The sequence below is a fragment of the Sporosarcina sp. FSL K6-2383 genome (assembly GCF_038618305.1).
In the GTDB taxonomy this organism is placed as follows: domain Bacteria; phylum Bacillota; class Bacilli; order Bacillales_A; family Planococcaceae; genus Sporosarcina.
This window is the reverse complement of record NZ_CP152017.1, coordinates 999,234-1,114,576: the sequence shown is the minus strand read 5'-3', so window position 1 is coordinate 1,114,576 and position 115,343 is coordinate 999,234. Positions and strand designations below refer to the sequence as shown.

94 protein-coding genes, 1 riboswitch and 1 other annotated feature (2 of these 96 cut by a window edge) are annotated in these 115,343 nt (G+C 39.7%); of the genes, 18 read left to right on the top strand and 76 right to left on the bottom strand.

Features of this window, described 5'->3' with window-relative positions:
- Positions 1–833: the 5' portion of an S-layer homology domain-containing protein gene (locus tag MKZ10_RS05675; protein WP_342508674.1), read on the bottom strand. Its footprint begins 1,435 nt before the window's first position; only the first 833 of its 2,268 coding nucleotides appear in the window; the start codon lies at positions 831–833; its stop codon lies beyond the left edge, outside the window.
- 230 nt (positions 834–1,063) lie between these two features.
- On the opposite strand from MKZ10_RS05675, the gene MKZ10_RS05670 reads away from it, so the two are divergent.
- On the top strand, positions 1,064–2,152 hold the full coding sequence (locus MKZ10_RS05670) for a glycosyltransferase family 2 protein (protein WP_342508671.1): 1,089 nt from the start codon (positions 1,064–1,066) through the stop codon (positions 2,150–2,152).
- A gap of 290 nt (positions 2,153–2,442) precedes the next feature.
- The gene (locus MKZ10_RS05665) at positions 2,443–4,191 is read left to right on the top strand and encodes an exosporium glycoprotein BclB-related protein (protein WP_342508669.1); all 1,749 of its coding nucleotides are present in this window, start codon (positions 2,443–2,445) and stop codon (positions 4,189–4,191) included.
- Positions 4,192–4,458: 267 nt separating this feature from the next.
- On the opposite strand, the gene leuD is transcribed toward MKZ10_RS05665, so the two are convergent.
- From leuD to xylF, 19 genes are all read right to left on the bottom strand, one after another.
- Positions 4,459–5,052 carry a 3-isopropylmalate dehydratase small subunit gene (leuD, locus tag MKZ10_RS05660; protein ID WP_342508667.1) on the bottom strand — a complete coding sequence of 198 codons (594 nt, stop codon included), beginning with the start codon at positions 5,050–5,052 and terminating at the stop codon, positions 4,459–4,461.
- A 17-nt stretch (positions 5,053–5,069) separates the two neighbouring features.
- On the bottom strand, positions 5,070–6,479 hold the full coding sequence (leuC, locus tag MKZ10_RS05655) for a 3-isopropylmalate dehydratase large subunit (RefSeq protein ID WP_342508665.1): 1,410 nt from the start codon (positions 6,477–6,479) through the stop codon (positions 5,070–5,072).
- A gap of 87 nt (positions 6,480–6,566) precedes the next feature.
- Positions 6,567–7,667, bottom strand: a complete 1,101-nt coding sequence (gene leuB, locus MKZ10_RS05650) for a 3-isopropylmalate dehydrogenase (RefSeq protein WP_342508662.1) — start codon at positions 7,665–7,667, stop codon at positions 6,567–6,569.
- 19 nt (positions 7,668–7,686) lie between these two features.
- Positions 7,687–9,237, bottom strand: a complete 1,551-nt coding sequence (locus tag MKZ10_RS05645; protein WP_342508659.1) for a 2-isopropylmalate synthase — start codon at positions 9,235–9,237, stop codon at positions 7,687–7,689.
- Entirely contained in the window at positions 9,224–10,258 is a 1,035-nt protein-coding gene (gene ilvC, locus MKZ10_RS05640) for a ketol-acid reductoisomerase (protein WP_342508657.1), read from the bottom strand. Before ilvC ends, MKZ10_RS05645 begins: the two co-directional genes overlap by 14 nt.
- A 66-nt stretch (positions 10,259–10,324) precedes the next feature.
- Positions 10,325–10,843, bottom strand: a complete 519-nt coding sequence (gene ilvN, locus MKZ10_RS05635; RefSeq protein WP_342508654.1) for an acetolactate synthase small subunit — start codon at positions 10,841–10,843, stop codon at positions 10,325–10,327.
- Positions 10,840–12,561, bottom strand: coding sequence for an acetolactate synthase large subunit (gene ilvB, locus MKZ10_RS05630; protein WP_342510035.1), 1,722 nt, complete (start codon positions 12,559–12,561; stop codon positions 10,840–10,842). The genes ilvN and ilvB overlap by 4 nt, the downstream gene beginning before the upstream one ends.
- A gap of 138 nt (positions 12,562–12,699) precedes the next feature.
- Positions 12,700–12,946: a binding site (T-box leader), on the bottom strand.
- Between the two features lie 13 nt (positions 12,947–12,959).
- Positions 12,960–14,627: a dihydroxy-acid dehydratase gene (ilvD, locus tag MKZ10_RS05625; RefSeq protein ID WP_342508653.1), complete on the bottom strand. Its 1,668-nt coding sequence runs from the start codon at positions 14,625–14,627 to the stop codon at positions 12,960–12,962.
- A 666-nt stretch (positions 14,628–15,293) separates the two neighbouring features.
- Entirely contained in the window at positions 15,294–16,064 is a 771-nt protein-coding gene (locus MKZ10_RS05620; protein WP_342508652.1) for an ABC transporter ATP-binding protein, read from the bottom strand.
- Positions 16,054–17,046, bottom strand: a complete 993-nt coding sequence (locus tag MKZ10_RS05615; protein WP_342508651.1) for an iron ABC transporter permease — start codon at positions 17,044–17,046, stop codon at positions 16,054–16,056. Before MKZ10_RS05615 ends, MKZ10_RS05620 begins: the two co-directional genes overlap by 11 nt.
- A gap of 15 nt (positions 17,047–17,061) precedes the next feature.
- Positions 17,062–17,934, bottom strand: coding sequence for a heme ABC transporter substrate-binding protein IsdE (gene isdE / locus MKZ10_RS05610; protein ID WP_342508650.1), 873 nt, complete (start codon positions 17,932–17,934; stop codon positions 17,062–17,064).
- A 57-nt stretch (positions 17,935–17,991) separates the two neighbouring features.
- Positions 17,992–18,891 carry an NEAT domain-containing protein gene (locus MKZ10_RS05605; RefSeq protein WP_342508649.1) on the bottom strand — a complete coding sequence of 300 codons (900 nt, stop codon included), beginning with the start codon at positions 18,889–18,891 and terminating at the stop codon, positions 17,992–17,994.
- A gap of 111 nt (positions 18,892–19,002) precedes the next feature.
- Positions 19,003–20,850, bottom strand: coding sequence for an NEAT domain-containing protein (locus MKZ10_RS05600; protein ID WP_342508648.1), 1,848 nt, complete (start codon positions 20,848–20,850; stop codon positions 19,003–19,005).
- 24 nt (positions 20,851–20,874) lie between these two features.
- Positions 20,875–21,477: an NEAT domain-containing protein gene (locus tag MKZ10_RS05595; protein WP_342508647.1), complete on the bottom strand. Its 603-nt coding sequence runs from the start codon at positions 21,475–21,477 to the stop codon at positions 20,875–20,877.
- 391 nt (positions 21,478–21,868) lie between these two features.
- Positions 21,869–24,682 carry an S-layer homology domain-containing protein gene (locus MKZ10_RS05590; RefSeq protein ID WP_342508646.1) on the bottom strand — a complete coding sequence of 938 codons (2,814 nt, stop codon included), beginning with the start codon at positions 24,680–24,682 and terminating at the stop codon, positions 21,869–21,871.
- A gap of 435 nt (positions 24,683–25,117) precedes the next feature.
- Entirely contained in the window at positions 25,118–26,113 is a 996-nt protein-coding gene (locus tag MKZ10_RS05585; RefSeq protein WP_342508645.1) for a Gfo/Idh/MocA family oxidoreductase, read from the bottom strand.
- Positions 26,114–26,149: 36 nt separating this feature from the next.
- Complete coding sequence (locus MKZ10_RS05580; RefSeq protein ID WP_342510033.1) at positions 26,150–27,247, bottom strand: sugar ABC transporter permease; 1,098 nt, start codon at positions 27,245–27,247, stop codon at positions 26,150–26,152.
- Between the two features lie 62 nt (positions 27,248–27,309).
- On the bottom strand, positions 27,310–28,830 hold the full coding sequence (locus MKZ10_RS05575; protein WP_342508644.1) for a xylose ABC transporter ATP-binding protein: 1,521 nt from the start codon (positions 28,828–28,830) through the stop codon (positions 27,310–27,312).
- Positions 28,831–28,897: 67 nt separating this feature from the next.
- Positions 28,898–30,010: a D-xylose ABC transporter substrate-binding protein gene (xylF, locus tag MKZ10_RS05570; protein ID WP_342508643.1), complete on the bottom strand. Its 1,113-nt coding sequence runs from the start codon at positions 30,008–30,010 to the stop codon at positions 28,898–28,900.
- A 154-nt stretch (positions 30,011–30,164) separates the two neighbouring features.
- Between xylF and MKZ10_RS05565 the strand changes: the two genes are divergently transcribed.
- The gene (locus tag MKZ10_RS05565) at positions 30,165–31,337 is read left to right on the top strand and encodes an ROK family transcriptional regulator (RefSeq protein WP_342508642.1); all 1,173 of its coding nucleotides are present in this window, start codon (positions 30,165–30,167) and stop codon (positions 31,335–31,337) included.
- Between the two features lie 287 nt (positions 31,338–31,624).
- Here the strand turns inward: MKZ10_RS05565 and ptsP are convergent, their stop codons facing one another.
- The 3 genes from ptsP to MKZ10_RS05550 all read right to left on the bottom strand — a co-directional run bounded on the left by ptsP (position 31,625) and on the right by MKZ10_RS05550 (position 35,271).
- Positions 31,625–33,340 (bottom strand): phosphoenolpyruvate--protein phosphotransferase, encoded by a 1,716-nt coding sequence (gene ptsP, locus MKZ10_RS05560; protein WP_342508641.1) that lies wholly within the window; start codon positions 33,338–33,340, stop codon positions 31,625–31,627.
- Positions 33,340–33,606 carry a phosphocarrier protein HPr gene (locus MKZ10_RS05555; protein ID WP_342508640.1) on the bottom strand — a complete coding sequence of 89 codons (267 nt, stop codon included), beginning with the start codon at positions 33,604–33,606 and terminating at the stop codon, positions 33,340–33,342. The genes ptsP and MKZ10_RS05555 overlap by 1 nt, the downstream gene beginning before the upstream one ends.
- A gap of 75 nt (positions 33,607–33,681) precedes the next feature.
- Complete coding sequence (locus MKZ10_RS05550) at positions 33,682–35,271, bottom strand: transcription antiterminator (RefSeq protein WP_342508639.1); 1,590 nt, start codon at positions 35,269–35,271, stop codon at positions 33,682–33,684.
- A 195-nt stretch (positions 35,272–35,466) separates the two neighbouring features.
- On the opposite strand from MKZ10_RS05550, the gene MKZ10_RS05545 reads away from it, so the two are divergent.
- Positions 35,467–36,615 (top strand): polysaccharide deacetylase family protein, encoded by a 1,149-nt coding sequence (locus MKZ10_RS05545; protein WP_342508638.1) that lies wholly within the window; start codon positions 35,467–35,469, stop codon positions 36,613–36,615.
- 55 nt (positions 36,616–36,670) lie between these two features.
- Here the strand turns inward: MKZ10_RS05545 and MKZ10_RS05540 are convergent, their stop codons facing one another.
- Positions 36,671–37,306 carry a hypothetical protein gene (locus MKZ10_RS05540; protein ID WP_342508637.1) on the bottom strand — a complete coding sequence of 212 codons (636 nt, stop codon included), beginning with the start codon at positions 37,304–37,306 and terminating at the stop codon, positions 36,671–36,673.
- 389 nt (positions 37,307–37,695) lie between these two features.
- Between MKZ10_RS05540 and sda the strand changes: the two genes are divergently transcribed.
- Positions 37,696–37,824 (top strand): sporulation histidine kinase inhibitor Sda, encoded by a 129-nt coding sequence (sda, locus tag MKZ10_RS05535; protein WP_342508636.1) that lies wholly within the window; start codon positions 37,696–37,698, stop codon positions 37,822–37,824.
- Positions 37,825–37,892: 68 nt separating this feature from the next.
- Here the strand turns inward: sda and MKZ10_RS05530 are convergent, their stop codons facing one another.
- Positions 37,893–39,278, bottom strand: a complete 1,386-nt coding sequence (locus tag MKZ10_RS05530) for a S41 family peptidase (RefSeq protein WP_342508633.1) — start codon at positions 39,276–39,278, stop codon at positions 37,893–37,895.
- 528 nt (positions 39,279–39,806) lie between these two features.
- Between MKZ10_RS05530 and MKZ10_RS05525 the strand changes: the two genes are divergently transcribed.
- Positions 39,807–40,859: a nuclease-related domain-containing protein gene (locus MKZ10_RS05525; protein WP_342508631.1), complete on the top strand. Its 1,053-nt coding sequence runs from the start codon at positions 39,807–39,809 to the stop codon at positions 40,857–40,859.
- A 474-nt stretch (positions 40,860–41,333) separates the two neighbouring features.
- On the opposite strand, the gene MKZ10_RS05520 is transcribed toward MKZ10_RS05525, so the two are convergent.
- A complete protein-coding gene (locus tag MKZ10_RS05520; RefSeq protein WP_342508630.1) occupies positions 41,334–41,831 on the bottom strand; it encodes a competence protein ComK in 498 nt (165 codons plus the stop codon).
- 248 nt (positions 41,832–42,079) lie between these two features.
- On the opposite strand from MKZ10_RS05520, the gene MKZ10_RS05515 reads away from it, so the two are divergent.
- On the top strand, positions 42,080–42,562 hold the full coding sequence (locus MKZ10_RS05515) for a sigma-70 family RNA polymerase sigma factor (RefSeq protein WP_342508628.1): 483 nt from the start codon (positions 42,080–42,082) through the stop codon (positions 42,560–42,562).
- A gap of 168 nt (positions 42,563–42,730) precedes the next feature.
- Here the strand turns inward: MKZ10_RS05515 and MKZ10_RS05510 are convergent, their stop codons facing one another.
- Complete coding sequence (locus MKZ10_RS05510; RefSeq protein ID WP_342508626.1) at positions 42,731–42,967, bottom strand: hypothetical protein; 237 nt, start codon at positions 42,965–42,967, stop codon at positions 42,731–42,733.
- A gap of 283 nt (positions 42,968–43,250) precedes the next feature.
- Between MKZ10_RS05510 and MKZ10_RS05505 the strand changes: the two genes are divergently transcribed.
- From MKZ10_RS05505 to MKZ10_RS05495, 3 genes are all read left to right on the top strand, one after another.
- A complete protein-coding gene (locus MKZ10_RS05505) occupies positions 43,251–43,469 on the top strand; it encodes a DUF1659 domain-containing protein (protein ID WP_342508624.1) in 219 nt (72 codons plus the stop codon).
- 40 nt (positions 43,470–43,509) lie between these two features.
- On the top strand, positions 43,510–43,725 hold the full coding sequence (locus MKZ10_RS05500; protein WP_342508622.1) for a DUF2922 domain-containing protein: 216 nt from the start codon (positions 43,510–43,512) through the stop codon (positions 43,723–43,725).
- An 80-nt stretch (positions 43,726–43,805) separates the two neighbouring features.
- Entirely contained in the window at positions 43,806–43,934 is a 129-nt protein-coding gene (locus tag MKZ10_RS05495; RefSeq protein WP_342508619.1) for a YvrJ family protein, read from the top strand.
- A 117-nt stretch (positions 43,935–44,051) separates the two neighbouring features.
- Here MKZ10_RS05495 and MKZ10_RS05490 read toward each other — a convergent pair whose 3' ends face one another.
- The 15 genes from MKZ10_RS05490 to MKZ10_RS05420 form a co-directional block, all read right to left on the bottom strand.
- Entirely contained in the window at positions 44,052–44,894 is an 843-nt protein-coding gene (locus MKZ10_RS05490) for a YitT family protein (RefSeq protein WP_342508617.1), read from the bottom strand.
- A gap of 82 nt (positions 44,895–44,976) precedes the next feature.
- On the bottom strand, positions 44,977–46,893 hold the full coding sequence (locus tag MKZ10_RS05485; RefSeq protein ID WP_342508615.1) for a BglG family transcription antiterminator: 1,917 nt from the start codon (positions 46,891–46,893) through the stop codon (positions 44,977–44,979).
- Between the two features lie 65 nt (positions 46,894–46,958).
- Positions 46,959–47,777 carry a PTS system mannose/fructose/sorbose family transporter subunit IID gene (locus MKZ10_RS05480; protein WP_342508613.1) on the bottom strand — a complete coding sequence of 273 codons (819 nt, stop codon included), beginning with the start codon at positions 47,775–47,777 and terminating at the stop codon, positions 46,959–46,961.
- A complete protein-coding gene (locus MKZ10_RS05475) occupies positions 47,770–48,546 on the bottom strand; it encodes a PTS sugar transporter subunit IIC (protein WP_342508611.1) in 777 nt (258 codons plus the stop codon). The genes MKZ10_RS05480 and MKZ10_RS05475 overlap by 8 nt, the downstream gene beginning before the upstream one ends.
- Before the next feature lie 21 nt (positions 48,547–48,567).
- A complete protein-coding gene (locus MKZ10_RS05470) occupies positions 48,568–49,056 on the bottom strand; it encodes a PTS sugar transporter subunit IIB (protein ID WP_342508609.1) in 489 nt (162 codons plus the stop codon).
- Positions 49,057–49,080: 24 nt separating this feature from the next.
- Positions 49,081–49,506 carry a PTS fructose transporter subunit IIA gene (locus MKZ10_RS05465; protein WP_342508606.1) on the bottom strand — a complete coding sequence of 142 codons (426 nt, stop codon included), beginning with the start codon at positions 49,504–49,506 and terminating at the stop codon, positions 49,081–49,083.
- A 23-nt stretch (positions 49,507–49,529) separates the two neighbouring features.
- Positions 49,530–50,588 carry an SIS domain-containing protein gene (locus MKZ10_RS05460; protein WP_342510031.1) on the bottom strand — a complete coding sequence of 353 codons (1,059 nt, stop codon included), beginning with the start codon at positions 50,586–50,588 and terminating at the stop codon, positions 49,530–49,532.
- 391 nt (positions 50,589–50,979) lie between these two features.
- Positions 50,980–52,626 (bottom strand): S-layer homology domain-containing protein, encoded by a 1,647-nt coding sequence (locus MKZ10_RS05455; protein ID WP_342508604.1) that lies wholly within the window; start codon positions 52,624–52,626, stop codon positions 50,980–50,982.
- Between the two features lie 239 nt (positions 52,627–52,865).
- Positions 52,866–53,465: a TasA family protein gene (locus MKZ10_RS05450; protein WP_342508602.1), complete on the bottom strand. Its 600-nt coding sequence runs from the start codon at positions 53,463–53,465 to the stop codon at positions 52,866–52,868.
- 98 nt (positions 53,466–53,563) lie between these two features.
- Complete coding sequence (locus MKZ10_RS05445) at positions 53,564–54,172, bottom strand: signal peptidase I (protein WP_342508600.1); 609 nt, start codon at positions 54,170–54,172, stop codon at positions 53,564–53,566.
- Positions 54,120–55,133 carry a SipW-dependent-type signal peptide-containing protein gene (locus MKZ10_RS05440; RefSeq protein WP_342508598.1) on the bottom strand — a complete coding sequence of 338 codons (1,014 nt, stop codon included), beginning with the start codon at positions 55,131–55,133 and terminating at the stop codon, positions 54,120–54,122. The genes MKZ10_RS05445 and MKZ10_RS05440 overlap by 53 nt, the downstream gene beginning before the upstream one ends.
- A gap of 158 nt (positions 55,134–55,291) precedes the next feature.
- Positions 55,292–55,894 carry a TasA family protein gene (locus MKZ10_RS05435; protein ID WP_342508596.1) on the bottom strand — a complete coding sequence of 201 codons (603 nt, stop codon included), beginning with the start codon at positions 55,892–55,894 and terminating at the stop codon, positions 55,292–55,294.
- A 493-nt stretch (positions 55,895–56,387) separates the two neighbouring features.
- Positions 56,388–57,029 carry a response regulator transcription factor gene (locus tag MKZ10_RS05430; protein ID WP_342508594.1) on the bottom strand — a complete coding sequence of 214 codons (642 nt, stop codon included), beginning with the start codon at positions 57,027–57,029 and terminating at the stop codon, positions 56,388–56,390.
- Entirely contained in the window at positions 57,029–58,282 is a 1,254-nt protein-coding gene (locus tag MKZ10_RS05425) for a sensor histidine kinase (RefSeq protein ID WP_342508593.1), read from the bottom strand. The genes MKZ10_RS05430 and MKZ10_RS05425 overlap by 1 nt, the downstream gene beginning before the upstream one ends.
- Positions 58,283–58,310: 28 nt before the next feature.
- Positions 58,311–58,556, bottom strand: coding sequence for a hypothetical protein (locus MKZ10_RS05420; RefSeq protein ID WP_342508591.1), 246 nt, complete (start codon positions 58,554–58,556; stop codon positions 58,311–58,313).
- 54 nt (positions 58,557–58,610) lie between these two features.
- A riboswitch (cyclic di-GMP riboswitch) is annotated at positions 58,611–58,693 on the bottom strand.
- A 455-nt stretch (positions 58,694–59,148) separates the two neighbouring features.
- Here MKZ10_RS05420 and MKZ10_RS05415 point away from each other — a divergent pair.
- The 3 genes from MKZ10_RS05415 (at position 59,149) to MKZ10_RS05405 (ending at position 65,795) form a co-directional block, all read left to right on the top strand.
- On the top strand, positions 59,149–60,798 hold the full coding sequence (locus MKZ10_RS05415) for a hypothetical protein (RefSeq protein ID WP_342508589.1): 1,650 nt from the start codon (positions 59,149–59,151) through the stop codon (positions 60,796–60,798).
- A gap of 66 nt (positions 60,799–60,864) precedes the next feature.
- Positions 60,865–62,292 carry an S-layer homology domain-containing protein gene (locus tag MKZ10_RS05410; RefSeq protein ID WP_342508588.1) on the top strand — a complete coding sequence of 476 codons (1,428 nt, stop codon included), beginning with the start codon at positions 60,865–60,867 and terminating at the stop codon, positions 62,290–62,292.
- 524 nt (positions 62,293–62,816) lie between these two features.
- Complete coding sequence (locus MKZ10_RS05405) at positions 62,817–65,795, top strand: S-layer homology domain-containing protein (protein WP_342508586.1); 2,979 nt, start codon at positions 62,817–62,819, stop codon at positions 65,793–65,795.
- 190 nt (positions 65,796–65,985) lie between these two features.
- Here the strand turns inward: MKZ10_RS05405 and istB are convergent, their stop codons facing one another.
- The 3 genes from istB to MKZ10_RS05390 all read right to left on the bottom strand — a co-directional run bounded on the left by istB (position 65,986) and on the right by MKZ10_RS05390 (position 69,124).
- Complete coding sequence (gene istB, locus MKZ10_RS05400) at positions 65,986–66,705, bottom strand: IS21-like element helper ATPase IstB (protein WP_342508582.1); 720 nt, start codon at positions 66,703–66,705, stop codon at positions 65,986–65,988.
- Positions 66,702–68,213 (bottom strand): IS21 family transposase, encoded by a 1,512-nt coding sequence (gene istA, locus MKZ10_RS05395; RefSeq protein WP_342508580.1) that lies wholly within the window; start codon positions 68,211–68,213, stop codon positions 66,702–66,704. The genes istB and istA overlap by 4 nt, the downstream gene beginning before the upstream one ends.
- Before the next feature lie 743 nt (positions 68,214–68,956).
- Positions 68,957–69,124 carry a hypothetical protein gene (locus MKZ10_RS05390; RefSeq protein WP_342508579.1) on the bottom strand — a complete coding sequence of 56 codons (168 nt, stop codon included), beginning with the start codon at positions 69,122–69,124 and terminating at the stop codon, positions 68,957–68,959.
- Positions 69,125–69,405: 281 nt separating this feature from the next.
- On the opposite strand from MKZ10_RS05390, the gene MKZ10_RS05385 reads away from it, so the two are divergent.
- Entirely contained in the window at positions 69,406–69,741 is a 336-nt protein-coding gene (locus MKZ10_RS05385) for a hypothetical protein (RefSeq protein ID WP_342508577.1), read from the top strand.
- A gap of 247 nt (positions 69,742–69,988) precedes the next feature.
- Entirely contained in the window at positions 69,989–70,786 is a 798-nt protein-coding gene (locus tag MKZ10_RS05380) for a hypothetical protein (RefSeq protein ID WP_342508575.1), read from the top strand.
- An 810-nt stretch (positions 70,787–71,596) separates the two neighbouring features.
- Here MKZ10_RS05380 and MKZ10_RS05375 read toward each other — a convergent pair.
- The 19 genes from MKZ10_RS05375 to MKZ10_RS05285 all read right to left on the bottom strand — a co-directional run bounded on the left by MKZ10_RS05375 (position 71,597) and on the right by MKZ10_RS05285 (position 92,490).
- A complete protein-coding gene (locus tag MKZ10_RS05375) occupies positions 71,597–72,736 on the bottom strand; it encodes an aminotransferase class I/II-fold pyridoxal phosphate-dependent enzyme (RefSeq protein WP_342508573.1) in 1,140 nt (379 codons plus the stop codon).
- Positions 72,737–72,797: 61 nt separating this feature from the next.
- Positions 72,798–73,640 carry a 3-hydroxyacyl-CoA dehydrogenase NAD-binding domain-containing protein gene (locus MKZ10_RS05370; protein ID WP_342508571.1) on the bottom strand — a complete coding sequence of 281 codons (843 nt, stop codon included), beginning with the start codon at positions 73,638–73,640 and terminating at the stop codon, positions 72,798–72,800.
- Positions 73,641–73,688: 48 nt separating this feature from the next.
- On the bottom strand, positions 73,689–74,345 hold the full coding sequence (locus MKZ10_RS05365) for an acetyltransferase (RefSeq protein WP_342508569.1): 657 nt from the start codon (positions 74,343–74,345) through the stop codon (positions 73,689–73,691).
- Complete coding sequence (locus MKZ10_RS05360; protein WP_342508567.1) at positions 74,342–74,947, bottom strand: sugar transferase; 606 nt, start codon at positions 74,945–74,947, stop codon at positions 74,342–74,344. The genes MKZ10_RS05365 and MKZ10_RS05360 overlap by 4 nt, the downstream gene beginning before the upstream one ends.
- Positions 74,948–75,078: 131 nt before the next feature.
- Positions 75,079–76,260 carry a hypothetical protein gene (locus tag MKZ10_RS05355; protein WP_342508566.1) on the bottom strand — a complete coding sequence of 394 codons (1,182 nt, stop codon included), beginning with the start codon at positions 76,258–76,260 and terminating at the stop codon, positions 75,079–75,081.
- A gap of 74 nt (positions 76,261–76,334) precedes the next feature.
- Complete coding sequence (locus tag MKZ10_RS05350) at positions 76,335–77,492, bottom strand: glycosyltransferase family 4 protein (RefSeq protein ID WP_342508564.1); 1,158 nt, start codon at positions 77,490–77,492, stop codon at positions 76,335–76,337.
- A gap of 2 nt (positions 77,493–77,494) precedes the next feature.
- The gene (locus MKZ10_RS05345; protein WP_342508562.1) at positions 77,495–78,775 is read right to left on the bottom strand and encodes a nucleotide sugar dehydrogenase; all 1,281 of its coding nucleotides are present in this window, start codon (positions 78,773–78,775) and stop codon (positions 77,495–77,497) included.
- A gap of 11 nt (positions 78,776–78,786) precedes the next feature.
- Positions 78,787–79,803 carry an NAD-dependent epimerase gene (locus MKZ10_RS05340; protein WP_342508559.1) on the bottom strand — a complete coding sequence of 339 codons (1,017 nt, stop codon included), beginning with the start codon at positions 79,801–79,803 and terminating at the stop codon, positions 78,787–78,789.
- 20 nt (positions 79,804–79,823) lie between these two features.
- Complete coding sequence (locus MKZ10_RS05335) at positions 79,824–81,104, bottom strand: O-antigen ligase family protein (protein ID WP_342508558.1); 1,281 nt, start codon at positions 81,102–81,104, stop codon at positions 79,824–79,826.
- Between the two features lie 32 nt (positions 81,105–81,136).
- Positions 81,137–82,150: a glycosyltransferase gene (locus MKZ10_RS05330; protein ID WP_342508556.1), complete on the bottom strand. Its 1,014-nt coding sequence runs from the start codon at positions 82,148–82,150 to the stop codon at positions 81,137–81,139.
- 57 nt (positions 82,151–82,207) lie between these two features.
- Positions 82,208–83,386, bottom strand: coding sequence for a CDP-glycerol glycerophosphotransferase family protein (locus tag MKZ10_RS05325; RefSeq protein WP_342508554.1), 1,179 nt, complete (start codon positions 83,384–83,386; stop codon positions 82,208–82,210).
- A 387-nt stretch (positions 83,387–83,773) separates the two neighbouring features.
- Positions 83,774–84,586, bottom strand: a complete 813-nt coding sequence (locus tag MKZ10_RS05320) for an HAD-IIA family hydrolase (RefSeq protein WP_342508552.1) — start codon at positions 84,584–84,586, stop codon at positions 83,774–83,776.
- On the bottom strand, positions 84,583–85,302 hold the full coding sequence (locus tag MKZ10_RS05315; protein WP_342508551.1) for a phosphocholine cytidylyltransferase family protein: 720 nt from the start codon (positions 85,300–85,302) through the stop codon (positions 84,583–84,585). The genes MKZ10_RS05320 and MKZ10_RS05315 overlap by 4 nt, the downstream gene beginning before the upstream one ends.
- 11 nt (positions 85,303–85,313) lie before the next feature.
- Complete coding sequence (locus MKZ10_RS05310; RefSeq protein WP_342508549.1) at positions 85,314–86,354, bottom strand: iron-containing alcohol dehydrogenase family protein; 1,041 nt, start codon at positions 86,352–86,354, stop codon at positions 85,314–85,316.
- Between the two features lie 16 nt (positions 86,355–86,370).
- Positions 86,371–87,597: an oligosaccharide flippase family protein gene (locus tag MKZ10_RS05305; protein WP_342508547.1), complete on the bottom strand. Its 1,227-nt coding sequence runs from the start codon at positions 87,595–87,597 to the stop codon at positions 86,371–86,373.
- A 43-nt stretch (positions 87,598–87,640) separates the two neighbouring features.
- Entirely contained in the window at positions 87,641–89,473 is a 1,833-nt protein-coding gene (locus tag MKZ10_RS05300) for a nucleoside-diphosphate sugar epimerase/dehydratase (protein ID WP_342508546.1), read from the bottom strand.
- A 24-nt stretch (positions 89,474–89,497) separates the two neighbouring features.
- Entirely contained in the window at positions 89,498–90,418 is a 921-nt protein-coding gene (locus MKZ10_RS05295; protein WP_342508544.1) for a Wzz/FepE/Etk N-terminal domain-containing protein, read from the bottom strand.
- Entirely contained in the window at positions 90,402–91,979 is a 1,578-nt protein-coding gene (locus MKZ10_RS05290) for an O-antigen ligase family protein (protein ID WP_342508543.1), read from the bottom strand. The genes MKZ10_RS05295 and MKZ10_RS05290 overlap by 17 nt, the downstream gene beginning before the upstream one ends.
- A gap of 16 nt (positions 91,980–91,995) precedes the next feature.
- Positions 91,996–92,490, bottom strand: coding sequence for a hypothetical protein (locus MKZ10_RS05285; protein WP_342508541.1), 495 nt, complete (start codon positions 92,488–92,490; stop codon positions 91,996–91,998).
- A gap of 349 nt (positions 92,491–92,839) precedes the next feature.
- Here MKZ10_RS05285 and MKZ10_RS05280 point away from each other — a divergent pair.
- Positions 92,840–94,203 (top strand): IS3 family transposase gene (locus MKZ10_RS05280; protein ID WP_342508539.1). Its coding sequence is split into 2 segments (ribosomal slippage): positions 92,840–93,299 and positions 93,299–94,203, totalling 1,365 coding nucleotides; the frame shifts between segments, so codons are not numbered across the junction.
- 119 nt (positions 94,204–94,322) lie between these two features.
- On the opposite strand, the gene MKZ10_RS05275 is transcribed toward MKZ10_RS05280, so the two are convergent.
- From MKZ10_RS05275 to MKZ10_RS05220, 12 genes are all read right to left on the bottom strand, one after another.
- Positions 94,323–97,205 carry an S-layer homology domain-containing protein gene (locus MKZ10_RS05275; RefSeq protein ID WP_342508537.1) on the bottom strand — a complete coding sequence of 961 codons (2,883 nt, stop codon included), beginning with the start codon at positions 97,203–97,205 and terminating at the stop codon, positions 94,323–94,325.
- 546 nt (positions 97,206–97,751) lie between these two features.
- On the bottom strand, positions 97,752–98,462 hold the full coding sequence (locus MKZ10_RS05270) for a WecB/TagA/CpsF family glycosyltransferase (RefSeq protein WP_342508535.1): 711 nt from the start codon (positions 98,460–98,462) through the stop codon (positions 97,752–97,754).
- Positions 98,459–99,751, bottom strand: coding sequence for a nucleotide sugar dehydrogenase (locus MKZ10_RS05265; protein ID WP_342508533.1), 1,293 nt, complete (start codon positions 99,749–99,751; stop codon positions 98,459–98,461). Before MKZ10_RS05265 ends, MKZ10_RS05270 begins: the two co-directional genes overlap by 4 nt.
- 457 nt (positions 99,752–100,208) lie before the next feature.
- Positions 100,209–101,081 (bottom strand): S41 family peptidase, encoded by an 873-nt coding sequence (locus tag MKZ10_RS05260; protein ID WP_342508531.1) that lies wholly within the window; start codon positions 101,079–101,081, stop codon positions 100,209–100,211.
- Between the two features lie 143 nt (positions 101,082–101,224).
- Positions 101,225–102,286: an S-layer homology domain-containing protein gene (locus MKZ10_RS05255; protein WP_342508528.1), complete on the bottom strand. Its 1,062-nt coding sequence runs from the start codon at positions 102,284–102,286 to the stop codon at positions 101,225–101,227.
- Positions 102,287–102,940: 654 nt separating this feature from the next.
- Positions 102,941–103,948, bottom strand: a complete 1,008-nt coding sequence (locus MKZ10_RS05250) for an ABC transporter substrate-binding protein (RefSeq protein WP_342508526.1) — start codon at positions 103,946–103,948, stop codon at positions 102,941–102,943.
- Positions 103,949–104,095: 147 nt separating this feature from the next.
- The gene (locus MKZ10_RS05245) at positions 104,096–105,058 is read right to left on the bottom strand and encodes a nuclease-related domain-containing protein (protein ID WP_342508524.1); all 963 of its coding nucleotides are present in this window, start codon (positions 105,056–105,058) and stop codon (positions 104,096–104,098) included.
- 471 nt (positions 105,059–105,529) lie between these two features.
- Positions 105,530–106,672, bottom strand: coding sequence for a polysaccharide deacetylase family protein (locus MKZ10_RS05240; RefSeq protein ID WP_342510029.1), 1,143 nt, complete (start codon positions 106,670–106,672; stop codon positions 105,530–105,532).
- Positions 106,673–106,745: 73 nt separating this feature from the next.
- A complete protein-coding gene (locus MKZ10_RS05235; protein ID WP_342508522.1) occupies positions 106,746–107,360 on the bottom strand; it encodes an exonuclease domain-containing protein in 615 nt (204 codons plus the stop codon).
- Between the two features lie 159 nt (positions 107,361–107,519).
- Complete coding sequence (locus MKZ10_RS05230; protein WP_342508520.1) at positions 107,520–112,331, bottom strand: S8 family serine peptidase; 4,812 nt, start codon at positions 112,329–112,331, stop codon at positions 107,520–107,522.
- 1,086 nt (positions 112,332–113,417) lie between these two features.
- Entirely contained in the window at positions 113,418–113,861 is a 444-nt protein-coding gene (locus tag MKZ10_RS05225; protein WP_342508518.1) for a transcriptional regulator, read from the bottom strand.
- A gap of 100 nt (positions 113,862–113,961) precedes the next feature.
- Complete coding sequence (locus tag MKZ10_RS05220) at positions 113,962–114,300, bottom strand: hypothetical protein (RefSeq protein WP_342508516.1); 339 nt, start codon at positions 114,298–114,300, stop codon at positions 113,962–113,964.
- Between the two features lie 141 nt (positions 114,301–114,441).
- On the opposite strand from MKZ10_RS05220, the gene MKZ10_RS05215 reads away from it, so the two are divergent.
- Together MKZ10_RS05215 and MKZ10_RS05210 are read left to right on the top strand one after the other, a co-directional pair.
- A complete protein-coding gene (locus MKZ10_RS05215) occupies positions 114,442–114,891 on the top strand; it encodes a helix-turn-helix transcriptional regulator (RefSeq protein ID WP_342508515.1) in 450 nt (149 codons plus the stop codon).
- Positions 114,892–114,962: 71 nt separating this feature from the next.
- A protein-coding gene (locus MKZ10_RS05210; RefSeq protein WP_342508514.1) for an SWIM zinc finger family protein crosses the window boundary here: on the top strand, positions 114,963–115,343 show its beginning. 1,188 nt of this gene lie beyond the right edge of the window; 381 of the gene's 1,569 nt are visible here — the first part of the coding sequence; the start codon lies at positions 114,963–114,965; the stop codon falls past the right edge of the window.

The following is a 115,343-nucleotide window of genomic DNA, read 5'->3' as shown; positions in this document are numbered from 1 at the left end:
TAGGCAATATCCTTTGCATGGGGATGCTGAATAATCTTCTCCCCTGCAAATTGTAAAGTGTCGTTTGATCGTAAATACGTTTTATGACTAGATGATACTGGTACTTCTACAAATTGTTGTTCATAACGAATCGGCTCGTAGCTTCCATAGAGCTGAGACTCGTTAAATACGGTTGGAGGTAGCTCTTCAATCAGTTTATTTTGCGTCATTGCCCGATGGAGAAACACAACGTATGTCGCGCGATTGACAGGCGTTTTCGGATCGAATGTCCCATCTTCTTTCCCTGTTGTAATCCCATGCTGCGCCAGCACCTTCACACCAAACTTATGTGAATCGCTAATACGGACCTCATCTTTAAAATGAATATCTTCCCCTGTATCTTCCAAGTCGAAAGCACGAACAATGACCGTCGCCATCTGTTCCCGTGTCAATGAATCCCCGACTCCGAACGTCCCATCTTCTTTTCCAAGGAAAATACCTGCTTCATAGGTCGCAATTGCACCTTTTGCATGGGATGATTTCGCACTCACATCTTTAAAAACGGGCTTATATGATGTAAACGGTAACGTCAGTGCATTAGTCATTAAATTGGCTGCCTGGGCCCGTGACACTTCCAAACTAGGTCTGAACTGCTTGTCCGGATAACCGTTAATAATCCCCAATTCAACAAGTTGTGTCACTTCATCCTTTGCCCAGAACTCATTATGTACGTCTGTAAAGCTTTGATCTATTGGATTTGCTTTAACAGTTAGGATGCCAAAGCCAAATAATGAAATAGCTATTGTTGCTATTCCGAATTTGAATAGGATCCTCATTTTTTTATTTTTTAACATGTAATTATTTCCTCCTTGCCTATCTTTCTACTTCCTTACATTGTACAGTTATCCATTTATAATACCATAATTACACAGCGAAAAAACTTCCATTTACTAGGATGTCTTATTTTCCTTATCTCTTCAATCGTTTTTGATTGGTTTAATTAAAAAGTAATGTATACATTCATAATGACCACCATATGATTCCCCTCTGCATATATATAGTAAGAATGCTCGGAGGGATAAAAATGATAACGATAAGTTTATGCATGATAGTAAAAAATGAAGAGGAGGTCATCGGAAGATGCTTGGAATCGGTTAGCGAGTTAGTCGATGAGGTCATTATTGTCGATACAGGATCGGTTGACCGAACAAAAGACATTGTCAAAAACTATACGGACCATATTGTTGATTTTCAGTGGATCGATGATTTTGCAGCAGCACGTAATTTTTCTTTTCAACAAGCTACAAAGGACTACATTCTTTGGCTGGATGCGGATGATATCTTTACAAAGGAAGATCAGGAGAAATTCACATTGCTGAAACAGTCATTGTCTCCTTCAACTGACGCCGTTTCATTGAATTACCATTTAAGCTTTGATGAGGAGGGAAATGTAACTTCTCGATTGAGAAGGTATCGCTTGGTTAAAAGAGAAAATAATTTTCAATGGATAGGCGCAGTTCATGAGTTTCTTTCCGTGTCAGGTAACCTAGTTGACGGTGATGCTGCTGTCACCCACTCCCCTTTAAGCCATGATCATGAACGTAATCTCAGGATTTATCGCAAGTTGATTGAATCAGGAGAGGCGCTTTCCCCGCGGGATACATTCTATTTTGCCAATGAATTGAAAGATCATAGTCTCTTTGAAGAAGCCAGCCATTATTATAAAAAGTTTCTAGATTCAAAGTTAGGCTGGATAGAAGACGAAATTCGGGCATGCCTGAAGCTTGCTGATTGCTATTATGAATTAAATGACAAAGAAAGTGCACTGCACGCAACTTTACAAACTCTTACCTATGATGTTCCACGACCTGAAACTTGTTGTCGACTTGGTTATAACTTTATGCAACAAGGTAAAAATGAAGTGGCTATTCACTGGTATCATCAAGCGCTACTTTATGAAGTGAACCAGCATCTAAGTTTGCAAAACACTTCATTTTCGACTTGGGTACCTCATCTTCAATTATGCGTCCTTTATGATCGTGTAAAACAATACGACAAAGCCTATCAACATAATGAGTTAGCACGCAAGTATAGACCTAATGACGACAGGATAATCGGAAATAAAAAGTATTTTGATAATATGTCCGGAAAAGAAAATAATCAATCTAAGTGAGTCTATTGAATCTATTTAGATACTAGATACTTGCTCCAATTCTCTTCCGTGAGACTCCTTATCAAGTTAGTTCTATATATTTTTTCGATGTGAATAAACCAAACAGCTACTCCGACATTTTTACGAAGCAGCTGTTTATTTTGTATTTATAAACGTAGCATTCCGCTATCTCTTACATCATAAATTCTAGGATTTCCTCATATTTAATTTCAAGATTTCGTAGACAAGTAGTTGATAGCCCGTCCCTTCCTTTATTACACGAATAAGATGTTACGGAAAGGAGTGATAAAATGAATTTTTATGATTATGTGCGACATCAATCTAGCAAATGTAATGAATCTAGTGAGTGTCGTGGAACTGATGACTGTTGCGAATGCGATAGTTGCTTATGTTGTTGTCAAGGACCAACAGGTGCGACTGGACCTCAGGGACCTACTGGAGTTACAGGGCCTACTGGCGCGACGGGGCCTCAAGGAGTTCAAGGCGTAACTGGAGCTACTGGACCGACAGGGGCTACAGGAGCTACAGGGTCTACTGGCGCTACGGGACCTCAGGGAGTTCAAGGTATTCAAGGTGCAACTGGTCCTCAAGGAATTCAAGGCGTTACCGGAGCTCAAGGACCCCAAGGGATTCAGGGTATTCAAGGTGCGACTGGACCTCAAGGACCCCAAGGCGTTCAGGGCATTCAAGGTGTTACTGGAAATACGGGAGCTACGGGGGCGACTGGACCTCAAGGAATTCAAGGTGTTACAGGACCGACTGGTGCTACAGGTACTACGGGAGCTACCGGCGCGACTGGGCCTCAAGGGATTCAAGGTGTTACTGGACCGACTGGTGCTACAGGTACTACCGGGGCTACAGGTGCGACGGGACCTCAAGGGATTCAAGGTGTAACGGGACCAACTGGGGCTACAGGTACTACCGGGGCTACAGGCGCGACGGGACCTCAAGGGATTCAAGGTGTAACGGGACCGACTGGTGCTACAGGTACTACCGGGGCTACAGGTGCGACTGGACCTCAAGGGATTCAAGGTGTAACGGGACCAACTGGGGCTACAGGCGCGACTGGGCTACAAGGGCTTCAAGGTGTAACGGGACCGACTGGTGCTACAGGTACTACCGGGGATACAGGCGCGACTGGACCTCAAGGGATTCAAGGTGTAACGGGACCAACTGGGGCTACAGGTCCCACTGGGACAATCGGCGCGATTGGACCACAAGGAATTCAGGGCATCCAAGGTCCACAAGGTGTCACTGGAGATACTGGACCTACCGGTGCGACTGGACCTCAAGGGCTTCAGGGGATACAAGGTATTCAAGGCGTCACGGGAGATACTGGACCTCAAGGAATTCAGGGTATCCAGGGAATACAAGGTGTCACCGGGGATACAGGGCCTACCGGACCAACCGGACCACAAGGGCTTCAGGGGATACAAGGTATTCAAGGCGTCACGGGAGATACTGGGCCACAAGGAATTCAGGGTATCCAAGGTCCACAAGGTGTCACTGGCGATACAGGACCTCAAGGTATACCAGGTGCTAGCGCGTTAATTCCATTTGCTTCGGGAACTTCAGCTGTCACATTGAACACATTAGCCTTAGGATTAGTTGGTACTCCGGCACTAATAGGCTTTGGAACTTCAATACCTGGCGTTGCCATCGCTGGTGGTTCATTCATACTTCCGGCCCTTAGTAACTTAGCCTTTATGGTTCCTCGTACAGGGGCACTGACAAGCATATCGGCGTTTTTCAGAAGTACCATCGGATTGAACCTTCCACTATCCACAATGACCGTTCATGCTGAAATATATCATGCAACCGGAGATAGCAGCACCTTCAACGCTACTGGTGTTACTGTAAGTCTAGAGTTCCCAAGTACAATCTCAATCGGTACTGCAGTAGCGGATACTGCAAGTGGCTTCTCGTTTAATGTCACTGAAGGTGACCGTTTGCTAATGGTGTTTTCTGCAACTGCTAGCGGCATTAATCTAGTAAACACTTTGACAGGAGAGGCAAGTGCAGGTCTGAGTATCAATTAATAAAAACACATGCAAAAAGACGGTAAACAAGAGCAAGATTCTATCCCAAAAACCTTAATACAGATAGGCAAGTTTACCACTTAGATGAGCTAAAGGTCCCGGAATGACGATAACTCTGCTGAATTGATCGATAACCTCCTCAAAATGATCGATAACTTCATGATGACACTTGATTGAAGTAGAGAAAGTAATATTTTAGTGGTAAATAAAAAATTAGGGCTATCCGAGAAGTTAGTGTACACTAACTTCTCGGATAGCCCCTCCTATTTACACCGATTGTTTCACTCGTTCTTCATACTTCGCAATATGCTCTTCATATTGGATTGTTAACGAAATTTCATCCCAACCGTTTAACAACATTTGTTTATAGTAAGGATCAATATCAAATGAATACACCTTGCCATCCTGCCCTGTCACCGTCTGTTTCTCCAAATTTATATCCACAGAATAAGGCTGTTGTTGACCATTCGCCAGTAACTCTTCCACTTCAGCAATTGTTAATTTAATAGGTAACAAACCATTCTTCATACAGTTATTGTGAAAAATATCTGCGAAACTCGGAGCAATGACAACATTGAATCCATAATCTAAAATTGACCAAGGTGCATGCTCTCGAGACGATCCGCAACCAAAGTTTTCATGGGCGACTAAAATTTTCGATCCTTTGAATCGCTCATCGTTGAGGACAAAATCTTTCACTTCGCTACCATCTTCATTAAAGCGCCAATGATAAAATACATATTTTCCAAACCCAGTCCGTTCAATTCGTTTAAGAAATTCTTTTGAAATAATTTGGTCTGTATCAACATTTTTACGATCGAGTGGCGTTATGACGCTGATCACTTCATTAATCGGTTCCATCTACTCAGCTCCCTTCGTTATGCATTCGCACTTTGCAATTCCCTGACGTCAACGAAATGACCTGCAATTGCCGAAGCTGCAGCCATTGCTGGGCTCATTAGATGTGTGCGAGCACCGGCCCCTTGGCGTCCTTCGAAGTTACGGTTTGAAGTCGAAGCACAACGTTCGCCAGTTGGCACAACATCATCATTCATCGCTAAACACATACTACATCCAGACTCCCGCCATTCAAATCCTGCTTCAAGGAAGATGGAATCGAGTCCTTCGTCTTCTGCCTGTTTTTTAACCGTACGCGAACCAGGTACAACAATCGCTGTGACAGAGGAATGGACTTTCTTCCCTTCTATCACTTCGGCAGCGGCACGCAAATCACTTAATCTAGCATTTGTGCAAGAACCAATGAAAACATGTTGGATGTCAATTGAAGTCAATGGTACTCCTTCTTCAAGTCCCATATAAGCAAGTGCTTGTTTCAACGCTTCTTTGTCTGACTCCGATTCAAAATCCTTCGCATAGGGGACATTTGCTGTAATACCTGAGCCCATTGCCGGATTCGTTCCCCATGTCACAAATGGTTCGATTTCATTTGCATCAATCTCGACAACTCTGTCATATGTCGCATCTTCATCTGATGCAAGTGCTAACCACGTTGCTGCAGCTTCGTCGAATGCTTCATCTTCCGCAACATATCTACGACCTTTCAAATAAGCAACCGTCGTTTCGTCCGGGCTGATTAAACCTGCTTTTGCACCTGCTTCAATCGACATATTACAAATCGTCATCCGTTCCTCCATCGTCAGATTTCGGATGGCTTCGCCAGTAAATTCAGCGATATGACCTGTTCCCATATCAATGCCAAACTTAGCGATAATCGCTAAAATAATATCTTTTGCGGTTACGCCGAAACCGAGCTTACCATTTACACGAATTTCCATCGTTTTCGGTTTCGCCTGCCAAAGTGTTTGTGTCGATAGTACGTGCTCAACTTCACTCGTTCCAATACCGAATGCAATCGCTCCGAAAGCTCCATGTGTTGATGTGTGGCTATCTCCACAGACAATTGTTTTTCCTGGTTGCGTCAACCCAAGTTCTGGTCCAATAATATGAACAATCCCTTGGTCGGGGTGATCCATATTCGCAAGCTGGATACCGAATTCATCACAATTCGTTTGCAATGTGTTAATTTGTTTCCGCGCAATCGGATCTTTAATGGCATCTCTATTACGCGTCGGCACGTTATGGTCCATCGTCGCAAAGCATAAATCAGGTCGTCGTACAGTTCGATTCGCTAGTCTTAGCCCTTCAAATGCCTGTGGAGAAGTCACTTCATGCAATAAATGAAGGTCGATATAGAGCAAATCCGGCTTCCCCTGTTCTTCGTAAACGACATGTTGGTCCCAAATCTTTTCAATAATATTTTTAGCCATTTTGTGCCTCTCCCTTCCACATAGATAGTATAAAAAATCTAAGAGGGAAGATGGGCAGTATACCCATTCCCTCTCCTCTGAAATGTATCAAACGTATGAGAACATAATACTATTTGAAACAAATTGCGTATCAAGTTCATCTACAACTTTGTCTGTCCATTCTCTTGTCGATAAAACCCGTTGCCCCGGTGAAGCAAGATCCGCTGTGAAGAAGCCGTCTTCGAATACTGTATTCACCGCTGCTTCAATAGCTGTCGCCTCTGCTTTCAGGTCAAAGGAATATTTCAACATCATCGCAACCGATAAAATCGTTGCCGCTGGATTAGCAATATCTTGACCTGCAATTTCAGGTGCTGACCCGTGAACTGGCTCATATAACCCAAAGTTATCTCCATTAATACTCGCCGACGGTAACACACCAAGAGAACCTGTAATAACGGACGCTTCATCACTCAAAATATCACCAAACATATTTTCAGTAACGACAACATCAAATGCTGCTGGATTTGTAATTAATTTCATTGCACAGGAGTCGACTAATGCGTGTTCTACTTCGATATCTGGATACGCCTTTCTCTTTTCTTCCACCACTTCACGCCATAGCTTACTGGATTCTAGCACGTTTGCTTTATCGACAGACGTCACTTTTCCTCGGCGCAATCTAGCCAATTCAAAGGCTTTTTCCACAATGCGTTCAATCTCTTCTCGCGTATAAACCAGTGTGTCAACGGCTGATTTCTCTGTCCGTCTGCTCGGTTGGCCGAAGTAAATACCGCCCGTTAATTCGCGAACGATCATCATATTGACATCCTTCGCCACTTCTTCTTTTAGAGGAGAGGCATGGAGCAAAGATGGGACAGCAGCTACCGGACGAAGATTAGCAAACAGGTCAAAATGTTTTCGGATCGCCAACAGCCCTTTTTCTGGACGTAGCTCCGAGGGATTCTGATCCCATTTTGGTCCACCTACTGCTCCGAGTAGAACGGCATCACTCTTTTCGCAAAGCTCAATTGTTTCATCCGGAAGTGGATTGTTAAATTGGTCAATCGCATTGCCACCGATTGCCCCATATTCAATATGAAAAGTATGATTAAAGCGTCTTCCAATCGTTTCTAGCACCTTTACTGCTGCTGCCGTCACTTCTGGACCGATTCCATCGCCTGGTAATACTGCTACTCTTTTTTCCATAGGAACTCTCCTCCTTGTTTTAATTAACTTCTGTCACAGCTGTTCTAACTGGATTTGCCATTTTCATCAAATGCCTATTAATAGCATTTAAATACGCCTTGGCTGAAGCTTCTAATACATCCTGCGCAACGTCTCGCCCGATGGACACTTCACCATCAATACTTAAATTCACAACTGCTTCACCGAGTGCATCGCGTCCTCTACCAATAGACGTCACACGGTAATCGAGGATATGAACTTCTCCAGCTACAAGCTGTTCCAAGGTATTGAAAATGGCTTCTACGGACCCAGCACCTGTTGCAGCAACAGTGATTGCTTCACCACTTGGCTGGACTGCCGATACTGTTGCTGTAGGAATATTGGATGTCCCGTACTGCACTTGAACATTCGTCAATTCATAGACAGGAGTATCTTTATATTTAATTTGTTGATCTGTAAATAAAATAAACAAATCATCTTCTGTAATTTCTTTTTTACGGTCTGCTAGTTTTTTGAACTCGGCAAACGCTTGATTCAACTTCTCATCACTTAAATCAAAGCCCATCGTAATGGCGCGGTCTTTGAATGCATGACGTCCGGAGTGCTTACCAAGTGCCAATGGTTCTGTTTTATCACCGATTAATTCGGGTGTAATAATTTCATATGTTTGGCGATTTTTCAAATAACCGTCCTGGTGAATACCCGATTCGTGCGCGAAAGCATTTTTCCCAACGACAGCCTTATTCGGTTGGATGACAACACCCGTCAATTGGCTCACAAGCTGACTTGTGCGTTTAATTTCCTGCAAATTAATGCCTGTTTCAAAACCATAAATGTCTTTGCGAATATGTAGCGCGACTGCAATTTCTTCAAGTGCGGCATTTCCAGCTCGTTCACCGATACCATTAATCGTTCCTTCCACCTGTTCCGCGCCGTTTTCAATCGCTGCGATGGAGTTAGCAACGGCCATTCCTAAATCATTATGGCAATGTGCAGACAGCTTAACATTGTCGATACCTGTTACATTTTCTTTCAAGTATTTGAACAATGCACCATATTCTTGTGGCGTAGCATAGCCAACTGTATCGGGGATATTAATGACTGTTGCACCCGCTACGATGACTTGGTTGATAATACGGACGAGGTATTCCCAGTCTGAGCGGAAAGCATCTTCTGCTGACCATTGTACAGTCGGGAAAAACTTGCGTGCATATTTCACAGCTTCCACTGCAATATCTACTACTTGATTGGGTGTTTTTTGCAGCTTGTATTCCATATGGATAGGTGATGTTGCTAAAAAGACATGTAAATGAGGTTGTTCCGCACCACGAAGTGCTTCCCACGACGTTTCAATATCACTTTTCATCGCCCGAGCAAGACCTGTTACTGTCGAATTCTTTACCGTATTCGCAATGCGTTGAACCGCTTCAAAATCACCCGGGGATGAAGCAGGAAACCCTGCTTCAATAATTGTTGCCCCGAATCGTTCAAGCTGTTTGGCAATTTCTAATTTCTCAGCCGTATTTAGATTAATGCCGGCGGATTGTTCGCCGTCCCGAAGTGTTGTATCAAATATGTCAATTTTTCGCACTACCCACCACTTCTTCCTCTTTTGTTTTTGCACCTTCATTCACAAATGGCATCATTGAACGAAGCTTTTGACCGACTTCTTCAATTTGGTGCTTCGCTTCTTCTTCTTCGATACGGTTGAAGTTTGGACGACCGTTTTCGTTTTCTTCAATCCATTCTTTCGCAAATTTACCTGATTGGATATCAGTTAGGATGTCTTTCATACGTGCTTTTGTATCTGCATCTACAACGCGTGGACCTGATACGAAATCGCCCCACTCTGCTGTATCTGAGATAGAATAACGCATACCCGCCATTCCGCCTTCATACATCAAGTCAACGATCAGTTTTGTTTCGTGCAATGTTTCAAAATACGCAAGTTCTGGTTGGTATCCTGCTTCTACAAGTGTTTCAAATCCTGCTTTTACAAGTGAAGTTAAGCCACCGCAAAGGACTGCTTGCTCACCGAATAGATCCGTAACTGTTTCCTCTTCAAATGTTGTTTCAAGAACACCACCGCGTGCAGAACCGATTCCTTTTGCATATGCAAGTGCAACGTCTTTCGCTTTGCCTGATACGTCTTGGTAAATTGCGAACAATGCGGGTACACCTGCGCCAGCTTCAAATGTTCTACGAACGAGATGTCCTGGTCCTTTTGGTGCAACTAGGAATACGTCAACATCTGCTGGCGGTTTGATTTGACCGAAGTGAACGTTGAAACCGTGTGCGAATACAAGTGATTTTCCTGCTGTAAGCGCTGGAGCAATTTCTGCTTCATAGACTTGTTTTTGTCTTTCATCTGGCAATAGGACCATGATAAAGTCTGCTTGTTCTGCAGCTTCTTTGACAGTTGTTACTTGCAATCCATCTTGTTTCGCTTGGTCAAAAGATTTACCTGGACGTACACCAACAACTACGTTAAATCCTGAATCTTGTAGGTTACGTGCATGTGCGTGACCTTGTGAACCATATCCGATAACCGCAATTTTCTTATCCTGTAGAACTGCCTCGTTGATATCTTGGTTATAATACATTTTTGTCATTTTAATTTCCTCCTAGTAGGTTGTTTGTTTTTTTAGATTTATATGGTATTGCCGTGAATCTTTTCCTCATTGTTTCAAAATCGATAGCTGTGGCGATTGGATTTTTTGCATGTCACGTGTCATCGCTGTCGTACCTGTTCGTGTCAATTCCTTGATGCCATAGGGTTTCAGCAATTCAATGAACGCTTCAATTTTTTCGGGATGACCGACAACTTGATAGGTCACAACGCCTTTGCTAGAATCAAGGATTCTCGCCCCGAATGGCTCGATGATGCTGTTCATTTCACTTCTGACATGTGGCGGTGAAATGACCTTCACTAAAGCAAGCTCACGCATGACGATTGATTTGTCCGTAATGTCATTGACTTTCAAGACATCAATTTGTTTGGACAGCTGTTTAACGAGCTGTTCGATTTTCCGTTCATCATCCACATTGACGATAAACGTCATTTTTGATCTGTCGGGCTGGTCTGTGTGACCTACACTAATACTTTCAATATTGAATTGCCTTTTCATCAGTAGGCCCGTCACCCGATTCAATACACCACTTTGATTGATGACCGTTACAGTAATGACTCTTTTCATTTCGGGTTCCTCCCAATCATTTCATGTAGCCCTGTACCTGGTACTACCATCGGATAGACGTTTTCCAACTGCTTTACGCGACAATCAATGAGGACCGGTTCATCCGATAATAATGCTTCTTGGAACACTGTTTCAGCTTCTTCCAACGTTTCAATACGGTAACCCTTGATATCATACGCTTCTGCTAGTTTGACAAAATCCGGTTGTACAGGAATCAAGGATTGTGAGAAGCGTTCCTCATAAAATGTTTCCTGCCATTGACGAACCATACCGAGTGCTTGGTTGTTCAAAATAACAACTTTCACAGGAATGCGAAGCTCTTGTAGTAAGGATAGCTCCTGTGCCGTCATCTGGAAGCCAGCATCACCCACAATGGCAACAACACGTTTATCTGGTTTTGCAATTTGAGCACCCACTGCTGCTGGGAAACCGAAGCCCATTGTTCCAAGCCCACCGGAAGTTACCCAGTGATCCGGATTATTTAGTGGATAATATTGCGCCGCCCACATCTGATGTTGTCCGACGTCTGTCGTCACAATGGCATCTCCATTCGTCACACGGTGGATGATTTCCAAGGCTTGTTGAGGAAGCAATGCCTTTTCATCCGTGTTATACCATAGAGGATACTCGTTAAGAGATTCCTGTAAATACGTTAGCCAATCGCCTGTCTCTGTCACAGTAATTTCTTGCTGTAACAAAGCTTTTAATGCTTCCTTCGCATCTGCCACAATCGGGATTTCTGTCGGGACATTTTTGCCGATTTCGGCTGGGTCGATGTCGATATGAATGACTTTTGCGTTTGGAGCGAATTTCCCCAGATTTCCCGTCAATCGATCATCGAAGCGTGCACCAATATTGATGAGTACATCGCATTTATAAAGTGCCATATTAGATGTAACCGTGCCGTGCATACCAGCCATTCCAAGGAACATTTCGTGATTTCCGTGGATTCCACCAAGTCCTAGTAGCGTGTTCGTTACTGGAATTTGATGTTTTTCTACGAATTCTTTCAATTCGTCCATTGCTTGTGCATGAAGAATACCGGCACCTGCAAGAATCAATGGTTTTTTCGCTTGGGAAATGGCTTGTGCTGCTTTTTGTATTTGTAAAAAGTTTGGAGTTGTTGTCGGTTGATAGCCTGGTAAATTGACTTCTGCCTCTACCTCATTAGTAGGTACAGCTAGACTCGTAGCAATATCTTTCGGAATATCGACTAGAACCGGACCTTTACGTCCCGTTGAAGCAATATGGAACGCTTCTTTAATAATCCTTGGTAAATCTGCTACGTTATTTACTTGGTAATTATGTTTCGTAATTGGTTGCGTGATACCGATAATATCAGCTTCTTGGAAAGCATCTGTCCCAATGACGGAGCTTGCTACTTGGCCAGTAAAAACAACGAGTGGTAGTGAGTCCATCATGGCGTCGGTAATTCCTGTTACTAAGTTTGTTGCTCCTGGACCTGATGTTGCAATGACAACGCCTGGTTTTCCAGAAACACGTGCATAGCCTTCAGCCGCATGAATCGCGCCTTGTTCATGTCGAGCAAGTACGTGAGTGATTGGGTTTTGATACAGTGCATCATAGATGGGTAAAACGGCCCCCCCAGGATAACCGAAGACAACTTCGACACCTTGGTCCTTTAACGCCTGAATGAGAACAGCCGACCCATCTTTCGGTTGGTTTGTTTGTTGTTCAGTCACAGTTTCCGGTGCCATTTCAGTTGTTACTTGCTTCGCTTGAACTCCAGCATTCATCTACAAACTCCTCCTTACTGTTTTTAATTATTGAATAATCACTTAATTCATCGAATAAAAAAAGCTTTCTTCATCCACGCAAAGAAATATTCTTCTTTACATAGGGATGAAAAAGCTTTTCATGGTACCACCCTTGTTCGTAGCAAAATCGCTACCTTATGAATAGACGAGTCTATTCGTTGCTAACGAGCACAGATTTCTCTAAGCCCGAGATTGCCTATTGTTACACAAGTTTCAGCAATCCACTCCGAGGGGATGTCGCGGTTGGTTGTATTACCGGCTTTCAGCACCACCGGCTCTCTGTGAATACGAATTCCAACCACTTTTACCTCATCAACGAGTTAATGTATTTAATTACTTTAGATTTTCATTACGCCGCCAGTACTTGCAGATGTGACAAGTGCTGAATATCGAGCTAACCAGCCTTTTTTAATTTTCGGTTCGAACGGTTGTAGGTTCGATTTACGTTCTGCTAAAATCTCATCCGCAACCTCGAGCTCAATTGTTCTATTCGTCAAATCAATTGCGATGATGTCTCCATTTTCAACAAGTGCGATAGGTCCACCATCAGCTGCTTCAGGGGATATATGTCCGATTGAAATCCCACGAGAAGCTCCGGAGAAACGTCCATCCGTAATTAGTGCTACCTTTGTGCCTAAACCGCGTCCTTGAATTGCGGATGTCGGGGCAAGCATTTCTGGCATTCCTGGTCCACCTTTTGGTCCTTCGTAACGAATGACCACGACATGACCTTCACGTACAGTGCCATTATCGATGTTTTCTTGTGCATCGTCTTGTGATTCAAAGACAATTGCTTCACCACGAAACTCTTTAATGGATGGATCGACAGCACCTACTTTAATCACCCCACCATCTGGTGCGATGTTTCCGAAAAGAACGGATAGACCACCGACCTTACTATGTGGGTTATCTTTCGTACGAATGATTTTGTCATTGAGAATCGGATAATCAGCTACATCTTCACCAATCGTTTTTCCAGTTATGGTAATGCGGTTTGGATGAATGGCACCTGGTATTTTCGTTAGTTCATTAATAATAGAACTTACGCCACCTGCTTTAAAAATATCATCCATTGAAACATCTGAAGCTGGCATAATTTTCGCTAAATAGGGGACGCGCTCTGCCACTACGTTAATATCATGAACGTTATAGTCAATTTCTGCTTCATGAGCGAGTGCTAATGTATGCAATACGGTATTCGTTGAACCACCCATTGCCATATCTAAAGCGAATGCATCGTCAATAGCTTCTTTTGTAACGATATCGCGAGGTTTAACGTCTTCTTTAATCATCCGTATCAAATGTTTGGCTGCATCTTTAATGAGTTTATGTCGCTCATCTGAAGTTGCAACAATTGTTCCATTGCCCGGTAATGCTAAACCAACCATTTCCATTAAACAGTTCATGGAATTCGCAGTGAACATTCCTGAACAAGAGCCGCATGTTGGGCAAGCGTTATTTTCAATGTCGAGAAGTTCTTCGGCTGACATTTTGCCTGCTTTATAGGCGCCGACCCCTTCAAATACCGAAGTGAGTGACAGTGCCTTCCCATCTGAAGATACACCAGCTTCCATTGGACCACCTGATACAAAGACAGAAGGGACATTCGTGCGAACCGCTGCCATTAGCATTCCTGGTGTAATTTTGTCACAGTTTGGAATATAGAACACACCGTCAAACCAGTGTGCGTTAATGACCGTTTCCGCTGAATCAGCAATGAGCTCACGGCTTGGCAATGAATACCGCATACCGATATGCCCCATCGCAATTCCATCGTCAACACCAATTGTATTGAATTCGAACGGAACCCCGCCTGCTTCCCAAATGGCTGCTTTGACAATTTCCGCAAACTTGTTTAGGTGCTTATGTCCCGGAATAATATCAATATATGAGTTACAGACACCAATGAATGGTTTCTCTAAATCTTTCGTTTTAATACCAGTCGCGTAAAGCAAACTTCTGTGAGGTGCGCGATCCACACCTTTTTTGATCATGTCACTTCTCATAGCACTCTCTCCTAATCAAATCACTCACACATGAAGGAAGAACAGTTTTAATTCTTCTCTGCTCGCTTATTTTGTAATTTTACTCGTTTCGCTTAAAAGTTTGTGATTTGAATCACGAACTTTTATTGGATTGAAGTCATCATATCTTGGATTCCTACTAGAGTCAACAGTCTTTTTTAAATTATTAGCCAATTACAAATAGTGCGTTTGTTTGAATGCGCTTACAAATCCCGACGCATCGCGATATATTGCATACTACTATTTTATGAACAAATTAAAATATTTTTTTCAGAGTCATTTTTGAGCTCGCGGGAGTGCTTGTAGAAATTCGTGAACTGGCTAGAAGGGCTAAGACTGTAATGACTAATGTGGGAACTGTAATGACAAATCCGAAAACTGTAATGGGGCTCTAAAACTCTAATGGGAAATGCACAAACTGTAATGGCAAATCCGAGAACTGTAATGGCGCGCTATAACTCTAATGACAAATGCACAAACTGTAATGGCAATATGGCTAACTGTAATGGCGAGTACTCTCCTGTTAATCAAATCACAAGAACCTGCAACCAAGAGCGAAGAGTTTCCAACTATTAGCAGCTGGCACGTTAAGGTAACGCACAAAAGCCACCATCTCTATCATTGAAATGGTGGCTTCCTAATTTAATTTCATATACCAACAGGAACAATATACATCCCTGCCTGCTCATCTGTTTTTACGACAACGTCAACGCCATAAATTTCTTTCACTGTTTCCACTGTAATGACTTCGCTAGGCGTACCTTTGACAACAACTTTACCGTTTTTCATCGCAATGATGGTGTCGCTATAGCGGATGGCTTGGTTAATATCATGCAGCACCATGACGATCGACATACCGTGTGTACGATTTAAGCTCTTGATCAATTCTAATAGCTCGTATTGGTAATAAATGTCGAGATAAGTTGTCGGTTCATCTAAAAAAAGATAGGGCGTTTTTTGTGCAAGCGACATGGCAATCCAGACACGTTGCATTTGACCACCTGACAATTCGTCAATCGGCACTTTTCTTTTGTCCGTCAAATTCGTACAGTCTAGTGCCCACTCAACGGCTTGTTCGTCTTCCTCCGTCGTTGAGGAGAACAGATTTTTGTAAGGTATTCGTCCATAGCTCGTTAACTTTTCGACGGTCATATCAGAGGGGGCGTTATTTTGCTGATGGACGACAGCTAACTTCTTCGCCAGTTCCTTCGGTTTAAAGTCCGTGAGTGCTTTGCCATCTAAGAGTACTTGTCCACGTTGCGGCTGATAATTATTCGACATGATGCCAAGCAGCGTTGATTTGCCACAACCATTCGGTCCAATAATCGTTGTGATTTTCCCACTATCAATCGTACTTGTGACACCATGTAGTGTATTGACTTTTTTATCGTACGAAAAAGTAATATCCTTAATGTCCATAAATACGATCACTCTTTCTGAGTAAGAATATGAGGAAAGGTCCTCCGATGACGGCCATGATGATAGATGCGGGTATTTCATTCGGCGCGATTATTGTTCTGCCAAGTGTATCCGCCGTTAAAATGAGTAATGCTCCCGCCAACGCTGAAAATGGAATGAGCACTTTGTGATCCGTGCCGACTAACGAACGGCCAATATGCGGGATTAGCAATCCGACAAACGCGAATAGCCCAGCAACAGACGTCGCAACTGATGCAAGTAAGACTGCGACTAATGAAATCACAAAGCGTGCCAAATTGACATTGACACCCAGGTTTTTCGCTGTTCGATCTTCTAGCGCCAAATAATTACACCACGCATACATACCGAATGATAAAATGAGCCCGATAGTGCCATACAACACAATGACATCGACATCGCTCCATTTTTTCATCGTCAACGTCGAGGTCAGCGTCTGACTTAGGGATTGAGTCAATGCACCGCCACTAAACCCTAGACCCTGACTAAGCCCCGTAAATAAGGCGTTGACCGCAATTCCGATTAAAATCATGCGTAACGGGTCAAGTCCTGATTTCCAAGATAATGAATAGACAAGGAAAAACGCCAAGGCTCCGCCTAAAAAAGCGAACAGTGGCACAAAGAAATACAACGTTGGGAATAAAGCTACGACGAGTATCGACATAAACCCTGCACCCGCTGAAACACCGATAATACCTGGATCCGCTAAAGGATTACGCATAACCGCTTGCAATAGCACCCCTGCCACTGACAAAGCCGCACCCGCAAACAATGCTATGATAATCCGCGGAAATCGTAAATCTTGAATAATCGCCATATCATCATTCGTTCCTGTGAATAGCCCTTGAATGAGCTCGAACAGTGTAACTTTTATGCTACCTGTAATGGCCGATATAATAATGACAACGGCGAGCAGTATGATGACACTGACAAAACTAAGCATTTTTTTATTTTTAGCAAACATCCTTTTCCCTACCTTTTATGGATACAACATTTTTTGCAGTTCATCCAACGCTTCAATAGCTGCTAGATTACCAGTTGTCCCAAATAGAAGTTCATCCAAATCATAGACACGATTATTTTTCACTGCTTCAAAATGTTTCCACACATCATTCGTTCGGAATTCATCATCAAACATTTTAATGACCTCTTCAGGCATACCATGTGCCGCCCTTAAAATGATATCCGGTTTAGCCTGCTGTAAATATTCCGTATTAGATGATAAAAACTCGACATCTTCCCCAGTGATGACATTCTTCCCACCACTACGCTTCACAAGATCACCGATGTAAGAATGTTCAGTTGCAACGAGATAACTGCCCGGGATCCCCAGTAATATGAGAACAGAGGGTTGCTTTTGTCCTTCTACTGCTTGCTCAATCTCAGCTACTTTCGTTTCAAATTGATCAATTATCGCCTGCGCTTGTGTTTGACGATCATATTTTTCGCCCATTTTCAAAATTTCATCGTGCATCGCGTCGATGCTTTCCAAATTGACATAGGTCATATCAATATTGCGCTCATCGAACATTTCTTGCAAATCATATTGTAATGTTGTCACGGATAGTATTTCCGTTGGTTTCAATGACAAGAGCATTTCCATATCAGGGCTCATCGGATTGCCGACTTCTTTAGCGTCTTCATAGCGCACCGGTAAGTCTTTATAGCTCGATGGAATACCGACTAAATCAAGTTCCAGCGCATCCATAATTTCCGTCAAAGCGACTGTCGTTGCAACAATTCGATCCTCTGCTGGATCGATGGGCTCTTTAGTAGAAGCCTCATTTTGTGATGAACAACCAGCCAACACAATGGTGATAAGTATGCATAGCATATAGCTCATTTTCCGCATATTTATTGAACAACTCCTTAAAGAAGGGTCTTGATATTACATCAAGGCCCGCGTTAGTTATGATTTTCGTTTTCTATTGAATAGTAACACTGCACCAACAAGAACAACAATTGCAAGAATTATAATGATCCATGTCGGATTAAAATTCGGTGTTGAAATCGCTTCTACTTCTTCAACGACCGGTTCTTCAATTCCTTCAGCTGTTTCCTCAGCTTCTAGTTCTTCTGCATCGTCCTCACTTGCCGGAACTTCAGCGTCTATGGAATCCGTTGACTCAACTGGTTCAGTTGATGTTTGATCTTTTTCCACAATCGAATCTTCTGCTTTTGGATTAACAGCATCCTCTTTGGATGTTGCGGGTTTTTCTTCTACTTTTGGCGGTGCTTGTTGGTTTTTCTCTTCTTTTGTATCAGATGGTTTTTGAGACGGTGTCGTAGCTACTTTTTCCGGCTCAGAAGGTTTAACTGCTGGAGTTGGGGTAGATTTTGGTTTTTCAACGACAGGCGCTAACGGGATATTCGAGCTGTTAAATTTGAATCGAATATCGTATTTATTGTCATAATTAAAGCCAGGAATCCCCGTGACAATAATATGGATTTTAGCGTTGATCAATTGGTTGAGGTCTTTCACTTCAAACTTCACAACACGCTTGTCATTCGCCGTATCATTACTGACCACTTGTACTTCAGCGCCGTTCACTCTAAAATACTGCCACCACGAGCTATTATTCAGCGTCATCACTACATGCATCTTACCGTTTTGGACAATTAGTTTTGCTGGACTGACAACGTAGTCCGCTGTTGCCGATGGTTCACTACCCGAATCTTTTAACACGCTAAACGGCACCACATATTCACCGTCAGCATAAGGTGAGGCGGCTGCGGCTTTTTGAGGTACGAATGTTGGAATGATAAGCATTAACATCATAGCTGCTAAAAAAATAACATTCTTTTTCAAATCAAACTCTCTCCTTTATTAAGGAACTTTTCCCCGGCAATCACTACAACGCCGGCCATCACTAAGTACAGTGACGCCGGCATTGGGATTGCTATTCATATAGATTGATAATTATTTAAGTTTTTCGACTAGCTGATAAACCATTTTAGATGCATGTGCACGAGTTGCGTCTGCTTGTGGTTCGAATACTTTCTGACCTTTTACTTCTTTTCCACTAATGATACCAAGGCCTGCTGCCAAATCGATTGATTTTTTTGCCTCAGCAGTGATGTTTTTAGTATCTGTAAATACTACTGCATTTGTTACGTCCTTTAATACACTTGCATCCTTGAATTCAATCGCACGGATAATCATTGTTACCATTTGTTGACGAGTAATTTTTTCATTCGGGTTATACTTGCCTTCATTTCCTTTAATAATGCCTGCACGGTTTGCTGCTTCGATTTCAAAAACAATTCCATCCATCGCTTGTGTTACATCAGAGAATGTTCCTTCGAAATCTTGTTTTGGAAGTTCAAGTGCACGTGATAACATCAATGCAAATTGCGCTCTTGTAATCGTGTCATTCGGAGCAAACGTTGTAGCTGTTTTACCTTTAACGATTTGTTTAGCAGCAAGTGCTTCAATATATGGTTTTGCCCATGATTTGTCGATGTCTGCAAATTTAACAATTTCTTCAGTTGTTACTGCTTTGACACTATCTTTATCAAAAGCAAGACGAACTGTATAGTTGCCAGTGTGATTTGCTGCCGCCACAAATACTGTTACTTTTGCATTCATGATTGCAGCTAGATCTGCTACTTCAAATGATACGACACGCGTATTAGCCTTTTCGTCTGTGTTCACAATTGTTGCGTCAACGTATTTACCGTCTTGCTCTACTTGGAATGCTGTTATTTGTTCGTTATTTGTTAACGTCAGTGCTACAAGATTTTTACCGCCTTTTACTGTAAGTGCTGCGGGTGTTTCGATATATCTTGTCATAGAAGATTCTTTGTCTTCCTCTTCATGCAATGCTTTAAAGTCGATTGTAAATACACCATCTGTTGCTACTTCTTCAGTTGCTGCTTTGATGCTTTTTTGATCAAAAGCAAGACGAACTGTATAGTTACCCGTGTGGTTTGCTGCTGCCACAAATACTGTTACTTTGGCATTCATGATTGCAGACAGATCTGCTACTTCAAATCCAACTACACGTGTGTCTGCTTTTTCGTCTGTATCAATAACTGTTGCATCAACGTATTTACCGTCTTCTTGCTCTACTTGGAATGCCGTAATTTGCTCGTTATTTGTTAACGTCAGTGCTACAAGATTTTTACCGTCTTTCACTGTAAGAGCTGCCGAAGCATCAATATATCTACCCATTGAAGATGCCTTATCTTCTGTTTCATGCAATGCTTCAAAGCCAATTGTATATGCACCATCTTTCAATGCTTCTGGCTTCACATCCGGTTTTACCTCAGGGTTTACTTCTGGTGTTGCAGGAGTTTTGCTGCCGTCAAATTTCAAACGGAGATCATAGGTATGGTCATACTCGCCAATCCCTGGCACACCTGTAACAATGATATGAGCTTTAACATTCAAAACTTTAGTAATATCTTGCACTTCAAATTTTACAAGTCTAGTATTTGCTTGCGTATCTTCACTAACGACTACTGCATCTACAAAATTAGCTTCTGTAAATGTACCTGGTTGTGTCGCCTGCACTTTTAGTGTCTGCCAAAACTTAGCTTGCTGTAGTGTTACGTATGCATAGGTCTTGCCGTCTTCAACAGCAATTTTTGCTGGGCTTTTCACAAAATCTCCAGCAGTAGACTTGTCATCACTATCTGCTTTTAATACGTCAAACGCTACCTCAAGTTCTTGTGTAGTTACTTCAGCAGCTTGAGATTGAAGTGCTGGAAATACTGAAAATACAACGAGTAGTGCTGATAATAATAGCATGATTTGCTTTTTCATTTGTTTCTCTCCTCTAATTGTGGTTTATTTTTTTGATGATTTAACTTTGCGCGCGATGATAACAATCACCACGGCAAGTACTGCGATAAGTATATAGATGATTACATTGTTCCCTGTTTTTTCTTCAGTTTTTGATTCCGATGAAGGAACGACAACAGCAGGCGCGTCTGTTTCTTGAATTGTCTCCAAGTCAAAATTCAAACGAACGGTATACTTATGGTCATACGCAGGCTCCATATCCTTAATGACAATGTGCATTTGCATAAACACAGGCTCGGAAATATCTCCGTCTACCTTAAATGCAATGACACGTTGATCATTTTCGGGATCTTCACTAACGACAGCCACATCGACAAACGACTCTCCGTCTGCAGCCTCAAGAACTTTAACCCAATCACTGCGGTTAACTGTGAATTGAATATATTGGGCTTCACCGTCGACTGTAAGTATTGCTGGTTTTTCAAAATAATCATTAGCAATAGACACGGAATCATTTTCGGCCTGTAGCATCTCGTATTCGACAACATATGTACCATCAGATAAATCAGCCGCAACAGATAGCGGAACAACAGCTATCATACTAACAAGTACGGCCATGAAAAACGGAAGTACTACCTTTTTTTTCACGAACGATACCTCCTCACTTCCCTAATAACCTTTTAGTAGGCAAGCTCTTGTCTCTTCGATTCAAACTAGATATTGAGAATGATTATCACTGCAGGACTCTTCCTAATAATAACTGATAGAATACCAATGTCAACGAGTCATTAGACCTTTCACAAACTGTTCACATTTTTATTATAAAATTGTGCCACAGAATTACTGTACAATAGTTTTCTAAAGGATTTTTCATACATTCATAAGAACTTTCAAAATTGAAGTTCCTACTGACGTGATTAGCTTGTAGAGTTCATGAAAGGGTTAGAATTAGAACTTCAAAAAGCTAAGGAAGAAGCGAAATAAGTATAATAAAAAACGGAACAAGCACTGAGCTCGTTCCGCTTTTTTGTTTAAACAATTATTTTTTAGCTGTTACTGTAGCTCCTGCTACCACTACGTTACCAGATACATCTTTAATCGTTAATGAATCCGATACAACTTCTATAGTTACAGTTTGAGTAGCATTAAAAGTCGGGATTGTTACTACTACTTTATTGTCACCTTTTACACCATCAAGAATAGCCGTTGGCACTACAATGCTGCCATTTACCTTCACGACAAGATCATTGATATGATTAAGGTCATCAGCTACTGCTGCTAAAACCTCACTGAAAGTTAATTCCACTTGGTCAGCATTTACTAACTTAGCAGATACCAATTGGGGAGCCTTTGTATCATTTAATGTAATTTGCTTTGTAAATGTTGTTAGCTTATCAGTAGCAACAATCGTGCTACCAGCAATTGTTTTTACATTTTTGCTGATTTCGAATTTGTATCCTGCTTTAGCAGGAACTTCAAAATTAGTAGGCAATGTAATACGAACAGATTGTTTATTCCCAACAAATCCAATAGTAGTCCCCGCTGGAAGTTCACTATTATCTAATTTATAATTCGCTAGCTCGATTGCCGAATTAGCCATATCGTTAGTTCCATAAGCAATATCAATATAATTTACTACTTTACCATTGATGATTGCCGTGTTCACAGCTACTGCACTAGTAGCTAGTTCTTGGTTTGTAGCAACAGTTGAGAAATTAACAGATGTTGTCGCACTAAGATTTCCATTCAAATCTGCATCTTTCACAGCATTAGCAGCTAGAGTAATTGTATAAGTACCTTCTTTAGGTGCTTTACCAGAGATTGTTAGCGTTAAATTCTTATCTGCATATCCTCTAGTAGCTGTTTGGATAATTCCATCCGGATCTTTTACAGTGATTACACCTGTCCCAGCAGTAATACTCTCACTGAATGGAATTGTAATAACAGTACCAGTACCTTTAGCAACCACTGTATTTAGGTTAGTAGATACAACTGTTGGTACTTCAGTATTTCTAGTCAATGAAACTGCTCCAGTATATTTGCTGCCCAGAAGATTTACTCTGTCTTTATATTTAGTCACTTCAACTGATAACGACACTGTGCTTTCGTCTTTATTGAATAAATCATTTGATCCGGCTTTCGTTTCAACGTTTACCAACCATTCTTTCTGTAAACCTGTTTGACTAACAACTTTAGCTTCAAATTCAGTTGCACCTTTGACAGTTTTGACAGTTGGTTGTGTGACAGCTTCGCTAAATACAAGTTTGAATGTAGTAGCAGTAACCTTTTCAATACTAGCTACTGTTGGAGCTGTTATATCTTCAGACACTGTATAAGAAGCTGTTAATGTGCTTGCCTCATTCCCAGCCTTGTCTTTTGCCCCTATAATTGTAACAGCATGTGCGCCATTAGTAGCTGCAATGCCTGTTGTCGTAGCTACATATGTGTAAGTTCCAGCCTCAGCATCAACAGCTGCAAAGCCATTATACTGAACGCCATCCACTCTAACGATTGCTTTTGATAAATCAACTTCTTCATTAAAAGTTAAGTTGAGCTTGCCATCGTAAGATGCTGAAACCAAGCTAGGTGCCGCATCGGTGCTGATAGAAACTGTCCCGTTAAACTTATCTACCTTATGGAAAGAAGCCGTTAAAACAGTTGAAACATCAACAGTATAGACAGTGTTCTTCACAAGTACATCAGCGAAACGGATGATAACTGATTTACCATCAGCTTGCAACTGAATATCCTGAATTTTTTTTGCCTTTTCTGCTGATGGAGCATTAGCAGTAACAGCATAATTAGCAATTGTTTCAGCAGATTTTTTATCCAACGCTTGGCTGAAAGTTAACTGTAATTCTGTTGAATTAAGTGCTTTCACTTCAGTAACAAAACGATCGTCTGCCGCGAAATCGAATGTTACCGCGATTGTTTTTTCTACTTTTTCTTCACCTTTAGTAAGTGTAACAACATAGTCTCCAGCTGTTTTCCCTGCTACTACTGTTGCTACAACGTCTTTTTCAGTGACAAGTGAAGTTACATATGTTTGAACTGCAGCTAGTTTATTAGCATCAGTTGCATCCACTCCGCGTGAAACTGTTACTGCTCCCGCTTTCACTTGTTCAGCTGCCGCTTTTACTGCAACTAAATCTTCGTTTACTTCATATTCTTGAACAGCAGAAAAGTCTGTATTGATTGTTTTATAAAGGAATGTAGCAAATTGACCACGAGTTGTTGTGTTTTTAGGATTGAAAACTGGCGCAGCTGGATTCGTGATGTCAAAGTAATCTAGAACATCAATTGCTGTACGTGCCTCAGCTTTTGCTTTTCCTAGATCCGTAACATCTTTTTCAAAGTCTTGTGCCGCAACATAAGTGACAAGTTCCATATCTTTTACTTCATCAAAAGCACGCACGAGAACGACAGCCATGTTTTCACGAGTGATATTGTCACCAGCCAATAGATTGCCGTTACTCCCTTTGAATACGCCATTGTCTTTAACAACTGCAGCATATTGCAAGAGTTCATCGTTTGATTTTGATGTTAAATCTGTAAAACGCATGTTAGTTTTGTAATCTGTCGGAATTTCATACCCTTCAGTCACAAGCCATTTCCCCATCAATTTAACAACATCAGAACGAGTCAATTTCTTGTTCGGTAGGAATGTACCATCTGGATAGCCTTTGATGACACCCGCATCAGATAGTGCGTCGATTGCAGTTTCATGCGTATTCCCTTTGCTATCTTTGAAATCCTTCGCACTTGCTACTGGTGCAACCGCAGATGCAACTAGAGCCGCTGACGCCGCGCCCAGTACAAATTTTTTATACTTCCTTGATTGAAGATTAGCCATTATTTTATTTCCTCCTCTTGAATAAATAGACACGGTACAGCTTATGTACCTTGGTTGTTGCACCATTTATATTAGCATGGTAGTTAGTCTCTATTAGGGTCCAATTTTTGGTTGTTTGCCATTTAATAGATTGATAGGACGAGGGAAGTATGTAGTATTTTGCGAGGAGTTGACAACGTAAGCCGCTTACTTCGAAACGTTTTGGAGGAACTAGACAACGTTTTCGGTGAACTATGCAACGTTCACGAGAGTTGACAACGTAATTCACTTACTTCTAAACGTTTTGGAGGAACTAGACAACATTTTCAGCAAACTATGCAACGTTTCACTTAATCCCTCAAAAAAAGCAGTACCCCCGAATGATTTATCATTCCAAGGATACCGCTTTTCACCTGCAACTTTTAAACAACTCCATAATTATTCACTGCAAAAGTATTACGTTAGCTCTACTGGTTGCCCAGTTTGAATGGATTGATAACAAGCCTCTATTACTCGCATATTATTAACCGTGGATTGCCCAGTAATTGCAGGATCCGTATTATTTAGTATTGCCGAGGAAAAATGCTCTACTTCCAAACGATAAATGTCTCCAGACACTTTTTCTTCTCTACTCATCCCATTTCCTTGTACCAGAATAGAGCCTATACCACCATTCACATCTGGACGGAATGCAAAAGGTACCTTAATCGTCCCTTTTGTCCCAACAATCTCATACTCATTTCTTGCGGTCATGTCAAAACTACAGTCGAAAATAGCTGTCACACCATTATCGAGCTTTATATGACTATATGCGCTAATATCAATCCCTGATTCAGGTTCTATTACGGCAACGGCCTGTACTTCAATAGGTTCTGCTCCTGTTATACGGCGAATGACTTCTATAGAATAACAACCCAGATCGTATAAGCTGCCTCCACCCATATCTTTGTCCATTCGAATATCACTATTACGATTCTCTAAGTAAAAAGAATGGCTGGATCTAATCAATTTAGTCTCCCCGATTTCTCCGGAAGCTATAATTTCTTTCACACGTGCATGCTGTGGATGAAATTGGTACATAAATCCCTCCATAAACTTCACGTTATGCTCCGAGCAAATTCGTACCATTTCAGCGGCCTCACCGGCTGTTAATGCCGCTGGTTTCTCACAAAGTATATGCTTTCCTTGTTTAGCAGCTTGTAGTACCCATTCTTTATGCAAATGATTAGGGAGAGGTATATATACCGCATCGATATCCGGATCATTCAATAACTGCTCGTAACTTTCATAAGCTTTAGGTATGTGTAAAGCCGATGCGACTGCATGGACTTTACTTCCTCGACTTGCAATGGCGACAACTTCTGCATTTTCTGCTCGAAAAATGGCTGGAATCAGTTGTGTTTGAGCAATGTTTGCTGTGCTTAATACTCCCCAACGAACTTTTTTCATCATCACACGCCCTTTATTTCTTATTTTCTAGTTGATTAATCACTTTTTACTAGCAATATCAATCCAGACAGCAATAATTAAAATTAACCCCTTGACGATATATTGCCAGAAGGTTTCGATATTCATCATACTCATTCCATTGTCAATACTCGCCATGATTAATGCACCAATAAGAGCACCAACTACTTTTCCTTTACCACCCATTAAACTGGTACCGCCTATTACACAAGCCGCAATCGCATCAAGCTCATACATGTTACCAGCGTTGACCGTCGCTGCATTCAATCTACTTGTTAAAATCACACCTGCAACTCCAGATAGAGCACCCATTGATATAAAAACCCACAGCGTATTCCGCTTAATATTGATACCTGAAAGAGCTGCTGCTTCTGGATTCCCACCGATAGCATAAACGTATCTACCGAACGAGGTTTTATTGGAAATAAAGATGAAAATAGCTGCTAATAAAATCACGATTAATATTGGAGTTGGAATCCCTTGATAGCGGTTTAACATATACGTAGCCAATAATATGAAGAAGGAATAAACTCCGATCTTCCCATAGTCAATAAATCCTGCCGGAAGTAATAAATCCAACCCTTTTCTTTTCGATCGATTTCGGACTGTCCACACAATCAACAAGCCGATGCTCGCTAAAGCTAAAATATAGCCTAAAGTGAAGGGGAAATAACTATTACTAATCGCCTTAAAACTATCATTCATCGGCGCGATTGTTTGCCCTTTACTCAATCCAATAAGGATACCACGGAAAATCAACATCCCGCCAAGCGTCACAATAAATGCTGGAACTGCCCTGTAAGCAACCCACCAACCTTGCCACACACCGAAAAGCGCACCAACGGCGATTGCCGCAACGACGACAGTAAACGTATTCCATTCGTACCAAACATGTAAAATCGCCGCAACGCCACCCGTCAGACCTACTAAGGAACCAACGGATAAATCAATATGTCCGGCTACGATGACCAATGTCATCCCTATAGCTAGCACTGCAATGACAGACATTTGGGAAAATAAGTTGGAAATATTTCGCGACGATAAAAATTCACCACCAGTGAAAAAACCAAATAGTACAGCAATTAGCACCAGTGCAATTATCAATGTGTAGGCTTGCATATCTAACTTAAAACTTAAACCCCTTTTTTCCTTAGCCTCTGGATTAACCGTGGGTTGTGTTTTCACGAATTCTTCCCTCCTGTTGCACATGTCATTATTTTCTCCTGAGTTGCTTCTGCTCTTTGGAATTCCCCTGTTATTTTTCCTTCTGCCATTACAATAATCCGATCTGACATACCTAATATCTCAGGTAACTCGGATGAAACGATCACGATACCCACTCCTTGATTAGCAAGTTCATTTATGATTTTATAAATTTCATACTTTGCCCCGACATCAATTCCCCTTGTCGGTTCGTCAAGTATCAAAACTTTAGGGTCATTTAATAACCATTTACTCAGAACGACCTTTTGCTGATTTCCACCACTGAGTTGACCTACCAACGCTTCCAAGTTAGGGGCTTTCAAATTCATTTTATATGTAATATCCCCCGCTGTTTTGACTTCCAAGGCATTATCAATCACCTTTAATTTCATCATCTTATTTAAAGCAGCAAGTGTAGTGTTTTTAGTAATGTCCATTCCTAAAACTAAGCCATAGCGCTTTCGATCCTCGGAAACATATGCCAATCCTGCTCGAATAGCATCCGCCGGGCTTTTAATATTCGTTTCCTTCCCATCAATTAAAACACTTCCTGTTCGGTTACCCTTCAGTCCACCAAATAAACTTATAAATAATTCCGTTCTACCAGCACCCATCAGGCCAGAAAAACCAAGAATCTCGCCTTTTTTCAAAGTAAATGAAGCATCAACAATTATCTTTTTCCCTATATGATCAGTAACTGAATAATTTTTCACGTCCAGTATATTTTCAGGACTAATTGGACGGGCTTCATAAGGAAAAAGCTCGGTTAATTCACGTCCTACCATTTTGGTAATAATGAGTTCCTCTGTTAGGTCAGCAATTTTGTCGGTACTTACGGTTTGTCCGTCTCTTAAAATAGTGACAGAATCAGCGAGTGCCATCACTTCATTGAGCTTATGTGAAATATAGATGCAAGTAACCCCTTCAGCACGTAAATCATGAAGAAGTTTCATTAAAACATCAACATCGCTTTCCGTTAATGCAGCGGTAGGCTCATCTAGTATAAGAATCTCTGTTTCTTGTGTTAATGCCTTTGCGATTTCAATAATTTGCTGTTTACCCACTGTTAGTTGCCCAACTTTTGTTTGCGGATCAACATCTAACCCAATATGGTTTAACCATTTTTGAGCTTCTGCATAGATTTTATTCCAATCAATGATTTTTGCTCTCATTAAGTCATGGCTTAAAAATAGGTTTTCTGCAACTGACATTTCTTCTACTAATGCAAGTTCTTGATAAATGATTCCAACACCAGCATTTTGCGATTCTTTAATCGATTTAAATGCTACATTTTTGCCGTTTATTATAATATCTCCGTCGTATGACCCGTGTGGATAAACCCCACTCAACACTTTCATTAAAGTAGATTTACCAGCACCATTTTCACCACATAACGCATGGATTTCGCCTTTACGAACTGAAAAAGTAACGTTATCTAGCGCACGTACACCAGGAAACTCTTTTGTAATTGCCCTCATTTGAAGTGCGTAATCTTCCATTTCGGTTTTCCTCCCCTAAAATAGATAAATTTAAAGGGGGATGCGATCCCCCTCCTAAAAATTCTACTTATGGGCGTGCTGGACGCTCATTTTCTGGTACATTTTTATAAACATCATCATATGAATGGAAACCATCTTTTATTAGAGTATCGATAATATTTTCCTTACCCACTTTAATCGGATCTAGCTTAATGAAAGGTACATCCAACTTGCCATTGTTTACAGTTGAATCCGAAGTGATTGCTTCGCCATTTGCCAATTGTACAGCTACTTCTGCGCTCTTAATCGCTATGGCCTTGATTGGCTTATACACTGTCATTGTCTGTGTGCCTTCTGCAATACGTTGAACTCCTGCTAAATCGGCATCTTGACCTGAGATAACAACTTTGCCAGCTAGACCTTGCGCATCCAATGCCTGAATTGCTCCTCCAGCTGTATTGTCATTTGAGGCAACAATTCCATCAATATCATTTTTATTTGCTGTTAATGCATTTTCCATAATCTTTAGTGCTTCATTTGCATCCCAACCCTTTGCCCATTGATCGCCGACAATTGTAATATCACCTTTATCAACAAGAGGTTGGATAATATTCATTTGACCTTCTCTAAACATCTTAGCGTTGTTGTCTGTCGGAGAACCACCCATTAGGAAGTATTTCCCTGTGGGTACTTTCTCTACTAAGTATTCAGCCTGCATCTCACCTACTCGTACATTATCAAAAGATACGTAGGCATCAATGTCTGAACCATTTACTAGACGATCATAAGCTAGTACTGGAATGCCTTCGCTCTTTGCTTTTTCAACAACTGTAGAAAGGGCATCTGAGTTAATTGCGATGATGACTAATACGTCAATGTCTTGGGATAGCATATTCTGGATTTGTGATAATTGCTTTGCCTCGTCGCCATTTGCTGACTGAACGATTACTTCTGCTCCAAGCTCTTCCGCTTTCTCTACAAAAAAGTCACGATCGTGTTGCCAGCGTTCTAGCGTTAAGTCTGATACAGAAAGACCGATTTTAATTTTCTCCTCTGACTTTTCCCCAACATCTGCATTATCTCCACTATCTACTTTTGTATCAGCTTCCTGACTCGTACCGGCATCCTGACCACATGCTGCCAACAAAAATAGCATAAGCACTAAAATAACAACTGATTGTAAGCCCTTCCATTTCATCATAATTGAATACTCCCCCTCTTCCGAATTGTTGTAAATATTTGTACATTCAAATTTTACCACCACAGACTTCGTTTGTCCATACAATAAACAATGATTTGTAGTACAATATTTCTAGCAGATATAATTGTTAATAAGACGTGGAGGTTACGATATAGTGAGACAAATTACTTGGAATCAGCATATTGTCAAAAAGATGAATAAAGAAATTGTTCTACAAGCCATTATTAAGTTAGCTCCTTTATCACGTGCGGAAATTGCACAACAGTCCGGCTTAAATAAAGCAACAGTTTCTTCTTTAGTAAGTGAACTCATCGATGAAGAGCTTATTTACGAATCGGGAATCGGGGAATCCAGTGGAGGTAGACGGCCCGTCATACTGCTTTTTAATGAACAAGCCGGATATTCAATCGGGGTTGACATCGGGGTTAATTATACTTTAGGGATTGTTACTGATTTAGTAGGTAATATTATTTATGAGGCGAGCCAAACAGTTGATAATAATCTTTCGGCAGATCAACAAATTCAACTAGTTATAGAAACAATTCGTACACTTATCAGCCATACACCTGAAAGTAGATATGGTGTCATAGGCATTGGAATTGGTGTACCTGGAATTGTTGATAACGAAGGCAAGGTTCTATTGGCACCAAATTTAAAATGGAAAGATGTAGACTTAATAAAAATTCTCGAAGCTGAATTCGACTATCCTATACTGGTTGAAAATGAGGCAAATGCGGGTGCCTACGGAGAAAAACGATTTGGTGCCGGACAAAAGAGCAACAACTTAATCTATGTAAGTGCCGGAATCGGAATTGGAGTAGGTATCATTTTAAATGGAGAATTATATCGCGGCATTAATGGTTTTTCAGGAGAGAGTGGCCATATGACCATTGTTAAGAATGGGCGCACATGTAATTGTGGAAGCAGGGGATGCTGGGAAGCCTATGCATCTGAACACGCACTATTAAAGCAAGCAAAAGAAATCGACCATTTATCCGAAGCAAGCTTTGAACAATTGATCGAACTAGCCGAGAATAATGACAAAGATGCGCTACAAATTTTCGAGGAGATCGGATGTAATATGGGGACAGGAATTACCAACTTAATAAAAACGTTTAATCCTCAACTCATTATTATTGGAAATAGATTAGCAGATGCGGAAAAATGGATTATAGAACCCATCATAACAACTGCTAAACAAGAACTACTACCCTTTCACAAAGTGGATATGAATATAACGTTTTCCGAATTATCCTCCCATTCAGCCGCACTCGGGGTGTCGGCTTTTGCAATTGAGGAATTTCTTAAGATTAATCCTACTGAGTGAATAAGGTATTGAGCTTTTTATTGTCTGGGTACTGCTGAATTGCAGCGTGTCGGTTCATTTTGGTCCGCTTTCAGTGAACTATTCAAGATTCCCGAAGATACAATTTCGGGAACTTGCGAACGTTGTTCAATCCAAAGTGAGCCAAAAGCGATTAATCACAGTGCGCCTGGTGCTTGATTAAGTTATTTGTTGGTTAATCTAGCAGGTGTAATAGAATATCCCTTGTAAGCCTAGGCCTACAAGGGATATTTTTATCCATAGATAATTATGAAAGTGATATTCGTTTTTTATAAACCAGTACGTTCCTTAACAGCTTGCACAACTTCTTCGGCTGTTCCCATCTGAAGTGCTTCGTTTACAAGCTCAACCATATCGCTTTTCTTCAATTTCTTAATTTGTGCGCGTGCGGGTAAAATCGACGTCGCACTCATCGAGAATTCGTCGAGTCCTAGGCCAATCAATAATGGCACAGCGATTTCGTCGCCTGCCATTTCTCCACACATGCCCGCCCATTTTCCTTCCTTATGCGCAGCGTCGATGACCATCTTCACGAGGCGCAAAATTGCAGGATTATAAGGTTGGTACAAGTAAGAAACGCGTTCGTTCATACGGTCTGCCGCAAATGTATATTGGATTAAATCATTCGTTCCAATACTAAAGAAATCAACTTCTTTCGCAAATACATCTGCTTGGACAGCAGTCGATGGAATTTCCACCATGATGCCGACTTCGATATGTTCTGCAATTTCCGTACCCGCTGCTAGTAACTCTTGTTTTTCTTCCTCCAAAATCGCTTTCGCTTGGCGGAATTCGCCGAGCGTTGCAATCATCGGGAACATAATTTTCAAATTCCCAAATGTGCTTGCCCGTAACAATGCGCGTAGTTGCGTACGGAAAATATCTTGTTCTTCCAAGCATAAACGAATTGCGCGGAAGCCTAAGAATGGGTTCATCTCTTCAGGTAGCTGTAAGTAAGACAGTTCTTTGTCTCCACCGATATCGAGAGTACGCACTACAACCGGCTTACCTGCCATTCCTTGTAAAACCTTTTTATAAGCTTCGAACTGCTCTTCCTCTGTTGGCAGCTGGTCCTTGCCCATATATAAAAATTCAGTACGGTAGAGCCCGACGGCCTCTCCACCATTATTCACGACGCCGACCAAATCTTCTGGCGTACCAATATTAGCAGCCAACTCTACTTGATGACCGTCTGCTGTTATTGTTTTTTCATTGACCAGCTTGGCCCATTCTACCTTTTGCTGCTCAAATTGCTGCTGTTTATTTTTGTAGTCAGCAACCACTTCAGCGCTAGGATTAATATGTATTTCTCCATTTAATCCATCAACAATCACAAGATCACCGTCTTGAATCAGCTTCGTCGATTCTTGTGTTCCGACAACTGCTGGAATTTCCAACGAGCGAGCCATGATAGCAGAGTGGGATGTTCTTCCACCAATATCTGTTGTGAAGCCTTTGACAAACTGACGATTTAACTGCGCAGTATCTGATGGCGTTAAATCTTCCGCAATGACAACAACTTCTTCAGAAATCATACTTGGGTTAACAATTTTAACACCTAGTAAATGTGACAGCAATCGTTTTGTGACGTCTCGAATATCTGCCGCACGTTCCTGCATATATGCATTGTCCATTTGCTCGAACATCGTAATGAACATATCTGACATTTCTTTCAAAGCAAATTCAGCGTTGACTTGATCCGTTTTAATCTTTTCTTCTATCGGTCCGATTAACTCTGGATCTGTCAGCACTAACACATGCGCATTGAAAATAGCCGCATCATCTGCGCCTAGCTCCTTTTCAGCGACATCACGAATTGCTTCCAATTCGCTTTTTGAAGTAGCTAGTGCAGATTGAAAACGTGCAACTTCCGTTGCACTGTCCTCAATCTTTTTTTTACTAAAGGATAAATCAGGCTCAACCAAACAGTATGCTTTTGCAATTGCAATGCCGCTCGATGCAGCAATTCCTTTTAGCAGGCTCATTATTCAGCAAGTCCTTCTGTTTTCAATGTTTTTGCCAATTCATTAATCGCATCCTGTTCATCTGCGCCGCTAGCATTTAGTTTGAAAGTTTCACCGTGCCCAATTCCTAAAGACATAACGCCTAAGATAGATTTTAGGTTAACGTTCTTGCCACCGTAATCTAAATTTACGTCTGATACAAATTTGTTTGCCACACTCACTAACATTGCTGCTGGACGTGCGTGAATACCTGCTTTATCCGTTACTTTAAATTGTTTTTCGACCATCTCAATCAAACTCCTTCATAATATAATTGATAATTCTATACTTACAATACTTTTTAAAGCATGTAAAAACAAATTTTATACCTTCATTTTACCTAATTCATTGATATAGGTGTGCAATTCTTTTCTAAGAAGGGCTTCATTGTGAATCGTTGCATGTTTAGCCATGATTGTCATCATTTCATCTACATTCACTTCATAAGGAATATAGCCGTGTAAATCAAACAAAACACGCTTGCGTAGACGAGGCTTATCTTCATGTTTCAGAAAAGAATTTGCTAAATAGAGCTTTTTATCCGTTTCTAAGAAAAACGGTGAAAAAACGATATCGTAATCGAGTTTAGAGCTATGCAATTCTCGAACCGATACGACGTCCAAAAATATGAACTCTGGAAACAACTCTCGTAATTCATTGAACATGACATGCGAGACCGACACGTCGGTTGGGCAAACGACAATCGCCTTCACCTTTTCGTGTAGATTATCGCCTTGTTTTCTCAACCAGCCGCCTATTAACATCGTTAAATAGGCCATCTCACTCGCTGGAATAGCCGTGCCAATCAGTGTGGCTAATGGCTTCGTCGACTGACTAACAAGGTGATACAATTCCTTATATTCATTTTTCATCAACGCATAACCAACGTCATTAATCTCTGTCAGTTGGTATTTAATACGATAATAAGCTGGTTTTAAATGCAGTAAAATTTTATTTAATAATTGTTGTCTATCCTGTAGTTGAACCACTGCACTCGCTTCAAACAGCCGTAGCATTTCATCAAGCGCTTGGGCTAAATTAGGAATCGGTTCTTCTGGCGGCGCTTCGGACCAATAGACATTTGTCGTCAGCAGCCGCAACGTGATGAATAAACGTTCCTGCACGGGAATATCCTCGATATCAAACAAAATCTCTTCAGTTGCCTGATATTCCTTCGTATCTGATAATTCCTCGTATTGAATAGAAAATGACGTTTCGATTTTATTGTCGGCCATTCTACGAAGGACGAGCAACAAAGAATACGGTAACGTTTCGATTTCTGCATCAGCAAATTTCAAATTCAATTTCCGTTCAATCTTTTCGAGTCGAACCATTAACTCTTTCAACTCTACTTCCTGTATGTTTGCTAATTCCTTTAGTCGCTTTTTTCCATTAGGGATTGCCAACACTTTATAAATCGTATTGATCAGGAGTCTTCGTATGGAAAACTCTTCCCCCTCCAACAGATAGCCATCTCGGCGCGAATATCGAATCACCAAATCATACTCTTCTACCCAAGCACGCGCTACGTTTAAATCACTAAGCACCGTGTTTTTACTGACTTCTAAAGCACTTGTAAAATGTAAAAGGGAAAGTTCCTCTTGCTTACTGAGAAGCATCAAGATAATCATCTGAACACGCTGCGTTTCAGATATAATCGTCATTTGTGATGAAGCAATGGTTTCCCTGCTTCCATAGTTTAAAAATATGGAATGGTCAATGATGAAATGCCCTTGTCTCGTCCGTTCAATAATCGGAAGACGTTTTGCTTGTAGCCAGTCATTGATTTTATCGAAACTATACCCTAACTGCCTACGAGTTAAACTATATCCTTCTTCTAACTCTTTACTGGTCATGCTAGGATTCTCCATCAATTCATCAAAAATCATACGACTTCGACTATCGAGCTGCATACTTACCCTCCCCTCATCGTTAGTATACCACAACAAATCCAAACGTTGCACAATCTTTCATCACAATTCATTGAAACTCAATTGTACATTACTGCGTTTTGTTTATATATTGATTTTCCGCAATTCAACTTGCTAACTCCCTCACTTCTCCCTATTATAAGGTAGAGAATGTAAACTGAAGGAGCATAAAGTACTTTGAAAAAATTAATTGCACTACTGTTACTATCCATCATCATATTTCCAACTTTCACAGAAGCCTCTACTGTGAAGTCAATTAAGATTACCGAAGCAACAGCTGTTTTTAACGAAAATCAAAAGGTAGCCGTCTTTGAAAAAGGGACTTCACTTACAGTGATGAAAGAAGCAGAGCGCTATTATTACACTCTGATTGGCAATGACGAGGTTAAGTTTTCAAAGCAAAAAGCAAAGGTAACAAAGGATGAACCCGGAACCTGGAAAGGTGCACATCCAGTAAGAGCAAAAACAGCTACTTACATACAGATTATCGATCGTCCAGCTAAAAATGCAACGGTCATTGGACAAATCCAACCCAATATGACCATTCAAGTACAGCGCTTAAAAGGTGATTATTTCCCCATTATATTGGGTGGAAAAACAGGATACATACATAAGGATCAGCTAAAAATTGAAGCTGGCATCCCCGTTTTAATGTATCACGATATATTGCGAAGCAAGACAGACACTAATGCGTCTACGCTGGAAATTGAAAAGTTTAAAGAACAAATGGATTACTTGAAGACAAATGGTTGGACAACGATTACACCACAGCAACTAGAAGCATGGGTAATGAAAAAAACAGCACTGCCAAAGAAGTCTGTACTCATCACATTCGATGACGGTTATAAATCAACGATTGACTTGGCTTATCCCATCTTAAAAACGCATGGCTTCAAAGCAACATCATTTGTCATTACAAGTCGCATCAATCGTCTAAACACAATATCAGAGATAGACATGATTCAAACACAAGACGTCTATTCCTATCAAAATCATACCCACGGATTTCATATGTTCAACTCACTGTCGAATAAGAGTATGCTCGAACTGGAATCACAATCTACCATTTTGAATGACCTTGAGCAAGCAAATAACGCTATCGAGGAAATTTTGGGTTACAATCATCGAGTTACTACCCTTGCCTATCCATATGGCAAGAGAAGTCCCCAAGCCATCCTTGCCTTACGATCTGCCGGAATGACAAGCGGCTATACGATTGACGAAGGTAACGTTTTTCAAGGTGACTCTCTCTTTGAATTAAAGCGCCAACGCATCCACTCCAGCACGACGCTAAAGGATTTTGCGGATAAGCTAGTGGGTAAGTAAAAAGAACACCAAACAAGCCCTTCACGAAAATTGTGAGGGCTTGTTGTCGTATTATCTACTTTATAAAACTCAACCAATTCAAGATGTCACCTATGATGGAGTTTCCAAAAATAGCGATGCAGACCGAAGAAATGATACCCAATATAATGATGTACACAACAATATTATATAAAGGATCGAGCGCTGATGCCTCTGCCGTTTGTACTTTTACCAGTATGTAAAGTGGAACAATGAGCAATGCAAATAGGAGGGCGATTAATAGAAGTAGATTACCGAGGGTATTTATTTTTAACATAAGAAGTAGTAATGCGACACCAATGAGGATAGTCGATGGGATAAGATGAGTACCGTATTGGGTGACCAGTTTTTTAAAAGAATGCTCGGGTCCTAGCAGAGTTGCTGTAATATATAGCGAACCAACGACAACGAATGTACTCACCATGACAAGCAACGCTGTGCTACCAATCATGCTTATGGAAGGTGCTCCAAACTCTTTCATATTCGTGAAAATGGCCAACCCGACAAATAAAGACAGGAAGAGCATCGTTACGACAGCATAGGTGAACTCCTTTACTTCTTGTGTAAAAACTGTGCTCGGTTGCTTCACATATTTTAGTAGATAATGACCGTATCCTTTGAGCATTCTGCTTGTCTTTTCGGCATAATCATTCGATTGTCGTTTCACAAGCATTGTCCTTGTCGCCGCCACCTCACTCCCTAAAGGCGTTCCGCATTTCGCACAAAATTGACCTTCTCTTTGATGGTTTCCACAATGGATGCAATACAATACATTTCTCCTTCCATTTTTGATAAAATCTCAAAGAATCGTTCGACAAAATTCTCACTATCCCACACCTGTGGATAAGTTTATAAACATTATACCGACTATAATATATGACTTCTACACCTTTATAAACAAGTTAACCACAGGTTATCCACCACTAACTGTGGATAAAAGAACGGTTGTTCCGTCACTCTTTTTTTGGTAAATTAAATATAGAGCTTTATTACTTAACATTCTATGCCCAGGCATTTTAATTTAGTACTACATATATTATAAAATTGGAGGTGACCTTTCAAATGACTCAACTACCTGATGCGTTGCTCATTAAATCCTATACTACTGCTAAGTCTTCTAATTTCAGTCCTCTTTTCATTCAACTTTTGGAAATCGAAATCCGCCGAAGATCCCTATCGCCCCAACTTTAACTATGTTCTTCATTTCACAAAAAAGGCAGACGATTCTCTTGTTAAAGAGAACCGACTGCCTTTTTTATTCATTTCACCGTAACATCTAGATAAATTCCTTGCCTCATTGAATAGTGATTAGTCCCTTTCCAATGTGGATGTATGACGAGCATATAGGTTTTACCCGCTATTAATGGTTTTGTTGGAGTAACGGTTACAGTTCGTTCATTCGTAACGCTAATTGTCACAGCACTTTCTCCCCCACCTAACTGAATAAGTTGGACATCACCATTGCTGAGCTTGCTCCAATCCATCTCTGCATTCATCTCCACTTGAAATTTCTTTGTCACTGGGACATTGTTCAGTTTAGGAAATGCCTTATAGCCCTTCCATTGTGCAATCAGTTGATCACGATGAGATACTTCTAATTCCAATTCCTTTGCCGTAACGACATCTGGCTTTACGCCAACTTTATCCACAGCCTTGCCTCCTGGCGAATAGAATCGAGCCGTCGTTAACTTCAAGACACTACCGTCTGTAAAGTTGAACATTGACTGCATAGAGCCTTTGCCATAGCTGGTTTGACCATATATTGTTGCTAGTTTTTGTTCCTTGACTGCTGCGCCCACCATCTCGGAAGCACTTGCACTATATCCATTCATCAAAAGATGTGTGGGTGCATTGAGTTTATTGGACTGAGGAATCGCATTAAAAACCTGTGGCTTACCGGTCTTTTCCCTTAACTGAAAAGCTCCGATTGCATTGGGGAAAAATCCCGTCATGTCCTGCGCGACTGTTATATAGCCACCACCATTATTCCGTAAATCTACAATCCATCCCTTTACACCGTGCAGTGATTGAATCGCGGCATTCACTTCCTTCGCAGTTTCAGAAGCAAAGCTGTTTAGGCGAATATAACCAATATTGCCGCCTAGCATGGTCGATTCAACATTGACCATTGTAATGACTTCACGCTTAATGCTCATTAAGAGTGGTCCCGTTTGCCCCGTACGTTCAACTGTCAGCGTCACAACTGTATTTTCTTGACCACCAATCCATGACGTAGCTGTCTGTACTGACTTACCGACAAGACTTTGTGTTCCAACATGTGTAATCACATCGCCAGCCAGAATGCCCGCTCGCTCTGCGGGTCCTTTCGGAATAACCGATGCCACCTTAATCCCTTTGACATCTTCCTCGAGTACAATACCAATGCCAATAATCCGCTTTTCAATACCATTGACAAATCGTTGATACTCTTGCGCAGTCATATAGACAGAGTGGGAATCCAGTTGCTTCGTAATTTCTAACGCCGTATTTTTCATTAAAACCGATTCTGGAACATCGTCAACATAATAATCCTTGACGAGCTGCCTCATATCTCCCAGAGGCTCAGCTGATGCCGATGTGGTGAATGGCAATAAAACGAATAACATCGTGAATAACACCAATAGCCATCTACTATTTCTCTTCAAAACAACAAGCCCCCAGTCCTCAGTAACACTTTTCCCTATTATACTATTCATTTTACTTTAAGGAATAGTGTAATAGACTAAAGTTTTCCACAAAAAAATATAAGTTGCCCACAGGTTATTTACAAGTTATTAGCGTATTATCCACGGAACTCGGCTACCGATTTCGAAGACTCGACTACGCATTCGACAAAACTGGGCTACCTCTGGAAAACTGGGCTACCTTTTGACAGAACTCGGCTACGCATTCGCAGAACTGGGCTACCTCTGGAAAACTGGGCTACCTTTTGACAGAACTCGGCTACGCATTCGCAGAACTGGGCTACCCCGGGAAAACTGGGCTACCTTTTGAACGAACCCGGCTACCGATTTGGAAAACTCGGCTACGCATTCGCGGAACTGAGCTACCTCCAGAAAACTGGGCTACCTTTTGTCCAAACTCGGCTACCAATTTCGGAAACTCGACTACGCATTCACGCAACTGGGCTACCTCTGGAAAACTGAGCTACCTTTTGGCCAGATTCGACTACCTTGACAATTTTAGTAATAAATCTATTGTTAACTAAGCACCTTTATAGTATGATTAAATCGAATTATCTGATTAGTGAAAAGGAGATGAATCTCATAAGTACTACTATTCTCAGAAAGAAGCCTGTTTTACTTCAAGGAATCCCCCGTCTGATTGCCCGGCTTCCCCCTGATCATCGAAAAGTCCAGTATTTACAAAAACAACTTTATCGAATTGGTGCCGGCTACTCTGGAGAATGTAATGTTGATTCTTATATTGAGCGAACGCAATTTCCTCATATAATGAAAATTTTTACGGATGTCCATTTGTGTAATTCCCCAAAATTCACATTTCAGATTGATACTTTGATTATTACAGAGCAATACATCCTTATTATCGAAGTGAAAAATCTGAAGGATTCAGTCCGATTTATACCCAATCCTCCCCATCTTGTGCAAGTACTTGAAACCGGCGACGAAGTGGTTCTCGATTGTCCGGTCTATCAAATTGAATCGAATAAGTCGAATCTTGATGAATGGCTTCGACAACGTGGAATTCATTTGAAAACACTTGGTCTCCTTATTCTCGCAAACCCAAACACGAAAGTGATAGATACTCCAGACAATTTTCCTATCATTTATAAAAAACAAATTCCTTTTTATCTGCAAAAATTAAGACCAACCGAAGATATTCTTACACCCCAACAAATTCAAGAACTATCCAGACAAATCCATGCCGAACAACAGCAATTCAATCCATTTCCACTGTGTACCTATTATCATATTCATCCCGATGATTTACGTAAGGGTCTGTTATGCCATGATTGTCATGGGCAACTTAAGCGGAAAAATCGTGAGACTTGGCATTGTCCACATTGCCTAAAAGTTGCTGTAGATCCCCATAATGACGCAATTCAAGATTGGCTTATATTAGTTAAGCCCTCATTAAATAATAAAGATTGCCGAAACTTTTTAATGTTAAAGGACAAGTATGCCGCCAGTTATGCATTGAATAAATCTCCTCTTATGAAAAAAGGGAAATCAACATCTACGTTTTATATAGCCGGGAGAAAATGATATTAATAGGTTGACGAGGCCCTTTCATATTCGAACGGGCCTTTTCTCTTGTAAACATGATTACTCATTAGACGAAATGCACTACCTTCGGGGAAACCAGGCTACCTATTTCGGTAACTCGACTACGCATTTGCGGAACTGGGCTACCTCGGGGAAACTCAGCTACCTTTTGGCCGAACTCGGCTACCTATTTCGGTAACTCGACTACGCATTCGCGGAACTGGGCTACCCCGGAGAAACTGGGCTACCTTTTGGCCGAACTCGACTACCGATTTCGAAGACTCGACTACGCATTCGACAAAACTCATTTCAGCTTGATTGATTTCATTTTTATTGATAATAATGAACCAGTAAAACGACAATTTTCCTTGCCGCGATGATCCAGACTGCCATTCGAATTTGGGCGTCTGATTGATGGTACTTCACCATAACAAAAAGGATGAGTGTCTAGTCACTCGACACTCATCCCTTTGATTATACTTTCATTCCCTTTTTATCGATAATGTAGATTTGTCTTTCTCGTCCTATTTGGTCGGAGACGCTTAATAATGAGTGCAGGCGTAGGTATTGCTTTAGCATTGTGTGCTTGGAGGCTTTTACATGAATACTTGTCCCTTCCATGAAAGTGACGATTGACTGCCCTTTCGCAACTTCAACGATTGTAAAGCGATGGTTAAAGAACCATACACAATCGTCATTGTCGGGAGATGCCGTTGGATAGACGCCTAGTTCGTTTGGTGCGATGATGAAGGGTGGCTTCTTTACATAGTTTAATAGGGCAGATGCAGCTTGGATACGTCCCTCCATTGTCGAAAAATAATGGAGACATGCCTTATTGAGTAATTGAGCCGGTGTAAGTTTTGAATAATAAATACCATGCGTCGTACTGATTTTCGATTTAAAATCTCCAGCAAAAACTGATTCAAGGGCCAATGTTCTTATATCTAGTAAATAGGAATCACACGCTAGCACTAAAAAATCCCCCTTCTACCGATTATACTTCTACATTACCACTCCCACATACATTTTAATAGACCAAATTTATCAAAAATATAGTATTTTTATACAAATACGCTAAATACATGACAAATAACTAAGTCATACGTAACGTTTGACACTCCATTCATCATAGTAGTCCATTGGTTTCTCTAATTCTAATGAACTACTATGGAGTCACCCGGGAATATAAAGCATCGTGCACGGTCAGGAAGGCCGTAAAATTGAAGAAGTTTGAAGAAGTATTGGAGCAATATGAGCCGATGATTTCTGCATCTATCCGCAAGCTGAACATTTACCGCGATTATGAACATTATCGTCAGGCAGGACGCGTCGCCTTATGGCAGGCCTGGCAACGTTTTGACGAAGATAAAGGAAATTTCACAGCATTTGCCTTTCGAAGTATCCGAGGAGCTATGTTAGATGAGTTAAAAAAGGAAAACCGATTTGATGAGCATAATACGCAGATGGAGGATAGCTTAGTAGAAAACATCGTGGATACAGCTTATTTTGTAGAATACAAGTGGTCTGATGATCTTGCGGAGGTACTTGATTTATTGTCACCGACGGAAATAGAACTGATTCAATGGTTATTTGTCGAGGGCGTACCATTGGCTGAATGTGCTGTTCGCAACGGTATTTCAGTGGCAGGCGTTAAGAAGCGCAGAGAGCGAATGCTAGTCAAATTGAGGAACTCGCTTTCATAGGATGAGTTGCAGTAGTTTTCGTGAAAAAAGGATCTTATTAATTCGTGACACACTCTCACATTAATGCAAGCACCATTAACACCAGCACACACTCAAAGACAGCCCTTCATTGAGCAAATCCAATCGAAGGGCTGTCCTTTTTTAACCTATCTCAGTACTTTACACTAGTCATTCTTTCTTCCTCACTAAAAGCTTATGAAATATGATTTGCTTGGATTTTCCCAATGTCTTTCTCGCAGTCTTAGGAGAATAGAAATCCACTTTCGCCACCTGAATGTGATCCTCTTCAGCTTCATAGTCAATCACTGCAATATCTGTTGCTCCCGCATCTTCGAGCATTTCTGCCATCTTTCCCGTCCGCATACAAACCCCTAAAATAACATGTGTTACCTTGCGTGTCCCCATCCAATGTCCCCCTTTTCAAGTACTCTTTGTTCCAGCTTATAAGAAAACAGCTAGTTCTTTGAACCCCGAATTGAATATTACGTAGTTCTATTATATCACCCTTTAGGAATAATTTGGAGAATATTATGAATAAATTACAAATAATTACATACGTTTAGAATAATTATTCCCCACCCTATGTCTAATTGACTTGCACTAGGAAAATTAAAGTAAATATTATTTCACATCCGTGTATCCGATTCCCTAATTTCATTCTATATAAAGGGTGAAAGGAGGTGATCACATGGCGACAATCGAATTTAAAAATGCAGTTGGTCGGGTTTACTTTGATAACGGTCTGACGGATGACGGTAAACTGATTCGTAAATCAAAGACCTATCGTAACGTTGCAAAAAATGCGGATGCGGATGACTTGTACAATGCGCTCGAGGAACTTGCGCAGTTATCAGCGCTTCCATTCATCGGTGCAGACAAGGTGGAAACATCTAACGTCATTAACTAATCAGGGGAGCACAGTTTGATGGGGAAAGGAGGGATGAAGGATGGCAAAAACTTTGCAATTGAATTTCAGTACAGCAGCCGGCAAAAACGTGATGCTGACGGTGGACGAGCCACGTGCAGATTTAACGGCAGTAGCCGTGGAAACTGCGATGCAGGAAATTATCGCATCGGGCGTGTTCGAAGTGGACGGATCTCCACTTGAAACACCAAAAAACGCTCGTATTGTCGAGCGTAATGTGACTGAACTCGTAAACTGATAACAACATGTAAAACCGGCTCCTCAGCTTTCCGACTGGGGAACCGGTTTTTTATTTAATCACAGAAAGGAGGAAACGAGATGGAACAATGGATGAGTCTCATACAGGAAATCGGCTTTCCGATATTCGTATCATTCTATCTTTTGCACCGGCTCGAAACAAAGCTCGTCGCGATACATGATGTGCTACTTTCATTGAAGATGAAGTGAATGTGAAGCGGCGGTACATGTGGATTCAATCCTACTATTTCTTTTGATGTACATCTCATCCAATTAGCCGATCGTCCGACTGATTGGATGAGTAACTGAGGTAAGAATCGCGGGTGACTAATTGGCTTTAGCCGCCTTATAACCTCTTCCAATCAATTCACGAACATTATGCATCGTAACATAGGCTTGCTCATCAATTTCTTTTATAATACTTTTGAGTCGCACAATTTCTTGTTTGCTGATGACAATATACAGAACTTCTTTATTGGCTTTCGTATAGCCGCCGCGCCCTTCTAAAACAGTGACTCCCCTCGACATACTATCCATGACTTTATGTAAAACTTCGTTTGGTGAATTTGAAATAATTAAAACGGCGACCCTTTCATCCAGACCTTCGACAATAAAATCGATGGCTTTGGCACCAATATAAACAGTAAGTAAAGTGAGCATTGCTTTTTCTAAACCAATTATAAAAATAGAGCCAGCAACTACTATAATATCGATAATTAGCATACTCTTTCCGATACTCCAGCCCCAGTATTGGTTAGCCATTCTAGCAAGGACTGTCGTTCCTCCATTCGTTCCGCCTATTCGAAAAATAATGCCTAAACCAATACCTACTAATAATCCTGCAAAAATAGCTGCTAAAAGTGGATCCTCTGTCAGCATTTTCCCCGCATCTTCAGTTACATACAAAAAAGCAGAGCAGGATACAATGGAATATAACGTATAAAAAACAGTCCGTTTATCAAAAAATTTATAGCCAACCAAAAATAAAAGCATATTTAAAATAAAATTAATAATCCCTGGTGACCATTGGAATAAATAGTGTGCAATAATTGTCAGTCCAATAATCCCGCCTTCTGATAACAGATTTGGGAGGGTGAAATAATTTATACCAATAGCAAAAATAAATCCACCAATCGTGATTAATACAATATCTTGGATTGTTTTTTTCATATTATTTTCTTCCTTAGTTATTATGACTTTTTCGTTGGTTACTTACACTCTCCAAAGAGCTACCAGCTTAAGACAGCTCGTCTTAATAATCTTGAATGCTTTGTAAAAATAAATCATAATCTTTATTTTGAATTAGCCGATTTACATTCTCCTTATTACTTGTCCACTTGGAAAACATATCACATAAAATACTTAAGTTATGGTCGCCGTCTCTTTTTGTTTTGATGATGAACAGGACTCTAATGATATCCTTGTCCCAAATGATTGGGTTTTCAAGTACGGCGATAAAGCAAAATGACTTCCGGCATATTTTATATAAATCCTGAAGATGGACAATATTATTACCAATTTCATGGGCAACAAATGGCATATCCATTTGAACTTCTGATTTTATAATATCTAGAGATTGCAGTTTTTTTACTAAATTACTCAAAACGCTCTCTTTATCTTTTCCCTCTAAATAGAAGTCTGAAAATTGCGGTTGGAAATAGTTTTCTATATTGAGTTTATAAAGATCTGTTTTATTGGTGTACTCTCTAATTTCATTAATATAATTCCCTTTTTCAATCGCTACTTGCAATATATTTCTAGATAATTCTACTTCGTAGGAGGATACCAATATGTCAATATCATCTAAATGACTAATTGCTTTTTCCTTAGAGTCATAATTAATTAATTCATACTTTTCATCTGAAAAGTTTTCTTTAATCTCATTGATATACATAATGGTTTCCGCTCTGCCCCTACCACTCATTAAGCCAATTGTGATTTTCTTATTCTTTTGAAGGTTCCTTAAGGCAACGTTGAAATAGAGTACCAAATAACCAAACTCGTCTAAATTGATTTGTACATCGTAATGATTTTGAATAATTTCAGTTGCTGATATCGTTACCTTAGTGGCAAAGATATATTTTTGAAGATTTTCATGTACAACTGGATTTCGGATGACCATATTATTCCGAATTCGCTTTATCATCTGCGGAATGTGTAATGCTAAAAATTGATTAAGTGTCTTATCCTCCGAAATATCTATATCAAAATTACTTTTAATTTCAGCGTATATATTTTCTAAAACCTTTTTTACTTCCGTTTGTTGTTCATTGGTAATACTCGTCGAATCATTTAAGAGCTGTTTACTTTCAATATGCATGAAAATATAAGCACTATCTACCTCTTGAAAATTACAGCCAAATAGCGCGTTGAGTCTCATGGAAAGATTTTCGCTCGCCTTAAAAATTTCCTTCGTTCTGATTTTCTTCAAATAGGTGTTGGGTACCGAAATTTTATTACCTGAAAGATTTCTTTGAATCGAAATAAAGATATGGATTGCGATGTTTTTTATCGAGAAGTCGGATAATACAATCAGGTACTCCTCGCAAACGATTCTCAGTATAGATTCGATTGTTTGAATATATTTATCATTATGTTCTTTAAAATAAGAGGATTCGTTCTTACTTTCATACCCTAGCTTTGTGTTATTATGGTAATAATATTCTGCGATACACATCCGTTTATTGATCTCTGTACCTTGAATCATTATTCCATGATTTGCTTTTGAGGTTAATTTTAGTTCGTATTTGTTTAGAACTTTTTTTACTTCTATCATATCTGCATTTAAAGTAGATCGGCTAATAAACATGTCATTGGCGAGTACATCCAATTTAATATAAACATCTTTCAGTAACAGCCGCCTTAGGACGTAAAAAACCCGTTCATAGTTATTTTTCTTAAAAGTATATAATCTTTCTACATTCATAGACTTCAGCTGATTCGTTAAAAAAGTGATACTATCCGCATTTTCATAGTTAAGTTTGTAGCCTTGATTCGGTTTAGAATGAATGGTTATTCCATAATCCGATAATTTTACTTTCAGGTTAGAAATGTCTGTTTTAACGGTTCTAACTGAAGTGTCTACAACAAGGGATAAATCAGTAGAGGTTAAGCTTTTTTTATGAAATAATTCATTTAAGATAAGTAATTCTCTACGACTAAAGTTCAAATTCTCTCCCCCTCCTTATGCGCTAAAAAAATTACTGTAATCAAGAAGATTACAGTAATCATTTTTTATATAATTCCTATTAAGGACCCAACTATACCAAATATGATTGTTATGAACAATATAGTTGTTGGCTTGAAGCCCTTTTTTAATAACAAGAACATAGCCAAAGTATATAAAAGTGGTAATAACAATGGGAATATTTGATCTAAATAATCTTGCATTGGAATTTTTTGATCTCCAACGGTGAATACAAAGGCTGAATTAAGTTTTACCATGGAAGCACTCATTGCCCCAATGACCATGAGTCCGACAACGGTAGCCCCTTTTGAGATTTTCTCCATAATACCGGAGTTATTAGCCTGTTGCATAATGCCTGTACCTAATTTATACCCATAAACCCCACCATAATATCTAACTAACATATGCGGAATATTAAAGAGTAGTAAAAATAATATGGGGCCTAATATGCTTCCTTGTTGAGCCAAGGACAAACCAATTCCAACAGCGATAATTCGCAATGTTCCCCAGAAAAGGGAGTCGCCAATCCCAGCGAATGGGCCCATTAAGCCTATTTTCACGTTATTAATGATACTTTTGTCGAAGGAAGGATTTTCACTTGCTTCTTTCTCCAATGCAGTGGCAACACCCGTTATCGTAGTAACCACATGTGGTGTCGTATTAAAAATATTCATATGACGCTCAAGTGCCTCGGCTTGCTCCTCTTTGGTTTTATAATACCGTTTAATCGCAGGCCACATTCCGATTGAAAACCCTAACGCTTGTTGTCTTTCATAGTTATAGGAAGCCTCTAGCATAAATGAGTTCCAGAAAATCTCGTGCATCATTTTTTTCTCATCTTTTGTTAGTTTCTTTTTATCAGACATCGAATAGGTCCTCCTCATCTATATTTGAACCAGCAACCGCAACATTCTTCCCTGGCATTTCGTAGACTAGGATAAACGCGAGAACAACTCCGAATAGCGTGATACCTAGGATTGGTAAATTTACATATGCAAATAATGCGAAACCAAAGATGAAATATAATACATTAAATTTGCTCATCATTGGAAGTAATAACAGACCAAATCCAACAGCAGGTAATAAGCCGCCCGCAACCTGAAGTCCGTTCATAATTACTCCTGGTATATTATTCACAAAGGCTTCTACTGCAGTTGATCCAAATAGAATTGCCACAAATCCAACTACGAAATACATCAGGCACTGAAGAACTAGGCCCGCCATGTTTAAGGTTATGAGTCCCCTAATATTCGCTGCTTTAGCCAGACTCATCGCATACTTCATAAAATAACTTCGTACGATAAAGACGACTACTTTTAAAGATTGAGCCAAAATTGCAATGGGTAAAGCTAATGCTAATGCAACCTCTGCTCCACTACCACTTAATATAGCAAAGGATGTTCCTAGCCCCGCACCAACGAGAACATCTGGCGGTACTGCCCCTCCAACTTGAATGAACCCCATAAAAACTAATTCAAGTGTTGCGCCTACGAGGAGACCCGTTTGTACATCTCCCAATGCTAAGCCAATAATCGTTGAGACAACGATTGGTCTGATAACCATTGGTGTTCCAAGCATTTTTTCTATAAACCAAAGTATTCCTAGTATTGCACCTACTAAAAGCGCAGTTCCCATAAGACCTCTCCCCTTCTATTTCTATTTGAATGTCAATTTACTTTTTAACTCGTTATAGTTTTTAACATTATCTGTCGGAACTTGACGTACCTCAATTTCAATCCCACTATCTTGAATTTTATCTAAATACGCTATGTCCTCTTTCGATACATATACCGCTGGTGAGAGCAATTCTTTACCTTCATGCATTTGCATGCCACCTACATTTAAAACTGGCGTTTCGTCGATCAGTGATAATAATTCATATGCATCTTTAGGCTTTGAACAAATCACAAATACCTTCATTTGTGCTAACTTTGGGTTTTTCAATACAGTTGCCGCATCCTCAATTGTTCGGATTGCAAGTCTAACTCCATCCGGACAACTCATTTTCAGCGCCATTTTCCTCGTTTCATCATTGGCTGCTTCATTACTAGCAATTACGACAGCATTATAAGATAATGCCGCTTTCCAGCTATACACGACCTGTCCATGTAATAAGCGATCATCAATTCTAACGGTTACGATCATCTTTTCCACCCCTGTTCTTTAATCTTACAGATCAAAATCATCATCTTCATCATTTACTTTTAGTAATTCATCATTGACATATATGATTTGTTCCTTGGATTTCTTGGTAACCTCTTTGAGCTTTTCTGGTGTAATATCTGATTCGTTCAACATGATTAGTTCTAACAACAGCGGCAAATTGAAACCGGTAATAATGTTTACCTTTCCACTCGATAAATAGCGGATGGCTGTTTGGTTGACACTGCCTCCAAATACATCCGTAATGATAATTAAGTTGTCATCCTCACTAACATTTTCTTCAAGAAAGGTCTCTATTTTCTCAGCGACTGGTATATGATCCACATGCGCATTTATGAAAAACAGATTTTCCTGTTTCCCCAAAATGATCTCCGCAGAAGACATAATTCCCTCTGCAAATTCCCCATGCGTTGCAATTAATATTTTCTTCATCCGATTTGTACCCACCTTTACTTTTATAATGACTTTTCGATATAATTTACGACTTGTGGATATACGCCTTTTGAGAGATCACGACCTTTATCTGTAGATAATTGATACGATAAAACCTGGAAGACCGTAATATACTCTAAGCTACTAAAATATTTGCTAGGTGAAACAATCGATAAATCTGTGTCCAAGGTAGTCTCTTCCCCAACCATAAAACACTTCGTGATTTCGGTATTAATAAATGCCGATATCTTTTGGGCTTTCTCTGAGTCTTCACCTTTTCTACTTAAAATAAAATAACCCGTCGTACTATCGAACGCATTTTGTGGTCCATGGATGAGTTCCTCAAGCTCAAAGCTATTTGTAAGCGCTGGCAACATTTCCATGAACTTAATATCAGCTTCTTGCGCAACTGGCCATAAATCATTTGTACCCGAAAATATAAATTTACTCTTTTGCATTAAAGTGAACTTATTCTGTCTATACCAATCGAGTGTATCAGTTTTAATTTTGGGTAGGTTTTCAACCATTTTCGAGTAATCTTCCACTAGCTCCTGTTCTTTTGCTGCTGATAATCCACAATATAGCTTTGATAATGAAACAAAAAGCCAATATAACGTGGCACATGTTGCAGAGTACCCTAACGTTCTAAACATATACGCTTCATTTTCAGAACCCATCTCTAAAGCTAAACCAGCGCTTTTCGCAATTGGAGAATCTATATTTTCAGTAATCGATATATTCGGGAATCCCTTCGATTTAACTATTTCTAATGCTTCATAAACAAGTTTTGTTTTTCCACCCTGGGAAATAAAGACATATAACGTTTCTTTATTTAATAAGGACTTGTTTAAATAGTTTACAAAAATGTTTGGATAGATTAACTCTACCGGAATACTGGTAAAATCCTCTGCAAACTTCTTTGTTGTAAAAGCGGCATTATAAGAAGTACCTGATGCGATAAATACAATTCCCTTTATATCGGGAAACGCTTTCAAATAATCTTGTATGCTTTGATCTACAAGGTTTTTGTTCCTAAGTATTTTATTCAAATGAATTGGAATGCTTTCAATCGTGTCCATCATGCTCACATTATCAACCCCTACTCTTATGTTGACTAAATTATAAGTTTACTCATTTTTTAAGTCCATACGCAAAATTGCACGATTAATCGAGCAATAATGCAATACATCTGCTAACTTCTTCTTGTTAGCTTGCTTTTAATGATTAGCATTTATTCTTTAATAATTTGTAACTAGTTAATTTCGCCTCAGTAAAAGGAATATTTTCTCCTTGTACTAGCATTTACAATAATCGCTAATAGTAACTCCCATCCAATTCTTTATTCTTTGTTCCTATTAATTAATAAAATGCTATCTCACAAAATATATCGAAACAGAAAAAGCCCTCCAACCGATTGCTCGGTCGAAGGGCTGTATTCTTCTGGTTGCTATGCATGCGTTTTTCCCTATTTCCTTATTTAAATTGTATTTGTCGGATTTGATTGTGATAGCTATCCACTATTAAAATCATTCCATCCTGAACTGCAACATCTGTTGGATAACTCAAACCATTCCTTGCAAGTGTCGTCACTTTCCCGTTCAACAAATAACGTACTGAATGGTTTAAACGATCTGCTATCAGAACCCCTCCCTCTGCCGTTACTGTCATTCCACTTGGTGAATGGAACAGTGCCTCAAGTGCCGCCCCGTCTCGATATCCACTGTCTGCATATAATGTTCCGTTGTTTACACTTTTCCCAGCAACCGTCGTTACAGTATTGGTAGAAAAATTGATATAACGAATCAATTGATTACCAGTGTCACTGACATATAAATTCCCTTTGCTATCAATCGCTAATCCCGATGGTTCATTAAACTTCGCATGTTTCAAATCACCATCTTGGAAGTCACCAGCACTCTCAATGTCGCCAGCCACCACCTCAATGGGACGGTTGGAAGGAGCATTTAATGTCGTCACCTTTCCATTTGGCTCGATTTTCCGAATTAAATGATTTAATGTGTCGGCCACATAGAGCGTTCCATCTGCTGCAATCGCTACATCCTGCGGTTGATTAAATCGCGTATTTCCATCAATTCCATCCTCATCACCAGGCAGTCCATCTCCAGCAACGGTCGTCACTTCACCACTCGTAGCGATTTTACGAATGACATGATTCGATGCATCCGCGATATAAATGTTTCCTTCACGATCAGCAACCATTCCAGATGGATCGTTAAATACTGCTGTTTCTTTCACCGCATCATGGAGACCGCCCTCAGGAAGTTCCCAATTATTCAACCCAAACGTTGTCCCCGCAAACGTAGAAACGATCCCGCCTCGCAGTTTTCGAATCAACTGATTTTGACGATCTGAAATCAAAACAGCCCCGTCCGCCAACACAACTAGGCTGGCGGGAGAGCGAAATGACGCATCCATTGCATTCCCGTCAAGAAAATCAAAACCACCATTTCCTGCAATAACAAGAGGCTTAAAAAGCATAGCCGCCTTTTCACTACGCGTAATAAACGTAGCGAGCTGCCCCCTCGTTACGGCATGATTTGGCTCAAAGCCTGTAGCAGTAACCCCCGTTGTAATATTGTGCGCAACCAATGTTTGTACATAATCCGCATACCATACCGTGCTTTTCACATCGGTAAACGGTAGTTTTTCCATTTTCTCCACATCAAAACGAAAGCCCTCCGTAATAACTTTGGCCATTTGCGCTCTCGACAATGTACGATCCGGCTTATACGTATCGCCTTCAAAGCCGCTAATCACACCAGCATTCGCCAACGCTGCAATTTCCTTATAGTACGGATGATTTGGCTTCACATCCCGAAATTTCGGATCCTCCACATTTTCCATATCAAGCTCAAGCACATGTGCCAAAATCTTGGCTGCTTGTCCACGCGTCACAGCTTGATTGGGCTTAAACGTACCATCGTTAAACCCACTAATGATTCCCCGCTCACTTAAACTCAATACAGATTCATAATAATAACTTCCCAATCTAACGTCATTGAGCACCTTATCCTCCGCATACGAATCTGCCGACGTATATGCAATAAAAAGACTCGAGACAAAAACAAAAACGAAAGCCAGCCTGCACGATTTTTTCATCAAATTCCTCCTTTATTGTTATTGTTGTATGAATAATTACTTGTGTAATTTTAGTCTCTCTCTTAAATAGAATACTATAATTCCGATCGTCTTGTCACACTATTTTAAATAATCTATTTCAGGTGAGGACTTGTGGATAATTACCTATTGCACACTCGACGTGCGTGACTGTACCGTTTTTTTCTAGATTCAGCCAGAAAAAACCTCAGCCAATTGTAGGATGAGGTTATATTTTTGATTTAATTGAGGAAACGAGAAACACGTCTGTAACGCCTAATAATCAACAATACAATTCCACCTGTCACAAGTATAGAACCTAAAAACATCAGCGTAACTATATTTGACGATTTGCCAGGCAGTCCGAACCCAGTCGTTGCTAGAACTCCGCTGTCAATCTGTACTTTGGTCATCGCTTGGGCTGCCGCGTTATCTTTTCCTTCCGCTGTAAAAGCGAAAACAAATGCCGACTCTAGCCCTTGGAAGTCATTTCCAAGATGTTCCGGAAAACGAATAGTGATATTTAAATTTTCTTCGGTGCCACTTGTGAGTTTTCTTTCCGGCAAAGATTTTAGTGCGGCCAATTTCCCTGTATACAATTCTATATCGCCTACTTTAATTTCCAACAACAGCTCATTGAAAAGCTTCACTTCTCCACTGTTTTGCAACTGCATATGGTAGACAAAATCTTTACTTCCCGAATTCTGAACTGTAATGGTCCTTGGCGCCCAATCACCCGGCTTCATATTAGTAATATCAAATAAAGTATCTTTTGGTGAAAGACTGATCTCTAAATCAGTCTCAGCTGCGTCGTTTTCAACATCTGCAAATACACTCGTCACGGGAAGGAAACAGATTCCACTAATAATTAATAGAAGGAAAGGAAGTAATCTGAAAGGTTTGATACGGTAACGCCTCCTTACTTATTCTGTCAATCAATTCAGGAAGTACTTTTCTCGCCATCTTCCTCTACTAAATCTACTTGTTTTTTCGGACGCAATTCGATTTCAGATAGCACTTTCCAAATCGTAATTGCGGAGTATATCAGCAACAGGAATCCAGGTATTAACAGTAAAAATGCACCATTCTTCGACTGAGAGAAGTTAATGAAGTATCCTACATAAGGCAATGTAAAACCTGTATACTCCGCCACCACATTGTCAGACAGAACTGGATTCACATCCTCTGCATTGTTGTTATCTCCCTTTGTCCGGTAAAGTACGGAGTCTCCACTCTTGACTACTTCCGTAATTCGGTGTGTAATCAAAATCTCTTCTTCTTGGAATGTGATAACATCGCCTTTTTTTAAACCCGTTTTATCTTCGGCTAATTTTACGGCAATGATCGAGCCGGTTTTCATTCCCGGCTCCATGGATCCCGACAGAACTGTTTTTAATTGGTAACCAAAAAGCTGTGGTTCTCCGCCGGAGGCTTTCGATATAACTACTATGGAAGCTACACTAATCAACAGGACCATCAATATGCCGGAGACAAAGCTATTTACCCACTTCATCATCTTTTTCGTTTTCGTTGTTTTTTTCTTTCTCATTTATATCACCTTCCGCACTCTTTTTTTGTTCTTTTATGGCTTCGTTCATCTCTTCGTCTTTCTTTTTATCAGAACTATTTTCTGAAGCTTTATCATTTGCAGAATCTTCGTCAGTTAGAATCTTTTCTTTTGATGTGTTTACAGGTTCATTCTTACCATCCGGTTGTTTTTGATTTTCACTTTCAGGCTCTTCCTGCTCATTCTCTGTGCTGGCATTCAATTCTTCTTGAGTCCCCTCAATATTACCAATTTCCCCATCTGAACCATCTATCTCATTTTCCTGACTAGCTTCTTCTATGTCGTTATCCTCTTCAGACTTATCATCATTATTCTTACAGTTTACTTTGGCTTCCTCACTTGAAACTGTATCCTCTTCTTTATTTTCTTCTCCCTCGCAGAAGACCTCGCCTGCAGCATCCTTTTCATCTATTTCCTTAGATGCATCTTCCTTGTCCCCACAGTCCATTTCAATTTCCTCGCTTGAGACTAGATCCTCTTCGTTTTCTTCGCCCTCGCAGATGCCCCCGCCCGCCGCATCATCTTTGTCTCCACAATCCATTTCAGCTTCCTCGCTTGAGACTAGATCCTCTTCGTTTTCTTCTGGGGGAGTATCTTCCTTGTCAATGCGGTCAACATTGGTTTCTCCACTCGTTACTTCATCCTTTTCGATTTTGCCCTCTGGGTTATTGTCTTCGTCTTCGTGGTTGAACTCAGTTTCCTCACTCGATACCTCATCATTTTCGTATTCCTCTTCGCATTGATTAATGAGTGCAATCGGCACTTCCCATATACCGGCAGTGATTGTCTGGGAAACTTCCGACTGGCTGCTGAAATTTGCAGACGTATCAGACGACATATAACCGACGCCAAAGATAGCTAAATAACAAATGAGTGCTATTTTTAAAATTAGGAAAAGATCGCGTTTCTTTTTCTTATATCTACGTCTACGCTTGCTTTTCAATCTGATCCCGCCTTTCCATTTTTGGCCGATGAAATTTTTAATTATATTCCTCAAAACATAAAATGAGTTATATGTTGAGAAATATATTTAAGAACGAGCACTGATGGCTTGTTGAAATAAAATAAGGGAGGAGAAGAGCTCTCCTCCCGGGTTATATGTTATCTCAATGAGCCAGCTGTTTGCTTTGCATCAAAAGTCCATTCAAGCTTCAAGGAATCCCCTTGGAAAACATTCTGATCTGCGCCATTATCCACGAATTCAAACATAACTGTAAGGTTATCCGTTGTACCGGCTTTTAGTCCGCCATTTTCTCCACCAAGGAGCCATCCTAACAGATCCCTATCCGTAACGTCTGCTTGACTCAGATTCTTTAAAGTAGTTTCATGAACAACTTCAGTCCTTTTGTCATTGTTGATAACGAACTGAACCTTAATATGCTCACCAAAATCTGCGCCAGCATTATTCAAATTTGTATCAGTGACAGAATAATTGGATGTCAATAATACTTTCGATACATCCAAGCTACCAGTGTTATTGAGTTTAAAACTACGTGTCATGATATCACCTGGTTTTAGATTGCTAACATCAATAATTGCATTTGCTGCATCATTACCCGCAACATTAATATCCAAAGTACCCGCTGTAAAACTGCTGTTATTTACTTCAACATCATTGAAATAAGCATAAGTTCCTCCGCCAATCATACTTACAGCCAATGCTCCAGTTGCGATACTCATAGCTAGTTTCTTTTTAATACTCATTTTTAATTTCCTCCAATTTAGTTTATATTTTTTTACTACTTGTCTTCCCGGGTCTTGTAAAACTGTTTTTCTTCTTCGACGTTGGCTAAAAGTTTTCTTTTACTTTTGATCAGTTTGACCTGATTCCATTAACCATTTTCATAGCCGGCTACTTTTAATGTTTCACTTTTTGTCTGGCATAGTTTCTTAATTAGTAGCGATAAAAAAGTAAAATGCCAATTCTAATCCACGGATATGCATGTATAGACTTATGTTCCTCCTTTTATGCCAGCCATCTCCTTCCTTAGACTTTATTTCGTTCACTATGAAAATGGAACTACGTTCAGTATACCCAGTCAAAAACAATTCCCCATCCCTCAAATGAGTGATTTTTCTGATATCTAATGTCTACTGCTAGTTTCTACTTTAGTTTAAGTCTGGTGTACTTTTGTACCAGATAATGAAAGGTAAATGATTCCAATACAACTCCATATTGTGTTAGAGCCCGGGCCCATTAATTTACAACATATCTCACCAAGCCCGTTGCATTGGCGTAGAGTGCGGCGTGTGTTCTATCGGCTAGTCCTAGCTTCGCTAATACTTGACTCACATGTTTTTTCACAGTGTACTCCGTGATATACAGGAACTGCGAAATTTCTTTATTTGAAAACCCTCTTCCCAGTGCCATTAAGACTTCCTTTTCCTTTGGTGTTAATTTTTCCACATGTCCATTTTCTTCAACGAGTCCACGTGGTTTCATGACAAATTCTAGTACTCCTTGATCGTAATATTTTCTCCCCTTGCTAATAATGAGCAATGCTTGTAACAATTCTTCGGGTAGTGCTTCTTTTAATACATAGCCAGCAACGCCTAACTCTTTGGCCTGCTTAAAATCATTTTCTTCCGTTGATGACGTCAGCACAACGAATTTGCAAGCTGCTCCTTGTCGAATGGCTTCTGTTATTAGATCCAAACCGGATTCATTTCCCAATCGAAGATCAACAAGCGCTAACTCCGGTTTAAGTTCACTGAAAAGCTCCAATGCCTCTCTACTATTTGCCGCTTCACCAAGTACCTCCATTGATCCGTCTAGGGTAAGTATAGATTTTAGGCCTTTTCTAACCAATGGATGATCATCAACAATAACAACTTTCATTATCCAGCCACCTCTTGTTTCTTCATTATTTTTGTACTTGGGATTTCAATGATTATTGTTGTACCTGAACCAAGCATCCCTTCTATTGAAAATGTCCCGTTAAAAGAACTGACGCTATTTTGCATATTGATGAGCCCAATTCCTTGTTCTTTCTTATCAACGTATGAACTTATCCCTATGCCGTCATCTTGAATAAAGACTACTGTTTTCTCATCTAGCAAGGATAATTTCAGGTCAACAATTGTGCACTTTCCATGTCGAACCGCATTGCCACACGCTTCACATATAATTCGATAAAGCGCTTCCTTTTGTTCGTTTGAAATGAAAAATTCATCGCCCGTAATTCGGTAATCAATTCTAATGTCATTTAATCGTGCATATTCATCTAAATATTTTTTCAAACGCAAGAGAAATGGTTGTTCACCTTTCTTCACCGAGCTTAACCGGTAAATAGCCCCCCGCAGCTCTTTAATTGTCGTATTAGCAGACTGTGATAAGAACTGGTACTCCTTGTTCAATTCTTCCCTCGTCATGCTGTTACTTTTAGCTTGTAAACTGTGCAATGAATAGACGATTCCAAACAATCTCTGTGAAACACTATCATGGATTTCATTGGCGATACGATTCTGTTCTTCACTGATGATCATCTGATCCATATAGATTCTCTCTAGCATGATTTGCTCTAAGGTTTCCTGATACTTTTGATTTGTTTCAGTCAGTTTTTCATTGGCCTGTATGAGTTCGTCTTGTTGCCTATTTAGTAAGGCTGCTTTTGAATTTAACTCCGTCGTTAGCCGTGAGAATAATCTCGCAAGCAATGTTGTTAATAAACATACAAGATAAAAATAGGATTTCCCTTCAAAAATCATTACGATATTGTTTATGTCTATAAGACGGTAAGCGATGAATGTGGCACTTCCAAGGTAAAATATGAGTGCTCCCCAGCAAAATAATGGCGTCAGAAAACAGGCTGCTACGAGTACAGGATTGAGTGCGTACCAGATGAACGGACTTGAAATACCACCTGTCGGAATAAGTAACAATGTCAATCCAATTGTTTCCGTTAAGACAATTGCTTGTAAAATTTTAGTGTTTTTTATATATCTTTTTTGTAAATCAATGATGATCCAGGCCGCAATCCCCAGAGTCACAACTAACCCTAGTTTAAATACAAATGACGATGCAGACCCTAGGAAAAAAAAGAGCGATGTTAATAGAAGAGAAGTGACCCGATACAAAATTCCCAAATCCATGATACTGGAAGGATTCTTTCTTATTAAGCTAGCTTGCCGCATATACTTCATCACTCGTTAACTGGTGATTTTCTAACTTAGATGCTTGTCCAGTATTATTTTTGACAGCAAACATACTTTCTCCCCCATAATCTATCGCAATGAGAGCACTTTTTTCTGGAACAATAGATAAAGCCATCCCATTCCTTATTTCAGTAGTTGCGAGACTATTAATACGAAATATTAAAGCTTCCATTGCCATCAAAAGCACTGTTAACAGAAAAAAACTTTTCAATACGTCCCCCCATTTCATAATAAAAACCCAACTAAATTAGACAAGTTGTCCAAATTTAATCAGGTCGGTTGCACCAACAACTCCATACGCCCCAGGTGCCCATTTACGGTACGTACTTCACAGTTCCCTATATTGTAGTCCAGTATAACCAAATCTCTGTAAATATTACGTTACTTCATGCGGTTATCTGGATTCTATTTTTGTAGTATACATGTGTTTTTTGTCGATATAGGTCAACTTGTTTAGTAAATCTCCATTTAGCGCTTCCTTTTCAACAATAATAACCCGCAAGATTACTTCCTATTGCGAAGGTAAGGCTTATTTTAATGGGACGGTTGTATCCTAGTCCCTAGTCACTCACCCAAGGGGTCAATCAAATATTGCTGAACTTAATATAAATCCCACTGATCATATGATTCTGGATTATCTTATTTTGAATCTAACAATCCCATATATTTAGACGATATATGGGGTAGATAGTGTATACTTAGGCAAATAGGGTTTCTGTGGAAATTTAACTTGATTCAAGTTAAGCCTCTGGCGGATGTTAGGGATTACGCCGAGGCGCAATTGATTAATGGAGGTGTCACATTTGGTTAGAAACTGCTGCCGTCTTATTACATTTGCGGTTTTACTTTTTGTTGGATTATTTGTAGCGAATCCTGCCGAAGCTAGTTCCCCTATCACGGGAAAGTTTGTAAAAGTAACGTATGAAGATGTGTACATAGACGAGGACAATACGGAGAAAAGGTTGACGAGCATTACGATTGAGAACAATCAAGGACAAACAACAACACTCAATATCGACAAGTTCGCAAATTTATCGGTCGATACGATTACGACAACAATCGATGCATTTAAACTTGGCATGGAAGTTGAAGCGGATGTTAATTTACGTCGAGTAAAGGCGTTACGTGGTAAAACTGGGGCACTCCCAGGGAAAATTGAAAATCGTGATAAGGTTCTAATGGGAACAGTTCTTTTTATTAATAATCGGAATACTACTATTTCCTTTCAGCTCGACAATGGAGAAGTTAATTCGTATATAGCAAACCACAAAACGAGTTTCTTCAATGGAAAAACAATGGTTGATTCAAGCACTCTTTATGAAGGAGATCGTGTCAAGCTGACTTTTGCTGAATATAATACGAAGTTTATTGATTCCATCGAAATTATTACTGAGGGAGTCAAAGTTGAAAATATTTACAGAGGGTCACTTCAACAAATCGATTCGTCCCGCAATCAGTTGTTGCTAAATAATGAAGAGATACTCCTAAATGGGCGTTGGCGACTGACGGGCAATGGTCGAAATACAGCTTATGCATATTCATCAGACACTTCCATTTACGTTGGAAACCAAGCCATCAAACGTGATGAGCTTCGTTATTACCGGAATCACGTTGTTTATTTTGTAACAGTGAGTCAATTCGGACAAGAAGTCATCAAAAAAATCATCATTAAAAAGGGAACTGAATCCTCATATACAGAGCCTATTCAAAGATTGAATAACAATCTAAGTCAACTGACGCTCAAAACAGCAGGATCACTTTCCTATCATTCAGGCACCATTTTCATTCGCAATGGAAGATTGGTTGATTCGAAGAGCTTGCGTCTAGGTGATACCGCATTCGTGGTAGCTGAAACTAATAATGTGAATCGTTCGGCAAATATTGTTAACTTATCCAATGATGGTTTCATGAATTCCAGTTTAACTGGCCATTCCGTTTACTTTGGACAAATTGATACTACAAATGGATATCAGCTGAAACTTAAAAACACGAAATCACTAACTCAGCATACGTGGAAAAATACTACCGCTCCTACTCTTTCTTTTGCCAACGATACTGTTGTGACAGAGGATTACGGATCATCCACACGTCGCTTAAATGCGAGAGATGAATTAAGAAATAATACTGGAAGATACGGTTACTTTTATGTAAAAGACAAATCGATTGTCGGAGTTCACTTAGTTGGGTATAGTAACCAACCTGCCCCTTATGTATCAATTGGGCAATACGACAGCAGATACTCATACTCGCCAGATATCATTTCAATTCGTAATGTATCTAGGTGGGGACACAATTCATTTAATTCAACTAACACTCGGTTAAACTTGAACGTTAACCAAGCAACGTTTATTCGAAATGGTCGTATCATCTCCGTCAATGACTTAAGACAAGGAGATCAGCTTTATATTCTGCATGAATACAGTACATCTGGAAAAATCATTTTTGTAAATTAATCAACAAACAATATGGCATATAAATATTTTATATGCCATATATCCCCGATTAGAAAGGAAAAACAAATGATTAAAAAATTTAGTACTTCAATAAAAATTCTAATTGTATCTTTTACGGTATTGTTTGGTGCATTCATCATCGCACCTTCAGTAAATGCGGCACCTGCTGATTACTCAGGCGGTGTTTTTAATGAATATACATACGAAGAATACTTTTTCCTCTCTGGTACCCCAATTAAATTTAGCGGAAAAGCTACTATCACTGAAAAAGAACGAAAAGACCTCCTAACTAAAACATATCGTTTTACTTTAACAAGTAAAAACGGTGATAAACTATCACGTAGCGTAGTATACGTCGATGATTTGACCGAACGGACTGATAAAGGTCAAACAACTGCCCAATCTACTGTTAAAAGCTATTCAGAGAAAGTGACTATCGGAAAATCAACATATACACTCGATGACTACCAGTTTTCAGAAGGAACTGTTATCGATAATCGTCCTGCATCAGATTATTATTCAGGAAACATGATTGCCCGAAAGATTTATAAAACGAATACGAACGACTTGATTACAGTCCATTTAACTGGTCGTAATGTTGGTTATGAAAATTTCTGGGGGGCTACCGAAACTCAAATTATTGACCAAGAAATCATTCACCCCTTTGGACGCTCATATATTACAAGTAAGGTATCTGATAGCAAGTCCAAAGTATTACAATACGAACCACATGATCCTTCATTATCTAGCTTTACTGGAGGACATGCGGTTCTTAGCAACTCCAAAATGGTTGGTGAATACACGTATAATATTCCTTACGGGAGTGGTAAGGGGACCATTCGTTTAGCACAAGAACGGGTTCCGAAAATTGAACGATTAATTGTTCCTAAATTCCGCGATCTCTCGCAGCATTGGGCAAAGGATAGCATTGAACGCTTATATTCTTTAGGAATTTTAGATGAATCTACACAATTTTTCTCACCAAATACACCTATGCAACGCTATCAATATACTGTCGGTGTATTAAAAGCCGTCGATATTCGGGTTCTTGAGCAGCCTTCGAACAAGAGAGCACCTAGAATCCCGATATTCAAAGACTTAGACCCGAAAGAGCCTGACTATCTATTTGTCGAAAGTGCTGTTGAAAAAGGAATTATCAATGGGGTAACGAGTGAAAACTTCATGCCCGATAGTCCAATTACACGTGTACAAGCAGTAGCCATTCTTGTTCGGGCATTAGGTATGGAGGGTCGAGCGCCGAGCCCAGGCTATCGAACAAATTATGTAGATAACAGTAAAATCCCTGCTTGGGGGAAAGATAGCGTATACGTTGCAACCGAGCTCGGTCTCATTAATGGCGATGAAAAGAACTATTTCAATCCAAATAAGCCATTAACAAGAGCACAGGCTTCCGCAATCATTGTTCGCTTCCTTGATTTCTTGGAAAGCGACCTCAAACAAAACTATCGAGATGATATGTTGTTTTTAAATTAAACACACTACCATTAGTAGCACAAACCAAGTCCATGGTTTGTGCTACTATTTTTTTATCTGATTTCAGCAAATGCTTTTGTACTGAAAGCGATGCGTCAGCTACAGAAAACCCCCACTGAACTCAGATAAAGCCTCCGGCGGATGTCAGACCAAAGGAAGGTGAACTTCCTCATTAGATATGCGAGGAAAATAATTGAAAACTGAATACTTCTTAACGAACTCGCTAAAGGCTCCACACAGCTTGGTCTACCCTTTAACGAAATAATTTCATGGGAAATTTATAGCAAAATTACCCTATTACATTGGAAAATACTATATGATAGTAGGATAGGGAAAGTTTTAACTTGATTCAGCATTCATTTCAATCAGAGGGGGTTCAACCCCCCCTGCTGATTCAAGTTAAGCCTCCGGCGGATGTTAGAGATTTTGAAGGGAGTGAATTGAGCAAGCTCAATTCAAAATCCCAACGCAATTACGCCGAGGCGCAATTGATCAGTGTTCACTTAAAAGGAGGAACCCCATCCATGAAAAGAAAAAGTAAGTTTTTAGCAAGCGCCGTAGCGGCAACATTAGTCGCAACAGCTGTCGCACCAACTACATTTGCAGCTGATTTTTCAGATTTAAAAGGAAATACTCATGAAAAGGCCATTTATCAACTCGTCAATGCAAAAGTCATTAACGGCTATCCAGACGGCACGTTCAAACCGAACAAAACACTCACTCGCTCAGATGTAGTGAAATTAATCGGCAAATATTTAGTATCCGAAGGCTTCAAAGTACCGGCGGACTATAAAACAATTAGCCGTTTCACAGATGTCACGATGAAGGATTCTGGAGATGAATTACTAAAATATGCGGCAATGATTAAGGATAACGGTATTTTAGGCGGCAGTAATGGCAAACTTTTAGCCAAAGAGGAAATGACGCGCGAGGATATGGCCATCGCATTAGTACGTCTAATGAATACAATGGAAAGCGCGGACGTAATAGCGTATGTGGCTGACCAGCAACACAAGCCTGATGTGACCGACTTAAGCGCCGCAAAAGCGTCTGCTCGTACCTATATTAACGTGTTGGATTATTTCGATATCACGAACCCAACGTTAAATAAATTCAATCCAAAAAGCACAACAACAAGGGGCCAATTTGCGACGTTTTTATCGCGTACGGTCAATCTGAATCTATCTGAAGTACTCGCTAAACCAGTGGAACTCACTGAACTTAAAGCGACAGGCGCTAGTTCATTGACTGTGACATTTAACCAAGAAGTCAATCCAGCAACTGCTAAGTTTGAAGTGAAAAAAGGAAGTTCAACGATTTCAATCGCTGCTGTCGAATTTGCAACAGATAAAAAGTCTGCCGAACTTGAATTAGCTTCCAAGTTAACTGAAGGAAGCTACACCGTTTCCGTAACTGGTGTTGCAGAAACAGCGTTCACAAAAACAACAGCTGTAGCAAACGAGAAAGTAACTGCCATCAATTATTTGAATAACTATGCCATTCTGAATCCAGTCGGCAACAAAGTGAAGATTGCCTATCAAGTAGTCAACCAATACGGCGAAGACATGACATCATCAGTTCCAAATGTAACTGCCACTTCCAATGTGTCAGGCACTGGCAGTGAAACGATTGTGAAGCCATCTGAAGGCATAGTAGAAATTACGAAAGCAACTGCCTCTGCTAATTTTAAGGTGGGTGATAAAATCTCCCTGTCCGTAGCTGATAAAGCAACATCTATTTCAAAAGCAAGTATCGTAACTGTGGCTAGTAAATCGCTAGTTTCCGAAGTGAAAATGACGGGTCTTTACAATGATGTTAATTCAGAGGCAGCATTCAATGTAGATGCTTCTTATGAAGACTTCCACTTAGTGCTTAGCGCGAAAGACCAATATGGTTTGGAAGTACCTGCACAAGATATCGCCAAGGACGTAATTATTGTCGTATCAGATCCATCCGTCATTGATGTGAACAACAGCGTGAGCTCACCAGTCTTTAAACAAATGACGATTAATGGCCAAAAACAAACGGTACTTGAGCTAAAACAACCGAGAAATAAAAAAGTAGGTAAAGCAACAGTTACTATTACCTCGAAATCGACAGGTAAAAGCGACAGATATGAATTAACGGTTACTGAAGGCGTAAAAGCAGATACAATGTCATTAGCGGCTCCACAATTAGTCGTTGCTGCTGAAAAGACCGAAGTTCCTTTCGTCGTGCACGGTATTGATGGTAAAGAAATTACGAACGCAGTAACGCTAAATGGTGCCAATGGTGTAAAAATAACGACCAATGATACGAATGCAAAAGCAGTAATTGAAAACGATTCACTGACAGGCAAAGCGAAGCTAGTCCTAACCGATTCTTCGAGCGCAACAACAGATCGCCAAGTGCTCATCACAGCGACAACTGCGAATAATAGAGTCGCAACACTGTTAGTAACAGTAAAAGCCAAAGCGGAAGCAACAACGATTACTTCTACGACAGACATTGAAACAAACTTACTAGTCGGAGGAGCCTTCACATTAGGAAAAGGTACAATTGGCATAAGCGATCAGTATGGACGTGAATCTGTTCTAACAGAGGCGAATTTGGCAACTGCCGCAACAACCCAAAATGCCGGTAAATATTTTGTCCAAGTAGAAACATTGGACGATAAAGTAGCCCTTTCTTCTAACAAAATCGTTACCGCAACAAACCCAGTCACAGTAACAGGCAAGAAAAAAGGGTCAAACGCTGTAAGGCTGACATTGCAACAAATTGATACAAAAGGTATCGCAAGAACAATCAATTCAAGCGCATTCGAGATCAACGTAAAAGTAACGGATAAAACAAACATCGTTTACTATGAATTAAAAACGATTGATGTCATTTATGATAATCCTACAACTTCAGCGCTAAACAATTATACGAGAGAGCTAATCGTCTATGGTATTACAACAGACGGCAACAGAATCATTGTACCGGCATCTGAATATACCGTCATTACAGGCCACGATGATCTAGTCTATAACGCATCGTCAGGCATAATTTATGTCCGTGGGAATAAAGACATCGTCGACAAGGACGACCAAAGTATTCCTGTAAAAGTCATCGTCAATGCCGACCAACAACCATTTACACTCGAACAAACAGTCATCATTACAAAAGCAGCACCGTTCGCCAATGCAATTGAATTACAATCAAATAACAGTCTAAGCGTTCGGGATCAAGCACTACATGTTCCAGGAACAGCAGCAAATGTGAGCATCTCCTCCGCCGATTTAAGAGGAGCATTGAAAATCACAGATCAATACGGAGAAGACATTTCAAAAACAGCATCCAATCGGATTAAACTAACTGCAACCAATCTCGTCAACTCCAACAATGACACCGTAGTCCCAGCCGTATTAGGCAACGGTTCAAACATCTTAACATTCACCGGCGTCCAACGCGGCGACTCATTCTACCTAACCTACATCGTCGACAGTCAAACACTGACGACCCAAGTTATCGTAGGTAACTAATAACAGCCAATACCCATACACAAAGAAACACTTTGCGGAGAGAAATCTCTGTAGGGTGTTTCTTGCGTTCTGTGGCGATTATGTTGCTTTGGCGCGGGAACGTTGCTTTCTTCGGCGATTATGTGTATTTGGCAAGTATAAAACGTACTGTTTGGCAGTTAAAAATGTACATCACTTGCCAACCAGGGTGTCATTGATTCATTAGTGACTCTTTATGACGAAAACTATCACGATTGAATACAATTAAATGTGAGTAATGAATAAGACGATCGATAAATGCTTCCGTTAATATTGGATCGCCAAAAACATGATTCCATTGACCGAACTGTAAGTTCGTTGTTACGATGACACTTCGTTTTTCATAACAGAGATTGATTACTTGAAACAGGAGCTCTGCTCCTTGCTTGTGTAGTGGTACATAGCCCAATTCATCAAGGATTAATAAATCTAGGCTCTCAATTTGTTTATAAAATTTCCCGAGTGTTCCTTTCTCGTTGGCTTCCAAAAGACTGTTCACAAGCTGTGCCACCGTATAAAATCTCACCCGTTTCCAATTCTCCTGTACAGAATTCCATCCCGCTATGGAGGCCATAAGTGTCTTACCGACACCAACACCTCCATAAAGAATCAGATTCTCTTTTCTCTCTATAAATACACCGCTCAAGATGTCTTCCTTTGTTATATCACCATTCATATGAATACCTTGCCAGTCTAGCTGCCTGCCAGATATATCTGGCAGACAGGATTGACTAATGAGCAGGTTTAACTTTCTTTCCTCTCTTTGCTGTATTTCCTTTTCAAAGAGGGTTAGTAAAAACTCTTCATGCGTCCCGGTTATCACTTCGTGATAATGTTCTCGTATCCAACTCAACTTTAACCGTTTTGCATGTTCCTCAATCGTGTCTCTCATTGCGGATTACCTCCATTTACAACCATTAACCGATCGTAATGAGAAAGACCTCTGGTTGAATTTATGGTGGTTGGAACGGAAGATGGGAGGGATAGCGTTTCTCGGATACCTCTCCCGTTCACGAGTTGATAATAAACATGTTTGATAGAATCAGTAGTTGGGTGTCCGTGTTCAGATGCCATTCGCAAGGCCTTCACAGATATATCAAAATCCTGCTCCTTCAAAATGACGGATAAGAGTTGAAGGGCATTCCGTTTTTCTTCGGTTGTACAATTTGCAAAAAAGGCTTTCCAGTCTTCCGGCAACTGATGATAAAATGAACTGTACTTTAAAGCAGTTGGCCTCTTGGCCATCAACGTCAGATAAGGCTGCCAATCCATAGATTTCTTTGTTTCTCCATATAGTCGAGGGTGGCTTACAATCACTTTATTCTCCTCATTTAGAAGCGCAACAGTATCAAAAGAAACTTTTGCTAGCACCGCTTGTCCTGAAAAACGTGGAGAAGTGGAATATTGTTTGGTGTCGATGCGGACAATTCCATATTTATCTGCTTTGACCTGTACGAACCGCACACATTCATATGCCTTTCCTGGAAGTTGAAGGAACCGCTCCTTATCTTCCAAATACAGTTCGGCAATCATAGTATCTTTTTCATAATGGCGACGATTCCGATCTTCTAGGCTCCAATTCAATGTCTGCTCATTCAAGATCGAAAGATCCTCATAATATATTTCTGGTAACAGATAATTATTTCGAATGTATTTGACCATAGATTCCACATGACCTTTCTCATTTCCGCTCCCCGGATTACAGAATTCATATTGGAATCCGTAATGGGCTACGAAACGAGTGAATTCATCGGTTAATTTCCGTTCGCCGTTTGGCAGTACCTTTTTCACCGCAGGTGATAGGTTATCGAAACGTATGGTATGCGGTACGCTTTCCAAAAAGGTGAACATGTTTGTCAGTCCTTGCAGGAAACACTCCCGATTCTGGGAAGCGAAGACTTGGAACAGGAATGAATTACTATTAGGAAAAGAGAGGACCAGAAAATGTCGAATGACCTCTTTTCCCCTGTACTTGAATGGAGCTTCTCCAAAGTCTACTTGTGCAGTTCCAGCTATTGCTTCCAGTGGTAAAGCAGCGTCATTGTTCTCTTCCAATAAGCCGACTTTCCTTTTTGCCACATAGTCACGGACCGAACGGTCAGAACCTTGAAATTCATGCTCCTTAACGAGAAGGTCATAGATCCGCTGCGCTGTTCTCCTAAACTTCTTTTTCTTCCCTATGTCTTCAAGAAGCCATTGATCAATTATCGGTTTGACTGGATCCATCACCTTGGCTCTTCTTTTCTGTACAGACTTCACCTCTGGACTGAAATCCTCCATCTCCGAATATTTCTTAACTGTCCTGCGATCCAACTCCATCTGTTTTGCCACCGATGAATAGGACCTTCCTTTGGTGTTTGTCTCTAATCTGATATAATTAATTTCAGCCATTGCTAACATCTCCTATATACCTCCTATGAACGTTATGCCCAAGAGGAGTGTATGTATTTTAATAGATGTTGGCAAGTGGCCCTTTTTATTATGAGCATAAATTAGCTGCCGTTTAGTACATTTCAATCATGCCATAAACAGCGATTATGTTGCTTTGGCGCGGGAACGTTTCTTTCTTCCGGTGAAACGTTGTTTTCTTTGCGGGAAACGTTGTCTACTTCGCGTGAAACGTTGCTTTCTTCGACGATTACGTTGCTTTGGCGCGGGAACGTTCCTTTCTTTCGGTGAAACGTTGTTTTCTTTACGGGAAACGTTGTCTACTTCGCGCGAAATGTTGCTTTCTTCGGCGATTACGTTGCTTTGCCGCGGGAACGTTGCTTTCTTCCGGTGAAACGTTGTTTTCTTTGCGGGAAATTTTGTTTTCTTCGGCGATTATGTTTCTTCCGGTGAAACGTTGTTTTCTTTGCGAGAAATTTTGTTTTCTTCGGCGATTATGTTGCTTTGGCGCGAAACGTTGTTTTCTTCACGCGGAACAGCCAATACACAAAGAAACACCCCGTAAATGTTAGTTGGTGTCTAACATTTACGGGGCATTTCACTCACCACAGGGGGTTCTTTCGTTCTTCAACTAGATCCAAATCTCAATTCTTGCAAAACGAATTGTCTGAATTGTATTAGAACCTGGTACCCGATCCTACAATTATGAAAACTAATAGAGTATCCATCCCGTTCAAAGATGGATACTCTATTAGTTACTTTTCTTTACGAACACCTTTAAACTTTCCATCGGTCGTTTTTTGATCCATAAATCTGCCTGTCGAAGTGTCGCGCTTAATGTAGTTACCATTCGGACCTTCGAATTGGCTACGACCTTTTACAGCACCATCTCGATGACCACCAGCATTTCCAGCTATATTCATCCCTCCTTTCAATATGAGATAATTATTATACGGCATGGGTAGGTAAATAGTTTCAAAAAATCGGAATAGTCATTCAGTTTCACTAATGCGCGGCACACAGTCACCTATACGATATGAATACGTTAGAATTTATAAGTATGTTATCAGCAAATGATGAAAATCACATTGAATTTTAACATTCTCATTCATTTAGGAGATGGTGACATTTACATAACCGTTAAAAAAATGTAGGTGATATCCTCTCCCTTTCTGTCGATAATTAACGTAGGGGGTGAATAAAAATGCTGAAAAGCGATATTAAACTTGCACTACCGAAGGCGTTAAAAGAGGAAATGGACTTGCATGAATTGTTGGTACAACCTGATGCTGGTGATATAGGGATGTTAATCATGATTCATGATTTGTCGGTGGATGCGACTGGTTATGTGGTGCGGGTGTATCTGTTGGGTAAGGTGGATGGAGAGTTTATGGTTCATGATGAATTGGAGGCGTTCGCATTTCCTGATCATGAAGCTGCGGTTTCATTTGCCAATCGATTATCGAGTATGACTGCGCTGGAGTTGCTGATGATTATGAAGGGACATGGGAACGAAGGCTTTACGATCATGCTGCAGTGAGTGTTGGATGCTAGAAGTGGATAGCTCACAAATCCCCGAATCTGGACTTTTTATAAGGTCTGGATTCGGGTTATTGATGTGATAGTTTTTCAAAAAAGCACCTGGTTCAGAATCAGTTCCCCCGCTTGATAGTCATCTAAATCCTTGCTTCCACAGAAGGATTTTTTCTTTTTTAAAAATATATTTTCAAAGGTGTATCCGTTTTCCTCATTTCTCTCTATATAAAGAATAAAGGGGAATGACCACCATGACAACTTACTTAAAAGATTACTCACATTTCACAAACACACAAGATATGGACGAAGCAGCTCGCCGTCATGTACTCGCAAACTGGAATGAAATGAACGATACGGACCGCGCTGTGCTGGATATGATTCGTCGCTACTCCGTGAAATACGGAGCTGCTCACTTAAAGCACGACACAATGGCGGATGCAATTAGCAAGTCTAACGTCACAGTGCGCCGTGCGATTCGTAAGTTGGAGCAACTAAAAATCATCGATCGCATTCACTACATTCGCCCTGTTATGAACGGGTTGGGCGCTAACATTTACACCATTTTACCCTTCGATGACCAGTCGACTTTGACCACTCCGCCAACAGTGGACAACCCTTGTGACAGTAAGGCTGAAGACAGCGTTTCCGAACCTGAAGCCTTTTCTTCTAAATCTAAAAACATAAAGGGCAATACTCTTACAGATACGTATCCTGCGGAGCCGATTCCTTCACCTACAACGTTGTTTGGGAGAATGAAAGAACTGTTGTCAACGACGATTGGTGACAGTTCTTTAGCCCGTCAATTGTTTGGCATTTATCGTGCACTGTCATTACGCATGTTGAAATTTAGCATTCATGCACACCAAGGAGAATTATTTGAACAGTTAGCGATGCAAGCACTCCATATTACTGTTCAAGCGACAAAGCGTAAAACTGTACGAAATATCGCTGGTTATTTTGATGGCGTATACCGGAATTTGATTGATAAGGCGTTATTTGCTGATATTTTTATGGAATATGATGTGTCGTTGGATGAGCTTTTATTTTAATAAATGTCAAAATAAGAATGTGGATTCCGTACGTTGAATAAAAAGAATAGAGCAGGTGTTTCGAATCGATTAATCAAGTCAATGGACAATGGCGTGCTTCTGGATATGATCTATATGAATAAAAAACGGGGTAATCAGCAAAAGACAGGTGCAAGTAATCCAAGTTGGTGAAGTTTCTTTTTAGGCTTATTGCTATCTACGGCAGCCCAAGCATACTTTTTTAATTGAAAACGTATTAGCACTTACTCCTATCCCTAGTAATGAAAGTGATGCAATTTAAATGTTCGATTACAGCAAATTCCCAAACTCATCATATCGCTTGCATCGATATGATGAGTTTTTTCGCTAGTTGTATAGCTACTTTGTATGACCTGGACGTACGAACCGTTTCAATTGATTACAGTCAATAGAATGTACCACCTCTTCCATCATTCTTACCACGAAATGACAACGAATGTACCAAGCAATGACTTGGGTTTACCATTCCACAAATGGCCGGGGAGTGCTGGTAGCTATTCGACCTACAACTTTACACTGAAGGGTGGGCATGATAGCCTTTGGGGCCAAGCTAACATGTTTTGCTCGTTTTCCTGGCTTGGTGCTCATCATACCCGCAGAGGCCCAGTTTCAAGTAGTTATCCAATGCATGTCGTCCCACACCCCTGCTCTAAAAAAACTCCCCCAATAGGCACGCATTTTCGTCGATTGATGCACGTAATCGCATAGGATGGTAGATTTCTTGGCGCCCAGTGGTAAAAGAATACCCTAGACGCAAGTCAGTTCACAAGCGATACTAGGGCATTTTGATTACTAGTGTAGATGCTTTTTCAGAATTTCAATTACTCTCCCCTGCTGCTCCACCGTCATATTCGACCCCGATGGTAAACAAATCCCCTCCGCAAACAACCGTTCACTCACAACATCATCCTCCGTGTGCGGATAGAACTTACACCCTTCAAACAACGGCTGTAAATGCAATGGCTTCCACACGGGACGCGCTTCAATATTCTCCGCCGCTAGTACATCCATCAACTCATAAGGTGTCACTCGTATCTTCTTCGGATCCAACGTCAATGCCGTCAGCCAGCGATTCGAATAGGTCCCTTCCAGCTCTGGCATGAATTCCACACCGTCAATAGCTCCGAGCGCGGCTACGTAGCGTTCAAATACTGCACGCCTTGCCTCCACCCGCTCATCCAACACTTCCAACTGCGCACGACCTACTCCAGCTAGAATATTGCTCATGCGGTAGTTATAGCCGACTGTGCTGTGTTGGTAATGCGGTGCTGCATCACGGGCTTGCGTCGCTAGAAAGCGTGACTGTGCCAATGCGTCAACATCGTCTGAAACGAGCATACCGCCACCAGACGTCGTAATGATCTTATTACCGTTGAATGAATAAATGCCAAACTGGCCAAAGGAACCACTTTTCTTCCCTTTGTAGAAAGAGCCGAGCGATTCTGCGGCATCTTCAATTACTGGAACTTCATATTGCTCACAAATCGCCATCAGTTCATCCATCTTGGCACTTTGACCGTACAAGTTAACGACAATCACTGCTTTCGGTAAATTTCCTGCGGCTTGTGATTCTTCAAAGGCCCGTTCCAAAGCAACAGGAGACATATTCCAAGTCTCTTCTTCTGAATCAATGAAAACCGGCTCAGCTCCTGTGTAAAGAATAGGATTCGCACTCGCTACAAAAGTAAGGCTTGAGCAGAATATCGTGTCGCTGTGCTCAACACCTAGCAGTTCAAGCGCCAAATGAATAGCCGCTGTCCCTGACGATGTTGCCGCAGCTCCAGCCGTCCCCGCATAGGTAGCCAATTCCTCTTCAAATGCATTCACGTTCGGCCCAAGCGGAGCAATCCAATTTGTTTCAAATGCTTCATTTATGTATTTTTGTTCGTTCCCACTCATGTGTGGGGAGGATAAGAAAATGCGCTTGTTCATCGTATCATTCCTCATCTAATTTGATTGGCTAATAAAATAGTAGACTCTAAGAAAGTATAAATTAATATGTGTAGATACCTTTTTTTGTCTTTCTACCTAAGCGGTTCGCTTCTACATATTTACGTAATAATGGGGCTGGTCGATATTTGTCTTCTCCGAAATTGATATGGAGGGTCTCCATAATTGATAAACAAGTATCTAACCCTATAAAGTCCGCTAATTCTAAGGGTCCCATCGGCTGATTTGAGCCGAGCTTCATTGCCTTATCAATTTCTTCTGCCGTTGCTATACCATCCTGTAATACAAAGAAAGCTTCATTGATCATTGGGATCAAGATGCGATTTACAATAAATCCAGATCTGTCTTGTACAAATACTGGTTCTTTGTTAATATTTCCGATGAACGACGTAACTTTATCTACAGTCTCTTTTGAAGTTTCCAGCCCTCGTATTATTTCAACAAGTGGCATAATCACAGCTGGATTAAAGAAATGTAATCCGATTACCCTCGTCGGATCCTTAAACAAAGTACCTAATTTCGTTATAGACAAGGATGAGGTATTGGTTGCTACTATTGTATGCTCATTCAAAATTCCGTTCAATTCAATAAGTAGTTGCTCTTTTTTCTCTATTTCTTCTGGTATTGCCTCAATGACTAAATCCATTTCACTGCAAGAACTTAATGCAGTTGAATAGTGAATGCGATCTTGAATTCCCACCAAGTCCAGTTCGCTTATTTTCTCTTTAGACAATAACCTATTTAAGCTGTTTCTAATTGCCCCTGAAGCCCTTTTAATATTACTTTCTTTATAATCAATCAAAGTAACATTGATATTATTCATAGCTAAGTATTGTGTTATACCGGCGCCCATTTGACCTGCACCAATGATTGCTACATCTTGCATTTTGAAAAACCACCTAATCATTTCTTCTTTTTCTACAGCACCGCTATTTCATTTATGCGATTCCTCATGAAATTTAATAGGCTTAGCCGGCATACCCACCGCAGTACAATTTGCTGGTAAGTCTTTAACTACTACAGCAGCAGCTCCAACAATCGTACCTTCACCTACTTTTATACCTTGAATTATTGTAGCATTCGTTCCGAAATCTACCCGTTCTTCAAACACAACATTCCCCGAAACTGAAGCATTTGGTAAAATCGTCGTATACGACCCTACAACCACATCATGGCCAATTGTACAATTCAAGTTAATCGTTGCAAAATCCTGAATATCAATATTTATTGTTAAAATATTTCCTTCACAGATGACATTGCCTTTTCCAATTGTATTGTACCTAGAAAACTTTACCGATGGGTGGATCAGATTTGGATAGGTAACATTCTTTAAACCTTCTAGCTTATTCGCAATAGCCTTTTTAGCATTGGGTGAGCCAATTCCCATCACCACTGCAATAGAATCTTGCTCCTTGAGCCAATCATATCCACCAAGAACTGGTAGGTCATTAATAACTTCCCCATGATTCTCCGGATTATCATCGATATAGCCAAGAATTTTCCAAGTTGCTTGTTGCTCATTAATATCTTCAATCAAATGGACAACTTCTCGCGCAAAACCACCTGATCCATAGACAACAATCTTGTTCATATATCTTTCCCTCCTCTGTTTCCCTCAAACTTCGTCATCGTCGCCTGTCCATTCTGACTAATGCCTTCAGACTTAAACACTTTCATCACCGTCATGAATAAAATCTTAATGTCTAACCAAAAAGAATGGTTTTCCACATACCACACATCTAACTCAAACTTCTCTTCCCAAGAAATCGCATTTCGTCCATTCACCTGCGCCCAACCCGTAATGCCCGGGCGTACATCATGACGCCTCGCCTGTCGCTCATTATACAATGGTAAATATTCCACCAATAATGGCCGCGGCCCAACAAAGCTCATATCACCTTTCAGTACATTCCAAAGCTGTGGTAACTCATCCAAACTTAACTTCCGAATTACCTTACCGAACGAAGTCAAGCGTACATCATCAGGTAGTAACTCTCCATGCTCATCCCGCTCATCTGTCATCGAACGGAACTTATAAACGAAGAATGACTTCCCCTTCAATCCAGGGCGTTCCTGTTTGAATAAAACTGGTGAGCCAATTTTCAAATGGATAAGTAGTGCTGTTATACCGATAAAAGGAGATAAGATAATCAGCGTCAGAAAACTAACAATAAAATCGAATAATCTTTTCAAATGGTCCTCCTTAATACATTGATATTATAATGACACTACTTTTCTCCATCTAGTAGTGTACAATATTAGTTTTCCATCGAATTCTATCTAATCTTATCACCAACCCCCACTTTCACCATACTCTCTTGATTTCAATTTCCTAAAGACCTCTGCCTTGCCAATAACATATTCAAAGTATATTCAGCAGCTGGCGTTAACTTATTATTCTCTAAGAATTTCTTGATTTTTTTAGATGATAAATCTACAGCTTCCAATGCATCTGTTTCAAGTTCTGCATCTTGAGCCCCAATGTATAACTGCTTAATTTGATTCAAATCCATATTCAATTTCACATAAGATGTAATTCCGATTTCAAAACTTTCTTTTTCTAAGAATAAATCCATGAAATATTCTTCTTCGATAAATCGATGATGCTCTACACGAATTCCAAGCTCTTCTTGAAGCCCTCTGTGCAAACATTTTATTAGACTAACATCTTTTCCATCTTTATCTGTTCCCGTAAGACCCTCATTCATCGTGACATGCCATAGACTTTCAGATTCCTGTTTAGATATATACTTAGATCGCTTAGCAAAAATGATTTCAATGTCATCTCCATTATCTAATAATACAAAAGTATTCATACCAAAAGACGTTAAGAATGGATAATACTTGTGTAACTCTTCAAATTTCCGAACTTCACCTATAGGATGATTCTGATTTACCAGTTCTTTATAAATAGAACGGAAAACCCGATGCGTAAAATAATCTGTTTTAAACAATTCTATCCGGAGGCTTGAATTTTCTTTTTCATCACTTGTTCTTCCCGGTTTTATGCGGTAAACTCCATACTTGGTTCCGTTAAATAATGTTCTTCCTTCTCCAATTAGCTGAATAAATTCTCTAGCTACTTGTATTTTATGCATTTGAATCATTTGAGCCAATCCCGCTATTCCAGTTAGATCCTCAAGATTCCTAAAATCCGTCTCTTGGTCGAATGAAACCGATGATCTAATATCAAAATTAGGATCTAGTTCACGTATTTCATCTAACAATTCGGAAGGAAATCCTATATATAGGTTTTTCCCTGTATCTTTCACAGAAATATCCTGTAACTCATAATGAGGATCAGCATGATCCAATGATAAAATATTTCTTGTTTCTAAAAAGTTGTTTTTATTTAACTCCATTTCTTTTTTTCTTCGATTCCGCCGATACATCTTTACTACTCTACGAAAAATTATATTCAAGATTGTACCGATTAAAATTCCTAGTACAATCCAAAAAACTTCTGTTACAAGTTCCTCTCTTACTGTACCCCAAAATTCACCCATCCTTTACCCCTTTCTTTAACAGTTTGACTATAGAATAAAAAACACTTAACTAACCGTCAAGTGAAAATTCATTCTCATATCCTTGTCAAATCATCAAACAAATCAATTTGCTTCTTCAGAACCTTCTCCTCATCAAATAACTCCTCAACAATACTTCTACTTCTCTTCGCATATTTAGCAACGAGTTGCGGATTTTCTATCAACTCTATCATGGCTTTTTTTAGTTCTTCAGAGTTCTCTTTCTCTACCAATAAACCATTCTCGCCTGGAAATACCTCTTCTCGACATCCCCGAATATTTGTTGCAATAATTGGTTTCTCCATAGCCATTGCCTCAATAATAGACCTAGGTAGTCCTTCTCTATAAGAGGGTAGTACAAATACATCCGAAGCTTTCATTATTGTTGGTATGTCTTTCCTAAAACCAAGATAACGAATACTCGGATGTTCTAAATCATTCATTAATTCCTGATAGCTTCCATGATCCCGTTCACTTTCCAGTAGACCACCAATCAATACAAGTCTTGCTTGTGGGAAGTTGTTTGCCAGCAATTTAAACGCCTCAATTAATTCAAAAATGCCTTTCTCTTTCACTAACCTACCTACGAAAGTAAAAACAAAGTCATCCCCACTTAAATCATTTTCAGATTGAAATTGACTTAATTCTTCAAATGATACTTGTTTTTCATGAAACTTGTGCCATATATCTACGCCATTACTTAGATGAATTGTATGATCATTAGATTTAAAACCCTGTGCCAGTGATAACTGATAGTCTTCTTTACTTTGCAGTAACAACCAGTCTGTCATCCACTTAGCAGCATATTTTTCGATATTAAAGAATAAATTATATTGTTTTTTAGACATCTCATCGTGAAAATAGAATCCATGAGCTGTGTAAATCACATTCTTAACTCCAGCAAACTTTGCTGCGACTCTCCCCAACAATGCTGCTACAGGTGTATGCACATGTACTATATCGTACTTTTCTTTCTTCATAAGTTTGTACAGATTCCAAATTGATTTTAAATTCTTCACAGGATGAATCTGACGATCTATTGATATTTCAATCATCGTTAAGCCTTGTGCTTCCAATTCAGCAAACTTCCCTGTATCCGTACATGCATTATGAACCTCGTAACCTTCTTCCATTGATTTTAAAATCAATGGTTTTAAAAGGGCATCAACACTGACATCAATTGCACAAATCTGTAGTATTTTCTTTTTAGTCAATCTTATAATCTCCACAAATCAATTTTATTAGGTTTACTTTCTTTATCCAAAGCACTCTTAATATCGATAACAATTCCTTCACCCTGTTTAAGTAAGTGTTCGAACTGCATCCATCCTGCTTCAATATATTCATGATGTGAAACGGCCAAAACAACAGCTTCTGCAGGTAGCAGTTCATCATAGGCAGTTAAAGATACGCCATATTCTCGAACAGCTTCTTCCGTGTCAGCTTGTGTATCAGCGACTTGAACTTCTATCCCATATTCCTGTAATTCACGGATAACATCAATCACCTTTGAGTTTCGTAAATCTGGGACATTCTCTTTAAACGTCAATCCGAGGACAGTGACTCTCACTTCTTGAATGGGCAAATTGAGTTTAATCAATTTCTTTACTAATGACGTTGCGACAAATCTACCAACATCATCATTTATCCGACGACCTGCCAATATTACCTCAGGATGATGTCCAACCATTTCTGCTTTGTGCGTCAAATAGTAAGGATCTACTCCAATACAGTGCCCACCAACTAAGCCTGGCGTAAACTTAAGGAAATTCCACTTTGTGCCCGCAGCTTCCAATACTTCTGCCGTATCAATTCCGATACGATCAAAGATTAAAGCTAGTTCATTCATAAGTGCAATATTCACATCGCGTTGTGTATTTTCAATAACCTTTGCGGCTTCGGCCACTTTAATAGAGCTTGCTTTATATACACCAGCAGCAACAACACTCGCATAGACATCTGCAACAATATCCAACACTTCCGGAGTTTGACCAGAAACGACTTTTGTAATGTTCGTAAACGTATGAATCTTATCTCCAGGATTAATTCGTTCAGGTGAGTATCCGACGAAAAAGTCCTTACCGCACACTAATCCAGAAGCTTTTTCAAGAACAGGAACACAATTATCCTCAGTCGCCCCAGGGTATACAGTCGATTCATATACAACTATAGATCCTTTTTGCAAATTGGCACCGACCGTCTCTGACGCTTTCAATAATGGACTTAAATCCGGCTGATTATGTTTATCTATTGGAGTTGGGACAGATACAATAATAAAATCGGATTCCTTTAACTTTCTAGCATCGGCAGTAAATTCAATTTGAGCTTCTTTTAGGTCCGCCGACTCTACTTCATTGGTATAATCAATTCCAGATTTTAATGTGTCAATACGTTTTATGTTAATATCGAACCCAATGACAGGATGTTTCTTTCCGAATGCTACAGCTACAGGTAGTCCAACATATCCCAAACCTACGATTGCGATGCTACGATCCATGTATACCATCCTCACAGTTTTACTTTATAATAATCTATATACCAATCGACAAACTTTCCTACTCCATCTTTAATGGATGTTTGTGGCTGAAAGTCAATATCACGATAAAGGTCTTCTACATTTGCATATGTCGCAGGTACATCCCCAGCTTGAAGTGGCATATAATTCCTAATCGCTTTCTTTCCTATCTTTTCTTCAATAGCCTCAATAAAATCCATCAAATTCACCGGGCTGTTATTACCGATATTATAAACTTTATAAGGTGCGTAGCTTGAGCTTGGATCTGGATTATTACCAGACCACTCAGGATTTGGTTGCGCTTTTTTCTCTACTAACCTACTAATCGCCTCAACAATATCATCGACATAGGTAAAGTCACGCATCATATCTCCGTTGTTATATACATCAATCGGCTTACCTTCAATGATACTCTTTGTAAATTTAAATAGCGCCATATCTGGACGCCCCCAAGGGCCGTAAACTGTAAAAAAACGAAGACCTGTTGTAGGCAAATTATAAAGACTACTATAAGTATGAGCCATCAATTCATTAGCTTTTTTGGTTGCAGCATATAGACTTAATGGATGATCAATATTATCATTTGTTGAAAATGGTAGGGAGGTGTTCGCACCGTACACAGAGCTGGAAGATGCGTATATCAAATGCTCTACGTCATTATGACGGCATGATTCTAGAATATTCATAAACCCAACAACATTTGAAGCAATATAAGCATGGGGGTTTTCTAAGCTATATCGTACTCCTGCCTGCGCCGCTAAATTTATTACAACGTCTATCCTATTTTCATTAAATATCGATTCAATCTTACCTCTATCTTCTAAATCAGTCTGATAAAAATTGTAACTTCCATGACTTGTAAGTTGTAACAAACGAGCTTCTTTTAGCGACACTTCGTAATAATCGTTCATGTTGTCCACACCGATTACAGCATACCCCAACGCCAAAATTTTTTTTGTTAGGTTGAATCCAATAAAACCAGCGCCGCCTGTTATTAGAATTTTTTTCAACTAGCAACAACTCCACTTTTTTATTTATTTGATTTTATGAAACCAATTACATATCCTATAAGTAGCAGATAAATACTCATAATCTGAATAGAGTTAATAAATTCTCCCGTCAGCATAGCTGTAATAAAAATAAAGTTTGTTTGTAACCCAAGCATAATAATATGATTATCTTCACTTTTATTATTAATGAAACCTTGTGACATTTTCAATGAATTATAAACAAAAAATAAAACAAAACAAACAAATCCTATTAAACCAAACTGTATAAAAACTAATATATATGAGTTATGTGGTAGTAATTCATAGAAGTTTCCAAAACCAATACCCGTAATTGGATTGATAAGAGCATATTCTATTGAACTTGACATAGTTTCAATTCTACCATCAAAACTAGATACATTGCGTAGACTCCCTGTTTTAAGTGCTAAATAGAGCTCATTAAATCTTTGGCTTTTCTCTATTATCTTTGGCAATAAAATACTGAATCCAGCTATAAAGAATAAAGAAATACCTATTAACTTAAAACTAATTCTTTTAAATAAAGAAAACACCAATGCAATTAAAACGCCTAACAGCAAAAGAATAAATCCAGTTCTTGAACCAGACATAACCACTCCAAAAACCCCATATAAAAATATAAGAATTCGTGGAATAATTTTTATATTCATTCTTGCATTTTGTAAAAGAACAAAAGTATAACTCGCCCAAATAGATGCAAAAACACCATACCAATTTGCGTTATACATACTTCCAAACACCCTTGGATTACTGGTTGAAATACTCCGCAACTTTATATCCGTATATAATATGGATATAATACTTTGCACATTCATAGGATTAAAATACTGTAGAAGAGCAATAAAAGTTACTATTCCACCTGAAATAAGAAAAAGGAACTTTAGTCTTCTTGATTCATATAACGTTCCAGCAATATAACCTATTATGAATACGATAATATAATAAAAATATCGATACATCTCAAATAAATCATTTAGCACTGTAGGCAAACCTAAAAAAATAGTTGCAATATACTGCGACATAAGACTTAAAATTGAAATTAACGACAATATTCTTATAGGGAAAACACTAAAAATTTTCTTTTCAACAAACAAACTAGATGGATATTTAAACATGAATAAAGCTATCAAAAGAACTATCAAAAAAGCTAAAATATCAAACAGCTTAAAACCTAGTATTTCCCCTAATAACCTTGTCGGTGATGGTTTAAATAAAATAAATATAAAAAAGAAAGCAAACAAGTAATTGAATATTTCTTTATGTGTAAATTTAATTTTAATCATGTTTGCAAATCCCCGTTCTATTTCATAAATATTTAATCAACAATCTTCTCTAATTTAAATAAAGTTTCTTTTTTATATAAACAGCCTTTTAAAATGTTAAAAAAGTTTAACTTTACATAAATATACTTTTTGAACCCTTTATTTAAAACTGATACTATAAAAGATATTAATTGGATTAGTATCGCAATATAAAGCAACTTAATTTCTGCTATAAAAAAAAATGAAATTAATAATAATAAAGATGTTAAATCAAATATAAATGGTATAAGAAATTTATTCAAAGGAGTATGACTAAATAACTCTAAAATTGTTTTTTTTTGAAAACTGGATCTAAAAGCTTGACCTATTCCAATACTTCTATTATTTATAATTCTAGAAACAATAGAAGTCTTTTCCTCAGCAGCAATATGATGCGTCACCATTTCAACTGATATTTCTTTGATCCAAAACCCCCTTTTTTTAAGCCTTAAAAAAAGTTCTGGTTCCTCAGAAGCAATAATATTTTCATCATACCCTCCTACAGTTATTAGAGCATTTTTATCTATCAATAATGCGCCACCGAAATGTATAGCTTTTCTATCATTCTTAATGTTATATACATTTTCTCTATACTGAAAAGTGCCGTCTGAAAAGCAAATAACATCATTTCGCTTTCCTATAATACCTATACAATTAACAGTTTGATTTTTTAATAATTTCAGAGATTTTTCTAAAAAGTCCTTATGCAATTCCATATCACCATCCAGAAATAAAAGATGGGTTCCCCTCGATTGATCAGTCCCTATAGATCTCCCTAAAGACGCTGAATATTGGGAACTTTCGATAATACTAATTACTTTTAAATTTTTATATTTTACACGACTTGAAATAACTCTTTCAATTGTTTGATCTGAAGAATTACTATCTACAATTATAACTTCATAATTAATAGTTATCTCATTCAAGCTCTCATAAACAGAATCTAAACATTTAATAATATTTCTTTCTTCATTTTTGGTGATTATTACTACAGAAAGTTTGATTTGTAAATCTCCTTCTTTATCCAATTATTTCTCTCCTTATTTACTAGTTAAGTATGTCAATAAATTAAAACTCATAACAATTCACTTCAACTTTTTTTTCGTGAATTCTACCACCCGTTTACAATTTTCTTTATCTACAAATTGATTAATTTTTGATTTTAGTTCTTTTCTTTCTTTTTTAAAACTATCACATTTATCTATATATATATTTCTCAAAGCTGTCTCAACTTCTGACCAATCGAAACATTTAATGCCTGGAGTTGCCTCACAATAATTTTCGTATAAACCTTTATCTTGAGACATATAAGTTCCAAGATCGAATGGGGTAAAAATTATTGGTCGATTTAAAATTAGGTAATCGTAAAAAACACTAGAATAATCAGTAATAATACTATCAAGATGTGGTAATAAGTAATTTATATCTTGACATTCATCTTCTGTAAGAAAGATTATTCTTGAATACTCGCCTTGTAAAATTAATTTTTTAGCATCTCTAAAATGCAATTTCACTATCAAAACCATTTTTAATTCTTCAAGCAAATTATTTAGTTTGAAAAAATCTTCATTGAAATTTTCAGTCACAAATCCTTCTTCATCCCTAAATGTCGGAAAATACCCAATCATTTTCGATTGATCATTTAATTGCTCTTTAATCGCTTCTACAATATCAACCTTATTTCCATTTAAAATAATGTCATTTCTTGGAAATCCATTTATGACTATTTGATTTTCACTTTTACCAAATGCAGATTGTAATCTATTTGAAACATACTTACTTGATGAATTAATATAGTCCCACCTGTTCCATTCATTTTGAAAAGGAAAAAAAAACTTCGCAACTTTCTTTTTAGTACTTTCTTTTATATTGCTATCGTATCCTATCTTTTTAAGTGGTACTCCATGCCAAAGTTGAAACTTCAATCCCCTACCACTACTTAACTGTCCAACATCAAACAAGCTGTCCGTGAAAAAGTATACAACAGCTCTGGATCCTATAATAAAGCCCTTGATCGATACTATTGAATATGTTTCATACCCTCTAGATCTTAAATCATTTAAAATATTGGGGTTTCGTGTTAACCAAACCGCCCTTATACCTGTCTCATTTTCATGTACATATTCAAAGATATATCTACTATTATCAGAATATCTTTGTCCGGCCCACGCTCCGAAAACCCAAAGTTTTTTATCTTTTTTAATAAAAAAACTAAGCCAGTATAAAGGTAAAGAAAATATATATTTAATTAAATTTAATATCATATTTAAAAACCTCTAATTAAAATAGTTTGTAATGCTAAAGCTTTGACGAGATTACTTTATACTCGGCCCTTGAATTTAAGCCTATTACCTTAATTTCTCTTTGAATTGATATAGATTAGAATTAATATTGTTACTTTAATTTGTCACAACTAGTCATACGATACTAATTTCAGCTATTTTCTATTATACTTTAAAACACAGTTACTATTGTAAGAATACATATTCTTACAATATGAACCAAATATCCATAAGTTTTTATTTTTGTCAAACAAATAACTTAAACACTAAAATGGAAAGAGCATGGTATACTTTATAATATTTTTCAGCTTACATCTTAATTTATTTTGTTTTCCAATTACCCCCGTTCATGCAATTAGTATTTTGTTACTATTGCTCCTTTAACAACTTATACAAGTCTTCGATAGATTTCAGTGCCAATCCGGGTTTGACTTCACTTTCAATTACGGATTCTGGAGTAGCTTCTCCTGTAAAAACAAGTGCGGTATCTATTCCATTTTCAAAACCTAATGCAATATCGGTATAAATGCGATCTCCAATAATTATCATCTCATCACGCTTAAAGCCTTCGTTGAAAATCGGCTCTAATATAGAAAGATTTGGCTTTCCACAAAATATAACCGAACAGTCTATAGTTTTCTCCAGTAAGGAAACAATTGCACCACAATCCGGGGTTACTTCACCGCCAGGTAATGGACAAGCATAATCACAGTTTGTAGCGATTAACATATTATTTCTTTTAAGATAATACGAAGCATCCATGAGTTTTTGATAAGTCAGCGTCGTATCAAATCCAACTATGACAGCCTCAATACTTATAGTGTCTTCTCTTTCTGTAATAAATTTTATACCAGCTTTCTTAAACTCTTCTTCCATAGAAGGTGTACCAATTAAAAAAAACTGGTGTTCCTTTATATCAAAGTTTTTTTCTACATGACGTATAGTTGCTATGCTAGATGTAATGATATTTGATACATCTGCTTTAATCCCTAAATTATTCAGTTTTATTATATAGTCTTTCACGCTCTTAGAGGAGTTATTTGTCAAAAAGAAGTAATGGATATCTTCCTCGATGAAATACTGAAATAATTCTGCCGTTCCATCTATTAACTTATCCCCTAAATAAATTGTTCCGTCCATATCAAAAACAAAACATTTTTTTTCTTTTAAATTTATATTCATTTAAATAATTCCTTTGCTTTTAATAAATCCTCTTGATTATCAATTTCAAACCATTTTAAACCTTGAATTTCATGTGTGGCAAAATCAATCTGCTGAAAGCTTTCATTTAAAGCCACTTCAAACCATTGATTTTCTCCTTCAGAGTCTATAACTGATTGAGCAACAGCAAAAATTATATTAGAAGCTTCTTTGGCTATTTTGTATACATCAATCGATACCGCAAATGCATCTCTTTCCTCAATTCCCTTTGAAATACTAATTACTGCTTCAGTTGGTTTCCCAATCTTTACTTTCATAGACTCTTCAGAAAACATCTCTTTATCTACAGCTATTAAATTTGAATTCGGATTATTCAATAGGCCTTTAATGATTTGATCGTCGAGTGCTACATCCGCATTTAACGAAACAAAGGATTGACTTTCTAAATACGGCTTCGCTAATAAAAATGAATACATATTATTAGTAGTTAAATACTTGTTATTTTCAATAAAAGTAAATTTCAACTCCGTATATTTATTTAAGATATACTCTTGTATTTGATTTGCTCGATAACCTGTTATAATAATAATTTCTTCTATATTTGCTGTTTTCAGCGCTTTGATTTGAGTATCAATAATAGAATCCTGCTCATTTACTTTAACCAAGCATTTTGGAATTTCATCCGTTTGCGGCCTTAATCTTGAACCAATACCTGCTGCTAATATTATAGCTTTCATCTATTACACTCCTAGTATTTATTAATTTCTTGTATGATATTCATAAAGTATTCTTTATCGTAGTCTATCGCATCTAGTACTGTATATCTTCCTTTTCTAGTACTCTTTGCGTTCATCCATGCAGTGAGTGCAACCTTATCACTTATACCAGCTGACAAAGGGCTATACGGGATGTTAAATTCTTTCAAAAAATTAATTTGCTCTTCAAAGTTTTGTTTTTGAATATACGATGACATTACAGATCCGACAGCAACTTGAATTCCATGTGGCAATTTCGTTTCCCCATAAATATCTAACGCATGAGAAAAAAGATGCTCTGAACCACTACACGGTCTGCTACTTCCTGAAATCTCCATAGAAAGACCACTTAATATTATAGATTTGGATAAGTCGTATAAAAAGTCCATATTATCCAAATCTCTGCAACGATGATTTACAATGGAACTATACGCAATTTCAGATAACATTAAAGAAAACTCGCTTATTTCCTCGTTAGTGGCTTTACTTGAAAGCTTCCAATCATAAATTGCAGTAATATTTGAAAGTATATCCCCTACTCCTGATTTTCTACTTTCTATGGGTGATTTGCGAATAATATCTAAATCTATTAGTACACTTTTGGGAACACCGCACCCCAAACTTCTAACTTCTTCTCCAATTTTCAAAACAGCAATTGGAGAAGCAATACCATCATGTGCCAGTGTTGTAGGTACACAAACTAAGTCGATACGACTTGTATACGCTGCATACTTACATACATCTAAAACCTTTCCTCCACCTATCGCAATAACGGTTGAATATTCTTCTAAAATTATTTTTTCATTTATCTTTGTGACATTTTCTATTGTGTTTTCTTCGATTTGTAAATGTGTAACATTTAAACTTTTTCTTAGCTGATTGTAAACCTGCTCTGCCAATTTAGCTGTTTGATTCAATCCCGAAACTATCAGTACTTTTGTAAGATCTAGTTGTTCTTCATTTAGATGATTTTTAATCTTATTAAAAATCTCAGTATCTACTTTTAAATAGATTGGAATATTTATTCCATTCAATTCTATCCCTCATTTGCTATTCACTTAGTAATTTAAACTTCTTCACATAATATAACCTGTACAAAAATACAATTAGTTCCGTAATTAATACATAAAGTGTCACATGGATTACAGATAAAAATGGAATCGATATCAAAAGAATTACTATGTGAAAAACCGACGCAATGATTACACTTTTATTTACTTCTCCCGTATACCCCATTGCCCCTAATAAAGGATAGCCTAATAAAATGCTTGGCATCAAAAAGACGGTCGTAATCAAAAAGATCCTTAATAATAAAGCACTTTCCTCAAACCCGCTGCCAAAAATAACTTGGACCACAATATCTGAAACAACAAAAGCTACTACCACAATAAATATATTTATGATTGTTGCAAACTTGAATACTTTTTTGTACAATTTAATATTTTTACTATAAGCGATATAAGGATACAATATGTTATTTAGTGGTTGATATAAGCTCACAACCCCTCTAAATAATTTATCTGCTGACCCAAAAATACCGGCTGCTACAGGACCCAATACTAGCCCAATAATAACAGTATTACTAGTTGTATACATTGATACGGCTATTCTAGACCAAAAGAATTGTGCACTGTTTTTGGCCTGGAGTACTAGAGTGTCCTTTTTGGGAAACCTAATTCTTACCTTGAATTTAGTAATCATAACAAACAAAGATACAACCCCGACTACAAGATATCCAAGCGAGTTGAAAATTGGTACCAATAATAGTTGTGAAGTATCTTTTACAAATATAAAAATACTCACTGTGAAAAATATTTTTGCACTTGCACTAAAGATTGTAATAAACTTCATCTTCTCTATTCCTTGATAAAAGAATAGAGAAAACAACATATTCCCTATGACCATTCCAAAAGATAATAAATGAAATGCCCAGTATTCCCGCAATTGTGGTACAGTTGCTAGTAAAAGTAATAAAACTATCAAAGATCCTACGGCTAAAATTATCTTAACACCTAAGACCGCACTTACAATCTCTGATAGCTTATTTGGGTTATCACGATTTAAACTAACTTCTCTTGTCGCAGACAACTCAAAGCCAAAGTCGACAATGATGATGAAATACAATATAAAGGCTTGGGAAAAGATAAAAGTACCGTATCCTTCCATTCCCAAAACCCTTACCAAGTATGGAAGAGTAACAAACGGAAGTATATAATTCAGCATTTGCATAATTGCCAGCGCAGAGAAGTTTTCAAACAATCTTTTTTTATCTGTCATACTGAAACCTACTTTTCTTGAGCAAATAGTCGTTTAGTGACTACTATTGAGCTGCCGTCATATTTTTATCCACTTCGGAAACATTCCGGTTAGCTAGCCCTACGAGTGTTGACTTTATTTCCCCAACTGATATATCAGGCAATTTCTCCAATACCTCATTCATTTCACTAGCATTAATTGGCGTGGCTTTTCCAATATGGATTTTCGGAAAGATATGGCCTGTTTGAATTTCATTTTCATTCAGTAGTTCTTCATATAACTTCTCTCCTGGCCTTATCCCCGAGTATTCAATACCAATCTCTTCTTCTGCATATCCAGACAATTTGATAAGATTTTTCGCTAAATCTACTATTTTCACTGGTTCGCCCATATCCAGAACAAATATTTCCCCACCAGCAGCAAGCGTGCCTGCTTGAATAACCAACCTTGACGCTTCGGGTATCGTCATGAAGTAGCGGGTCATCTCAGGGTCTGTAACGGTCACAGGGCCCCCTCTAGCGATTTGCTGTTTGAATAAGGGGACGACACTTCCACGAGAGCCTAACACGTTGCCAAATCGAACGGCTGCAAACTTTGTTTCGCTATTTTTTGCAAGGTTTTGAACAATCATTTCAGCAAAACGTTTTGTCGCTCCCATGACATTTGGTGGATTCACTGCTTTATCAGTTGAAACCATTACAAAATGAGAAACACCAAATGTATCAGCTGCCTCAGCTACATTTTTAGTCCCAAAAATGTTATTCTTTACTGCCTCCATTGGGTGTGCTTCCATAAGTGGTACATGTTTATGAGCAGCTGCATGATAAATAACGTCTGGGCTCATCTCACTCACAATATCAAAAATACGTTTGCGATCCTTCACGTCAGCGATAATCGGAATAATTTCAATTCCGCTCGAAACCTTTCGCTTTAATTCCATATCTATATTGTATATTGAACTTTCTCCATGCCCTAACAATATCAATCGCTTCGGTCTAAACTCACTCACTTGTCGGCAAATCTCTGAACCTATTGAACCGCCGGCTCCTGTAACAAGGATTGTTTTTCCAGTCAGCTTATCCGCGATGGCTTTTAAATCAAGTTCAACTTCTTCGCGCCCCAGAAGATCTTCAATATCCACCTCACGCATGTCACTAACAGACACTTTTCCAGTCATGACATCTTCAATACTTGGCATGATTTTTACTTTGGCACCTGTTTTTGCACACTGCTCATATATACTTTGAATGCCTAATTTCCCCAGTGAAGGGATCGCGATAATAATATCATCAATCCCTCTTAGTTTAACTAGACGAGGAATATCTTTTGTTGTTCCTTGAACAGTTATCCCCATAATTTTTAATTGTTGCTTTCGGAAATCATCGTCGACAAAGGCAACAGGAATTAGTTCTGTGTTTGATGCCTGTTTTAAGTTTCTCACAAGCATCGTTCCCGCTTGCCCAGCTCCAATAATCAGTACCCTTTTGAATTCAGTCGGATTCGTAAATGACTCCTGATCCTTCAATAAACGCAACAAAAATCTTGAGCCACCAATCATAATGATGTGGAGCATCCACGTTATTGCCATCACTCGGAAATAGACATCATTTTTAATGATAAACTGCATAGCACTTGCGGCAGCAACTGAGATTGTCACTGCATAGCCAATGATCAATAGCTCGCGAACAGAGGCAACGCTCCACACTCGGTCGTATAAATGGAAGAAGTAAGCCGCAATATGGTGGCTTACTAATAGTGTTACTGCACTCACAACAATCATTGTATCTGAATAAAAGTTTAATGTTGGGTGTAGCAAAAAATAACTCATAAAGATCGCGGAGAGTACGATTGCCGAGTCAAGTATGAAGAATGTAATATAGCGCAATCCATAGCCCATATCCAGGACCTTCTTTCAATAGATTTATTTCGTTGGTGACGAATTCCGCCAATACTGGCGGAAAAATACGATTCCAAGGCCGGCCATTAGACCAATAATCATCGCAATTGCAACGTTCAACAGCTTACTTGGTGCAGATGGATTTTCAGGTATTGTCGGTTCTACAATTGTACGAATGAATGGGTCTGGACGGAAACTATCTAAACCTGTTTTCACCGACTGATACTTGTCTAGTACTTTTCTATACTCCGTAGACTTCGATTCGACTTGCGCCTGCATCTGCATCAATTCGTTATGTAATGCTCCGTTCACATTTGATAATGCTTGCGACTGGGCATCACTGACAGTCATGATGATTTGCGAGTTCACTAACGTTTGTAGAACCAGCATTTCCGGCAGTTCGTTTGACACAATTAACTTATTGTATTGTTCAATCAGTGACTCTATTTCACCTGACAACTGATTTGCTTCCGATGTGTAAGTTTTCTCCAACTCCGTTAATGTTCTTTTGACGGAGGTATTCATACGTTCTTTTGTTTTGTTTATGAAAAGCTCCAGATGCTCCTGTGCTTTTTCAGCACTCGTACTTGTATATTTTAAGTCAACAATATTCGTATTTGCTTGTACTGTTGCAGAAATATCATCCATGCTAAGCTTCTCATTTATCCCTTGCTCTACAAACGCCTCGTTCATAAGCGATTCATTTTTGATACGTTGCGAGAAAATAACCGGTGTGAACTCTGCCGCAACATAACTAGCCATGATACCGGTATCCTGTACTTCACTTGCCACTTGCACCGTCGCCTTCGATTCAAATTGTTCCGGTAGGACAAACCAGCTGACTCCCCCAGCTATCAGCATGAATAATGCAGTTAAACCCGCAATAATCCATTTACCTTTCCAAACTGTTTCTATCAACTCACGTAACTCAATCGTTTCTTCCATCGATAATCTCCTCAACTTCTTTATTTCTAAGTATAAACGCCATCATCATCCCAGCAATCGCCCACATTGGTGCAGCTGTTCCTGGTAGCGTGTCATTAAACAGGGCCTGTATGAGATATGCTAGCCATCCGACAGCAAAAACTGTTGGTACTATGGATCGCCTTGTGACAACAGCTTTCAGCCCGCCAAGTGCCATAATGATTGCTAAACCCGCAAAGCCGATAAAACCAATAATTCCGGTACCATAAAAAATCCCGACATACATATTATGTGGCTTATCGACAATCGTATGCTCGCTCCGCATTCCTGCACGTGCATCTATATTGTAATGTGGGAAATGGTACATAATTGTATCTAATCCAAAGCCGAATATGGGTCTGTCCATTGTCAGATCAATCGTTTTGCTCCAAATATAGGCGCGCCCTGATCCTGCAGCGGTCCCACGCCCAGGAAGTACGGGTAGCTCAAAACTGTTTTCAGCCGCATAGACCCTGTTGTTCTCAACCGTTAAACCAAAGTTAATTGGTACCGTTGCCACTGGTTGTTCTTTTACATAAGGATTTTTCTTAAAAATAAACCCAATCGACTCATTCCAAACACGCGGATTTTTCTCCGCCAATACATGAAACACTGGCAAACTAACGACAACAAAAGCACAAAGCGCAATAACCGCCTTTTTGCGATCGGTTGATTTAATAGCTAACCAAACCAATAATGGAGTAATTGCTAAGACAGTCAAAAATCCACTAGTAGAAATAGACATCAACATAACAGCTAACGTCATTACTGAGACTCCAACGTTCACAAAACTTCTAATCGTATTCTTATCTACAATCGCCCATGCAAGATACATGACCATCATCACTGCAAACATTCCACTCATAAAGTTCCACTGATTCAGTGTCCCTAGAAAAATCGCTCCGTCTCCAAGCGATGCACCCTCTGGAAGAAACAGGGTCATCATCTTCTGAACAATCGGATAGATCATCGCATCATGCCCATAGAAATTCATCGTAATAAGAATGAAGTTGATGATAACAAAAGGATAAAATGAATACATCACATAATGTAATGCCTTTTTCGGATAGTCAATATTCATAGCTACAAAGAACAGCGCAAGATAGCATAGATATGAAATAGCACCATCAGAACGATTGTACTGGCCCCATAATGCTATTGAAATACTAGGTGAAAGAATCGTGGAGATGGTAATTGCAATAGCAAAAATACCAACAAATATATTTAATTTGGTCTTCCTTATTTCGCCACTCATGAAAAATACTTTTGAAAACAAGAGGCTAATTGCAATGATTGCAATTACAATGAGTACGCTAGCTTTATAGTTTGTAAATATATCTCCTTTAACTCCTGAAGATAGTAGCGCCACATTAGTTATCTGTGGACTAATAACAGTTCTTGCATGACCACCGACGATTAAAGGTACAAGACCGACTGCGAGTAGTAGTAGAGTAAAGATCCACCTATCTACCTTAATGCGAGATAAACGATCTTCTTCTTCATCTTTTAAGATTTTAGTGTTTGCTTGATAAAATGATGTCATTTAATAGACCTTCCTTTTACGATTGGATTGCGATCTGCTCTTGGAGTTCAACGATCCGTTCCTGATATTGTGGATATTCTTCTGGCGTTGGTAGTAAAGCACATCTTTCTAATACCTTGGTAGCGTCCTCTTTCCTATCACCCATTACAAGAAATTCTGCATACTGGAGCATAAAAAATGCATCCTCTACTCTATGCGGATTAATATCGAGAGTTCTTTGCATATGCATAAGCCCTTTTTCGATGTCCCCTGCATTTACAGCTGCAACCGCAATAATATAATTTACTGGTTCCGAAGATTTCTGACTAGCTTCTAACGATTTAGATACTTCTAGTGCATCCGCGTAATTCCCATCTTGAACCCGTTGGACCACTTCATTATAATATAGACTTTCTACTTGGAAAGCCTCATTCTGCTTCTTTGCTTTTACAAATGCAGTAATCAAGCCAAGTACAATAAGTAAAACAAGTCCTATTACAATACTTTTTCTTATCGAATCACTTATATTCATAATCTACTTCAGCCTTCCTAATCTATCATTAAATATGTATCTACACTTGACAAGTATACAACAATTTCCGACATTAGTCACGGGAGTTCCGTTTGTTCTAGTATTTGGTAAAGCTTCATATTTCACAAAGAAATATCCTCTCATAAGTCTTATCACAATTGAAGTGAGAATCAAACTACAAAAACCCCCTTAACCAATTGCTAAGTTAAGAGGTTATCATATATCACCATTCCCAGACAGCTAATCAGGCACCGACTTTCAGTTCACAAAAAGAAAATCCCCTTAAGTCTCAAAAGACTGAACTGCCCCGTAAATGTTAGACACCAACTAACATTTACGGGGTGTTTTTATGTCAAAATATACAGTAGAAGTTAAATTACAAGCGGTGGAACGCTATTTAACTGGAAACGAAGGCTATAAATCCATTGCAGACAGCATTGGCGCAACTAAATCTCAAGTCATTAATTGGGTGAAATTATTTGAAGCGCAAGGTGAAAATGGTTTTAAGAAAGACTATACAAGTTACTCATCTGAGTTTAAACTAAACGTACTCAATTTTATGATCGAAACAGGTGCGTCTCTTCGAGAAACGGCAAGCACATTTAATATTACTTCCCCTAGCACCGTTTATAAGTGGGAGCAGTTGCTTAAGTCAAAAGGATTGGACGCGCTAGAACCAAAGAAAAAGGGGCGTCCATCCATGAAAAAAGAAGAGAAGAAAGTTGAATCACAAAAATTAATCCCAGCTGAAGGATCAGTAGATGCCTTACAAGCGAAAATCGAGCGTTTAGAAATGGAGAATGCTTATTTAAAAAAGTTGAACGCTTTAGTTCTCGAACAAGAAAAATTACAAACAAAATCAAAGCGCAAGTAATTTTTGAACTAAAGGAAAAATACGAGGTCGTGGATTTAGTTAAAGTCGCGGGCATTCCACGCAGCACCTATTACTACTGGGAAAACCGATTGGATCGAATCGATAAATATGAATCGGTTAAAGAAGCAATCAAGCATGTTTTTCACGAACATAAGGGTCGATATGGTTATCGTCGCATCACAAAAGAACTAAAGAAATACGGCTTTACGCATGAACCAAAGACCATCAATCGCTTGATGAATGAAATCGGCTTAAAATGTATGGTCCGTATGAAGAAGTATCGCTCTTATAAAGGAAACGTCGGAAATATCGCTCCTAATGTATTACAACGAGATTTTAAGGCAGATAAAATGAATCAAAAATGGGTAACAGACGTAACCGAATTCCATCTCTTTGGAGAAAAACGTTATTTGTCACCTGTTCTTGATTTGTGTAATGGTGAAATCATCGCCTATAAAGTCATGAATCGACCGGTCTATCAACTTGTAGGTGATATGTTAGATGAAGCTGTTCAGCGCCTTCAACCAGGAGATGAAGTCATTCTTCATTCTGATCAAGGCTGGCATTATCAGATGAGAAAGTATCAAAAAACATTACAAGAGCACCAGATAACGCAAAGTATGTCCCGTAAGGGCAACTGCTTGGATAATGCGGTCATCGAAAATTTCTTTGGCTTATTAAAATCGGAATTACTATATTTACAAGAGTTTAAGAGCATGGCGCATTTTGAAAAGGAGTTAGAAGAATATCTTGAGTATTACAATCACAAGCGAATGAAGGCAAAATTAAAAGACCTGAGCCCGGTAGAATACCGAACTCAGATCTTAGAAGCTGCTTAAAATATTTGTCTAACTTTATTGGGTCAGTTCAGACCCAAGGGGATTTTCACAACACTACCAAACACTCAAAATCCATCGATCCCGAACTATCTTAGTCGTGTTAAAACCTGGTATTAGGATTAGTTAGAAAATGTACCTGTAGCTTTAACATTTGTGAACAATTTCGCTTCGTTAGCTGTTGGAGTTGCACCATCTAGAAGGAAACGGTTGTTTGTTAGAGTAACATTAACATCTGAAGTTGGTGCAAAGCCAGTTTTCAATACTTTGATATTGACTTTACCAGTAGCTCCAGCAGAAACTTGAAGTTCTGTAGATTTAAGAACTGTACCTGCAATACGAATATCCAAGTCACTTGCAAGTAATCCAAGCGCTGTAGCGTTAATAGCCTCATCGAATGTTAAGACAAGTGTATCACCAGAAGATACAATTCCAGTTACACCCGTTGACGTAACCAATGATGGAGCTACTTTGTCAACGATAGTGCCTAGTGCTGTTATTGCTGCATTAGTTGATGCTGTACCTGCAAGTGTCACTAATTTTGTTCCATCGACTGTAATAGCGCCTGCTAGATTAGCTGCATCCGCATCAAACTTTCCTTCAAACTTCACTTTAACTGTAGATGTACCATTGACTTCTACACTTTTAACAGGGTTTCCAGTTGCAGAAAACGCACTATTAGGAGCACTTACGATAGCTGCGTTGAATTTAAATTCAACTGTATCTTTATTTACTAATTTCGTTTCTGTAATGCTTAACGCATTTTGCGCAAGGGCTACATCAACAATATTAGTTCCATCATTTTTTGTGAATCCTTCTAAGAAGTTACCTTCTAAGTCTTTCACTGCAAGAACTTGAATTTCTTCTACTTTAGTTTTTGTAGCTGATTGAGTAGTGAATGATACATCTTTACTACCAATTTTTTCATTGAAAGTAATAACTACTACTTTACCATCTTGTACTACTGAAATGTCAGCAATATTTGAATTTAAAGCTTGTAGTGTATTATCAATTTTCACAAGGTAGTTAGAATAGTTTGCTAATGTAGCAACATCCATTTTCTCATCAAATCCAATTACTACACGAAGATCGTCTGCATTTGCAGTTTTAGAATCAATTTTCGGTTGTGTCGAATCATCTTTTGTGACGTCCGCACTGAAATCTAGCATTGTGTTTTGAAGTTTCGTGTTATCTTTAACATTTTTTACAGTTAACTTGTTTTTACCTGTAGAAAGGTTTGAATACGTTGTTAAAGTAACAATATTCCCTTCAGTAACTACTGCTTCTTTAATAGAAATCACTTTACCATCTTTATCTAAAAGAGTATAGTTAGATACATTTGTTGCAGATCCAGCTGCAGTAGAACTATTTAAAACATTTTTAGAGAATTGGATTTTAACTGTGTCTGCACTTGTTACTGTTACTTTTTTAACCTCTGGACGTGTTTGGTCTACTACTGGTGTTACAGATACTTTTGTATCTTTTGCAATTTCGTTTCCAGAGTAATCTTTCACACCTTCAACATAAATATCAATTGAACCTGTTGGTAGTGAATCTGCATCTAAGAATGTGAATTCGAATTCAGTAGAAGAAAGTTGCTTGACTGTATCAGCTTTTCTCTTATCGTTACCAGATTTCCAGTACACGTTAGAAGCTACAACCGTTTCATCATCAATTTCTTCTGAGAATGTGATTGTCACTTTTTCAAGTGTTGCTTCTGCTTTGTCAATTGTTGGAGCTACTTTATCTTCAACAACTGTGAAGTCGTGTGAAGTACGTAGTGCCATGAAGCCAGCAAAGTCTTTAACTTTTTCTACTACTACTGTGTGGTCACCCACTGCAAGTGCAGCAGTGTCGTATGGCGTTAAGATGACTTCGTTACCAGTCACTTTAACTTTACCGAAGTACGCTTTGCCGTCTAGTGTAAAGTTGTTTTGTTTAACATCTTCTACTGGCTCAGAGAATGTAATTTTCAACGATTTTGTTCCAAGTGATTTCACTTCTTTAACTACTGGAATTTCGTTATCTACTACTTTGAATTCGATATCTTTTACGTTAATTTCTTTGTCTCCAGCTTTAACGTTTGAAACGTTTAAGTGGTCTGCTTTATTGTTAGTCAAAGAACCAACTACAGTAAGAACTACTGATTTTTGATCGTCAGCTAGTTTCACTGTATCAATTGCTTTACCTGATTTAAGTGAATAGTTAGCTTTGTCGCTACCAGTTTCCTTGTCAACAGCTGTATTGAAAGTAACTACAACTTCTTTAAGGTTAGTTGCGCTTACAGATTCAACTTTAGGCTCAGTTACTATTTGTTGTGGTAATTTGCCTTCTGCTTCAGCTTTGATTGTGTTGTTTAAGAATGTTGCAAAGTGTCCGCGAGTTGTAGAACCTTTTGGATTGAATTGAGCAACAGTCGTGATATCTAAAAAGTCAAGAACGTTGATAGCACCGTGTGCTTCAGTTTTTGCTGATGCAAGGTCCGTTACTTCTTTGTTGAAAGTAGTTGCTGCAACTTCAGCAACTAGGTCTCTGTCAAGGATTGCATCAAATGCGCGAACAAGTACTAGTGCCATGTTTTCGCGAGTGATTTTACCTGTTGGATCCAAGTTACCTGCTTCTGTTCCGTTGAATACGCCTGCATCTTTTACAAGTGCTGCATATTGCAACAACTCTTCGTTTGCAGTCAATGGTAGATCGTTGAAACGTTGAACTGTTTTATAGTCTCCAGGGATTTCTTGTCCAAGAGCTACTAGGTATTTCCCCATCATTTTAACAACGTCAGAACGAGTCAATACTTGGTTCGGTTTGAACGTTCCATCTGGGTAACCACTGATTGCACCAAGTGCGATTAGTGCGTTAATACCTTCTGCGTGCGTGTTACCTTGTACATCTGATAATTCTGGTGTTGCCGCGCTTGCTACTGGTGCTACTGCAGATGCTACTAGAGCAGCTGATGCAGCTCCTACTAGAAACTTTCTGTACTTCGTTGGTTGGTTAGCCATTGAATAATTTCCTCCTCTTAGATAGAAATAAAATTTGTCATCTACTTCCACGGCAAAATGAAAGGTAGAAGCCATTACACACTAAAGTATAGATAGTTACAACAAGGATGTCAATTACTAAATAGTAATCTTATAAATTCCCCTTGAAATTCACTAGATTTCTTTAGTCGCTCTTACCATTCTATCGCATATCTTATAATTATCAAGTGTTTTACTGAAATTGGTGTATAATTACAATACTGTTTCAATTATATAAATAGTATTACGGGGTGTTTGTTGATAGAAATGCGGTTTCGGAGGGATAATAGTACGGATTTGTTATTTTCATTACGATGCCTTTTACTTGGTACAAGGGGTATCTTTCCTATATTTCTATGTCATGAAGACACAAAAAAGCTTGAACAGATGGGAACTGTTCAAGCCTTTTTGCATGGTCAACCAACCGTTTTGTTCTGCGTGGCGATTAATTATATATGTTTTAGAGGAAATTATCCTTACACTTATGTATTCTAGCATCTGATTTGCGAGAATACAAGAGTCTACCCATCATTTTTGTTTAAAAACTTCAAATAAAAATTTCGGCAGATTCATTTGCCGTTGTAAACGGCTCGGTTCCTTTAATAGTCGATATAGCCACTCTGCACCGAAGCGTTGGAAGATAGCTGGCGCGCGTTTGAGATTTCCTGCAAGAACGTCAAATGAGCCGCCAACTCCTTGATAAAGTGTCGGGTATAGCTTGTCCCGATGTTGTTCAATCCATTGCTCTTGTTTGGGAGAGCCCATCGCTACGAATAGTATGGATGGCTGGGCTTGGTTAATGATGTCGATGATTTTGTCGTTATTTGACTCATAGCCGTCCTGTGTACCTGCGACGATTAGATCAGGATAGGTTTGCTGCAATTGTTGTGCTGCCTTGTCGGCTACGCCCGGTTTTGCTCCGTATAGGAAAATGGCATGTCCGGTTCTTGCTGCTTCTCTAACGACGTGGTCCATCATATCCACACCTGTGACACGGGATCTGATGTTGCCTTTTTGTAGCTTGGAGGCAATGATGACTCCGATACCATCCGGGATTTGGAACTGCGCCCGATTGAGTAGCGCTTTTAGCTCCGGGTCTTCCTTCGCCTTCATGAGTTTTTCAGGGTTAATGGCTACGACGAGTGACTTTTTCTTGTCTTCGATATTGCGAAAGACTTTTGGAATCAGTTGGTCGTAGTTTTCGGTATTTACTTGGACCCCTAAAATCTGCTCTTTCATATAGAAGAGTTTCCTTTGTTTTTGCCGTCACCGAGTTTAAAGAAACGGAATCCAGCTTGCTCCCACTTGTCTCGGTTGAGTGCGTTTTTCGTATCTAACACGAGTGGCTTTGTATCCCCTGTGTTAAGCGTTTGTGGGTCAAGGTTTTTGAATTCTGTATGATCCGTTGTAAGAATGATCATATCTACTTGCTGAACTGCTTCTCCTAGTGTTGCCACTTGTGTCGGATGTTGTAGCTCTTTGATATGCGGGTCGAATGAGACAACGTTCAGTCCTATGTTTTGTAGCTCTTGAATAACAACTGTAGATGGGCTTTCTCGTAGATCGTCGACATCGCCTTTAAATGCAAGTCCTAGGATGGCTACTTTTCCTTGTTGAATGCCTTGCTCTGCAAGTAACGCTTTCGCTTTTTGCGCAGTGAATTTCGGCATTCCATCGTTTGTAAGACGTGCTTTTTTAATGATGTCCGCTTTGTCTGGGCTTAATTCCACAAGGAACCACGGATCGACTGCGATACAATGCCCTCCAACGCCTGGCCCTGGTGTATGGATGTTGACACGCGGGTGGAAATTAGCGAAGCGAATCGCTTCCCAGATATCCACGTCGATTGTTTCCGCAATTTTAGCAAGTTCGTTGGCGAATGCGATGTTAACATCGCGATACGTGTTTTCCATCACTTTTACAAGCTCTGCCGTTGTTGCATCTGTTAGGTGGATAGCCCCTTTGACAAATGTTTCGTACAGCTCTTTTGTCATTTCCGCCGATTGTGGCGTAATACCGCCAACGATGCGATCGTTGTTGATGAGCTCTTCGAATATCTTCCCTGGGATAACACGTTCTGGTGAGTGCGAGACGAAAAGGTCTTCACCAAGTGTCAGATTCGATTGACGAAGCTCTGGTAGCATGACGTTTTCTACTGTTTTAGGTGGCACAGTCGATTCGAGTATGACAAGTGCTCCTTTTTTTAGATAAGGGACGACGGATGCTGTTGCTCGTCGGATGTACTCTAGGTTAGCGGTGTTGTCTGCGTTAATAGGTGATGGGACTGCAATTATGTAGACTTCTGCATCTACTGGTTGCGTTGAGACGGTAAACATACCTTCGTCGATCGCTTGATCGAGACGCTGTTGTAATCCATTCTCTTCTATATGAAGTTGTTTGTTGGCGATCATGCTGACTGCTTTTTCATTGATATCGACGCCGTGTACCCGGACACCGTTGTTCGCGAACATAACTGCTGTCGGCAGGCCGATGTAGCCGAGGCCGACGACACATATATTTTTAGTCATCGTGATTTTCCTCTTTTCTAGGGTTACTTATTTTATCTTAAACATTTGTTGATTATAGCACAACTGGGGGGCAGGTCACTAGTGATAGGTGAGTGGAAGAGTAGTGGTTTCTATTGAACCTAGTATGGAGGTGATAACTATGACAACTTACGAGATAATCAGTCTTCTTTTACAACTTTCAATTGTATGGTTGATGATTATAGCAGTTTTGTTGTCAATCATCTTTTTTCTATTGAAAAAAGAATAACCGTCCCCCCTAACCAGGTTTGGACGGTTATTCTTACCTAATCCGGACCAACCGCTCTTCTTGCGGTTTGCGATTACTAGGCCGAGTGTTGACGCACTCGGTCTTTTTCTATGTTGCGTACTTCTACCGATATTATACCGTGACTTTATGATTTGTTCAAGGTTTTCGGGTATTTACTGATACTGATTGTCGACTCCGAAAGGAGTCAGCTTATAAAGAAGATTGTTTTTTCATTTGGATAAGCTGGGTGTAGATGGTGATGAATTCTTTGTTTGGTTCGGTCTGGATGGTTGGGGTGATGCCTTTTTTATGGACTTTGGTTCCTTTGGGTCCGGCGAATTCGCCGATTGTTAGTTTAAGTGCCCCACCGTCTTCTAGTGGAAGGATGGATTGAATGGTACCCTTCCCTCTTGTTGTTTCACCAATAATGGTGGCAGCTTGCTGGTCTTGGAGTGCGACCGCGACAAGTTCAGAGGCGGAAGCGGAATATCGGTTGACAAGGACATAGGTTTGTTGTGGAAATTTTACGTTGGTCGTGACCGGTTGAATCATACGCGTGCCTGTGCGTGTTGTTAGTTGGTAGGCGTCTGTTACTCCCGGAAAGTAGCCGAGTAGTTGTTCAGCGCTTTCGACGTAGCCTCCACCATTATATCGTAGGTCGATGATGAGTTCGGTCGCGCCAGCTTGTTGTAAGGCGAGCCAATGGTCGTGAACTTTTTGGTCTAGGTCGGCTGTGAATTGAGCAATTTTTAAGTAGCCGATGTTGTGAGGCAGCATAGATGATGTGACAGCTTGTTTTGTTTGGGGCGCTATTGTTATCGATGCAATTTTGGCTGTTGGTTTATTCGTGGCTACTGCGGCAAGGTGGCTTTGATATTCATTCGCAGGAAGGTAACGGGAGTAGATATCAAGTGTATGGATGATTTCATCGACAGATGTCAGGGTGTAAAGGTCTTTCGGGACGTCTCCGTAGTAGTAGGTGTCGATGAAGTATTGAATGTCATCGAGGGTATCAGCTTGGGCGAGTGGTATTTGTAGGGTAAGGAAGAGAATTGTTAGGAATGCAGCGAGTATTTTTTTCATGGCGACGACCTCCTTTAGTGAGTGATGGATTCTATCTATTACTAGACTATACCCCGAATGGGAGAAATACATACCTATATGTGGTAGAAATAAAACTACTCAAGTGACCAACCGCAGGAAAAAGCGGCTAGTCACTTGAGTAGTTATTTTCGTGAAAATTCGTGGACCCAGTAGGTGGTTCCGTTGGCGTCAGTGGCGTAGCCTGTGCCTATGTGTGTAAATTTTTTATTGACAATGTTAGCCCGATGCGTTGGTGAGTCCATCCAGTCTTGGACGACTTCTTCGGGTGTTCGTTGACCTTTGGCGATGTTTTCACCATATGCTGTCCATTTGTAATTGAATGTGGCAAGTAGTTGGCTGGTTGAGCCGTAGACTGGTGATGTATGGCCGAAGTAACTATTTTTCACCATATCCTGCGCTTTGGCCTGGGCAACTTTGGATAGTTCTTTGTCATGGATAAGTGCCGCTGCATTTTGTTGTGTACGTTGTTGATTGACAAGGGTGATGGTTCTGAGTGCAGAGTCATCAGTGCTGTTAACTGCTTCATCTTTGTCGACGTACGCTTTGGCCACTTTGTCGTAGATGATAAGGCCTTTTTCGCGTGCAGTGTTGAATTCCATTGTGCGATACAGGAAGGCTGCGATATGGGCACGCGATACGTCGTCGTTCGGTTTGAATTCGCCGCCTTCGGGTGTTGTAGTGACGCCTAGTTCAGCGAGTGCTGTGATGTAGCCGTGGTATTGATTTTGTTTCGCGACGTCGCGGAATGTAATTTTGTCGTTGTCATCGAGAATGATGTTGTAGCCAAGCGCGAACATTTTCGACATTTCAGCGCGTGTGAGTGGCTTATTTGGTTGAAACTTGTCTCCGTCAGTGAAGATGCCTAGTTCAGTGAGTGCCCGAATGTGATTATATGAACCGTGAGCAGGACCAACGTCTTGGAAGCTCGGTTTGTATGTAGCGGATGGTTTTACGTCAATCGCAAGCGCGACAATTTTGGCAGCTTGGGCGCGAGTAACCGGATGGTTTAAGCGATAGGTGCCGTCTAGATAACCGTTGATAATGCCCCGCGTTGAAATGTCGTTGATCACTTCGTAGGCCCAGTGGTTTTTGGGTACATCCGTGAATGTGGCGGCGTGAGCTGGCGTATGCGTAGTGACTAGTAGTGCTGTTGCGAGAGATAGTGTCATGATGCGTTTTTTCATAGTGATAGTGCCTCCTTTGGTGTTGGTATGTATGTGTATACCCGTTTTTAGTAGTCTAGTTCGCTGTTTTAAGTATACTAGTTTTCTTGTTGGGTGGATATAGGGATTGCGATGTGTTGTGGGGGGGACGTTGTTTAGTTTTGGGGAAACGTTGTTTACTTCGTGGAAAACGTTGTTTTGTTTGGAGATTATGTTGTTTTGTTGCTGGAACGTTGTTTTCTTTCGGAGAAACGTTGTCTACTTCGTGGAAAACGTTGTTTTCTTTCGGGATTATGTTGTTTTGTTGCTGGAACGTTGCTTTCTTTCGGAGAAACGTTGTCTACTTTGTGAGAAACGTTGTTTTGTTTGCAGATTATGTTGCTTTGTTGCTGGAACGTTGCTTTCTTTCGGAGAAACGTTGTCTACTTCGCGGGAAACGTTGTTTTCTTTCGGGATTATGTTGTTTTGTTGCTGGAACGTTGTTTTCTTTCAAAGAAACGCTGTCTACTTCGTGGGAAACGTTGTTTTGTTCTACGAGAACGTTGTTTACTTTTGGAAAAACGTTACTTTGTTTAACGGAAAGGCTCTTCCACCTCTATTGATGCAGTGCAAAATCCGGAGTTTAATGAAAAACTATCCATTAACCAAACATTCTTGGTTAATGGATAGTTATTTTCAATCTTCTTCTTGTTGTAATTCGAATTCCACCTTCGACAAGACATCAAAGCCTGTTAACTGTGGTACGAACCCGATCAATTCATTCGTTGCACCAATAAGGAGCTTCGAATCATCGCTTAGGTCAGCTGCAGCACCTTCATAGATATTTGCCACAAATGGGCGTTCATAAAATTGCAAGTCCTCATCGTTCGTAATTTCCATCCTATTTGCTGGAGTGATATGGTCAGCCAAATCGAGGTCCTTTACCATCAATGCATTCAGGCGCGCAATATCATTTGGAATGGACTTGAACACAACTTTGTTGAGCTTTGGTAATCCTTCTTGCCAGTAACCCTCAAATTTTGCCAATATAATTGTTTCATTTAAGCTACCTTCGCTAAATTTGAATGGTCCTGTTCCTACAGGAATGTATTCTATCTCATCGTTAGCTTGATCCAATGATGTTGGACTTACCATTGAAAACGGGATCATCGTTAGATTTTTCAGGAACGATTCTTGTGGGTAATTTAATTTGATAATGACAGTATCTTCACCGTCAGCCTTCACTGATTTTATAACAGGATTGTTGAATCCATCGAATACTAGTTGATAATTTGGGTAATCTTTTGCATTCCCCTCGGACCAACGTTCAAAGTTCTTCACAACCGCATCCGCATTGAAGTCTGTCTTGTCATGAAATGTAACACCTTTTCGAAGCTTAAACGTATACGTCAAACCATCATCGGTAGATTCCCATGTTTCAGCTAATCCAGGAACAACCGTCGGCTCTTGTTCTCCGATGTTCACCAGTGTTTCATATATATTGGCAATAACGTGGAAGGAATCTCCCTCCTTCATATGCGCCGGATCGAGTGAAGAAGCAACCCCACTATGTCCAAAAGTCAGTATTTTTTTCCTATTGTCCTCTACATTATCCTCGCCGGAATTCGACGAGGTACATGCTGCAAGTATCACGGACAGGACAAGCAACAGTAGCAAGGCAAGTGGCCGAGACTTCATTTTCATCTAAAAAACCTCCATCTATTTTACATCATTTATACTAAACGTACTGCATGATAAATTGTTCCCGAATACCAACCTACTCATTATATAGCTTATCTCGCCATACGCCAATCCAAAAAACCGTCCTTCACCGGACGGCTTTTTAAGCGGCTACTTATGCAATGGTAGTTTGTAGTCCCAGGTGTAGAGGGTTCCTGGGGGATTCCCTTTTCTGTGAAGCCGCAGCTGACGAAAAATGATACTTGCGGCGGAGTTTGAATTTAATTTAAGAAAATGGCGAAGTTGCTTGTTGGTGAGTGTTGGACTGATGAGCAGGTACCAATCGGCGATGGACTGCTCGAGTGCTCCTTCACTCGATTTTCCGCATGAATTACAGATCCATGTGCGACCTCTCATTCTTGACATGATTGCGCTACAGTCAAGGCACAGAACACCTTGTTTTAGCTCTGTTGCGGAAATTGTGTGTTTTTCACACGCGGGAATACGTTTCCATTTGACTTGGGCAGCCCGAAGTTGATTGGAGACTGCTGTCACTTGTTGTGTTGTGATTGCGTCTGTATTTCCAATAAGTGTACGAATATACCGAGGTAGCTGTTTGGTGAATTTAAGCGGGACAGTTTCAGGGAAAACAGGTATTTCGGTACGTTGGTTGGCCATGACGAGTATGGGGTTGATAGGAAGATTGATGTGCCGTTTTCTAAGGTATCCTCGGATAGCTTCCGTTGCACGATCTAACTGATGGATGATGCAGTCATACTTTTCGATTTCATCTCCTGGTGAGATTTTCGTTGTTTTTCCAGAGGCTTCGTCGAACAGGACAGTGCCGGAATAGTTTTTGATTTCCAAAAGAATGATAGATGTGGGAGTCAGGATTAGGGTATCTAGCTGTACGAGGAAATTGGGGTTGATTTCCAAGGTTAGGTCTTTGATAATAATGGTCCCTTTTGGGAAGGTAATCTCGTTGAGAATGCGATCAATGATGAGTTCGCCGGCATAACCAGCTTTTGCTTGGTATAATTTTTGACTAATGGTTTGGTATTTGCCATGGTTTTGGGGTAATCGTGCCAGTAGGCGCTCTAGCGAAATAAGGTCGTCCGGTGGGCGGCGATTCATTTTGATAGTTTGTCCTCCTTTTCAGTTGACTGAATCTTCTTCATTCAATGGTAGAATAGCAGATTTCGCAGAATATGACAAGTGGTTCGGAATTTAGATTGTTTGGCCTGTCAAAACGTTGTCTGTTTGTATGAAGAGTTGTCTGTTTGTTGTGAGTTGGAGTAGACAACGTTCACGGCGGAGTTGACAACGTTTCACCCAAAGTAAACAACGTTCACTGCGGAGTTGGCAACGTTTTACCCGAAGTAGACAACGTTCACGGCGAAGTTGACAGCGTTTTACCCAAAGTAAACAACGTTCATGGTGAAGTTGACAGCGTTTTACCCGGAGTAAACAACGTTCACGGCGAAGTTGACAACGTTTTACCCGAAGTAGACAACGTTCACGGCGAAGTAAACAACTTTTTGGGTAAAGTTCCTCCCCCGACGCTAGCCTGGACACACTAAAAAACCGCACGGGCGGTTTTTAGAGTTAAAGCTCTGTGTCGTTTAGGAAGTTTCGGATGATATGTTGGGTTGGTTCGTATGTTTTGATGGTGTAGCCCTCTTGTTGGAGCCATTCGATGATTTGTGGCAGGGCTTTTGTTGTTTGGCTGCGGTCGTGGAGTAGGATGATGATGTCGCGGTCGCCAGATTTGTAGGCTTTTTCAACGCCGTCACGGACATTTTGGGTGATTTTATCTGCTTGTTTGTCGGTGTATTTCCAGTCGGCGGGATCGACGTCCCAGTCCCACATTTTATAATTGTTGCTGGTGAGTAGCTTTTGCATGTCGGGTGTGACGTGCGGTTTACTGCCGTATGGAACACGCAGTAGTTTGGCGTCCTGACCTGTCATTTGTAGAATGAGCTTTGTACCTTCATTCATTTCGTCGATGAAGGATTTTGGTGATTTGTATACTTTGTTTTTGTCATGCGTCATGCTGTGGGTGCCGATGTAGTGACCTGCATCGAATACTTCTTTGACGATACTTTCGTTGTTTTTCATATGCTTTCCAAGAAAGAAGAATGAGCCTTGGATGTTGTATTTTTTTAGGATTTTATTGTTGATGGTTGTGAATTGGTTGGGGCCATCGTCGAAGGTTAAGTAGACATTGACGGGCGATTTTTTAGTTGGATTGACTTGTGTGATGACAGGCTTTTTTTCATCTAATAACTGGTGAAGCTTTTTTTCGTAATCAGCATGGCTCATATGCGTGTAATCGTCGCGGTAAATGCGTAGTGTTTTTAGCTTCTGAAGGTACTCTGTTTTAAAGCCGATTTCGCGAGCGATGTATTTGACGCTGATGAACAATTCACCGCCCACATTGACGATAGGTGACCAGCTAATTGGCACCCCGTCTTTTGCCGTTTGTCGTGTGATATAGCTGTAGCTGATTTCAATACCACGCTTCCGGATGTATATGCTGTTGTTTTCTTGTTCTACTGGGAGGTATAACACCTTCGCAATATCGTCGAGCGGTACTTTCATATCATTGTCGATAACGCGCACATCTGTGAAATCTAGCAAACGATCATGAAGTCCAACGTGGTGTGTTGGCTTTTTGTCGGCTGCTTTACTTTGTGTTGTGCTAAAAACAACGACGATGATTAGCATTGTACAAATGGCAACTATCATTTTCTTCACATTATCCACCCCATTCAGAAATGATGATTTTCTGTAAACGACACCTGCTCGCGGTGGAAAATAATTACCGATTCTTCGTGCAGTATTGAAAAATTGCTGCGGTAGCTAGGCAGTCTCCTATTGCATCATGGGCATCGTGTTCGAGTTGAAGAAACTCTGTTAGCGTTGTCAGTTTATGGTTAGGTGTTTCGCGGATCATTTTCCGGGCAAGCTTTACTGTGTCGATGACAGTATATTCGGGGATGTTTACATTAATGCTGAATTCGAGCGCATACAAAAACCCCATATCGAATGGTGCATTATGAATAATAATTGGTAAATCTCCGATGAAATCAATCAATTCTTCAATCTTTTGTTCGATTGTTGGTGCAGATTGTACTATTTCGTTTGATATCCCTGTGAGCTGAGTAACTGATTGTGGAATATGGCGTTGTGGATTAATTAATGTATTTAGGATGTCTGTTTTTTCATGTTTCATATATTTGACGGCTCCGATTTGAATGATTCGATCTGCACCGGCACGGAATCCAGTTGTTTCAAAATCGAGTACAACGTAATCTTGTACGGCAGCAGATGATGTCCTGTATTTTCTGTCAGATGCAGCTCTTCTTGCTACTCCATTTTGCTGCCTCGGTTTTTTGTGTAGCAATTCCATTGCATCGCTATTTATGTCTGTCATAAGTGCACTTCCTTTATCATTACGGAAACTCCGTTATTTTAATCCACTTATACTCCTTTATACCCTTAATTTCAAATTTTTTCCCTAATTTAATACATAAATAGGGAATACCCTTGATACACTAGGTATTCCCTATCACCGTGAATTCAAAACAAATACTTAGTTTTCAATGTAAACATGTGTTTGCACTTCTTCCACTGGTTTTAAGATACTCCCCTCAACTGATTCAATAGTTGCATAGACTATTGTCGTGAAGTTCGGGTGTGCTACCGTAATAACAGCTTTTCCTGGGCCAACTGCTGTGACAAGGCCTTTGTTCAATTTCACAACTTTGTTGTTGGATGGTGTGAATGTGGTGCCGGCTGTCACATCTTTTGTTGTTAAAGAGCCGTCCGGTGTTAATGTGGTTTCAATAACTGCCAATTGCTGCTGCTCCCCCACTTTGAGCTCTAGATTATTTGTGTCGACTGAATAGGTCACAATTGCTTGTGGCGCTTCTACTACCTCTAGATAAACAAATTGTGTAGCTTGGTCAGAGATTTTGACATTTACTTGTGTTTTCCCTACTTTATGTGCTGTGACAACGCCTTTTTTAACCGTCGCAATTTGATTGTTGATGACGTTGAAGTTTGCCGCACCTGTGATATCTTTTGTGATAATTTCCCCGCTCGGCTTGGTCGTTATTTCTGTAACAGTGATTTGTTCTTGTTGTCCGATAATTAACTGTAAATCTGTGGTATTAACTGAATAGGTCACACTATCCTTTTCCACGTCTTTCACGTTAATGTACACGAGAATTGTCGGTTGATTTGGAATCATAATTCGTGCCTGTGTACTTCCAGGCGTAAGTGCCGCGATAAGACCTTTTTTGATAGTTGCCACTTTGTTGTTGACAACATTGTAAGGTCCCGTTGCGGTAACGTCTTTGGTAATGATCTGACCATTTGGCTTGGTTGTTGTTTCTGTGACCTTCAGCTGCTCCTGCTGACCGACTGTCAGCGTAACTGTTTCCTTATTCACCGAATACGTGATGACATCTTTCTGCACCTCTGTGACTTCGAGGTAGACCAGGATTGGTTCTTGGTCTGGAATCATAACACGCACTTGTGTTTTTCCAGCTGCTTTCGCTGTTACGAGACCTTTTTGGACTGTTGCGATTTGGTTATTCGCAACATTGAATTTTGTTGTTACTGTGACATCTTTGTTAGTAATTTGGCCATTCGGTTTAGTCGTTATCTCTGTTACTTTTAGCTGTTGTTGTTGTCCTGCTTGAAGCTTCATACTCGTGTGACTCACCTGATAGTCGACGATGTCTTGCTGGATTTTCGTCACTTCAAGATAGACGAAGATTGGTTCTTGGTTAGGAATATTGACGCGGATTTGTGTTTTTCCAACTTTTTTTGCATTGACAAGACCTTTTTGGACTGTTGCAACGCTGTTGTTAACAACACTGTAGCTTCCTCTTGCAGTAACGTCTTTCTCTATCACTGTACCATCGGGTTTAATCGTTGTTTCTATGACGATGAGCTGTTCTTGTTGACCAACACCTAATGTTAAGTTGGTTTTATTAACAGCATAGGTAACGATGTCCTGCGGGGCCGCTTTCACTTCAACGTCCACTATGATTGGCTGTTGTTGGGGCAGTTGAATGCGGACTTGCGTTGTTCCAATCGCTTTTGCTGTGACGAGGCCTTTTTGAACCGTCGCAACTTTGCTATTAGTACTACTATAGCTTCCTCTTGCTGTGACATCCTTCTCTGTGACTGTACCGTCTGGGTTTGTCGTTTTTTCAGTGACAATAAGTTGGTCTTGCTGATCAATGCCCATTGTCAAGCTCGTTTTATTCACAACATAGGTGGTGATTGGATCTGGATCTGGATCTGGATCTGGGTCCGGATCTGGGTTCGGGTCTACTGCACCTATTTCAAGAGCCTTCTCCGCCTTGTTGCCTGCAGCATCACTATATTTTACTTTGACAACATCTGTATTTTTATTAAATGAACCAACATCAAAGGAAAAAGTTCCATCTTGTGCAAGTTTTACAGCGCCTGATGATTTGACAATATCGTTTGCTAAAACCTCAAATGTTGCATTCAATTTCGTGTTGATGTCATAGCCAAGATCGTAGTTAACGAGTTCGGCCTGGTAGTCGACATATTTGTCAATGATGCTACCCGTTGCGGTTGTGCCTGTTACTGTTCCTTCGATTGTACCCGCCTGTGATTTCACAACAACAGGTCCAGCATAATCACCGATAATCGGCGGATTTCCTGATACCGTTTCTCCCGTGAAGTCGATTGTGTAAAGGCCGTCTGGAATTGTCGTTTCCGGCATTCCTGTTGCCCACGGTTTGTAAGTTCCTTCAATATCCAATCCATATGAACCAGCTGCGAGGGTTGAACTTACATGCAGGTAGCCGATATAGCCATCGCCGTACTCACCACCGTCCGGATTCATGATATCCCAAAGTTCGATGTAGTTCGTTTTGACATCGCCTGTCAATTTGAACGTGAGAACAGCAGAGTCTTTGACGCCGTCTCCATCGAATGATAGATCTGTTTCCGTAATCGCAAGGTCTTCAATCGCTGTTTCTGCTATGCCATTAAAATCTGCTGCGAATGGCAATGAAACCTCTGTGCCACTACCTGAAATATGAATGTACCCAAGCAGCTCGTCACCTTTTTTCGTTGCTGCTTGCGGTGCGTTTAATGTGACCTCCAGCATTTCTGTACCATTTAATGTGAACGTCGGTTTATTGACTGTCACTTTGGCAGACCCAAATGCTTTTGTCGTTTCCACACGTACCGAATAGGTACCACCTTTTTTAGCAGCATCAACGACACGTATTTGCTTTTTCACCGTGACAGCTTGATCTTTTACTTGTGGCAATTTGCCGAATGTGACAGTTCCTTTTTCATGCGCGACTTCATTGCCAGAAAAAGAGGTTGTATCCATGGAATACGCAAGGATTGTAGGGAATGCGGCTTCGTAAGGTTGGACGCGTCCAGCTCCTTGTGCGAAAACGTCATAGTCCTTCGTATCGATCAATTTTGCTGTGTTGGAAATTGCTACTTTCACATCGAATGGCGTCCAAGTTGGATTAGCTTGTCTAACCAATGCTGCGATGGCTGCAATATGTGGTGTTGCCATCGACGTGCCTGTTTTACGGTCAAAGGCTTCGCTGTAATCTGCACCTGCAAAATCTTTTCCATACATTGGTATAGCCGACATGATATTTGTTCCTGGTGCCGTGACATCTGGTTTAATATCAAAATCCGGATTCGTCGGTCCATGTGACGAAGATGGATTCATGATATCACCTGTCGTTGTTGTAAATGTGAAATTGCTGAATGATACTTGACCTTCATTTGCAGCTAGTGCATCACGAAGGGCTTTACCTTCCGTGTAAGACATATCAAATGCTGGGATGAAATCGAATGAATCACCCAAGTAAACATCTGACGGTCCTGGCGCCCCCGCCCCGTTCGATGCATTGTGAATTAAAATGGCAGATGCACCTGCCGCTTTGGCTGCTGAGATTTTATCGACAAATGCAATGTCTCCACGGGAAACGAGTACTACTTTCCCTTGAACATCAATGCCCGTGTAGTCTGTTGCTGCTCCTATGTTCGGAACGGCAACGACCTCGAAGTCACCTGCAAGTGCTGCCGCTAGATCTTCTCCGAATTTAACACCCATTAGTTTGATGTCAGTCGTTTCTTCATATGCGCCTACCTTCACAGACACTGTTGCCGTATGTTCCACTTCGGGATTTGTTGAATTCCCGACAGCAATACCAAGTGCTGCTGTTGAGGGATTACCAATTGTGCCACGCTCGGGTCCAGAGTTGCCTGTTGCCACAACAGCGACTGTCCCTTCAATCATCGCATTATTGATGGCGATGGCATCCGCAGCGATGGCGCTGTTAGATGATCCGCCGAGTGATAAATTGATGACATCCATGCCATCTTTTACAGAGTCTTCAATGCCTTTAATAATGCCTGATGTTGCCCCACTGCCGTATCCACCGAGGACACGGTAGGCATACAAGTCTACTTGTGGTGCCAAACCTTTAATGCCATATGCATTGTTACCGATTGCTGCAATCGTTCCGGCAACGTGTGTACCATGTGATGTATAGAAGGAACTCCCTCTTGCATCGAATTCCGGAGTAGTCGCCGCACGGTCTTTGGGTGTCGTTTCGTATGGATCATTATCCGCTCGCGGTCGTGCGTATTGGCTTGTATGTTGAATATAGTTACGGCCACCTTTATAAATCCCTTCAAATTCTGGGTGGGTGTAGTCGATTCCCGTATCGAGGACACCGACTTTAATACTTTTCCCGTTAATACCTTTGTCCCATAACTTTTCAATGCCAAGATGTGGTGTGCTTGTTGACATCGCTGCATCGACTTGTCCATCTTTTGCTGGATTGTCGAGTGCATACATAAGTAAATCAGGTTCAATCAGTGTGACTCCCGGAATATTGAGTAGTTCCTGTAGCTCGTCCGCTTTAACAGTGAGCGCCAGCCCATTCAATACTGTATCGTAGGTAAACTTCTCTTTAACGCTAATATTTTTAACTTTCATCATCTTTTTCACTTGTGCTTGCTGTGTCTTCACATTTTTTATCACTTTCGATCGTTCTGCTGCTGTGAAACTTTTATTTTTCAGCTGCTGTTTACCATGTGCGAGTCCAACAGAGTCTTCAGATAGATGGACGATGATGCTCACTTCTTCATTCCCCTTGAGACCTTGTAAATCTGGATGCAATTGTAGTTGCTTTAGCTGATTTTGCTCTTGCTCCGTAACTGCTGCTTTCAGTTGCATGATGCTTTCATTCCGGTTGTCCGGTTTGAATGGCTTCGGTGCATTCACATTTGCTGTTGCCGATAACGGCGCCAGTAGCGAGAAGACCATCGCCAATGCAAGAAATGCACTGAAAAATGAAGTGAACTTATTGTTCCTCAATTCTCATTTCCCCTTTACTACTATTCTGCACTTACTAAAAATTGTGCGATAAGTAGAACCTATTACGGGGCAATCCGATTTAGACTAGAAAGCTAGAATTTATTTATTTCATCCAATGAAGTTCAATTCTTTGAGACAGTCACCACTTTGTTGTTAGCACATCAATAATAGGCATAGATACGCGGTAGCCTGCATACACTAATTACGAAATGGGGTATTTAGAGGCTCCCGCCTGATATTTCATGAAACAGTATGTTTTTTCACGACTTCTCTATAAATAGGCACTAGATATGTAGTCATCATTGTTTAAAATATGGTCTTCTTGTCTATCCTTCTGGCAAGGACCGATTCATGAGGAAATGAATTTCAACTTATTTCCCGGGAAATCGACAAAGGAGCGGATTATTATGAAAGAGGATAAAAAGTATGGATTAACATGGCAGGATTTTCTATTCGGATTGACTGGTTCGACTCTTTTCGTTGTCATGCTTTATTTTATTACAGGGTGACAAGTTATATATTTCCCCTACGCTGGGTTCCACTACAAAAAGTATATTCTTGGACCCCGGGGAAACTCGACTACCTTTTTCGCGAACTCGACTACCTTTCGGGCAAACTGGACTACCTTTCAGGAAAACTCGACTACCCCGGGGAAACTCGGCTACCTTTTTCGCGAACTCGACTACCTTTCGGACATACTGGACTACCTTTTAGGAAAACTCGACTACCCCGGGGAAACTCAGCTACCTTTTTCGCGAACTCGACTACCTTTCGGACATACTGGACTACCTTTTAGGAAAACTCGGCTACCCCGGAGAAACTCGGCTACCTTTTTCGCTAACTCGGCTACCTTTCGGACATACTGGACTACCTTTCAGGAAAACTCGGCTACCCCGGGGAAACTCAGCTACCTTTTTCGCGAACTCGACTACCTTTCGGACAAACTGGACTACCTTTTAGGTAAACTCGACTACCCTGGGGAAACTCGGCCACCTCGTACGAAAATTTTATAATTTCCTAGACAACAAAAAAACACCATCCGTTAGTCGCTAACGATTGGTGTTTTTCATATGCCCTTTTTCACTATTACGACAGTCCTTCCGTCAATTCATTGAACAACGATACATTATTCGTTTCAAGTGCGTAGTCAATCATGCGTAGTCGGTTTTCCTTCTCTAATTGTTCGAGGATTTCAACCGCTTCAAGTGTGACGACCTCAAGCAACTCTGTTTCGAGATCGAGTGCCCCTTCAAGAATCGTTGTCAAATGGATATGAAGGTCTGATATGAGTAGCAGTTGGTAGAGTGGCAGTCGAATAAATCGATTGCCTCGTTGGAATACGAATACTTCTCCAAGGTTTTCAACCTGCAAACTCTTCATATTGATGACGATTTCTTTCCCCTCTGACGGAACGAATTGAAACACTTCTCCTCCTTTAATGATGGAGAAATACTGATAAGCGAATACTAAACGAAGACGAAAATCCTCTTGGCTTGTAAAAAAAGGTGTCATACGCTGTACGGATAGCATCTTTCCTCCTCCTTGTATTGAATATTCCGATTATTACTATTCTATCACATCTATGGCTACTTTGTGTATATTTTGTTCTTCACGCCTGAGTCTGCTTCTGTTATCTTATTTTTGTTTGCTGTGGTCTGTGCATGACAAATGAAAGTTGGACTGGCTGGAACTCGAGTTGACATGAAGTTAGTAGTTCATATAGCTCTTCATTTATCCCTCGGGGCAGGTCCTTTTTTCTTTTAAAGATTATTTTATTTTCTTCAAAGTCCAACAGTACAATTTGGAATTCAAGTGTTCCAAATACGGCTGAGCTCATATATAGTTTTCTTTCTTCCTTTATATAGTTTACGTGACTGGTTGTATTCGAAATGAAAGAGGCTTGCTGCAATCCTTTTCTTTCATTAAATTGTTTTTCTAAATTAGGCACGTAAAGAACTAATTTCTCCAATGAATCGCCTCCTTAGTCGTGGTAAAAGTAATATTTTTATTTGAAACCAACAAATATTAGTTTTTTATCAACGTATCGTTGGTTTGTCAATAATTCATTCTATTCTTCTATACGGTTGTGAAAAACGAGAGGGATGGTCCTATGCATTTCGGTAAACAATTCAAAGAATATCGGGAAGAGTATTTACGTTTGAAACAGCTCGAAGCTGCGCTTGAGTTAAAAATAGATCCTGCTGCATTGTCCAATTACGAAAGGAGTGAACGGGGATTCCCAAATGATCTCCTGCCTATCGTCAAGGAAACGTTCGCTGTGCCAGATGATTATTTTCTGGCGATGATTCTTGGAACTCCTTTAAAATCTGTCAGGGATTTCAAAAAGACACAGCCAGTCAAAACGTCCGAGGTGCGGGAACGCTATATGGATAGCTTTATAGATAGACATCGGCAGCTATTTGAAGAGAGTTCTGAGTTGCGGGAGTTTGTTGCGCTAGCCTCTCATTTAACTGAAAAAGATCGACGGATTTTCCTGAATGCCAATAAATCTTTGCTAACTTTAATCCACAAACATGCAAAAGAGGAAGATACCGAATAACATCATTTCCGGTCTGGCTTGAAAAGCGGTATAATAGAAAGATGCTTTTCTGAAGGAGTGGTCCCATCAACATGACCGTAGAACGTGTTTCTTACTTACACGAAAGTGAAATAGATGAATTTATGAATGATATTCAGCATGCTCTCCAGCCAGGAATCGCAGGAGATGCGCTTCAAGTGCGCCTTGCTGTCGCACTTGTACGCAATAATGCTATAGATAGTTATTTACCTACCGGAGATACAATTTCTGTCATGACCCTAGGGGCTGAGCCTGAAAATGTGCGCCTTTCTTTTGGGCAAATGAATGCAGATTGCACATGTCAAGCGCACGGCTGGTGCTCACATCGTCTTGCTGTCATTTTCCACCTGTACTCGCAGTTCAATTCCTTGAATGATTGGCTGCATGAATGGCGTCGTATGGAGTCGCAGCAAATGACGCTTTCTATATCAGCA

Bases quoted from the DNA above. Each gene is read 5' to 3' on its own strand.
- MKZ10_RS05670 (WP_342508671.1), top strand. From the start codon at position 1,064: ATGATAACGATAAGTTTATGCATGATAGTAAAAAATGAAGAGGAGGTC.
- MKZ10_RS05665 (WP_342508669.1), top strand. From the start codon at position 2,443: ATGAATTTTTATGATTATGTGCGACATCAATCTAGCAAATGTAATGAA.
- leuD (WP_342508667.1), bottom strand. From the start codon at position 5,052: ATGGAACCGATTAATGAAGTGATCAGCGTCATAACGCCACTCGATCGT.
- leuC (WP_342508665.1), bottom strand. From the start codon at position 6,479: ATGGCTAAAAATATTATTGAAAAGATTTGGGACCAACATGTCGTTTAC.
- leuB (WP_342508662.1), bottom strand. From the start codon at position 7,667: ATGGAAAAAAGAGTAGCAGTATTACCAGGCGATGGAATCGGTCCAGAA.
- ilvC (WP_342508657.1), bottom strand. From the start codon at position 10,258: ATGACAAAAATGTATTATAACCAAGATATCAACGAGGCAGTTCTACAG.
- ilvN (WP_342508654.1), bottom strand. From the start codon at position 10,843: ATGAAAAGAGTCATTACTGTAACGGTCATCAATCAAAGTGGTGTATTG.
- ilvB (WP_342510035.1), bottom strand. From the start codon at position 12,561: ATGGCACCGGAAACTGTGACTGAACAACAAACAAACCAACCGAAAGAT.
- ilvD (WP_342508653.1), bottom strand. From the start codon at position 14,627: ATGAGAAGTGACATGATCAAAAAAGGTGTGGATCGCGCACCTCACAGA.
- MKZ10_RS05620 (WP_342508652.1), bottom strand. From the start codon at position 16,064: ATGGACATTAAGGATATTACTTTTTCGTACGATAAAAAAGTCAATACA.
- MKZ10_RS05615 (WP_342508651.1), bottom strand. From the start codon at position 17,046: ATGTTTGCTAAAAATAAAAAAATGCTTAGTTTTGTCAGTGTCATCATA.
- isdE (WP_342508650.1), bottom strand. From the start codon at position 17,934: ATGCGGAAAATGAGCTATATGCTATGCATACTTATCACCATTGTGTTG.
- MKZ10_RS05600 (WP_342508648.1), bottom strand. From the start codon at position 20,850: ATGAAAAAGCAAATCATGCTATTATTATCAGCACTACTCGTTGTATTT.
- MKZ10_RS05590 (WP_342508646.1), bottom strand. From the start codon at position 24,682: ATGGCTAATCTTCAATCAAGGAAGTATAAAAAATTTGTACTGGGCGCG.
- MKZ10_RS05585 (WP_342508645.1), bottom strand. From the start codon at position 26,113: ATGATGAAAAAAGTTCGTTGGGGAGTATTAAGCACAGCAAACATTGCT.
- MKZ10_RS05580 (WP_342510033.1), bottom strand. From the start codon at position 27,247: ATGCAAGCCTACACATTGATAATTGCACTGGTGCTAATTGCTGTACTA.
- MKZ10_RS05575 (WP_342508644.1), bottom strand. From the start codon at position 28,830: ATGGAAGATTACGCACTTCAAATGAGGGCAATTACAAAAGAGTTTCCT.
- xylF (WP_342508643.1), bottom strand. From the start codon at position 30,010: ATGATGAAATGGAAGGGCTTACAATCAGTTGTTATTTTAGTGCTTATG.
- ptsP (WP_342508641.1), bottom strand. From the start codon at position 33,340: ATGAGCCTGCTAAAAGGAATTGCTGCATCGAGCGGCATTGCAATTGCA.
- MKZ10_RS05555 (WP_342508640.1), bottom strand. From the start codon at position 33,606: ATGGTCGAAAAACAATTTAAAGTAACGGATAAAGCAGGTATTCACGCA.
- MKZ10_RS05550 (WP_342508639.1), bottom strand. From the start codon at position 35,271: ATGCAGCTCGATAGTCGAAGTCGTATGATTTTTGATGAATTGATGGAG.
- MKZ10_RS05540 (WP_342508637.1), bottom strand. From the start codon at position 37,306: ATGCTTGTGAAACGACAATCGAATGATTATGCCGAAAAGACAAGCAGA.
- sda (WP_342508636.1), top strand. From the start codon at position 37,696: ATGACTCAACTACCTGATGCGTTGCTCATTAAATCCTATACTACTGCT.
- MKZ10_RS05510 (WP_342508626.1), bottom strand. From the start codon at position 42,967: ATGGGGACACGCAAGGTAACACATGTTATTTTAGGGGTTTGTATGCGG.
- MKZ10_RS05505 (WP_342508624.1), top strand. From the start codon at position 43,251: ATGGCGACAATCGAATTTAAAAATGCAGTTGGTCGGGTTTACTTTGAT.
- MKZ10_RS05500 (WP_342508622.1), top strand. From the start codon at position 43,510: ATGGCAAAAACTTTGCAATTGAATTTCAGTACAGCAGCCGGCAAAAAC.
- MKZ10_RS05495 (WP_342508619.1), top strand. From the start codon at position 43,806: ATGGAACAATGGATGAGTCTCATACAGGAAATCGGCTTTCCGATATTC.
- MKZ10_RS05490 (WP_342508617.1), bottom strand. From the start codon at position 44,894: ATGAAAAAAACAATCCAAGATATTGTATTAATCACGATTGGTGGATTT.
- MKZ10_RS05480 (WP_342508613.1), bottom strand. From the start codon at position 47,777: ATGTCTGATAAAAAGAAACTAACAAAAGATGAGAAAAAAATGATGCAC.
- MKZ10_RS05475 (WP_342508611.1), bottom strand. From the start codon at position 48,546: ATGGGAACTGCGCTTTTAGTAGGTGCAATACTAGGAATACTTTGGTTT.
- MKZ10_RS05470 (WP_342508609.1), bottom strand. From the start codon at position 49,056: ATGATCGTAACCGTTAGAATTGATGATCGCTTATTACATGGACAGGTC.
- MKZ10_RS05465 (WP_342508606.1), bottom strand. From the start codon at position 49,506: ATGAAGAAAATATTAATTGCAACGCATGGGGAATTTGCAGAGGGAATT.
- MKZ10_RS05460 (WP_342510031.1), bottom strand. From the start codon at position 50,588: ATGATGGACACGATTGAAAGCATTCCAATTCATTTGAATAAAATACTT.
- MKZ10_RS05455 (WP_342508604.1), bottom strand. From the start codon at position 52,626: ATGAAAAAATCGTGCAGGCTGGCTTTCGTTTTTGTTTTTGTCTCGAGT.
- MKZ10_RS05445 (WP_342508600.1), bottom strand. From the start codon at position 54,172: ATGAGAAAGAAAAAAACAACGAAAACGAAAAAGATGATGAAGTGGGTA.
- MKZ10_RS05435 (WP_342508596.1), bottom strand. From the start codon at position 55,894: ATGAGTATTAAAAAGAAACTAGCTATGAGTATCGCAACTGGAGCATTG.
- MKZ10_RS05430 (WP_342508594.1), bottom strand. From the start codon at position 57,029: ATGAAAGTTGTTATTGTTGATGATCATCCATTGGTTAGAAAAGGCCTA.
- MKZ10_RS05425 (WP_342508593.1), bottom strand. From the start codon at position 58,282: ATGGATTTGGGAATTTTGTATCGGGTCACTTCTCTTCTATTAACATCG.
- MKZ10_RS05410 (WP_342508588.1), top strand. From the start codon at position 60,865: ATGATTAAAAAATTTAGTACTTCAATAAAAATTCTAATTGTATCTTTT.
- MKZ10_RS05405 (WP_342508586.1), top strand. From the start codon at position 62,817: ATGAAAAGAAAAAGTAAGTTTTTAGCAAGCGCCGTAGCGGCAACATTA.
- istB (WP_342508582.1), bottom strand. From the start codon at position 66,705: ATGAGAGACACGATTGAGGAACATGCAAAACGGTTAAAGTTGAGTTGG.
- istA (WP_342508580.1), bottom strand. From the start codon at position 68,213: ATGTTAGCAATGGCTGAAATTAATTATATCAGATTAGAGACAAACACC.
- MKZ10_RS05390 (WP_342508579.1), bottom strand. From the start codon at position 69,124: ATGAATATAGCTGGAAATGCTGGTGGTCATCGAGATGGTGCTGTAAAA.
- MKZ10_RS05385 (WP_342508577.1), top strand. From the start codon at position 69,406: ATGCTGAAAAGCGATATTAAACTTGCACTACCGAAGGCGTTAAAAGAG.
- MKZ10_RS05380 (WP_342508575.1), top strand. From the start codon at position 69,989: ATGACAACTTACTTAAAAGATTACTCACATTTCACAAACACACAAGAT.
- MKZ10_RS05375 (WP_342508573.1), bottom strand. From the start codon at position 72,736: ATGAACAAGCGCATTTTCTTATCCTCCCCACACATGAGTGGGAACGAA.
- MKZ10_RS05370 (WP_342508571.1), bottom strand. From the start codon at position 73,640: ATGCAAGATGTAGCAATCATTGGTGCAGGTCAAATGGGCGCCGGTATA.
- MKZ10_RS05365 (WP_342508569.1), bottom strand. From the start codon at position 74,345: ATGAACAAGATTGTTGTCTATGGATCAGGTGGTTTTGCGCGAGAAGTT.
- MKZ10_RS05355 (WP_342508566.1), bottom strand. From the start codon at position 76,260: ATGGGTGAATTTTGGGGTACAGTAAGAGAGGAACTTGTAACAGAAGTT.
- MKZ10_RS05345 (WP_342508562.1), bottom strand. From the start codon at position 78,775: ATGGATCGTAGCATCGCAATCGTAGGTTTGGGATATGTTGGACTACCT.
- MKZ10_RS05335 (WP_342508558.1), bottom strand. From the start codon at position 81,104: ATGATTAAAATTAAATTTACACATAAAGAAATATTCAATTACTTGTTT.
- MKZ10_RS05325 (WP_342508554.1), bottom strand. From the start codon at position 83,386: ATGATATTAAATTTAATTAAATATATATTTTCTTTACCTTTATACTGG.
- MKZ10_RS05320 (WP_342508552.1), bottom strand. From the start codon at position 84,586: ATGAATATAAATTTAAAAGAAAAAAAATGTTTTGTTTTTGATATGGAC.
- MKZ10_RS05315 (WP_342508551.1), bottom strand. From the start codon at position 85,302: ATGAAAGCTATAATATTAGCAGCAGGTATTGGTTCAAGATTAAGGCCG.
- MKZ10_RS05305 (WP_342508547.1), bottom strand. From the start codon at position 87,597: ATGACAGATAAAAAAAGATTGTTTGAAAACTTCTCTGCGCTGGCAATT.
- MKZ10_RS05300 (WP_342508546.1), bottom strand. From the start codon at position 89,473: ATGGGCTATGGATTGCGCTATATTACATTCTTCATACTTGACTCGGCA.
- MKZ10_RS05295 (WP_342508544.1), bottom strand. From the start codon at position 90,418: ATGGAAGAAACGATTGAGTTACGTGAGTTGATAGAAACAGTTTGGAAA.
- MKZ10_RS05290 (WP_342508543.1), bottom strand. From the start codon at position 91,979: ATGACATCATTTTATCAAGCAAACACTAAAATCTTAAAAGATGAAGAA.
- MKZ10_RS05285 (WP_342508541.1), bottom strand. From the start codon at position 92,490: ATGAATATAAGTGATTCGATAAGAAAAAGTATTGTAATAGGACTTGTT.
- MKZ10_RS05275 (WP_342508537.1), bottom strand. From the start codon at position 97,205: ATGGCTAACCAACCAACGAAGTACAGAAAGTTTCTAGTAGGAGCTGCA.
- MKZ10_RS05270 (WP_342508535.1), bottom strand. From the start codon at position 98,462: ATGAAAGAGCAGATTTTAGGGGTCCAAGTAAATACCGAAAACTACGAC.
- MKZ10_RS05265 (WP_342508533.1), bottom strand. From the start codon at position 99,751: ATGACTAAAAATATATGTGTCGTCGGCCTCGGCTACATCGGCCTGCCG.
- MKZ10_RS05260 (WP_342508531.1), bottom strand. From the start codon at position 101,081: ATGAAAAAAATACTCGCTGCATTCCTAACAATTCTCTTCCTTACCCTA.
- MKZ10_RS05255 (WP_342508528.1), bottom strand. From the start codon at position 102,286: ATGAAAAAACGCATCATGACACTATCTCTCGCAACAGCACTACTAGTC.
- MKZ10_RS05250 (WP_342508526.1), bottom strand. From the start codon at position 103,948: ATGAAAATGAAGTCTCGGCCACTTGCCTTGCTACTGTTGCTTGTCCTG.
- MKZ10_RS05245 (WP_342508524.1), bottom strand. From the start codon at position 105,058: ATGAATCGCCGCCCACCGGACGACCTTATTTCGCTAGAGCGCCTACTG.
- MKZ10_RS05240 (WP_342510029.1), bottom strand. From the start codon at position 106,672: ATGATAGTTGCCATTTGTACAATGCTAATCATCGTCGTTGTTTTTAGC.
- MKZ10_RS05235 (WP_342508522.1), bottom strand. From the start codon at position 107,360: ATGACAGACATAAATAGCGATGCAATGGAATTGCTACACAAAAAACCG.
- MKZ10_RS05225 (WP_342508518.1), bottom strand. From the start codon at position 113,861: ATGCTATCCGTACAGCGTATGACACCTTTTTTTACAAGCCAAGAGGAT.
- MKZ10_RS05215 (WP_342508515.1), top strand. From the start codon at position 114,442: ATGCATTTCGGTAAACAATTCAAAGAATATCGGGAAGAGTATTTACGT.